The 115,343-nt window shown below is 64.8% G+C and carries 95 protein-coding genes, 2 tRNA genes, 3 rRNA genes, 1 other RNA gene and 1 pseudogene (2 of these 102 cut by a window edge); 47 read left to right on the top strand and 55 right to left on the bottom strand.

The window, feature by feature from the left end; all coding sequences use genetic code 11:
* The 5 genes from EO156_RS06750 to EO156_RS06730 all read left to right on the top strand — a co-directional run.
* A protein-coding gene (locus tag EO156_RS06750; protein WP_005914328.1) for an entericidin A/B family lipoprotein crosses the window boundary here: on the top strand, positions 1-68 show its 3' portion. The gene continues 67 nt to the left of window position 1, outside the view; 68 of the gene's 135 nt are visible here — the last part of the coding sequence; the start codon falls outside the window, past its left edge; it ends in the stop codon at positions 66-68.
* A gap of 226 nt (positions 69-294) precedes the next feature.
* Positions 295-504: a CsbD family protein gene (locus EO156_RS06745; RefSeq protein WP_003486601.1), complete on the top strand. Its 210-nt coding sequence runs from the start codon at positions 295-297 to the stop codon at positions 502-504.
* A gap of 167 nt (positions 505-671) precedes the next feature.
* Entirely contained in the window at positions 672-1,961 is a 1,290-nt protein-coding gene (locus EO156_RS06740) for a tryptophan--tRNA ligase (RefSeq protein ID WP_016850773.1), read from the top strand.
* Positions 1,962-2,089: 128 nt separating this feature from the next.
* Positions 2,090-3,034: an MBL fold metallo-hydrolase gene (locus EO156_RS06735; RefSeq protein ID WP_026007158.1), complete on the top strand. Its 945-nt coding sequence runs from the start codon at positions 2,090-2,092 to the stop codon at positions 3,032-3,034.
* Between the two features lie 191 nt (positions 3,035-3,225).
* Entirely contained in the window at positions 3,226-4,917 is a 1,692-nt protein-coding gene (locus EO156_RS06730; RefSeq protein ID WP_016850771.1) for a M28 family metallopeptidase, read from the top strand.
* Between the two features lie 327 nt (positions 4,918-5,244).
* Here the strand turns inward: EO156_RS06730 and EO156_RS06720 are convergent, their stop codons facing one another.
* Positions 5,245-5,718 carry a Rap1a/Tai family immunity protein gene (locus tag EO156_RS06720; RefSeq protein WP_003486590.1) on the bottom strand — a complete coding sequence of 158 codons (474 nt, stop codon included), beginning with the start codon at positions 5,716-5,718 and terminating at the stop codon, positions 5,245-5,247.
* Between the two features lie 75 nt (positions 5,719-5,793).
* On the opposite strand from EO156_RS06720, the gene yedA reads away from it, so the two are divergent.
* Both yedA and rarD read left to right on the top strand, forming a co-directional pair.
* Positions 5,794-6,690, top strand: coding sequence for a drug/metabolite exporter YedA (gene yedA / locus EO156_RS06715; protein ID WP_026007157.1), 897 nt, complete (start codon positions 5,794-5,796; stop codon positions 6,688-6,690).
* Positions 6,687-7,595, top strand: coding sequence for an EamA family transporter RarD (gene rarD / locus EO156_RS06710; protein ID WP_016850770.1), 909 nt, complete (start codon positions 6,687-6,689; stop codon positions 7,593-7,595). Before yedA ends, rarD begins: the two co-directional genes overlap by 4 nt.
* Positions 7,596-7,673: 78 nt before the next feature.
* Here rarD and EO156_RS06705 read toward each other — a convergent pair whose 3' ends face one another.
* The 5 genes from EO156_RS06705 to EO156_RS06685 all read right to left on the bottom strand — a co-directional run bounded on the left by EO156_RS06705 (position 7,674) and on the right by EO156_RS06685 (position 13,802).
* The gene (locus EO156_RS06705; RefSeq protein WP_016850769.1) at positions 7,674-8,789 is read right to left on the bottom strand and encodes an alpha/beta fold hydrolase; all 1,116 of its coding nucleotides are present in this window, start codon (positions 8,787-8,789) and stop codon (positions 7,674-7,676) included.
* A 196-nt stretch (positions 8,790-8,985) separates the two neighbouring features.
* Positions 8,986-10,311, bottom strand: coding sequence for an ABC transporter permease (locus tag EO156_RS06700; protein WP_029996403.1), 1,326 nt, complete (start codon positions 10,309-10,311; stop codon positions 8,986-8,988).
* Positions 10,312-10,318: 7 nt separating this feature from the next.
* Positions 10,319-11,479: an ABC transporter permease gene (locus EO156_RS06695; RefSeq protein WP_003486581.1), complete on the bottom strand. Its 1,161-nt coding sequence runs from the start codon at positions 11,477-11,479 to the stop codon at positions 10,319-10,321.
* A 12-nt stretch (positions 11,480-11,491) separates the two neighbouring features.
* Positions 11,492-12,181 carry an ABC transporter ATP-binding protein gene (locus EO156_RS06690; RefSeq protein WP_005914341.1) on the bottom strand — a complete coding sequence of 230 codons (690 nt, stop codon included), beginning with the start codon at positions 12,179-12,181 and terminating at the stop codon, positions 11,492-11,494.
* A gap of 376 nt (positions 12,182-12,557) precedes the next feature.
* Positions 12,558-13,802, bottom strand: coding sequence for an efflux RND transporter periplasmic adaptor subunit (locus EO156_RS06685; protein ID WP_015463700.1), 1,245 nt, complete (start codon positions 13,800-13,802; stop codon positions 12,558-12,560).
* Positions 13,803-14,250: 448 nt separating this feature from the next.
* Here EO156_RS06685 and EO156_RS06680 point away from each other — a divergent pair, with 448 nt between their 5' ends.
* From EO156_RS06680 to EO156_RS06670, 3 genes are all read left to right on the top strand, one after another.
* Entirely contained in the window at positions 14,251-15,432 is a 1,182-nt protein-coding gene (locus EO156_RS06680) for a sensor histidine kinase (protein ID WP_016850767.1), read from the top strand.
* A gap of 84 nt (positions 15,433-15,516) precedes the next feature.
* A complete protein-coding gene (locus EO156_RS06675) occupies positions 15,517-16,119 on the top strand; it encodes a response regulator transcription factor (protein ID WP_003486570.1) in 603 nt (200 codons plus the stop codon).
* Positions 16,120-16,335: 216 nt separating this feature from the next.
* Positions 16,336-17,124, top strand: coding sequence for a ThuA domain-containing protein (locus tag EO156_RS06670; RefSeq protein ID WP_016850766.1), 789 nt, complete (start codon positions 16,336-16,338; stop codon positions 17,122-17,124).
* Positions 17,125-17,418: 294 nt separating this feature from the next.
* On the opposite strand, the gene EO156_RS06665 is transcribed toward EO156_RS06670, so the two are convergent.
* Positions 17,419-17,961, bottom strand: a complete 543-nt coding sequence (locus EO156_RS06665; RefSeq protein ID WP_016850765.1) for a cytochrome b — start codon at positions 17,959-17,961, stop codon at positions 17,419-17,421.
* Positions 17,958-19,049 carry a catalase family peroxidase gene (locus EO156_RS06660; RefSeq protein WP_016850764.1) on the bottom strand — a complete coding sequence of 364 codons (1,092 nt, stop codon included), beginning with the start codon at positions 19,047-19,049 and terminating at the stop codon, positions 17,958-17,960. Before EO156_RS06660 ends, EO156_RS06665 begins: the two co-directional genes overlap by 4 nt.
* A 160-nt stretch (positions 19,050-19,209) precedes the next feature.
* Here EO156_RS06660 and EO156_RS06655 point away from each other — a divergent pair, with 160 nt between their 5' ends.
* The gene (locus tag EO156_RS06655) at positions 19,210-19,725 is read left to right on the top strand and encodes an RNA polymerase sigma factor (protein WP_003486563.1); all 516 of its coding nucleotides are present in this window, start codon (positions 19,210-19,212) and stop codon (positions 19,723-19,725) included.
* Positions 19,722-20,474, top strand: coding sequence for an anti-sigma factor (locus EO156_RS06650; RefSeq protein WP_016850763.1), 753 nt, complete (start codon positions 19,722-19,724; stop codon positions 20,472-20,474). The genes EO156_RS06655 and EO156_RS06650 overlap by 4 nt, the downstream gene beginning before the upstream one ends.
* A 58-nt stretch (positions 20,475-20,532) precedes the next feature.
* Here EO156_RS06650 and EO156_RS06645 read toward each other — a convergent pair whose 3' ends face one another.
* The 7 genes from EO156_RS06645 to EO156_RS06615 all read right to left on the bottom strand — a co-directional run bounded on the left by EO156_RS06645 (position 20,533) and on the right by EO156_RS06615 (position 27,243).
* Entirely contained in the window at positions 20,533-21,903 is a 1,371-nt protein-coding gene (locus EO156_RS06645) for a leucyl aminopeptidase family protein (protein WP_016850762.1), read from the bottom strand.
* A 34-nt stretch (positions 21,904-21,937) separates the two neighbouring features.
* A complete protein-coding gene (locus EO156_RS06640; protein WP_003486558.1) occupies positions 21,938-22,675 on the bottom strand; it encodes an HAD family hydrolase in 738 nt (245 codons plus the stop codon).
* A 100-nt stretch (positions 22,676-22,775) separates the two neighbouring features.
* Positions 22,776-23,882, bottom strand: a complete 1,107-nt coding sequence (locus tag EO156_RS06635) for an AI-2E family transporter (protein WP_003486556.1) — start codon at positions 23,880-23,882, stop codon at positions 22,776-22,778.
* 576 nt (positions 23,883-24,458) lie between these two features.
* The gene (locus EO156_RS06630; RefSeq protein WP_016850761.1) at positions 24,459-24,842 is read right to left on the bottom strand and encodes a hypothetical protein; all 384 of its coding nucleotides are present in this window, start codon (positions 24,840-24,842) and stop codon (positions 24,459-24,461) included.
* On the bottom strand, positions 24,839-25,324 hold the full coding sequence (locus tag EO156_RS06625; RefSeq protein WP_003486552.1) for a phage holin family protein: 486 nt from the start codon (positions 25,322-25,324) through the stop codon (positions 24,839-24,841). The genes EO156_RS06630 and EO156_RS06625 overlap by 4 nt, the downstream gene beginning before the upstream one ends.
* A gap of 3 nt (positions 25,325-25,327) precedes the next feature.
* A complete protein-coding gene (locus EO156_RS06620; protein ID WP_005914354.1) occupies positions 25,328-25,690 on the bottom strand; it encodes a hypothetical protein in 363 nt (120 codons plus the stop codon).
* A 116-nt stretch (positions 25,691-25,806) separates the two neighbouring features.
* The gene (locus tag EO156_RS06615; protein WP_016850759.1) at positions 25,807-27,243 is read right to left on the bottom strand and encodes a Do family serine endopeptidase; all 1,437 of its coding nucleotides are present in this window, start codon (positions 27,241-27,243) and stop codon (positions 25,807-25,809) included.
* Positions 27,244-27,486: 243 nt separating this feature from the next.
* Here EO156_RS06615 and EO156_RS06610 point away from each other — a divergent pair, with 243 nt between their 5' ends.
* Positions 27,487-28,338: a histidine biosynthesis protein HisIE gene (locus EO156_RS06610; RefSeq protein ID WP_005932281.1), complete on the top strand. Its 852-nt coding sequence runs from the start codon at positions 27,487-27,489 to the stop codon at positions 28,336-28,338.
* Positions 28,339-28,801: 463 nt separating this feature from the next.
* Here the strand turns inward: EO156_RS06610 and EO156_RS06600 are convergent, their stop codons facing one another.
* From EO156_RS06600 to EO156_RS06560, 9 genes are all read right to left on the bottom strand, one after another.
* Positions 28,802-29,464, bottom strand: a complete 663-nt coding sequence (locus EO156_RS06600) for a DUF3313 domain-containing protein (protein WP_016850758.1) — start codon at positions 29,462-29,464, stop codon at positions 28,802-28,804.
* A 64-nt stretch (positions 29,465-29,528) separates the two neighbouring features.
* Positions 29,529-29,819, bottom strand: coding sequence for a hypothetical protein (locus EO156_RS06595; RefSeq protein ID WP_016850757.1), 291 nt, complete (start codon positions 29,817-29,819; stop codon positions 29,529-29,531).
* A gap of 138 nt (positions 29,820-29,957) precedes the next feature.
* Positions 29,958-30,026, bottom strand: a non-coding RNA gene (locus EO156_RS06590) — sX9 sRNA.
* 174 nt (positions 30,027-30,200) lie between these two features.
* Positions 30,201-31,385: an ATP-binding protein gene (locus EO156_RS06585; protein WP_005914360.1), complete on the bottom strand. Its 1,185-nt coding sequence runs from the start codon at positions 31,383-31,385 to the stop codon at positions 30,201-30,203.
* Complete coding sequence (locus EO156_RS06580) at positions 31,382-32,047, bottom strand: response regulator (protein ID WP_005914362.1); 666 nt, start codon at positions 32,045-32,047, stop codon at positions 31,382-31,384. The genes EO156_RS06585 and EO156_RS06580 overlap by 4 nt, the downstream gene beginning before the upstream one ends.
* Positions 32,048-32,190: 143 nt before the next feature.
* On the bottom strand, positions 32,191-33,078 hold the full coding sequence (locus tag EO156_RS06575; RefSeq protein ID WP_016850756.1) for a TIGR01777 family oxidoreductase: 888 nt from the start codon (positions 33,076-33,078) through the stop codon (positions 32,191-32,193).
* Between the two features lie 205 nt (positions 33,079-33,283).
* Entirely contained in the window at positions 33,284-33,877 is a 594-nt protein-coding gene (locus tag EO156_RS06570; RefSeq protein WP_016850755.1) for a DUF4142 domain-containing protein, read from the bottom strand.
* A gap of 74 nt (positions 33,878-33,951) precedes the next feature.
* Positions 33,952-34,227 carry a hypothetical protein gene (locus EO156_RS06565; RefSeq protein ID WP_016850754.1) on the bottom strand — a complete coding sequence of 92 codons (276 nt, stop codon included), beginning with the start codon at positions 34,225-34,227 and terminating at the stop codon, positions 33,952-33,954.
* A 43-nt stretch (positions 34,228-34,270) separates the two neighbouring features.
* Positions 34,271-34,552 carry a hypothetical protein gene (locus tag EO156_RS06560; RefSeq protein WP_003486531.1) on the bottom strand — a complete coding sequence of 94 codons (282 nt, stop codon included), beginning with the start codon at positions 34,550-34,552 and terminating at the stop codon, positions 34,271-34,273.
* A gap of 409 nt (positions 34,553-34,961) precedes the next feature.
* Here EO156_RS06560 and EO156_RS24130 point away from each other — a divergent pair, with 409 nt between their 5' ends.
* The 3 genes from EO156_RS24130 to EO156_RS06550 all read left to right on the top strand — a co-directional run bounded on the left by EO156_RS24130 (position 34,962) and on the right by EO156_RS06550 (position 37,178).
* Positions 34,962-35,126: a hypothetical protein gene (locus EO156_RS24130; protein WP_005914365.1), complete on the top strand. Its 165-nt coding sequence runs from the start codon at positions 34,962-34,964 to the stop codon at positions 35,124-35,126.
* An 88-nt stretch (positions 35,127-35,214) separates the two neighbouring features.
* Positions 35,215-36,309, top strand: coding sequence for a DUF3182 family protein (locus EO156_RS06555; protein ID WP_011052641.1), 1,095 nt, complete (start codon positions 35,215-35,217; stop codon positions 36,307-36,309).
* The gene (locus tag EO156_RS06550; protein WP_016850752.1) at positions 36,309-37,178 is read left to right on the top strand and encodes an alpha/beta fold hydrolase; all 870 of its coding nucleotides are present in this window, start codon (positions 36,309-36,311) and stop codon (positions 37,176-37,178) included. Before EO156_RS06555 ends, EO156_RS06550 begins: the two co-directional genes overlap by 1 nt.
* 262 nt (positions 37,179-37,440) lie before the next feature.
* Here EO156_RS06550 and EO156_RS06545 read toward each other — a convergent pair whose 3' ends face one another.
* From EO156_RS06545 to fabR, 4 genes are all read right to left on the bottom strand, one after another.
* Positions 37,441-38,241 carry a hypothetical protein gene (locus EO156_RS06545; RefSeq protein WP_016850751.1) on the bottom strand — a complete coding sequence of 267 codons (801 nt, stop codon included), beginning with the start codon at positions 38,239-38,241 and terminating at the stop codon, positions 37,441-37,443.
* Positions 38,242-38,463: 222 nt separating this feature from the next.
* Positions 38,464-39,687, bottom strand: a complete 1,224-nt coding sequence (locus tag EO156_RS06540) for an RtcB family protein (RefSeq protein ID WP_016850750.1) — start codon at positions 39,685-39,687, stop codon at positions 38,464-38,466.
* Between the two features lie 54 nt (positions 39,688-39,741).
* Positions 39,742-40,866 carry a slipin family protein gene (locus tag EO156_RS06535; RefSeq protein ID WP_016850749.1) on the bottom strand — a complete coding sequence of 375 codons (1,125 nt, stop codon included), beginning with the start codon at positions 40,864-40,866 and terminating at the stop codon, positions 39,742-39,744.
* Between the two features lie 1,671 nt (positions 40,867-42,537).
* Positions 42,538-43,185: an HTH-type transcriptional repressor FabR gene (fabR, locus tag EO156_RS06520; protein ID WP_003486511.1), complete on the bottom strand. Its 648-nt coding sequence runs from the start codon at positions 43,183-43,185 to the stop codon at positions 42,538-42,540.
* 92 nt (positions 43,186-43,277) lie between these two features.
* On the opposite strand from fabR, the gene EO156_RS06515 reads away from it, so the two are divergent.
* Positions 43,278-44,354, top strand: a complete 1,077-nt coding sequence (locus EO156_RS06515) for a ferredoxin reductase (protein ID WP_016850747.1) — start codon at positions 43,278-43,280, stop codon at positions 44,352-44,354.
* 9 nt (positions 44,355-44,363) lie between these two features.
* Positions 44,364-45,485, top strand: coding sequence for an acyl-CoA desaturase (locus EO156_RS06510; RefSeq protein WP_016850746.1), 1,122 nt, complete (start codon positions 44,364-44,366; stop codon positions 45,483-45,485).
* A gap of 65 nt (positions 45,486-45,550) precedes the next feature.
* On the opposite strand, the gene EO156_RS06505 is transcribed toward EO156_RS06510, so the two are convergent.
* Positions 45,551-47,113 carry an EAL domain-containing protein gene (locus EO156_RS06505; RefSeq protein WP_016850745.1) on the bottom strand — a complete coding sequence of 521 codons (1,563 nt, stop codon included), beginning with the start codon at positions 47,111-47,113 and terminating at the stop codon, positions 45,551-45,553.
* Between the two features lie 382 nt (positions 47,114-47,495).
* On the opposite strand from EO156_RS06505, the gene EO156_RS06500 reads away from it, so the two are divergent.
* Positions 47,496-47,672 (top strand): hypothetical protein, encoded by a 177-nt coding sequence (locus EO156_RS06500; RefSeq protein WP_003486502.1) that lies wholly within the window; start codon positions 47,496-47,498, stop codon positions 47,670-47,672.
* A gap of 245 nt (positions 47,673-47,917) precedes the next feature.
* On the opposite strand, the gene EO156_RS06495 is transcribed toward EO156_RS06500, so the two are convergent.
* The 3 genes from EO156_RS06495 to EO156_RS06485 form a co-directional block, all read right to left on the bottom strand.
* Positions 47,918-48,427, bottom strand: coding sequence for a lipocalin family protein (locus tag EO156_RS06495; protein ID WP_015471471.1), 510 nt, complete (start codon positions 48,425-48,427; stop codon positions 47,918-47,920).
* Positions 48,428-48,787: 360 nt separating this feature from the next.
* Positions 48,788-50,308 (bottom strand): YifB family Mg chelatase-like AAA ATPase, encoded by a 1,521-nt coding sequence (locus EO156_RS06490; RefSeq protein ID WP_005933214.1) that lies wholly within the window; start codon positions 50,306-50,308, stop codon positions 48,788-48,790.
* A gap of 15 nt (positions 50,309-50,323) precedes the next feature.
* Complete coding sequence (locus EO156_RS06485) at positions 50,324-50,605, bottom strand: accessory factor UbiK family protein (RefSeq protein ID WP_003486493.1); 282 nt, start codon at positions 50,603-50,605, stop codon at positions 50,324-50,326.
* A gap of 154 nt (positions 50,606-50,759) precedes the next feature.
* On the opposite strand from EO156_RS06485, the gene EO156_RS06480 reads away from it, so the two are divergent.
* Entirely contained in the window at positions 50,760-51,134 is a 375-nt protein-coding gene (locus EO156_RS06480; RefSeq protein WP_016849682.1) for a P-II family nitrogen regulator, read from the top strand.
* A gap of 483 nt (positions 51,135-51,617) precedes the next feature.
* On the top strand, positions 51,618-53,603 hold the full coding sequence (locus tag EO156_RS06470; protein ID WP_016849681.1) for a beta-N-acetylglucosaminidase domain-containing protein: 1,986 nt from the start codon (positions 51,618-51,620) through the stop codon (positions 53,601-53,603).
* A 203-nt stretch (positions 53,604-53,806) separates the two neighbouring features.
* Here EO156_RS06470 and EO156_RS06465 read toward each other — a convergent pair whose 3' ends face one another.
* On the bottom strand, positions 53,807-54,463 hold the full coding sequence (locus tag EO156_RS06465; protein ID WP_003486484.1) for an RIO1 family regulatory kinase/ATPase: 657 nt from the start codon (positions 54,461-54,463) through the stop codon (positions 53,807-53,809).
* Between the two features lie 551 nt (positions 54,464-55,014).
* Here EO156_RS06465 and EO156_RS06460 point away from each other — a divergent pair.
* A complete protein-coding gene (locus EO156_RS06460) occupies positions 55,015-55,827 on the top strand; it encodes an outer membrane beta-barrel protein (RefSeq protein WP_016849680.1) in 813 nt (270 codons plus the stop codon).
* A 193-nt stretch (positions 55,828-56,020) separates the two neighbouring features.
* Positions 56,021-56,632: a PH domain-containing protein gene (locus EO156_RS06450; protein ID WP_016849678.1), complete on the top strand. Its 612-nt coding sequence runs from the start codon at positions 56,021-56,023 to the stop codon at positions 56,630-56,632.
* A 377-nt stretch (positions 56,633-57,009) separates the two neighbouring features.
* Here EO156_RS06450 and speE read toward each other — a convergent pair whose 3' ends face one another.
* Positions 57,010-57,867 (bottom strand): polyamine aminopropyltransferase, encoded by an 858-nt coding sequence (speE, locus tag EO156_RS06445; RefSeq protein WP_016849677.1) that lies wholly within the window; start codon positions 57,865-57,867, stop codon positions 57,010-57,012.
* A 232-nt stretch (positions 57,868-58,099) separates the two neighbouring features.
* Between speE and speA the strand changes: the two genes are divergently transcribed.
* The 4 genes and pseudogenes from speA (at position 58,100) to EO156_RS06425 (ending at position 67,461) form a co-directional block, all read left to right on the top strand.
* Positions 58,100-59,986, top strand: coding sequence for an arginine decarboxylase (gene speA / locus EO156_RS06440; RefSeq protein ID WP_005914389.1), 1,887 nt, complete (start codon positions 58,100-58,102; stop codon positions 59,984-59,986).
* A gap of 889 nt (positions 59,987-60,875) precedes the next feature.
* The gene (locus tag EO156_RS06435) at positions 60,876-64,874 is read left to right on the top strand and encodes a non-ribosomal peptide synthetase (RefSeq protein ID WP_033483069.1); all 3,999 of its coding nucleotides are present in this window, start codon (positions 60,876-60,878) and stop codon (positions 64,872-64,874) included.
* A complete protein-coding gene (locus EO156_RS06430) occupies positions 64,867-66,198 on the top strand; it encodes a glycosyltransferase (protein WP_016849674.1) in 1,332 nt (443 codons plus the stop codon). The genes EO156_RS06435 and EO156_RS06430 overlap by 8 nt, the downstream gene beginning before the upstream one ends.
* Before the next feature lie 136 nt (positions 66,199-66,334).
* Positions 66,335-67,461, top strand: a pseudogene (locus EO156_RS06425) (acyltransferase).
* Positions 67,462-67,615: 154 nt separating this feature from the next.
* Here EO156_RS06425 and EO156_RS06420 read toward each other — a convergent pair.
* The 5 genes from EO156_RS06420 to radC form a co-directional block, all read right to left on the bottom strand.
* Positions 67,616-68,371, bottom strand: a complete 756-nt coding sequence (locus tag EO156_RS06420; RefSeq protein ID WP_003489104.1) for an SDR family NAD(P)-dependent oxidoreductase — start codon at positions 68,369-68,371, stop codon at positions 67,616-67,618.
* Positions 68,372-68,408: 37 nt separating this feature from the next.
* Positions 68,409-68,942: a hypothetical protein gene (locus EO156_RS06415; RefSeq protein ID WP_029829569.1), complete on the bottom strand. Its 534-nt coding sequence runs from the start codon at positions 68,940-68,942 to the stop codon at positions 68,409-68,411.
* A gap of 6 nt (positions 68,943-68,948) precedes the next feature.
* Positions 68,949-69,833, bottom strand: coding sequence for an SPOR domain-containing protein (locus EO156_RS06410; RefSeq protein ID WP_029829566.1), 885 nt, complete (start codon positions 69,831-69,833; stop codon positions 68,949-68,951).
* 179 nt (positions 69,834-70,012) lie between these two features.
* A complete protein-coding gene (argS, locus tag EO156_RS06405) occupies positions 70,013-71,701 on the bottom strand; it encodes an arginine--tRNA ligase (protein WP_003489099.1) in 1,689 nt (562 codons plus the stop codon).
* A gap of 87 nt (positions 71,702-71,788) precedes the next feature.
* Complete coding sequence (gene radC, locus EO156_RS06400; RefSeq protein ID WP_029829564.1) at positions 71,789-72,502, bottom strand: DNA repair protein RadC; 714 nt, start codon at positions 72,500-72,502, stop codon at positions 71,789-71,791.
* Between the two features lie 60 nt (positions 72,503-72,562).
* Here radC and coaBC point away from each other — a divergent pair, with 60 nt between their 5' ends.
* From coaBC to EO156_RS06385, 3 genes are read left to right on the top strand one after another with little or no spacing between them, the layout of a single operon-like run.
* On the top strand, positions 72,563-73,837 hold the full coding sequence (coaBC, locus tag EO156_RS06395; RefSeq protein WP_005914398.1) for a bifunctional phosphopantothenoylcysteine decarboxylase/phosphopantothenate--cysteine ligase CoaBC: 1,275 nt from the start codon (positions 72,563-72,565) through the stop codon (positions 73,835-73,837).
* A complete protein-coding gene (dut, locus tag EO156_RS06390; protein ID WP_014091285.1) occupies positions 73,834-74,301 on the top strand; it encodes a dUTP diphosphatase in 468 nt (155 codons plus the stop codon). The genes coaBC and dut overlap by 4 nt, the downstream gene beginning before the upstream one ends.
* Positions 74,302-74,314: 13 nt before the next feature.
* Positions 74,315-76,660 (top strand): phosphomannomutase/phosphoglucomutase, encoded by a 2,346-nt coding sequence (locus EO156_RS06385; protein ID WP_029829562.1) that lies wholly within the window; start codon positions 74,315-74,317, stop codon positions 76,658-76,660.
* A gap of 79 nt (positions 76,661-76,739) precedes the next feature.
* Here EO156_RS06385 and EO156_RS06380 read toward each other — a convergent pair whose 3' ends face one another.
* The 9 genes from EO156_RS06380 to pyrE form a co-directional block, all read right to left on the bottom strand.
* On the bottom strand, positions 76,740-77,303 hold the full coding sequence (locus tag EO156_RS06380; RefSeq protein ID WP_005914401.1) for a hypothetical protein: 564 nt from the start codon (positions 77,301-77,303) through the stop codon (positions 76,740-76,742).
* A 422-nt stretch (positions 77,304-77,725) separates the two neighbouring features.
* Positions 77,726-78,067 (bottom strand): lipid-A-disaccharide synthase N-terminal domain-containing protein, encoded by a 342-nt coding sequence (locus tag EO156_RS06375; RefSeq protein ID WP_005914402.1) that lies wholly within the window; start codon positions 78,065-78,067, stop codon positions 77,726-77,728.
* On the bottom strand, positions 78,067-78,789 hold the full coding sequence (locus EO156_RS06370) for a glycosyltransferase family 2 protein (protein ID WP_003489074.1): 723 nt from the start codon (positions 78,787-78,789) through the stop codon (positions 78,067-78,069). Before EO156_RS06370 ends, EO156_RS06375 begins: the two co-directional genes overlap by 1 nt.
* A gap of 356 nt (positions 78,790-79,145) precedes the next feature.
* Positions 79,146-80,111, bottom strand: coding sequence for an SDR family NAD(P)-dependent oxidoreductase (locus EO156_RS06365; protein WP_016849848.1), 966 nt, complete (start codon positions 80,109-80,111; stop codon positions 79,146-79,148).
* Positions 80,112-80,315: 204 nt separating this feature from the next.
* The gene (locus EO156_RS06355) at positions 80,316-80,624 is read right to left on the bottom strand and encodes a helix-hairpin-helix domain-containing protein (RefSeq protein WP_016849849.1); all 309 of its coding nucleotides are present in this window, start codon (positions 80,622-80,624) and stop codon (positions 80,316-80,318) included.
* Positions 80,625-80,657: 33 nt separating this feature from the next.
* Positions 80,658-81,587: a ParB/RepB/Spo0J family partition protein gene (locus tag EO156_RS06350; protein WP_003489068.1), complete on the bottom strand. Its 930-nt coding sequence runs from the start codon at positions 81,585-81,587 to the stop codon at positions 80,658-80,660.
* Positions 81,587-82,384 (bottom strand): AAA family ATPase, encoded by a 798-nt coding sequence (locus tag EO156_RS06345; RefSeq protein ID WP_005914407.1) that lies wholly within the window; start codon positions 82,382-82,384, stop codon positions 81,587-81,589. Before EO156_RS06345 ends, EO156_RS06350 begins: the two co-directional genes overlap by 1 nt.
* A gap of 114 nt (positions 82,385-82,498) precedes the next feature.
* Positions 82,499-83,110 (bottom strand): hypothetical protein, encoded by a 612-nt coding sequence (locus EO156_RS06340; protein WP_050595575.1) that lies wholly within the window; start codon positions 83,108-83,110, stop codon positions 82,499-82,501.
* Between the two features lie 88 nt (positions 83,111-83,198).
* Positions 83,199-83,858 (bottom strand): orotate phosphoribosyltransferase, encoded by a 660-nt coding sequence (gene pyrE, locus EO156_RS06335; protein WP_003489063.1) that lies wholly within the window; start codon positions 83,856-83,858, stop codon positions 83,199-83,201.
* 119 nt (positions 83,859-83,977) lie between these two features.
* Between pyrE and EO156_RS06330 the strand changes: the two genes are divergently transcribed.
* From EO156_RS06330 to EO156_RS06320, 3 genes are all read left to right on the top strand, one after another.
* Positions 83,978-84,778 carry an exodeoxyribonuclease III gene (locus tag EO156_RS06330; protein ID WP_011052592.1) on the top strand — a complete coding sequence of 267 codons (801 nt, stop codon included), beginning with the start codon at positions 83,978-83,980 and terminating at the stop codon, positions 84,776-84,778.
* 322 nt (positions 84,779-85,100) lie between these two features.
* On the top strand, positions 85,101-86,396 hold the full coding sequence (locus tag EO156_RS06325) for an MFS transporter (RefSeq protein WP_005930858.1): 1,296 nt from the start codon (positions 85,101-85,103) through the stop codon (positions 86,394-86,396).
* Between the two features lie 58 nt (positions 86,397-86,454).
* Positions 86,455-86,682: a hypothetical protein gene (locus EO156_RS06320; RefSeq protein WP_003489057.1), complete on the top strand. Its 228-nt coding sequence runs from the start codon at positions 86,455-86,457 to the stop codon at positions 86,680-86,682.
* Positions 86,683-86,723: 41 nt separating this feature from the next.
* On the opposite strand, the gene EO156_RS06315 is transcribed toward EO156_RS06320, so the two are convergent.
* The gene (locus EO156_RS06315) at positions 86,724-87,857 is read right to left on the bottom strand and encodes an anhydro-N-acetylmuramic acid kinase (RefSeq protein ID WP_016849852.1); all 1,134 of its coding nucleotides are present in this window, start codon (positions 87,855-87,857) and stop codon (positions 86,724-86,726) included.
* A gap of 382 nt (positions 87,858-88,239) precedes the next feature.
* Complete coding sequence (locus EO156_RS06310; RefSeq protein WP_016849853.1) at positions 88,240-89,658, bottom strand: M23 family metallopeptidase; 1,419 nt, start codon at positions 89,656-89,658, stop codon at positions 88,240-88,242.
* 170 nt (positions 89,659-89,828) lie between these two features.
* On the opposite strand from EO156_RS06310, the gene tyrS reads away from it, so the two are divergent.
* The 9 genes from tyrS (at position 89,829) to EO156_RS06265 (ending at position 101,372) form a co-directional block, all read left to right on the top strand.
* Positions 89,829-91,040 (top strand): tyrosine--tRNA ligase, encoded by a 1,212-nt coding sequence (gene tyrS / locus EO156_RS06305; RefSeq protein WP_005914412.1) that lies wholly within the window; start codon positions 89,829-89,831, stop codon positions 91,038-91,040.
* 717 nt (positions 91,041-91,757) lie between these two features.
* Positions 91,758-93,304: ribosomal RNA gene (locus EO156_RS06300) — 16S ribosomal RNA — on the top strand.
* A gap of 95 nt (positions 93,305-93,399) precedes the next feature.
* Positions 93,400-93,475 (top strand) — tRNA-Ala (locus EO156_RS06295).
* 18 nt (positions 93,476-93,493) lie between these two features.
* Positions 93,494-93,570: transfer RNA gene (locus tag EO156_RS06290), tRNA-Ile, on the top strand.
* 227 nt (positions 93,571-93,797) lie between these two features.
* Positions 93,798-96,678 (top strand): 23S ribosomal RNA (locus EO156_RS06285).
* A 125-nt stretch (positions 96,679-96,803) separates the two neighbouring features.
* Positions 96,804-96,918, top strand: a 5S ribosomal RNA gene (gene rrf / locus EO156_RS06280).
* The 16S, 23S and 5S rRNA genes sit together here with 2 tRNA genes alongside, the layout of an rRNA operon.
* A 315-nt stretch (positions 96,919-97,233) precedes the next feature.
* The gene (gene mutM, locus EO156_RS06275; protein ID WP_005911534.1) at positions 97,234-98,049 is read left to right on the top strand and encodes a bifunctional DNA-formamidopyrimidine glycosylase/DNA-(apurinic or apyrimidinic site) lyase; all 816 of its coding nucleotides are present in this window, start codon (positions 97,234-97,236) and stop codon (positions 98,047-98,049) included.
* Positions 98,050-98,592: 543 nt separating this feature from the next.
* Positions 98,593-99,702, top strand: a complete 1,110-nt coding sequence (locus EO156_RS06270; protein WP_078585911.1) for a DUF4380 domain-containing protein — start codon at positions 98,593-98,595, stop codon at positions 99,700-99,702.
* A 68-nt stretch (positions 99,703-99,770) separates the two neighbouring features.
* A complete protein-coding gene (locus EO156_RS06265; protein ID WP_011052870.1) occupies positions 99,771-101,372 on the top strand; it encodes a glucan biosynthesis protein D in 1,602 nt (533 codons plus the stop codon).
* A gap of 166 nt (positions 101,373-101,538) precedes the next feature.
* On the opposite strand, the gene EO156_RS06260 is transcribed toward EO156_RS06265, so the two are convergent.
* A complete protein-coding gene (locus EO156_RS06260) occupies positions 101,539-102,783 on the bottom strand; it encodes a GAF domain-containing protein (RefSeq protein ID WP_003485110.1) in 1,245 nt (414 codons plus the stop codon).
* A gap of 432 nt (positions 102,784-103,215) precedes the next feature.
* The gene (locus EO156_RS06255) at positions 103,216-103,845 is read right to left on the bottom strand and encodes a thymidine kinase (protein ID WP_005917020.1); all 630 of its coding nucleotides are present in this window, start codon (positions 103,843-103,845) and stop codon (positions 103,216-103,218) included.
* A gap of 205 nt (positions 103,846-104,050) precedes the next feature.
* On the opposite strand from EO156_RS06255, the gene EO156_RS06250 reads away from it, so the two are divergent.
* The 3 genes from EO156_RS06250 to EO156_RS06240 all read left to right on the top strand — a co-directional run bounded on the left by EO156_RS06250 (position 104,051) and on the right by EO156_RS06240 (position 108,017).
* Entirely contained in the window at positions 104,051-106,027 is a 1,977-nt protein-coding gene (locus tag EO156_RS06250; RefSeq protein WP_011052868.1) for a UvrD-helicase domain-containing protein, read from the top strand.
* 77 nt (positions 106,028-106,104) lie between these two features.
* Positions 106,105-106,659 carry a GNAT family N-acetyltransferase gene (locus EO156_RS06245; protein ID WP_016848648.1) on the top strand — a complete coding sequence of 185 codons (555 nt, stop codon included), beginning with the start codon at positions 106,105-106,107 and terminating at the stop codon, positions 106,657-106,659.
* 323 nt (positions 106,660-106,982) lie between these two features.
* Positions 106,983-108,017, top strand: coding sequence for a DUF4272 domain-containing protein (locus EO156_RS06240; RefSeq protein WP_015463790.1), 1,035 nt, complete (start codon positions 106,983-106,985; stop codon positions 108,015-108,017).
* A gap of 282 nt (positions 108,018-108,299) precedes the next feature.
* Here EO156_RS06240 and EO156_RS06235 read toward each other — a convergent pair whose 3' ends face one another.
* On the bottom strand, positions 108,300-108,968 hold the full coding sequence (locus tag EO156_RS06235; RefSeq protein WP_003485105.1) for a DUF480 domain-containing protein: 669 nt from the start codon (positions 108,966-108,968) through the stop codon (positions 108,300-108,302).
* Positions 108,969-109,304: 336 nt separating this feature from the next.
* Between EO156_RS06235 and EO156_RS06225 the strand changes: the two genes are divergently transcribed.
* Together EO156_RS06225 and pyrF are read left to right on the top strand one after the other, a co-directional pair.
* A complete protein-coding gene (locus EO156_RS06225; protein WP_026006930.1) occupies positions 109,305-110,270 on the top strand; it encodes a 5'-nucleotidase, lipoprotein e(P4) family in 966 nt (321 codons plus the stop codon).
* Positions 110,267-110,998 carry an orotidine-5'-phosphate decarboxylase gene (gene pyrF / locus EO156_RS06220; protein WP_016849586.1) on the top strand — a complete coding sequence of 244 codons (732 nt, stop codon included), beginning with the start codon at positions 110,267-110,269 and terminating at the stop codon, positions 110,996-110,998. Before EO156_RS06225 ends, pyrF begins: the two co-directional genes overlap by 4 nt.
* A 394-nt stretch (positions 110,999-111,392) precedes the next feature.
* Here pyrF and EO156_RS06215 read toward each other — a convergent pair whose 3' ends face one another.
* Positions 111,393-112,913: a tryptophan halogenase family protein gene (locus EO156_RS06215; RefSeq protein ID WP_016849585.1), complete on the bottom strand. Its 1,521-nt coding sequence runs from the start codon at positions 112,911-112,913 to the stop codon at positions 111,393-111,395.
* 105 nt (positions 112,914-113,018) lie between these two features.
* A protein-coding gene (locus EO156_RS06210; protein WP_003485089.1) for a TonB-dependent receptor crosses the window boundary here: on the bottom strand, positions 113,019-115,343 show its 3' portion. Its footprint extends 711 nt past the window's final position; the window shows 2,325 of its 3,036 coding nt (coding positions 712-3,036); its start codon lies off the right edge, out of view; the stop codon is at positions 113,019-113,021.

Genomic DNA, 115,343 nt, shown 5'->3' with positions numbered 1-115,343 from the left:
CCGTCGCAGGTGCCGGCAAGGACGTGCAGGGCGCCGGCGAGAAGGTGGAAGACGCAGCGCGTAAGTAATCCGACGCCGCATGCAAAAAGACGGGCCGCAAGGCCCGTTTTTTGTGCGCGCTTACGTGGAAGGCGCGGCGCGACACATGCACGGCGTGCGAGTAAGACCCTCGATGGGGGTGGGCAACGGTTCAGTGCGGTGATCGGCGGTTTGACACCTTTTGATCCAGTGCCAACGCCCGCGTGGGCACGCTGGCGCCACGGTCAATCGCGACCGCACCAGCGGAGTCAGCGCATGAACAGTGACATCATTTCCGGCAAGTGGACCCAGTTGAAGGGCAAGGCCCAGGCGAAGTGGGGCGATCTTACCGACGACGATTTCAAGGTTGCCGAGGGCAATGCCGAATATCTGCAGGGCAAGCTCCAGGAACGCTACGGCTGGGATCGCGACCGCGCCCAGACGGAAGTGCGCGCATTCGAAAAGTCGCTGCGCGACGACACCTGACAGTGCACCAGTCTGCCGCCGGTTGAGGCGAGCAGCTCGCAGACGACGGGCCGCCTGGTGCGGCCCGTTCTGCGTTGGAGCGTCGAACCAACTCCCCGGCCTCTGCAGCGGTGGCAAAAGTGCGGAACCGCTAAACTTGGGGGCTACCCCATCCTGGCATGACGTCGATGACCACCCGTGTCCTTACCGGCATCACCACCTCCGGCACCCCGCATCTGGGCAATTACGTGGGTGCGATCCGCCCGGCCATCCAGGCCAGTGCAGGCGCCGATGCGGAGAGCTTCTATTTCCTGGCCGATCTGCATAGCCTGATCAAGGCGCAGGACCCGGCACGCACGCAGCGTTCGACACTGGAAATCGCCGCCACCTGGCTGGCCTGCGGCCTGGACCCGGACAAGGTGTGGTTCTACCGGCAGTCCGATGTGCCCGAGACCACCGAGTTGATGTGGTTGCTGACCTGCGTGGCCGGCAAGGGCATCCTCAATCGCGCGCATGCCTACAAGGCGGCGGTGGACAGGAACCGCGCCGATGGCGAGGACGAGGATGCCGGCGTTACCGCAGGCTTGTTCATGTATCCGGTGTTGATGGCGGCCGATATCTTGATCTTCAACGCGCACCAGGTGCCGGTCGGGCGCGACCAGATCCAGCACATCGAAATGGCACGCGATTTCGCGCAGCGTTTCAATCATGTCTATGGGCGCGAATTTTTCACCCTGCCCGAAGCGGTGATCGACGAGCAGGTGTCCACCTTGCCGGGCCTGGATGGCCGCAAGATGAGCAAGAGCTATGGCAATACCATTCCACTGTTCGCACCGCGCGAGGAATTGCGCAAGCTGGTGTTTTCCATCCTCACCGATTCGCGCGCCCCGGGCCAAGCGAAGGACACGCAGGGGTCGGCGTTGTTTCAGCTGTATCAAGCATTTGCCACGCCGCAGGAATCTGCCGCCTTTGCGCAGGCGTTTGCCGACGGCATCGGTTGGGGCGATGCCAAGCAGCAGGTGTTCGAGCGGATCGATCAAGAGATCGCGCCGCTGCGTACGCGCTACGAGGGCTTGATTGCAGAGCCGGCCAGGATCGAAGCGATTCTGCGCGCCGGTGGTGCACGTCTGCGCGCGCGCTACGCCACCCCGCTGCTGGCCGAGTTGCGCGACGCGGTGGGCCTGCGCGATCTGTCCAGCCAGGCCGCCACCGCGGCGGTGCAGGCCAGCGAAAAGATCGCACTGCCGGTGTTCAAGCAATATCGTGAAAGCGATGGCCAGTTCTACTTCAAGTTGAACGATGGCGCGGGTGCATTGCTGCTGCAGAGCGATGGCTTCGCTTCGCCACGCGATGCCGGACAGGTGATCGCGCGGCTGAAACAGGCCGCGCAGGCCAGCGATTTGCAGCTGCCGGGCGTGCATGCGCAAGTGGATGCCGACGTGGTTCTTGCTGCGATGGACGCCTTGCGCGAGGCGTGACCTGCGCTGCGCAGCAGGCGTAGAGGTGGACGATCGCGGTGCGTAAGCTCGTGCCTGTGGCGACATGCACGACAGCGACGCCAGGCCTGGGCCTACACTGCAGTTCTTACAGCCGCCGCGGGGTGCGAATGACAGCGACAGCCGAGTTCAACATCCACACCATCGATACCGGCTTTGGTGGCGTGCAATTCGATGCGGCGTATCTGGTCGTCCAAGCGCAGCGGGCTGCCCTGATCGATTGCGGTACCTCGCTGTCGGTACCGCAGATGCTGGCCGCCGTGCAGGCGGCCGGGTTGTCGCCAGCGCAGGTGGAGTGGTTGATCCTGACCCATGTGCATCTGGATCATGCCGGCGGGGCAGGAGCGTTATTGCGGCATTTGCCCCATGCGCAGGTGCTGGTGCATCCGCGCGGTGCGCCGCATCTGGTCGACCCCACGCGGCTGATTGCCGGTGCCACCGCGGTGTATGGCGAGGCGGACATGGCGCGCAACTACGGCATCATCGAGCCGGTGCCGGCCGAGCGTGTGGTCGCGGCGGACGAGGGTCATACCGTGATGCTGGGCGAGCGCGTGCTGCGCATCATCGAGACGCCTGGACATGCACGCCATCATCTATGCGTGTGGGATGCGCGCAGCCGCAGCTGGTTCACCGGCGACACCTTCGGCCTGTCGTATCGCCAATTGGACAGCGCGCGCGGCGCGTTCATTCTGCCGACGTCTTCGCCGGTGCAGTTCGAACCCGAGGCCATGCTGCAGTCGATCGCGCGCCTGATGGACGCCGCACCGCAGGCGATGTATCTGACCCATTACGGCCGTGTCACCTCGCCAGAACCGTTGGCGCAGGCGCTGGACGAGCAGATTCATGCGATGACCGACATTGCGCTGGGCTGCGCGCAGCGTCCGGACCGGCATCGCTGCATGGTGGCGGCATTGACCGCGTTGTATCTGGAGCGCGCACGCCAACATGGATGTCGGTTGGACGATGCCGCCGTGGAGCGACTGCTGACAACAGATATCGAGCTCAACGCGCAAGGGCTGGGCTGTTGGCTGGATCGTGCGGCGCGTACGGGTTAGTACAACCTTGGCCGCCGAACGAGGGACCTTCTGCGGCATGCCGTCTTTACGGCGTGTCCTGCGATGCTGCGTGGATGGGGTGCATTACTGCTCAACCGAAGATCGTCCACGCGTCGCCACGCATGCAGTCCATCCGATCGAACGCAATTTCGCATCGTGGCGCTCCGGCGTTGGCTGCACGCTTGTAAACTATGTGTCATCTACCGTTGCAAGGCCTCACCGTGAACCCGATGCGTATCCTGCTGTTGTCTGCCTGCCTGTTTGTGGGAGGTGTGGCGCAGGCCGCCAACGATCTGCCGGGCGGCGGCATCGATGCCGAGGCATTGTCGCGTCACGTGCGCTTGCTGGCGTCGGACGAATTCGAAGGGCGCGCGCCGGCCAGCGCCGGTGAGCAGCGCACGGTCGATTACCTGGTCGAGCAGTTCAAGGCGGCCGACCTGGAGCCAGGTGGCGAGCAGGGCGGCTGGACCCAGGCCGTGCCGCTGGTGCGCGCGCAGGTGGATGGCCCGGTGCGCGCAAGCCTGCGCGTCGGCGGCAAGACCCAGGCGCTGGTCAATGGCAGCGATGTGACCCTGCAAAGCCTGCGTCCGCAGCAGGCGGTCGCGTTGAAGAACGCGCCACTGGTCTTCGTCGGTTACGGCATCAGTGCGCCAGAGCGCCAATGGGACGACTATAAGGGCGTGGACCTGCGCGGCAAGATTGCGGTGGTGCTGATCAACGATGCCGATTTCGAATCGCCGCAGCCGGGCGCATTCGACGGCAAGGCCGTGACCTATTACGGCCGATGGACCTACAAGTACGAAGAGGCGGCGCGGCGCGGTGCGGCCGGGGTGTTGATCGTGCACGAGACAGCGCCGGCGGCGTATGGCTGGGGCACGGTGCAGAGCTCGGGCATGTCGCCGTTGTTCGATATCGAGCGCAGCGATGCCGATGCCCGCGCGCAGCACGTGCCGGTGCGTGGCTGGATGCAGCGTGCGCTGGCGGTATCGTTGTTCAAGCAGGCCGGCCTGGATTTCGAACAGGCCAAGGCACGTGCGCAGCAGCGCGACTTCGCGCCTGTGGCCCTGGGCGATGCGACGTTGTCGGTGGATTTCAAGCTCAAGCGCGAGCGTGTGGTGACGCATAACGTGGTGGCCAAACTCACCGGCAGTCAGCATCCGGATGAGACGGTGATCTTCTCCGCGCACTGGGATGCGTTCGGGATCGGCAAGGCCGATGCCAGTGGCGATGCGATTCGACGCGGCGCCGTGGACAACGCCACCGGCGTGGCCAGCGTGCTGGAACTGGCGCGCGTGTTCGCAGCCGGCCCCAAGCCGCAGCGCACGTTGTATTTCATTGCCTTGACTGCCGAAGAAAAGGGCCTGCTCGGCGCCAACTACTACGCCGCGCACCCGCTGGCGCCGTTGGACAAGACCGTGGCCGTGCTCAACATGGAAATGTTCAGCCCCGATGGTCCGACCCGCGACATCGCCTCGTGGGGACGTGGGCGGGTGTCGCTGGAAGGCGACCTGGAAACCGCCGCCAAGGCGCGTGGTCGCAGCTATTCGCCGGACCCGAATCTGGAAGCAGGCTTCTTCTACCGCGCCGATCATTTTGCGTTCGCGCGCATGGGTGTGCCGGCGATCACCGCCGGCCCCGGCCTGGACATGCTCGACGGCGGCGTCGCGGCAGGCAAGGCACTGCGCGAGACGTATTTCGCCGATTGCTATCACCAGCCGTGCGATCGCTGGACCCCGCAATGGGATGCCAGCGGCCATGCCGCCGACACCACGCTGGTCTACGACGTGGGCGTGGCGCTGGCCAATGGCCGGCAGTGGCCGAGCTGGCAGGATGGCTCTGAATTCAAGGCGATCCGTGCCAAGAGCGATGCGGTGCGCAAATAAGCGCGCAGGAGCGAGAGGGCGCCGCGCGCTCGATCACGGGCTGAGAGCAGCGTCCAAGACGACTGCGCTGATCGCCAGAAGAGCGCAGCTGGACTCCATGCGGCATGTGCGCTCGTACACCTGGGATCCTGCACGCTCTCCATGCGTATCGAATGACTGCGCGCTACGCCAAGCGAACGCAACCGCTGCTCGGTGGCATGCACTTGCTTGTGCGTGCGCGCCGTCCACGCTCATCAGGCAGCTGCTCGGGACGTTTGTCGTCGCGCGGTACAAATGCTGGCGTTGTGGTCAACGCCATGGCATTGAACGACTGCGTATAGGCGTGCCCTACGGCTTGGCGGCATTGGCTGAATTGCCGCCGCCGGCACGCGTGCTCTTGTCGCCGCCGCTGCACGGATAGCGCTTTGCCAGCGCCTGGATGATCAAGTCAGGTGCGGCTTGGTCCTGGCGTGTATCGGGCAGCGCGCCGATATCGGCGATGACCGCCTGCAGATCGGGCGAGCCGGTGTTGCCTGCAGGCATGCACCAGCCGGTGCGATAGCTGGCGCTGGCGACGCCGAGCAGATACGCGCCGGCGCGGCTGGCCGAGACAAGCACCTTGAACTCGCGTTGCTCTGGCGCGGTGATTTCTGGCGCAAGCGATCCGTCCAGTCCGGCTTCGATCAGCTTGCGGCCGCTGAGTTCCCACGGCTCGGGTGCGCGCGCCAATGCCGTGGCGGACGTTGCAAACAAGGCGGCCAGGGCCAGCCAGCGAAGAGGACACTGCATATGCACGCTCGGATGCGGTGGGAAGTGCACCATAGCGCGACCGAGGTGCGGCGTGGGCTTTGGCATGTGCTCTAGAATTGAAGGTTCCGCTGCACTGGCACTGTTCCGATGTCTTCCTCTCACGATGCTGCCGCGCCTGCGCGCAGCGGGTTAGTCGTTCTCGCCTTGTTGCTGGTCTACGTGGTGTGGGGCTCGACCTATCTGGCGATCCGATTCGCGCTGGAAGGTGGCGCGCAGCCGCTGACGATGGTGTCCGGCGCGCGTTTCATCGTTGCTGGTAGCGTGCTCTACAGCGTGCTGCGCTGGCGCGGCGTGGCGGCGCCAACGCGTGCGCAGTGGAAGAACGTGGCGCTGATGGGGGCGGCGTTGCTGCTGCTCGGCAACGGCATGGTGGTGCTGGCCGAGCGCAGCGTGTCGTCCGGGCTGGCCGCCACCGCGGTGGCGTCGGTGCCGTTGTGGATGGCCTTGTTTGGCGCCTTGCGCGGGCAGCATGCCGGCGGCGGCGAATGGCTGGGCATCGTGATCGGCTTTCTGGGCGTGGTGTGGCTCAACGCCGGCAGCAGCCTGACCGCGACGCCGGGCGGCCTGGTGTTGCTGCTGATCGCACCGATCGGCTGGGCATTCGGCTCGGTGTGGTCGCGCGGGCGCGATCTGCCTTCGCCGTTCATGACCGCCGCCGGACAGATGCTGTGCGGCGGCGTGCTGCTGGTCAGTACCGGCCTGCTGATCGGCGAGCGCCCGCAGGTGTGGCCGAGTCCGCAAGGACTGCTGGCGGTGGCGTACCTGTGCGTGTTCGGCTCGATCGTGGCGTTTACCGCTTACGTGTGGCTGCTGCATCACGTGCGCCCTGCGCTCGCCGGTAGCTACGCCTACGTCAACCCGGTGATTGCGGTCAGCCTGGGCGCCTGGCTCGGCCACGAGCGCTTCAGCGCGCAGGACATCGGTGCGATGGCGGTGATCCTGGCCGGCGTGCTGGTGGTCACCTTCGCCAAGGCGCGGCGATGAGCGCGGTGTCGTCGCAGGAAGCGCGCCGCGGATTGTTGATCACCGCCTCCACCTTCGTGCTGTGGGGGCTGGTGCCGGTGTACTGGCATCTGCTCAAGGCGGTGCCGTCGCTGCAGATCATCGCCCACCGCATCGTGTGGAGCACGGTGCTGGTGGTGGCCTGGCTGCTGGCGAGCTCGGGCCTGCGCTGGTGGCGCAGCATCGCCGCGCAGCCCCGCGCGCTGCGCATGCTGGCCGGCAGCAGCGTGGCGATCGCGTTCAATTGGGGCCTGTACATCTGGGCGATCAACGCCGGGCATGTGATCGAAGCCAGCCTGGGGTACTTCATCAACCCGCTGCTGAGCGTCTTGCTGGGCGTGCTGGTGTTGAAAGAGCGCCTGCGCCGCATCCAGTGGGTAGCGGTGGCCTGCGCCGCAGCGGGCGTGCTGTGGCTGACCATCGATGCCGGCGCGCCGCCGTGGATTGCCTTGGGGCTGGCGGTGTCTTTCGGTATTTACGGGCTGCTGCGCAAATTGGTGGCGGTGGATGCGGTGGCCGGGCTGGGCGTGGAAAGCGTGTACCTGTTCGTGCCGGCCCTGCTGCTGGCGGCGTGGGGCGAGCAGGGCCATGGTGGCGCGTTCCTGAGCGGCTGGAGCCTGCGGACCGATGCGATGCTGATCTTCGGTGGCGTGGTGACGGCCCTGCCGTTGATCGGTTTCGCCTACGGTGTGCGGCGCATTCCGCTGTCGTTGGTGGGCATCCTGCAATACATCGCGCCGAGCCTGCAGTTGCTGCTGGGCGTGTGGTTCTTCCACGAGCCGTTCGATCAGGGACGCGCGATCGGCTTCGCCGCGATCTGGGTGGGTTTGCTGGTGTTTGTCGGCGACAGCGTGGTGCGTGCGCGGCAGCCGGTGGTGACGCGCTGAATCAGCAGCCCACCGCACGCAGTGCGTGTGGCATTCATCGGGGCGATTGCTTCGCGTCAGCGTGCGCGATTGCCGCGCTCAACTGCGCGGCGGCGCCAACGGGCTGGCCACTGCCAGCGTGGACGCGGGCAGCGCCTGCGGTGCAGGACAATGGCTGGGGTCTTGTTGCACCTGCGCCAGCCATTGATCGACGGGCCCGCCGAGCAAGTCCAGCCGTAGTGGCAGGCTCAAATGGTTTTCGCCAGGCAGTTCGAGGTAATGCGCCCGCGCGCTGGCCACGGCCAATGCACGGCCATGCGCCACCGGAATGTGCTGATCGGCATCGCCGTGCAACAGCAGCACGCAGCTGCGCGTGTCGGCCAGGGCGTGCGCGACATCGACACGGTCCAGGTCCAGCTTGAGCTGGGTGTCGGCCGCTGCAATCACCGCGTCGATATTCTGGTCGGCATAGCGCCAGCGTGCATACGCCGCCACCGCCCGTCCACGCCACCCGTGCGGCTGGCTGGCGAGCAGGTGCGGCACCATGTCGCGGATGCCGCGCCCGGCATTGGCGAAGGACTCCATCGCCACCACGCCGGTCACGCGCGGGCCGAGTTTGTCGGCCGTAAACAGCGCGGTGGCGGCACCGTAGGAAATGCCGAACAGATACAGCGGCCCGCGGATTTCGCCGCGCGGCTGCAGGGCGTCGAGCACATCGATGACGTCGTCGGACTCGCGCGTGCCGTAGCCGGACGGCCCGCCGCCGGAATGGCCATGGTTGCGCAGGTCGATGGTGACCACGCGGTAGCCGGCCTGCGCAAGCTGCAGCGACCAGGGCAGCAGTGAGTCGCCATCCATCATCCAGCCGTGCAGCAGCACCACCGTGCCGCGCGGCGCCGGCGGCTTGGCAGTCGGTGCCTTGAAACTGAAATCCACATCCAGCGCATGCGCCGGGTCGGTGCGCTGCCCCCTGTAGCGATAGTGCATGGCGTACTGGCCGGGGTCGATCGCGCGCCAGAAGATCGGCACGCCATCGCGCGTCACCACATGCCCGCTACGGTTGGGCGCCGTGGCGATGGTGGCGGCGATGCGTTCTTCGTCCAGCAGCGGCGAGGTGCCACCGGGCGCAACCAGGCGCTCGCTGAGCGAGGTCGAAGAAGAGGAGCAGCCGGCCAGCCACAGGCAGGCGCAGACCAGCACAAGCAGGCGCGTCATGGCAATCGATCGTTGGAGCAAACGGCCGAGCAGGCTACGGCCTGCCCGGCCCGCGCATCTACCGCACTGCGGTGACAGAACCATGACAGCCTGCAATACGTTCAGCCGCAGCCGCAGCCGCAGCCGCCGCCGCCGCCGCGGGTCTGCCGCGGCTGTCACCATTCCCGATTCCCGATTCGCGGCGGGCCAACCCCGCCTACACCTCACGCAACGCCGTGGTAATCGGCAGACGCGCGGCACGCAGCGCGGGAAACAGCCCGCCCACCAGGCCGATGCCCAGCGCCCATTTCAGCCCGCTCCACAGCAGCTCCGGCGAGACCTTGAACTGGAATACCACCTGGCTGAAGTTGCTGCCCAGCGTGGAGACGGTGTAGCCGTTGAACACCGCCCAGGCGATCGCCCCGCCCAGCAGCCCGCCCAGCAGTGCCAGCAGCATGGTTTCCAGCATCAGCGCCATGATCACCGGCGTGCCACGGAAGCCGATCGCACGCATGGTGGCGATCTCGCGCGCGCGCGTGGCCACCGCCGCATACATCGTGTTGAGCGCGCCGAATACCGCGCCCACTGCCATGATCGCCCCGATCACCGTGCCCAGGATGTTGATCAACTTGTTCAAGCCGCCGCCCTGCTTGCCGTAGTAGGCGCGGGTGGTTTCCACATCCAGCTTGAGCCGCGGATCGGCGGCCATGGCGGTCTTGAACGCGCTGAAGCCTGCCTTGCCGTTGGTGCGCACGCTGATCGACTGATAGGCGCTGCGGTTGTAGGTGGTGGCCAGCGTCTGCGCGTCGGTCCACAGCTCCGAATCGTGCGCATCGCCGGAGGCGAACACGCCCACCACGGTCCATTGCTGGCTGCCAAGCGTGAGTGTCTTGCCCAGCTCCAGTCCGCGGAACTGGTTCAACGCGCCCTTGCCCACCACCATTTCGCGCAGACCGGTGTTGAAGCGGCGGCCTTGCACGATCTTGACCTTGTCATGCACGGCCCAGGCCTGTTCGCCCACGCCACGCAGTTGCGCGTTGACGTCGGTGCCGTCGGAGCGGGAGGCGATGTTCACCACTTGCGAGAGTTCCGGCGACAGCATCGGGCGGCCGTTGGCATCGGCGGTGATGCCGGGCAGGCTGCCGATCAGCGGCACCAGGTCGCGGGTGATCACCGAGTTGGTCTCCGCCTGCGAACCGCCGCGCAGGACGATCGCGGTGGTCTCGTCGCCGGTGCTGTTGAGCGTGGCCTGGAAGCCTTGGCCCATCGCCAGCATCGCCACCAGCACGCCGACCACGCCGGCGATGCCGACCACGATCACCGAGCTGGACCCCCAGCGCTGCGGCAACGTGGCGATGCCGATGCGTGCGGCAGCCAGCGAGAGCCGCCCGCTGCGTGTGGCCACCAGCCACACCGCCAGCAATCCACCGATCGGCAGCAGCACCAACCACGGCAGTGCGATCCAGGCAGCCAGCCCGATTGCCAGCAGCACGACCGACAGCGCGTTGACCCCACGATCTTTCCATTTGCGTTGCATGTGCATGCTCCTGTCAGCGGCCGGCGAGTGCATCGACGATCTTCAAGCGCTGCGCGCGTAATGCCGGCAGCACACCCACCACGATGCCGATACCGGCCATCAGCCCGACCGCGACCAACCAAGTCTGCAGCGGCACGCTCTGGGTCGGCATCAGGCCACCGCTGCGCGCGGCGACCGCCGGGATCACCAGCGCCGCCAGCCCCATGCCGATCAAACCGCCCAGGCCGATCAGCAACATCGACTCCACCATCACCAGGCTCAGCACGGTGCGGTCCTGAAAGCCCAGCGTCTTGAGCGTGGCCAGCTCCGGAATCCGCTCGCGCACGGCCTGCGCCATGGTGTTGCCGGTCAGCAACAGCAAGGTGAAAAACACCGCGGCCATGATCGAGGTGACGATCAGGCCGATATCGGCGAACTGTTTGACGAAGGCCTGCTGGAACGCCGACTCGGTCTGCGACTTGGTTTCATGGTCGGAGTTGGCCGACAACGCATCGATGGCCTGCGCCACGCGCGATGCCTGGTCGGCATTGCGCAGCGTCACCGTGTACCAACTCACCCTGCTTTTGATGTAGTCGTTGGACTCGTCGAAGTACTTCCAGTTCATCATCAACTGGCGTTCCTGGTTGGCGGCCACCGTGCGGTCTTTCATGCGGAAGATGCCGACCAGTTGCAGCGGCCAGTCGTTGCTGCCGCCGCGCGGAAAGATGGTGGCCTGCAGCGGGATGGTGTCGCCGATCTTCCAGCCATTTTCCTTGGCCAGGCTTTCACCAACGATCGCGCCGGTGCGTGTGCTCTGGAAGGCCTTGAGCTGATCCTTGGGCAACTGATATTCGCTGTAGACATCGAAGAAATTGGGCGCCACCGAAAAATTCGGGAAGAAGTTCTTCGGGTCGCGGTAGATGCCGCCGAACCACATTGCCGAGGTCACATCGCGCACGCCCGGCACGCTGCGGATCTGGTTTTCCAGAGTGATCGGCAACGATTGGGTGATCGACAGGCGCGATGCCACCACCAGCCGGTCCACGCCGCTGACGCTGCCGCCGGAGGTGAAGGCCACGCGCACCGAATCGAGCATGCCGAACAATAAAAACGCCGCGACCACCGAGAGCAAGGTCAGCAAGGTGCGGGTCTTGCTGCGGAACAATTGCGCCCATACCAGCGAGAGATACTTCATGGCAGCGCTCCCTTACAGTGCAAGCGGCGCGTCGGCCAGCTCGCCCTTGTCCAGATGGATGGTGTGGGTGGCGTATTCGGCGGCCTTGGGGTCGTGGGTGACCATCACGATGGTCTTGCCGTGTTCGCGGTTGAGCTCCTGCAGCAGGCGCAGGATTTCTTCGGCGTTGTGGCGGTCCAGATCGCCGGTGGGCTCGTCGCAGATCAGGAAGGTGGGATCAGAGACGATTGCGCGCGCAATCGCCACGCGTTGCTGCTGTCCGCCAGACAATTCGCTGGGCTTGTGGTTGCGGCGCTCCTGCAGGCCGACCAGGGTCAATGCGATCTCGGCATTGCGCTTGCGTTGAGCGGCATTGAGCGAGGTGAGCAGCAACGGCAGCTCCACGTTCTTCTGCGCGGTGAGCATCGGCATCAGGTTGTAAAATTGGAACACGAAACCGACGTGGTGACTGCGCCAGGTCGCCAGCTGACCGCCGCTCATGCGGTCGATGCGCTCGCCTTCGATCTCGATCTCACCCCCGCTGGGGTTGTCCAGCCCGCCGATCAGGTTGAGCAAGGTGGTCTTGCCCGACCCGGACGGGCCCATCAACGCAACGAAGTCGCCGCTGGCGATTTCCAGATCGATGCCGTGCAGCACCTGCACCTGCTCGGGCCCGCGTTGGTAGGTCTTGGTGATGTTGCGCAAACTGACGAGAGCGGACATGGCAACTCCTGGCGGTGCGATGGAAGAGATGAAGCAGTGCGCAGAGCGACTGCGGATGTGATGCGGCACTGCAGTAACACGGCGAGCTGAAATGCGATGAAGCGATGTGGCGGGTGCAGGCAAGGCATCGACTGCTGTGACGACCCATGTACGGCGCACGTTGCCGATGCCTGAAACGTGCGTGCGGCGACATTGGCTGAAAATGTTGACGAACATCGCAACCGCAGATGCGTAAGCACACAGTCGCCACCGCGTGACTGGATTTCAACGGCGTCTGTCGCCGCGCGGCGCAGGCGCCTGCACCGCTGCCGTTTCCATCAACGCCCTTTTCCGTGCCCGTTGAGCGGTTGCTGCGTGCGCTGTCTTTGGGTGTGCGTTACTCGGTCGCGTTCGGCTCTGCTTCGGTCACCTTGTCGCCATCCTTCAAGGCTTGCGGCGGATCCAGTACCACGCTGTCGCCCGCGGCCAGGCCGGAGAGCACCTGCCTGTCTTCGCCCATCACCATCCCGGTGGTGACGGCATGCGCGCTGACGGTGTTGTGCTCGCCGACCACGAACGCGACCGTGCGCGTGTCGCGCTCCACCAGTGCGGTGGCCGGGATGCGCACGCCTTGCGGCCTGGCTGCCTGCTGCGGTTTGGCCTGCTCCAGAAAGCTGACCCGCACACCCATTTCCGGCACGATGCGCGGGTCCTTGACCTTGAGCGCCACGCGCACTTTCACCGTGGCCTTGCCGCGGTCTGCGGTGGGGATGATGGCGATGACCTCGCCTGGAATCTTCCACTCCGGGTAGGCATTGAGCACCGCTTCCACCGGCATCTTGGGTTGCACGCGGCCGATGTAGGACTCACCCACTTCCACCTCGATTTCCAGCGATTCCATGTCCACGATGGTGCCGATACCGGTGCGGGTGAAGCCGCCACCGGCCGACAACGGCGAGACGATTTCGCCAGGCTGCGCTGCTTTGGCCGTCACCACGCCGGCAAACGGCGCGCGCACCACATTGAAGTCCGAGCGGATACCGGCAATGGCCAGCTGGTCGGAGGCGACCTGCACGTTGCGCTGGGCGTTCTGCAGCTGCGCGCGCAAGGCATCGCGCTGCGCAATGGCCTGGTCGTATTGCGAACGCGACACCAGCTGCGCACCCACCAACGATTGCAGGCGCGTGGCATCGGCATTGGCCACCGCCAGTTGCGCCTGCATGTTGTCGACCTGGCTGCGTGCGGCCGACAACTGCGAGGCCGACAAACTACGCTGCGCATCGGCATCGAGCGGGTCGAGCGTGGCCATCACCTGGCCTTGTTCGACGCGCATGCCTTCCTCGATCATCACCTCGCGCACCTTGCCGGTGACCTGCGCCGACACGGTTGCCATGCGTCGTGCCACCACATAGCCGGAGGCGTCCAGCACCGATGCGCTGCTGCTGCCGGCGCTGATCGCCACCACCGGCGCGGTCTGCACCTTCACCATCGGGCGGCGCGTGAACCACCACGCGGCGGCGGCCAATACGATGACGACGATCACTGCGGCGAGGATCCAGCCGGTACGGCGGGCGGGCGGCGGCGTGGCGGAGCGCTGGCGGTCGATGCGGAGTTGCTTGAGCAGATCGGCGGAAGTGTTCATCGATGACCAGGACGGAAGGCTGCGCGAAATGTGACGGTCTGCGGGCGACGCCGCAAGCTGCCGGAAGTCACCAACTGCGCTGGGGCGACGAACGGTCGATGCGCCGATGCCACCGCCAGATGGTGCGCAGCATGCGGTCAGCGCGGCGCGCTCACCAGTGACAGCTGTCATCTGCAAATCATGACATCGGCGACTAGTGCGCCAATGCTGCGGGCGGCCATGCTGGAGGCTCCTCGGCAACCCGTGACCGGCATGCTTTCCTTGCATATGCGAACCGCGCGTGTCTGGCTTGCGCCTGCGCAGGCGAATTGCAGCCTCGGTGGGCGATCGCATCGCAGCAGTTACCAGCAGCATGCATGAGGCCGCTCACCCCTGTCGTCCTGCGCGCAGCCGCACGCAGACGGGCCCGGCAGTGGCAGAATCCGCTCACCCACACGGATCTTCGCTGATGCGCCTCCGGTTTCCCGCATGGCTTCGTCCCGCCGCCAGTTCGCAGGTTGCCGCGCGGCTGGCGCAGGGGCAATCGCCGTGGATGGATAGCGTGCACCTGTTTTGGTCGGCCTGGGTGTTCGTGGTGCCGGCGTTTTCTGCGCGTGGCTACGACAGCACCTGGCTGTTGTGCACGCTGGCGTCTTATCCGGTGTTTGTGCTGCTCTACGCACGCATGTTGCTGGCGCCGCCCGTCACCTTGTACCGCTACGCCTGGGCGATGGCGGCGCTGAGTGCTGCCTTGCTGCCGGTGTACTCGGCGGGGCTCAGCTATTTCGTCTTCGCCTGCCTGACCTTGCGCCCCTCCACGCGGCATGCGTTGTGGCGGCACTTTGCGATGTTGCTGCTGATGAACGCCTTGTACCTGAGCTGGGCGCGCTGGCTCGGGTTGAGCATGCAGGCGCTGGTGTGGATGCCGGTGACGGTGCTGGGCATGGCCGCCGTGGGCGCGGTGTACAGCATCAACGAACGCAAGGACGCGTTGCTGCGCCTGTCGCAGGACGAAGTCCGTCGGCTGGCGGCCACCGCCGAACGCGAGCGCATCGGCCGCGACCTGCACGATCTGCTTGGCCACACCTTGTCGCTGGTGGCGCTCAAATCCGATCTGGCCGCGCGCCTGATCGAGCGCGACCCGCAGGCCGCACGCAACGAGATCGATGCGGTGGCGCAGGTCTCGCGCGAGGCGCTGGCGCAGGTACGACGCGCGGTCACCGGCATCCGTGCTGCCGGCCTGGTTGCCGAACTGGCATCGGCGCGCGTGCTGCTGGACCTGGACGGCATTGCGCTGGAGCAACAACTGGAGCCACTGGCGTTGCCGCCCGAGCACGAAACCGCGCTTGCGTTGGTCGTGCGCGAGGCGGCCACCAATGTGCAGCGCCACGCCCAGGCAAAACGCGTGCGTGTGCAGCTGCACGCGCACGGCGAGCAGGCGGTGCTGGAGATCACCGATGACGGCCGCGGTGGCGTGATCGTGCCTGGCAACGGCCTGGACGGCATGCGCGCACGCCTGCACAGCCTGGGTGGCGCGTTGGATGTGCAGGCCTTGCCGCGCGGCATGCGATTGCGCGCCAGTCTGCCGTTGCCGCGGCCTGCGGTCGTTGCCGCAACGCCGTCGCCGCCGGTGATGCCGCAGTCGCTTTAACGCGCCCTGCTTGCGCTGCCAAGTGCACGGCATGCGTCGGCGCTGTTATCGTGCGCAACCGTTGCATGCATGCGAGCGCGACCGATGATCCGGGTGTTGTTGGCGGAAGACCAAGCCTTGCTGCGTGGCGCGCTGGTGGCCTTGCTCGGGCTGGAGGACGATATCGCGGTGGTCGGCAGCGCCGGCGATGGCGAAAGCGCATGGCGCGAGCTGCAGCGCCTGCAGCCGGACGTGCTGGTCACCGATATCGAGATGCCCGGCCTGACCGGGCTGGAACTGGCGCAGCGGATCCAGCGGCAGGCGCTGCCGGTACGGGTCATGATCGTCACCACGTTCGCGCGTCCGGGATTTTTGCGCCGTGCGCTGGATGCCGGCGTGGCCGGGTATCTGCTCAAGGATGCGCCCGCCGAACAATTGGTCGATGCGTTGCGGCAGGTGCATCGCGGCGGGCGAGTGATCGACCCGCAGCTGGCCATCGATGCGTGGGTGGAAGCAGACCCCTTGAGCGAACGCGAACGGACCGTGCTGCGGCTGGCCGGCGAAGGCCGCTCCGCCAGCGAGATCGCCCAACAGTTGCAGCTCTCGCACGGCACGGTGCGCAATTACTTGTCCGAATGCATCGGCAAACTGGGCGTGGCCAATCGCATCGAAGCCTATCGCCTGGCGCGGCAGAAAGGCTGGTTGTAGCGCGACCGTTCGACGGATCGCGTCTGCGCGCGTGGGCCTTGCGTTGCCGGGTGCGGCGTTGCTCGCAGAAGCGATGCGATCGCACCAGGCTGCAGCCACTGAAGCGGTGGCATCCGTTACATCGGCAAGCGATCCACAGCGATTCCAAATGCCGGCCAAAGCATGCCAGCCGCGCGCAGGTACACTGCACAGCATCGAAAACACGGCGAGCGATGCATGAAATGTCTGTGGCTGTCGGGCCTGCTGCTGGTGTGCGCCTTCAACGCATCCGCTGAGCAATACAAGATATTGGTGGCTGCCATTCCCAACCAGTATCACCACGACTATATCCCCGTGGCCAAGCCGCAATTCGAAGCGATGGCGCGCAAACATTATGTCGAGATGGTATGGGCGTGGAACGCCAAGGCGTTCGATGGCGACCTGTCGCAATACGCGGCCATCGTATTGCTCAATACGCCGGCCACCGATCTGGACCCGACGCAGCGGGCCAACTTTCAAAAATACGTGCGTAATGGCGGCGGCGTGGTCGCGGTGCACAAGGCCTTTGCGATCAAACGGGGGGACTGGGAGTGGTACGACCACATGATCGGCCGCTCGTTCCGCACGCACCCTTACATGCAAACGGCGATGGTGGATGTGGCCGACGCCAATTTCCCGGCCACTGCCGGCCTGCCCAAGCGCTGGGTGTGGAGCGACGAATGGTACGAATACGATCCGCCCTACAGCGACGATCTGGTCACGCTGCTTACCGTCGACGAACGCAGTTACGACCCCACCCTGATCTGGCCGGGCCAGGTCGCCAAGGGCATGGGCCAACAGCACCCGGTGGCGTGGTACCACCATTTCGAAGGTGGCCGCGTCTTCGCCACTGCACTAGGCCATCTGGCCGAAGCCTATAACGACCCACGCTACCTGGAGCATTTGTACGGTGGGATCTATTGGGCCGCCACAGGCAAGGGCATCGAATCATCTGCGCCAGCGGCCAAAACAAAACGCCAGCACTAGCCCTCCCCCCTCGGGAGAGGGGTGAGGGTATGAGGCAAAGCCACTCCTGACGGCAGTTAACCCGATGTTTCGTCCGCACCCTCCGCCCCTGCGGGGTACCTTCTCCCGAGGGGAGAAGGGAACTCAAAGCCCCTCTCCTGCCGGGAGATGGTTGGGGTGAGGCTACGGGGCAACGCCACTCCAGATGGCGGTTAACCCGATGTTTCGTCCGCACCCTCATCCGCCCCTCGGGGCACCTTCTCCCCCATAAAGGATGACAATGTCCCGGCGGGAGAGGGTGCCAACACCCACCCATCACCGCGCAGACCGCTCCCCACGCGCCATGCTGGAAAACACCCCGTCGCGGCGCACCCAGGCATGGAACAACGCCGCGCTCAGATGCCCCAACACGGTGGCAAATAACAGATACGCCAGCCAACCGTGCGCGCTGCGCAGCCAGGCGTACAGCGCAGGGTCGTGCGGTGCGATCGGCGGCAGGTTCGCGCCCGGCCACAGCACGATCGGGTAGCCGCCGGCCGACAACATCGCCCAGCCGATCAACGGCATGCCCAGCATCAACGCATACAGCAGCCAGTGCGAGGCGATCGCCGCGGCCTTCTGCCATGCCGGCAGGTCGGCCGGCAGCGGCGGCGGCCGATTGCGCAAACGGTTGATCAAGCGCAGCATCGCCAGGATCAGGATCGCGATGCCCAGCGGGCGATGCAGATCGATCAACCACGGCCGCTGCGTCACCGAGGCCACCATGCCGACACCGACGAACAGCATGGTCAGGATCATCGCGGCCATCAGCCAATGCAGCACGCGCGCCGGCAGATTGAAGTGGGTGCGGCGGTTCATTGGCGTGCTCCCCGGCCGGTAGCGGCGCTGCCCGTGCCATTGGCGATCTCGTGTTCGCGACGATTGAACGATTGCGAATACACCGACGAGCGCGCCGCCAGTATCGGGTCATTCGATGCGGCCAGACCCTTGGGCAAGATCAACGGGTCGTAATTGAGATCGCGACACGGGCCGGTGGCCTGCGGCTGCGCACGCTCGATCGAGAGCGTACCGGCCACGATCTGCTTGCGGCTGTCCGGCCACGGCTGCGACGGATCATCCACCGCATCGCCGGGCTCGGCAATGGTCAGCACCATGTCCCAACGCAACGGCCCCTGCGCCAGCCGCGCGTCCAGGTCGGTGGCGAGAAAATCGCCATCGGCCTGCTTGCGTTGTTCGGCGTTCAATTCCTTGAATGGCGTATGCGGGCGCATCGACCAGCGGATGTAGCGTTCGCGCCCATCGGCGGCAATCGCGCGGAACGCATTGACGCCGTTGTACTGCGTATTGGCCCAGCTGTCCGACCACGGCGCGGTCTTGGCCCACTGCTGGAACTTGGCCGCTTCCGGATACTGCTTGCCGAACGCCGCCAGTTTTTCGGGGTCCGGCTTGCCGGTGGCCGGGTCCGGCCTGGAGGCCACGTTGAGCGCCTGAAAGCCGGCCGGCGTGGCGACCACGAAGAACGGAAAACTGTTCATCGCCGTGCGCCATTCCTGCCCATCGTCGCTGCGCAACAGCAGCGCCATGCTGCGCACGCGCGCCTGCCCGTCGGGCCCGTGCGGATCGCCGCCGCCGATCGACATGCGCCCCAGCACCTGCGTGCTGGGCTGGCTGAAGATGCGTGCCGACGACAGCCAGGTGGCCTTGCCGCTGGACTGGAATTGCCCGCTCACGCACACGCCCTTGGTATGCGCGCGGCGGAAGCCCGGATGCGGTGGCCCGCTGGATTCGATGGTGTCGGTCATACGTGCGGCAGTGAGCCGGTCGCCACCGATCCAGCCGGCCGTCCAGGCAAACGCCAGCGCAATGCCGCCGGCAATGGCGGCAATCCCCAACAAGGGCAGTACGGGGCTGCGTGCGCGCGGGTGCGAAGGAGGTGGCAACGTCATGGCTGGCTCCGGTGGTCGATACTGTGAGTGGTTGAGATGAGTGAGACGACATGCGGGCCGCGTTATTCCCTCGTCCACGAACGACGGTGGCACGCACCGATCGCGGGAATAATCCACGCTCCAGTGCGTCTACCGTGTGATGTCACCACCACGCCCGCCAATGGATGCTTTGGACGATGACCAACTGCGCGCCGTGCTGCCGGCACTGCGCCGCTTCGCGCGCTCGCTGAGCGGCGAGCCCGCCAGCGCCGACGATCTGGTGCAAGCCACACTGGAGCGCGCGCTGCGGCGGTGGCGCACCCGGCATACCGCTGAAGCCCTGCAGCCCTGGCTGTTCGCCATCCTGTACCGGCAGTTTCTGGATGGGCAGCGGCGTGCCGCGCGCTGGCAGCGGGTCGTGGGCCTGTTCGCGCCGCAGCAGCCCAGCCAATCCGCGTCCGCTGAGCAGGTGCACGACGGCCGTGCCATGCTGGCCAGCCTTGCATCATTGCCGGCCGAACAACGCGCGTTGCTGCTCTTGGTCAGCGTGGAGGGTTTCAGTTATCGCGAAGTGGCCGACACCCTTGGCATCCCGATCGGTACCGTGATGTCGCGCCTGTCGCGTGCGCGCGAACGCCTGCGTGCCGTGAACGAAGGCCAGGTGAACCACGCACCTGCATTGAGGATCCTGAAATGACCGCCATACCGCCCGACGAACACGCGCTGCACGCCTACGTCGATGGCCGCCTGGCGCCGGAGCAACATGCAGCAGTGGCAGCCTGGCTACAGGCGCATCCCGCTCACGCTGCACGCGTAGCCGGCTGGAAGCGCGATGCCGAAGCGCTGCGTGCCGCACACGCCGGCCTGATGCCGGAGATGAGCGCTGTTGCCTTCACGCCTGCGACGATTCGCCGTGGCCTGCAACAGCGCCGTCGTGCCGTGTTTGCCGTGGCCGCCAGTTGCGTGCTGGCACTTGGCCTGGGTACCGGGTTGGGTTGGCAGCTGCATGCGAGCCGGATCGCCAGCCAACGCGTGCCGATGGCCGATGCAGTGGCCGCGTACCGCCTGTTCGCCGATGCCGACGCGTATCAGGGCATTGCGTTGGACGTGCAGCGCCGCGCCGAACTGGAACCGTGGTTGCGCACGCATTTCGGCAACGCAGGCGTCGTGCCGGATCTGCATGCGCAGGGTTATACGTTGCGCGGTGGGCAACTGCTTTCCACATCGGAAGGCGCGGCCGCGATGCTGGTGTATAGCGATGCCGGTGGCGCACGCATCGGTCTGTATCTGCGTCCACGCAGCGGACCGATGCCGACCGGCGAGCGCCGCGATGGTCGGCTGTTGGCGCAGTACTGGGCAGAAGGCGACACCGCATTTGCATTGGTCGGCCCGGCAACGCAGACACGCATGCGCACGATCGCGCCGTTGTTGCGTCGCCAGGGATGACCAGCGCAGCTGAAGGCGAGTTGTGCTCGCCTCAGACTGACAGCAGCGCTCGCCACGCTCAACCGCCGTAGCGTTGCTGCAGCATCGCGAACGCCGAGCGCAGTGCCAGCGCTTCGCCGCCGGCAGGGCGGCCAGGGCGGTCGCTGTCGTTCCAGGCGTAGACGTCCAGATGCGCCCACGGCTGTCCGGGTGCCACGAAGCGTTCCAGATACAGCGCGGCGGTGACGGCGCCGGCCATGCGCGAGCCGGCGTTGGCCATGTCGGCCACATGGCTATTGAGATAACGCAGGTAAGGGCGCCAGAGCGGCATGCGCCACACCGGGTCGCGGGTCAGTTCGCCGGCACTGATCCAGGCCTGCGCCAGCGCATCGTCGTTGGCGAAGAGCGCCGGCAGGTCCGGGCCCAGCGCGATGCGTGCCGCGCCGGTGAGCGTGGCGAAATCCAGGATCAGATCCGGGTGCTGCTCGGTCGCATAGCTCAGCGCATCGCACAGCACCAGGCGGCCTTCTGCATCGGTGTTGTCCACTTCCACCGACACGCCGGCGCGTGTGGTGATCACTTCGCCAGGGCGGAATGCATCCGGGCCCACCGCGTTCTCCACTGCCGCAATCAGCAGCGTCAGCCGCACCGGCAACTGCTGCGCCATCACCAATCCGGCCAGCGCCAAGGCATGCGCCGCGCCGCCCATGTCCTTTTTCATGTTGCGCATGCCATCGGCCGGCTTCAGATCCAGCCCGCCGGTGTCGAAGCACACGCCCTTGCCGACCAGCACCAGATGCGGATGCGCCGTGTCGCCCCATTGCAACTGGATCAGTCGCGGCGCGCGATGCGAGGCGCGCCCCACGGCATGGATGGTAGGGAAGTTCTGCGCCAGCAACGCGTCGCCGACGATCGCATCGACCTGTGCGCCATGCGCCTGTCCCAGCGTGCGTGTGGCCTCTTCCAGATGCTGCGGGCTCATGTCTTCGGTGGGCGTGTTGACCCAGTCGCGTACCTGCAGGCACGCCTCGATCAGCGTACGCGTCTGTGCCGATGGCGTTGCAGCCAGTTCGGCCGGCGCGCGCGGCACCTTGCGATAACGCGAAAAGCGATAGGCGCCCAATCCCCAGCCCAGATGCAGCAACGCCTGCTCGGCATCGCTCAGCGGGTTGGCCAGCATCCAGCGGGTGGCCGGCGGTAAGGCCATCGGCGCATGCGCGTAGGCGTAGGCATCGGCCCGGTCGCCGATACCCAGGATCGCCCCGGCCAGCCCGTTGTCGCCCGGCAACAACAGCACGCTGCCCGGCGCGGCATCGAAACGCTGCGCCTGCGCCCACGACAGCACGCGGGTGGGTTGCTCCGCGCACCAGCGCGTAAAGCCCTCGCGGTCGAGCACATACAGCGGCAAGGCTGCGGCGTTGGGATCGATGAAACCGGTGAGATGGGACATGGAAATCCTCAAGTGCAGCGCCGCGCGCAGTGGCTCAGGCGGGAAGGGTGATGCCGGCGTTCATAGGGCCAGGATGCGGCTGCTGCGCGTCCAGCCAATCGGCCAGCCCGGTCATGCTGTCGAATTGCAGATCCGGCTGCTGGGTGGGGTGCGACCACACCGCGCCTTCGCGATTGATCCAGCAAGCGCGCAGGCCGGCATCCAGTGCGCCCAGCACGTCCATGCGCACGTGGTCGCCCACATGCAGCACCTGCGCGGGAGGCACCTCGAGCCGGGCGCACGCGGCCAGGAAGATGCTCGGGTCGGGCTTTGCGCTGCCGTGTTCGCGCGAGCCCAATTGAAACGCGAAGTGGTGCATCAGCCCGATGCGCTGCAGATCGGCATTGCCGTTGCTGAGCGCGGCCACCGGCACATGGGCGGCAATGCGCGCCAGCGCGTCGAGCGCATCCGGGTAGCATTCCACCTGGTTACGCGCCGCATAGAACACCTCGTAGGCCGGCTCCAGCAACGCCAGATCGCCGCCGCTCTCGCGCAACGCCATTTCCAACGTCAACCGGCGCAGCGCGCTGAGGTCGTGATGCAGGTGCGGGTTGTCGACAAAGCTGCGCTCACGCAGCTCGCGCATCGCCTCCACCGGAAAGCGCTCGGCAGTGACCGGGCTGTGCTCGCGCATCCAGTCGTACAGCACCTGATCGATCCGCGCCCCGATCGGCGCAAAGGGCCACAACGTATCGTCGAGGTCGAGGGTGATGGCGCGGATGTGGAAGCTCATCGCCTGATTGTAATGCCGGGGATGGAGAGTCGGGAATCGAGAATGGGTAGAGCGGCGCCTCTGCTGTTGCGATTCCCAACTCCCGATTCCCCATTCGCGGCTACTCCAGTAGCCGGGCCCAGCGCTGCATCCCGTCCACCCGGCTCAACACCATCTTGATGCAGACCAGCAACGGCACCGCCAGCAGCAGGCCGACCATGCCCCACAGCCAGCCGAACAGCATCAGCGCCAGGATCAGCATCAGCGGTGAGATCGCCATGCGTCGGCCCAGCACGATCGGTGTCACCACCTGGCCTTCGATGGTGTGCAGGGCCAGGTACAGGATCGCCGGCAGCAGCGAGGACAAGGTGGTGCGGAATTCCACAAAGCCCATCAGCAGCATCAGCATCACGCCGATCAACGGGCCGACATACGGTGCAAAATTCAGCAATGCGACCACCGTCCCCCATAGGATCGCTTCGGGCAGCGGAATCTGCAGGACATACAAAATACCGGCAAACACCAGCCCGACCAGCGTGTTGATCACGCTGATGGTGAGCACGTAGCGCGAGACCTCGCGTTCGATGTCCAGCATGATCTCGGTGGTGAACCGTTGCTGCTGACGGTTCGGTAGCAAGGCGATCGCATGCCGCTGCAGGCTTTCGCCATACACCATGAAGAAGAACGTCAGCAGCACTACCGCCAGCACCGAGGCCGCCAGCTTTGGGGTGCGGACCAGTGCCTTGTAAGGGTCGTCCATCTGCGTGCGCACGATCTGCACGCCGCGCTGGCCTTCGCCACCGGCCGCGCGTGCAAAATTTTCCGCTGCCTGGTTGGCTTGCATCACCGGCTTGGTCAGATCGCGCACATCGCGCGCAATCTGGCGCATCTGCCGTGGTGCCTGTTGTACCCATTCGGCGGCAGGGCCGGCCAATTGCGCGGCCAGCGTGACGGTACCGGCCAGGCCAAGGCACAGGATGAGCAAGGCACCGAGAAACCGCGGGATATACAGCTTGCGCAGACCCCGCAGGATGGGGTTGCCGATCAGCGCGAAAAACGCGGCCAGCATGATCGGCAGGATGATCGTCTGCGCCGCCCATAGCGTGTAACCAACGGCGAGCGTGGCCAGCACCACCAGCGAGGCCGGCGCGCGTGGGCGGGGCGCCGGTGCGGGCGGAAGCGAATCTGCCGCGGTGGCGGCATCCGGTGAGTCGACGGGAAGAGACATGCGCGCCCTGGCAGCAGACTGGCGTGCTGCCAGCGGTGCGCCATTATCGGCGCAATGCGTCAACGGCGCGCACAGGGCCTGTGGGCAGGATGTCAGCGAGCGAAGGCTAGTCTGGCGAACTCGGCCGCATGTGCCCTTGCAGGTCGCGGTGCGCAGTGTCGGTCGTCGATGTGAGATTGCCACTGCCCCACGATGATGCCGCAAGCTGCCAACCGCGATGGCACGCATGCTGCGCGAATGGCCGCCAGACATTGCAGCGATCGGCGAAGCTAAGTCGCCACATGTGGCGCGCGATCTCCGCATGTCAGAGCTGCTATCGGCCAGCGACCACGGCGGGCAGTCGTGTGCAGAAATGGAAGGCGCAGACGCCCATATCCGCGGGTTAGTCGTGCAGTCATTCCTTCGACCAATCCCCAAGCGTAGTACGTGCGCGCTGCGCCGGTGCCGAACATGTTCGTCCGGCCGTGGTACGGATTCTCGGTTGCTCCGGTGCGTCGATGACTTGCACAGGCCAATGTGCGGTCGCCAACGACAGCGGCCTGGCAGAGCGCTGGCCGCCGTGAATATCCTCCGCGCTCAGGCGGCGCGATCGGCCGGGACCTGCACCACGGTCACCGGCGGGTCCGCTGCCACTTCCTCGGCATTGTCTGCCGCACGTTCGGCCTGCTCGGAAGCTTCCTGCGCACGGTGCGCGGTGAACAGCGCGGAGATGGTACTGATCATCTGCAGAAGCTTGGGAATACCGCCAAGCTTGCTGGCGATGCTCCCCAATGCCGCCTGCGGTTCATTACGGCCGGTGACAAACCCCAGCCCGAAGCCCACCGTCACGATGCGCAGCGGCGACCACCCGGCGCGCCAGGTCTGGCGGAGTTCGCTCCAATGCAGGCGCGTTTCCTGCGCACGTCCTTCGACCAGATATTCGGCGCGTTCGACGCGTTGACGCAAGGTTCCAAATTTCATGGACGTGCTCCACTGGCAGAGGTCGCCGCCTCATCGTCTTTGCCGGGGTCATCGAAAATCCCAAGCTTGATGAGCTGACGGCGCGTTGCATTCATGCCGGTATGGTCGAAGTAGAAGAACACACGCCATGCCGCAATGCCGGTCACCAACAGACTCGCCAACGCAGTGAAAAACATCGCCTGGAACCACGACAGCCCGGCACGCTGCAGCAGGGCGATGATGGCGCCAGCCAGCAATAACCACGACGAGGCACCGAACACCACGGCCACGCAGGCCCAGGCCAGGCCTCGCCCGAATGCGCTGCGTGCCAGTTGCAGATCAGCCGACACCAGCCGGCGCAAGGCGCGACTGGTGTCCTTGGCCGAGCCCAGCGTGGCACGGCCGGCGGCGCCGACCGCACGTACGCTTTCGTCCAGTCCTGGCGTTTGCGCGGGCGCGTCTGGCGCGTCGGTTCCGGCAGCGGGAGAGGCCTGATCGCTCACGACTTAGTTGTCGTTGCTGCGTGCCAGCTTGGCGATGACCCAGCCAGCGGCGAAGGCAACGCCGAAGGCGGCCAGCGGACGCTCGCGGATCAGATCGGTGGCGCTTTCCAGCAGATCGTTGCCCTTGGCAACCAGGACGTCGATCTGCTCCTTGGCAGCGGCACCGCCGAACTCGGCAGCGGCCATGCCGGCCAGCGCGGTGTCGGACAGTTCGGCCTTGACGTTGGCGCGACCGAGCTTGAGCTCATCGCCGGCGGCGCTGGTCGCACCCCTGACGGCTTCGCCGGCGGCGCTTGCGGCCGACTTCAGGTGGGTGCCGGCTTCGCTCAGGTTTTCCTTCAGCTGATCGGTATTGGTGGGGCTCATGCGATATCTCCTTCGGTCATTGATGGCAGCCGCCACTCACGTGCGGTCGAGCGGTAGCAATAGCACCGGGGGGGTGTAGGAGGCGTTAGTGCAACCAACTTTCGGTACACAGTGCGTCAACGCATCAGCGCGTCGTACTGCGCGTTGCCACGCAGGATACGCACGACAAGTTGCTGCGGTTTACGTTGGAAATTGGCCCGCCAGCTGGCAAGGTCGGCGAACTCGCCCACGCTGCCGGCCACGATCACATCGCCGGCGACCAGGCCGTTGGCGGCAGCGCGACCGCCGCGTTTGACCTCGCTCACCATCACCCCGGTGATGCCCGACTGACGCAGCGATTCGGGGAGATCGACGAAGGTCGCGCCGGTCAGACGCGGGTCTAGCATGTCGCCGGTGATGGCGCGGTCCTGCTCTTTCAGCGTGGCCTTGAGTTTGAGCGGCTTGCCATCGCGACGGATATCCAGGGTCACCGCACTGCCAACCGCCTGCAGGCCTTCGTAGTTGTGCAGCGCTTCGGCGCTGTCCACGCGCTGGTCGTTGGCCGCCACCACGACATCGCCCGGTTGCACGCCTGCCGCCGCCGCTGCGGAGCCCGGCAACACCCGTGTCACCAATGCGCCGCGCAACGAATCCACCCCCAGGCCCTGCAGCATCTGTTGGGTGAGGTTCTGGGTCTCCAGGCCGAGCGTGCCGCGCACCACCACGCCCTTGGTCACCAATTGCTCGACGACATTGCGCGCCAGGTTGGACGGAATCGCCAGCCCCAGGCCGATATTGCCGGCCATGCTGCCCTGCGGATTGAAGCTGGCGGTGTTGATGCCAACCAACTGGCCTTGCAGGTTGACCAGCGCGCCGCCCGAGTTGCCGGGGTTGATCGAGGCATCGGTCTGGATGAAGTTCTGGTAGCCCAAGCCGCGAATCCCGCTGCGCCCCACTGCCGAGACGATGCCGGAGGTGACGGTCTGGGTGAAGCCGAACGGGTTGCCGATGGCCACCACAAAATCGCCCACGCGTAGCGCGTTGCTGTCGGCCAGTTTGATATCGGTGAGGTTGTCGGCCTTGATGCGGATCAGCGCAATATCGGTATCGGCATCGGAACCGATGAACTCGGCCTTGACCGTGCGTCCGTCGCCGAGCGTCACCTGCACGTCGTCGGCGTTTTCGATGACGTGGTGATTGGTCAGCACATACCCTTTTTGCGCATCGATGATCACGCCCGAACCCAGCGACTCGTTGATGCGGTCCTGCGGCACCTGCGGAAACAGCCGGCGCAGGATCGGGTCGTTGAAGAACGGGTTGCGGACGCGCACCACCTGTTTGGTGTTCACGCTCACCACCGCGGGCATGGCCTGCTGCAGCATCGGCGCCAGCGACGGCACAGGTTGGCCGGCCACCGCCGCCGGCAATGCGGCGGCCGTCGGCAGGGTAAAGGCGGCATTGCTGGGGGGTGTGGCTTCGGCGCGATTGTCGAGCCAGGCGTTGATGCCGGTGGCGGCAAAGCCGCCGAAGGCAGCGGCCAGCGAAAGAGTCAGCAAGGTAGGCAGCGGTCGCATGGAACGGATTCCGGGTTACGCGGTGGATGAGGAATAGGGCGTCTGACTACGTAAATCAAGCTGAACGAGAGTGCCCGCATGCAATTTAACTGCCGGTGAAAGTGCCGCACATCCCTTGCCCTGATTGCGTTGACAGCCCGGCAGGCCGGGCGTAGCGTCCGCTTGATCCGATGCCTGTTCAGCATGTTGCGTGCCGTCGCGCATCGCCTAAGTTTCCCGCACTGACGCCCTTAAGGAGGGTCTATGAGCAACGGCAATGGTGTAACGGCAACCCTGTCCGACGCCGTCGATAGCGTAAAAAGCACCGCCACCGAGTTGACCGAGACCATCGCAAGCACCGCCAGCGAGGCGGTTGCCAGCGTGCAGGAGGCTGCAGGCACGGCGGTGGAAGAGGTCAAGACGCAGGTGGCCAAAGCGCGCAAGGCGGTGGTCAAGGTCGAAAAGAACGTGGCCAGGAACGCCGGCACTGCGGCCAGCGCAGTGAAACGCAGCGTGGCCAAGACCAAGCGCTCGCTGGCGGCCACCAAGGACGCTGCCAAGGACAAGCTGGTCGCCACCAAGGAGGCCGCCAAGCAGAAGCTCACCGCCACCAAGGACGCGGCCAAGCAAACGTTGACCTCGACCACGCAGGCCGCCAAGCAGAAGTTGAGCAGCACCAGCGCCGCGGCCAAGCAGAAGCTCACCGACACCAAGGCCACTACCAAGCGCAAGCTGGAAACCGCCAAGGCCAATGCCAGGGCCGAAGCGGCCGCACTGAATGCCAAGACCGCCGCCAAGCGCGCCGCACGCAAGACCGCCGTTGCAACGGTGAACGCACGCACGGCGGCGAAGAAGGCAGCCAAGAAGGCAGCAGCCAAGCCGGCGGCAGCGAAGAAGACGTTGGTCAAGCCTGCAGCCAAGAAGGCGCCGGTCGCCAAGCAAACCGCGACCAGGCAGGCCGCAGTGAAGAAGGCCCCGCTCAAGAAGGCCGTGACCAAGACCGCGTTGAAGAAAGCCGCCAAGGTGACCAAGACCCCGGCCACGCGTGCCGTGGCAAAGACCACCGCCGCGCGCAAGGCAGTGGGCAAGAAAGCGGCAAAGCGCGTCACGCGTTGAGGTTGTCACGCTGCGGCGCAGGGTGAGTTGCCTAGGCCGCTAGCGTGAGACGCGTGCAGCGCACGCGCCATGTGCCATGAACCATGTGCAATGTCGAAAAAGCCGGCGCTGTTTTCACGGCGTCGGCTTTTTCGTTGCAGCGGCTTTGACTAACGCCCCTCTCCTGCGGGACAGGGATTGGGCTGAGGGTACGGAGCGACGCCATACGTGTTATCGAACAATACGAGGCTTTGCCACCAATCCACACCAGCCAGACGAGGCTTGTCAGGGAGCCTCATCTACCCTCGCGGGGCACCTTCTCCTCCACGAGGAGAACAATGGCCCGGTAAAAGAAGGCAATGCCACTGCACAAAGCGCCCAACACGGTGATGACTCTGCACTGGGCGAGAGGACTGCCCGAAAGTATCGCGTGCGAGCACTCCGATACGCACAGGCATCGCGCACGCAGTAAAAGGAGCAAGGCCTAGCGCATGCCATCGACAAACTGTTTCGCACCCAGGCCGATCCCGGCCTTGGCCGCGTCATAAGCACCGAGGCTGGCCTTGATGTTCATTGCATTGGGGTATTGCTTTTCGACATAGGCCGCCAGCAAGCGATCGCTTGACGCGTCGAAGATTTCCACCGCATAGCTGACCGAGCCGGAGAATGCGCCTTCCCTGCCACGCGCGGCCTGCACGGCGTTGTAGGAGCCGCCGCCGATATCGACCTTCATGAAGGTGCCGAGCACCCGCTTGCTGGGTTTGGCGCCGGTCAAGGTGAGCCGCACACGCAAGGTGTCGGGCCCGATGGCGTTGGTGGGTTGCCAGCGCTCGCCGATTGCCTCGCCGAACTCGCGTTGCATGAGCTCGGCAAGCATGCGTTTGTCCTGCTCGGGCACGTTTTCGAATTGCGCATCGGGGCCGCGGTAAATGCTCACCGGCTCGATCAGTGCGGTGCGATATCGCGACCAATCCACGTCGCCGTGATACGCGTACGGCATGCGGTCGCCGCGGCTGCCATCGTGCGGCCGCAGGTAGCTCGAAGATGGCAATTGGCGATAGGGCATGGGGCGGGTGCTGGCGCAGCCGATCAGGATGACGCTGACAACGGCGAGTGCGCAGTATCGAACGAATGAACAAGCCGACATGGGGAACTACCTGAAGGAGGGAGGCGGATGGATGCAGTTGCAGCGCGCTGGCGTGACCTGATGCTCAGTGCATCAGAAAGCTGGCAGCCGCTAGCCCGAACACGGCCGCTGCGGCGGCGAACAACACGCCGCTCTTGGCCAAGTGCTGCAGGCGGCGGGTGTCGCGCGCGCTGCGGATATCCGGCAACGCGCACCAGATGTCGCGGTTACGCGTGCCTGTAAAGCCGCAGTGAAATTCCGACGCGACAGGCAGTGGCAGCGGATGCGCAGCGACGGGGTCGTTGGCGGCGCGCTGCACGACTGGCAGCGACAGCGCGTTGGGGAGGCGTTGGGTGGAACGGATCGAGTGAGGCATCACCAGGCATCCTTGATGCGTGCGATGAGTGCACTGTAGGCAAGCGAGTTTGGGAACTTATTGGATCACCGCGACGACCGCGCACCTTGGCGAAAGCGCGATACGCCGTGCATCACGCAATGGTGTCCGCATGAGAGCGACTACCAAAACAGAGCGAGCAGCGATCAGGTGGGTGTGGATGGCGCTCGCGCGCCCCACTGTACGCATCAGATAGGCCGTATCGCGTTGGTCGCACTGGGCCTGTGCGTGGTGCGAACTCGCGGCTTCCACGTGCCGCCGCTGGTACATGCCGCACCGAGCACTGGCCGCGCCATCCCGTGGTTGCGCAGTCGTTTGGTTAGCCGCGTTTCGTAGTGCCCTCGCACTGCCGCGCAGGCAGATTCAGGCCGCGCTGGCGGGGTGGTCGCCGGCAAACACCACGCGTACGCACAGCCCGCGTCCATCGTTGCCGTCGCCGGCTTCGATCGTTGCACCGTGCAGGCGCGCAATGCCGGCGACCAGCGACAACCCGATTCCACTGCCCTGTACTGCGCTGCCGGGCACGCGATAAAACCGCTCGAAAATAGCGGCCTGCGCGCTCTCGGGTACGCCGGGGCCGTCATCGCTGACCTGCAAGAAGGGGTGCAGGACGTCAGCGCGCAAACAATAGCCGCAGCTCACTTCCACCTTGCCATGCAGGCGGCCATAGCGGATGGCGTTGTCGACCAGGTTGCGGATCAGAATGCCCACTGCATCCACATCGCAACGCACCAGGCAGGGCGATGCCTCAACCTGCAACTGCATCTGGCGCGCATCGGCCTGCACGCTGAATTCGTCCAGCACATGCGAGATTAGCTCGCCCATTTCGACTTGATGATAGGCGGCTGAACTGATGCCGGCATCCAGTCGTGCCAGATCCAGCAATTGTTCGGCCAGCCGATTACTGCGACGCGCGGTTTCCAGCAGTTGGCGCAGCGCGGCGTCCTTGGCGTCCAGTGTGGGCGCGCGCAATGCGACCTCGGCGTAGGCATGCAGTGCCGAGAGCGGCGTGCGCAGTTCGTGCGCGGCATCGGCGACGAAATCGCGTTCGGCCTGGACGGCTTGTTCCACCCGCGCCAGCAAGGTGTTGAACGAGGCGATCAGCGGGCGAATTTCGTCGGGCGCCTGTGCCAGCGGCACCGGCTCGGTATCCAGGCCGGTGCGTTGCGCGATGGCGCCGGACAGGGCGCGCAGCGGCCCCAGCGAGGTCCGCACGGCCCACCACATCAATAGCCCCAGGATGCCCAATTGCACGGTGTTGAGCACCACTGCGATCAGGGTCTGCTTCACGCTCATGCGCGAGGATGGGTTGCCGATCGGGGTCGGCGTGGTTGCCGCGTCGGGCGGCTCTGTCTGCGTATCGAAGCGGTGCTGGAGCGCGTCGGGCAAGGTGGCGAGCAGTTGATCGCCGAGCAGGTTGAGTTCCTGCTCGAACACGCTGTGATGACCCTGGGTGACCAGTGCGACCAGGATCCACAGAGAGGTGGACCAGCTCAGCAGAACGATCGCGGCCAGCGCCGCCAGCATGCGTGCCTGCAGCGACTTCATTCCGGGGTCTTTCCGACCATGTAGCCCTGGCCATAGACGGTGGAGATCAGCGCATCGCCCAGCTTGCGCCGCAACTGGTGCACATACACCGCGATCATGTTGCTGCCCCCTTCGGATGGGCCGCCATAGATGCCTTCTTCCAGCTGATCCTTGGTGACCACGCGTCCGGCACGTTCCATCAACGCCAGCAGCAGGCGGTATTCGTGTGCGCTCAGCGCCACCCATTTGCCGTCCTTGGTGACCTTGCGGCTGCTCGGATCCATACAGACGTCGCCGTGGCTGAGCAGGGGCACCACGCGGCCCTGGCTGCGCCGGGTGACCGCCCGCAGCCGCGCCATCAGCTCGTCGAACTGAAACGGCTTGACCAGATAATCGTCGGCGCCGGCATCCAGACCGCGGATGCGGTCGGTGAGCTGGCCACGCGCGGTCAGCGCGATTACCGGGGTGGCATCGTAGTGGCTGCGCATGAAACGGATCACGCTCAGCCCGGACTCGCCCGGCAGGCCGATATCCAGCAACACCGCACTGTAGCGATGGTCCACCAGCACCGTCTTGGCGGCATTGGCATGACCGACATGATCGATGGTCCATGACTGCTGACGCACACCGTCGCAGATGGCGTTGGCCAGCATGGTGTCGTCTTCGACGAGGAGCAGATGCATAGGTGTTCTGCCGTGCGCAGGGCCAGTCCGAGATCCGCAGCACTGTCGGTGATGAAGCTTAGGCAAATATTAGTGCATGGCCGAACCGCACGCAGGCCAGGCCATGCATGCCGTTCGGCCCCGCTTGGTCAGGCTCTGCCCGCTCAGCGCTGCACAATGGCGCGCAGCGCAGCGTCCAGGTGGAGGTACTGAAAGCGGAAGCCGGCATCGAGCGCGCGTTGCGGCAGCACGCGCTGGCTGATCAGCAGCAGGTCGGCCATCTCGCCGAAGCCCAGCCGCAGCAAACCGCCCGGCAATGCCAACAGGGCGGGGCGGTGCAGCACCTGGGCCAGCGTGCGTGCGAAGTCGGCATTGGTCACCGGATTGGGTGCCGTCGCGTTGTAGGCGCCAGGCTGGCCTTGCTGCAGCAACCACAGCAAGAGCGCAACCATATCGGCGCGGTGGATCCAGCTCATCCACTGCCTGCCATCGCCGAACGGTCCACCGCCGCCGAATCGGAATGCCGGCAGCATGCGGGCCAGCGCGCCGCCGTCGCGATCCAGCACGATCCCGGTGCGCACCCAGCTCACCCGCGGGCCGAGTGCGGCGATGGTGTTGGCTTCGGCTTCCCAGTCGCGGCACAGCACCGCAGAGAAGTCATCGCCGGCGGGCTCGGCTTCGGTCAACGCAGTATCGCCACGTTCGCCGTAGTAGCCCACCGCCGAGCCGGAAATCAGCACCGAGGGGCGTTGCGCGGCCGGCTGCTGCGCGATCCAGGCCTGCAATTGGCGCGTGATGCCCAGGCGCGATTGGCGGAAGCGCTGCTTGCGGGCGTCGGTCCAGCGACCGGTGGCCAGCGGCTCGCCAGCCAGGTTGATGACCGCATCGGCCTGGACCCCCTCCAGTGTGTGTACTGCGGTGATGCCGGGCAGGCTGCGCGCGGCGCGGTGCGGGTCGCGGGTCAGCACGCTGACCTGATGGCCGGCCTGCAACAATGCCGGGCACAAGGCCTGTCCAATGAAGCCGGTGCCGCCGGTGATGAGCAGATGCATGCAGGGCTCCTGGCCGAATCGATGCGGCACGATAGGCCAGGATCCCGCCAAGCGAGGTGAAGCTGGTACGGACAGGCGGCTGTGCGCTGCGCCGTCAGCTTGCGGCGTGGCCCAGCTACCTGGACGGCAGCGGCGCGTGCTGCCACTCAACGCAAACGCGCCGGACCGGCCGGCGCGTTTGCAGGGCGAGCGCTTGATCAGCCGCCTACTTGGACGACGACACCGCGTGGGCGCGTTCGAAATGCGCCGAAACCACGCGGCGCGTCTCTTCCAGATGCTGTTTGACCGGCGCGCTTTCGGCGGCGGGCAGCAGTTCCGAATCGATGATCTTGATGGTGTCGCCATGGTCGATGACCATGTTGCGCATGAATGCATTGCGGTACGCATCCTTGCCGTCCGGCAAGGTCAGCGTCTTGGACAGCGCTTCCACTGCCGCCTTGCCCTTGGCGCGCATGGCCTGTGCGCGTGGGCTCTCGGTTGCGCCAAGCGACTTGGTCTTTTCAAGGTCGGTTTGGTGGTCGTGCAGCATCTGCTGCGCGAACTCGCCGGTGGCACCGCCCAGATCCTGTGCGATGGCCTGCTTGGCGAGTGCGATCTCGTTGTCGTTGATCGCTGCCAGCACGCCCAGCACTGCGCTATCGCCCTTGGCCAACTCGGTCGCGCCGCTGCCGCTGACGGGCGCAGCCGTCGGCTCGGGCGACACCGCTGGCGCAGTGCGCGACGCATCGCCGCCGGGGCGATCGCAGGCAGTCAGAGAGAGCATGGCCAACAGCGAAGCGGTGATAAGCGTGAATTTCATGAAGATCCTGGATGAGTCGACGATTGCCGACGTTGAAATGCAAAGGAGCCGCTACGCGGCTCCGGGGAGGTCGGTCAGGCCCATTGCGGCTGGGCAACGGGCGACATGCCCAATGGTCTGGCAGGCACCTTGGGTGCGCGCACGGCGTCCTGCGCACTGCGGCAGGTACGCGCCATGCGGGCGGTGCGTTCGCGAATCAACGCGTGTTCGCTGGCCGGCGCGCTGCCCAACAGACTGGCGACGTGGAAGCCAAGGATTTCCTCCGCGCGGTCGCACTGGTCGCTGACGATGTGCGGCACCAACCGCTCCAGTCGTTCCAGCTCCTGCTGCACTTGATACGGGGTTTTCATGACGATCTCCAATGAAAAACAGGTGTTGCTGGGTACTGCGGACTCAACTATTGCGTGCGCCCAGACGCTGCCAGCAATCGGTTGCCAACTGTTCGTAGTTGGACTGCGTGCTGGATGAGATGAAGTGATGCTCCAGGCGGTCACGGAACAGGCGCAGACGTTCCTGGTCGCTCGAACGCGGGGCTTGCAGATAGATATCGCAGGCCATTTTCACCACCGGGGACAACTCGCTGAACTTGCCTGCGCCAAGGTTGCCCTGGGCATGCCGCGCCTGCCAATGCGCGATTTCGGCCTGTACATCGATGACGGATGGATCTCTGCTCATGGCTTGGGGTGTTCCGGTATAAACAAACTTGACCTGCAGGGTAACTGCGGGTATGTCAACGATTGATCATCGAACCCGACCATTGCAGCGCTTCGGCGCGTTGCACGCTTAATTGGTCAGATTGCTTGACTGCATCTGCACGCGGCGCATGCAGGTGCGTGCATGTGGTCAACGCGCACCACGTGACGCGTATGTAACCGCGTTGTCGAAACAATGCATTGGTCTCGTATGCGTTCCGATGTCACGACAGCAGCGCACCCGACCACCTTGGGTCCCGTATGTGATCGCCGATCAGGCGAAAATCGCCTTTGCAATGCCGCATTTCACGGAAGATTCTGAACCGCTCCACACTTATGTAACGTCTGATCATTAAGGTAAGCGGCGACGTAATGGAGCGAGAGTACCCAGGATGCAGGACAGCGAGACCAGTAGCCGTAAGCCGCATCATGCAAGCGGCACACCTGAAGCCCGCGTGTGGTGGCACGCCTTGTTGGAGTTGCGCGGCGGGCGTATCGCCATCAGTTTGATCGTGGTGTTCCTGATTGTGCTTGGCCTGTATCTGGCACTGAAGTAAGGCTCCGGCGACACCCACGTCCACGACTCGTCCCTCAGCTGCGACCGAGGCCAGCAACGACGCGCGATCACGCCGCAGGGGAGAGGTCATGGCACAGACGCACTACCGACAGGTGCTTGGGCATGCCACGCGCCCCGTGCCCGAGCATGGTCATGAGCGTGCAACGCATGCTTGGGTGTGTGGCGAAATTGCGCGTTTGCTGGGCGTGCGCGATGCCGGCGTCGCCGGCCATGGCGTCGTTGAAGCTGGAACGTTCCACGTACCCGATGACACGCTCACCACCGCACAAGCACGCGGACTTGGTATCCAAGGCGCCGGCGACTTGCTCGGCGGTATCGTGCCGCATGCGTTTCTGGCGACCAAGGTCATCGGTCACCCACTGATTTGCGCCGATGCGGCAAGCACGGCGGGCTGGGATCAGGCGCTAGCCATATCACTGATTCCCGCCACGCTGCCGGGCTACACCGCGTTTTCTCGCCCGGATGCGTTGCATGCGTTCGAGGCGCTGTCTGGCGGCGGAGACGTGCGCCTGAAGCTACCCACCGGCGTAGGTGGCAACGACCAGTGGCGCATTGCCGATGCATGGCAGCTGACGCAGATGCTGGACAGCCTGCCCGATACCTATCTAGGTACGCATGGCGGCGTGCTTGAGCGCAATATCTTGCAGCCAATGACGCACAGCGTGGGCGAGTTGTGTCTTGCCGGCGTCCAGATCGCGTACTACGGCACGCAATGCAGCGTGCCCAATGCGGACGGCAGCGATGTCTACGGCGGCTCGTCGTTGCGCGTCTACCGCGGGTCGTTGGAGGCATTGATGGCGACAGCCTTGCCATCGCTCGAGCGGCGGGTGGTCGAACAGGCGTGCAGCTACGATCGAGGCGTCACCGCGGCTTATCCTGAGCTGCAGATTTCCCGCCGCAACTACGATGTGGTCAGCGGGCAGGATGCGGGCAACGTTCCGGTATGCGGCGTACTGGAACAATCCTGGCGAATCGGGGGCGCAACCCCGGCCGAACTCGCTGCAATTGCCGCGTTTCAGCAAGATCCCGCATTGCAGTGGGTCAGTGCGTCCACTCACGAAATCTATGCGGGCGAGCCGCCGACCGATGCGCAGGTCTACTACCGCGCAACCCAACCCGGCCCTGGGCCGCGTTACAAATACAGGAGGATCTCTGCAACGTAATGGAAGCCAAACTTTCCAGTATCGACATTCCGGTCGGCAACGACGCACTCAGTGGCACTTTGCTCACGCCTTCAGGTATGCCTGCAGTGTTGTTCGTGCACGGCTGGGGCGGCAGCCAACACCACAGCCTGGTACGTGCGCGCGAGGCGGCAGGCCTGGGCTGCATCTGCATGACCTTCGATCTACGTGGGCATGAGGGTTATGCATCGATGCGCCAGACCGTGACACGCGCGCAGAACCTGGACGACATCAAGGCCGCGTACGATCAATTGGCGAGCCTGCCGTACGTGGATGCGCAGTCGATCGCAGTGGTCGGCCTGAGTTACGGGGGCTATTTGTCCGCATTGCTGACGCGCGAACGCCCGGTGGAATGGCTGGCGTTGCGATCTCCTGCGCTCTACAAGGACGCGCACTGGGATCAACCCAAGGTCAGCCTGAACGCCGACCCGGACCTGATGGCGTACCGCCAGCAGCGCCTGCATCCGGCCGATAACATCGCCTTGGCCGCCTGCGCCGAGTACAAGGGCGATGTGCTGTTGGTGGAAGCCGAACACGATGTGATCGTGCCGCAGCCGGTGCTGCACAACTATGCGCAAGCGTTCGTGCAGGCGCGTTCGCTCACATCGCGCGTCATCGCTGGCGCGGACCATGCGCTCAGCATCAAGGAACACCAGCAGCAATACACGCGTGCACTGATCGACTGGCTGACCGAAATGGTCGTGGGACGTCGGATCGCATTGGCCAAGGAAGTGGTGGCCACGCGCAAGCAGCTGCTCAAGGATCAGCAAGGTGCTGCTGCGACCTCATTGGGACAGGCCGCTCCGGTCTTTCATGGCGACATCCGTGCGGTGGAGAAGACCGCAGATTAGTCGTCCGGGACGAGATGGCGTGCGCAAGCTCGATGGGGCGTGCATCCGTCGCCTTCTCGGCCTGGTGATGCCCAGCGCGCGCGGACTATCGTGTTGGTTGCTCAGCTCGGAATGCATGTCGCATCGATGCGCCCTGAGTGCCGCCGAGCGAGCAATGGAACTTGCATCGCTCCCCCACGCGGAACGGGCCCCAACGGGCCCGCCCTGGTTCAGCGCGTTGCGCTCGCCGCGGCGCTTATTACAGCGCCGCGGCGATCACGCTTTAAACGCGCGGGTCGGTCGGGTGACGGCGCGCGGCTGCATCGTGATGCTCGGAATCGAACGCTTCGCGCACTGCGTGCTTGGCCTTTTCCCAGCTTAGGCGTGAATTTGCCTTGAAGCGATCCCAGCCATCGCCTAGATCGCGTTCCAGGTGGTCGTCCCACTGGCGGCCGGCGTGCTGCTGGCGCGCCTGCATGCCATAGCGGTAGGCCGGGCGATAGTCGTCATAGGAATAGTCGGCATCGCGGTAGCTGGCGCTGTCGAAGCGGCCTGCGTAGTGCGTGTCGCTGTCGCGATAGACAGTGTGGGTACGGTCCGCACGCTCCCATGCATCGCGTGCTGCAAGCCGGGCTTCGTCCCATTCCAGGCGCGATTGCCCGCGGTTACGCGGCCATTCGCCGGCCAACGTGGCTTCGGTTTCTTCCCACGTGTTGGTGGGGCGGGTCTCACGTGCCTGCAAACCGAATCCGTAGACGGTTGCGTAATCGCGATCGTAGTCGGTGCCTTCCTTGTAGTAAGGACGATTGCGGTGCTCCTGGCGCCAGTATTCTGTCTCCACAGTGGGGTCGAGCCGTTCGGCCACGCCTTTGCCAGCCGCAGCGCCAGCAACCACACCGGCTGCTGCACCGATCAAGGTGCCGAGCGGCCCGAACACCGTGCCTGCGAGCGCGCCTGCTGCCGCACCGCCGGCGATGCCGCCCACACCGACGCCGACCGGATGCGAACCGGGCGCACCGGAGATGGGGTCGCGGTTCAAGTCCCTTGCTTCTTCCTTGCGTTCCTGCTTGTCGAGATTGCTCATACCGCCTCCGGTTATCTAATGGATGCGCCCTGGAGATCAGACCGCGAACGAGGCGCCACGATGGCGTCGAAAGAGTGAAACGCGCGTGCTTTGATGTGAGCGCCATCGCGACATGACTGAACTGTGCACTGCATTGCGGATGAGGTTGCTCACCCGCTCGCGCAACGTGTCTGCAACAAAAAAGGCCGCTAATGCGGCCCTTTTACATTCCTTGATGGACAGCTATCCCTTGATGCACACCACTTGGCGCAAGGTGTGCAGCACCTCGACCAGATCCTGCTGCGCCGCCATCACCGCATCGATGGACTTGTACGCCGCAGGCGACTCATCGATCACTGCCGCGTCCTTGCGGCATTCCACATGTGCGGTGGCCTCCCGATGCTGTGCCAGGGTGATCTGCGCGCGTGCAGCGGTCCTGCTCATCACACTCCCTGCGCCGTGGCTGCAGCTGTGGAAACTGTCGGCATTGCCCAACCCACGTACGATGTAGCTGCGCGTGCCCATGCTACCCGGAATGATGCCCAGCTCGCCGGCACGAGCGCTCACCGCTCCCTTGCGTGTGATCAACAATTCCTCGCCACCGTGCGTTTCCTTCTGCACGTAGTTGTGGTGGCAATTGACTGCGAGCTTTTCCAGCTGGAATTTCGGCAGGCGGTGACGCATCTCGGCCAGCACGCGCGCCATCATCGCCTCGCGATTTTCGCGGGCGTAATCCTGCGCCCACGACACCGCTTCGACGTATTCGTCGAACAAGGGCTCGCCCTGCATGAAGAAGGCCAGGTCCTTGTCGGGTAGATGGAAGCCCAGCACGCGATGCGCCAGTTGCTCACGCGCGCGCTCGATGAAGTACGTGCCGATCAGGTTGCCGGTGCCGCGCGACCCGCTGTGCAGCATCACCCATACCGCATCGGTTTCGTCCAGGCAGATCTCGATGAAGTGATTGCCGCCGCCCAGCGTGCCGATCTGGCAGTCCAGCTTGTCGGTACGGATGCGCTTGTGCTGCTGCTTGATCGCATCCAGGCGCTGCACCAGCCCGGACTGCGCAATGCGGCTCTCAATGCTGTCCGGCAGCTTGCGATGCTCGCCGCCACGGCCGTTGCCCACCGGCACGCTGCGCTCGATGCTGGCACGCAACTGCGCCAGATTGTCGGGCAGGTCGGCGGCGCGCAGTGTGGTGCGCACTGCAGCCATGCCGCAGCCGATATCCACGCCGACCGCCGCCGGGATGATGGCGCCACGGGTCGGAATCACCGAGCCCACGGTTGCGCCCTTGCCCAGATGCACGTCTGGCATCACCGCGACCCACGGACCGACAAACGGTACCGCCGCGATATTGCGCAGCTGCGCATGTGCCTGTTCTTCCAGGGGCACGCCGCGTACCCAGCCCTTGATCGGGGTCGTGCTGCCTTCGGCGTGCAGAAATTCAAAGTGTTGCGATGTACTCATTGTTGTCATTCCCTTGCGGCAGTGCGTGGCAGATCCTTCCGCCACGCACTACCTTCATTGCCTGATCGTCACCAATTGCTTCAGCACGCCATCCAGGCCGCCGAACACGGTGAGCTTGTCGATCTTTTCGGTGACCTTTTCCAGCGCCTCCAGTTCCTTCAAACGCATCAGCACCGGGCTGTCCTCGATCAACTTGGCGGTGTTGAGCAACGAGCGCGTGGCATTGGCCTCTTCGCGCCGACGGATGACGTTGGCTTGCGCCTGCTTCTCCGCCTGCACGACCGCGTTGAGGATCTCGCGCATCTCGCCCGGCAGGATCACGTCCTTGACGCCGACGCCCAGCACCTCGATGCCGAAGCCGCTCACGCTGCCCCGCACATACCCGAAGATATCTGCATCCAGGCAGGCCTTGTCGCCCAACAACTCGTCCAGCGTCTTGGCCGAGACCGCGCGCCGCAAGCCGTACTGCAACTCGCGATACAGGTAATCGCCGGCCTTGGCCACGCGCGTGCGCATCGCCACCGCATCGGTGACGCGCATGCTGGCGGCCAGGTTGACCCGCAACGACACCTTGTCGCGCGTCAACAGCTCCTGCCCGGACACTTCGACCGACTGCACGCGCAGATCGATCACGTCGGTGGCGATGTTCTTCTGGAAGTTCCAGAACGCATACGCCCCCGGCCCGAACGGTGCAACCAGCTTGCCGTCGACGAACACCAGTCCCTGCGACTCGGCCGGCACGTCCATGCAGACCGCCACGCGCGACAGCGTGCCGAGCTGACGCAGCCTGCGTTGCACATCGGCGGGCACCTGCAGCCCCTCGCCCAATGGCAGGGTCTGCAGCTCGATTGCCGCCGGACCACGCCAGTACAGCGTGCGCGTGCCCGGTGGCAGCACGTCGTCGAGCTTGCCGTTGCGGATCAGCAAGCCGACCTGCGCGGTGCCGATGTCGGCCAGCACGAAGTGTTGCGGCAGGGTGCTGCCGAGCGTGTCGATCAGCATCTCCGCGTCGCGGCCCACATAGGCGCCTTGCGTGATGGCGTGGACGATGACCTCGCTGCGACCCAACGGGTCGAACAGGCGATAGACGCCGGGGACGAGCACGCGCTCGAACCGACGGTTTCGATACACCAGGCCGCGCTCGCCGTCACCGATCACGACCCGCTTGGTCCAGAACATGGCACTTCTCCTTAGGTTTGGCTCCGGTGGTCCGATCCGGGGCTACAGCCGTCCCGCCGCCCGGATCGGACTGCTGGCGGAACGTGTGCCGATGCAACGCGGCGTTGAAAGGTGGAAACGCTGGTGACGGCGGCTGTGCGGGGCGCAATGCGCTGTTGGCGCCTGCAAGTGCGTGACTGCCGCGGTGCGATGTGCTGCGTCGCGGTCGCGAACGGCGGAGCACGCGCGTTCAGGGCAAGGGCCCGGCAAGGCCGCCGCTGCTATAGGCGGTCAGGCGATGGATACCTGTTTGCCTGCGGCATGGGCGTTTCCGTAAAGGGACTTGCGTCCCGAGGAATGACCGAAAGATCATGCATGGAGCGGGATTCGAACCCGCGACTAACAGATTGCAAATCTGCTGCTCTACCAATTGAGCTATCCAGTGGTGGGTATTCCGGAATTGAACCAGGCCTACGGCTTGCGCCGCCGCTCCACCAGGAGCCGATACCCGTAACGAGAAACATGAGAAAGAGTTCGGTATACGCCACGGCATCGCCGCGCGCACCAGCTGGAATAAACTCCAGGCCGCTGAATATCTTCCGCAATGTTTCTGATTACCGTTTATTCAACGGTAATTCTTGTATGCGCATGACCACGCGCTACCCGTGCCCGGCACCAGGGCACAGCGCTTTCGCGCCTCATCGCGTGCTACGTCCGTGTTGTCGGGCAGTCCATGCCCGGGTGCCTGGAAGGTCATCCGCAAGAGTCGGTGCGAACGCATAACGAAAACGCCCCCGGATGCAGCATCCGAGGGCGTTCGCTTGCCTCGGAGATCGGGTGACCGATCTCCTTGTCAGGACATCAGTCGAAGAGGGTGATGCGCACGTCTGCTTTCTTCGTGCGCACAAACGATGCCGCGCGGTGCGCGCCGGGCAGTCGATTGAATGTGGCGGAGTTGAGCAGGAACATGAGATCGATTGGGTAAACGTGCAGGCGTGGCTGCCGAGGGCGCGAACATTACCCGTGTCTTTTTAGTGATGCAAGCACTTTATGCAATTATTTTTCGGATTATCTGTCTGGTGGTCGGATTCGGAAGTCGGAAACAGAATCAAAACCGCGTAGCGGTAGCAGGCCATACCCCTTGCGTGGGATGGTCGACGCAGGCGATGACACGATTTCGAAAACCAGGATCAAGCGAGCCAGCCCTGCGCGCGGCGAGCAATCGTCACGCAATTCAAGCGGCGTGCTGTTGGCCAGTGTGTCGCGTGACCCATGCCCAAGCTACACACTGGACGCGCTCATGCTGCGTGCTGCCTCGTGGTTTTCGTAGGCTACGGAAGCCGTCTCCTGCGATGCTTCCATCGCTTCGAGAGAATGGGGCAGTCAGATGCTTCGCCGAGGTGCCGCATGCGGAGCATTGGGCGAGGCGTCGCGCGTCGGTGCTGCGGGCCAGTTTCGCCTCGCAAAGAGGACGATGTGCCGATGGCAGACGGGATGACACCTCATCGCGCGTGCTGCGCGCCCGCATGTCGCCCAGTGACGCGAGGTCTGACATGTTGGATCAGGGTGGCTCGCAAGGCCGATGCCGTGCCCGCCACGTCGCTGAAGATCCGTCGTCTGGCACAACGCCGACCGCCTGCGATGTCCCTTTCAACCGCACGCCAACGCGCGCGCCAACGTCAGTGCAGACGATCAGCCAGCGTGCGTGCCCAGGGTGCGCGCGCCGGTGAGGATCATGCGCAGCATCTGCGAGATCTGCTCGATCAGCTCGGGGTCTTTTTCCGGCGGGGAATCCATTGCCACCGCGCCCATCGCAAACACCAACCGGGTGATCGCCTTGGACACCAGGGCAGGAGCGTGCAGCTTGGCGTTGTCGGCCGCGGCCAGGCGAATCAGGTCTACGCGCAGCTCGTCTTCGAAATAGGTGAGTTCGCGCTCCACTGCTTGCTTGAAAGCGTCCGAGCCCACCGCGCCTTCGCGCAGCAGCACGTGCAGCAGCTTGTCGTCGGCGCGCAGCTGTTCCATGAAGGCTTCGACCGAGACGCGGATGACGCTGCGGTCGGTGGAGGTGGCGCGCTGGCGCGCCTGGCCGATGATGGTGCGCAGCGAACGCCCGGCCAGGTCGATCAAGGCGACGGCGAGCTCGTCCATGTCGCGGAACTGGCGATAGAAGCTGTTCGGCGCGATACCCGCCTCGCGTGCCACCTCGCGCAGGCTCAGCGTGGACAGGCTGCGGTGCGGGCCAATCAAGGACAGCGCTGCAGCGATGAGATCTTCCCGTGAAATCGCCGGCTTGCGGGACGGCGGCGCGTCGTGGGAAGGCAGGGCGATAGAGGTCATGAGGCTGCAGCCGGGCGTGGGCCTGAATCATAGCCCCTCTGGCAATATACAAGTGTATACACGGCTGTGCATGCATGCGTATAGTGCGACCCATGAACCTGGCCTCTCCTCGCAAGTCCAAGTCCCCGCTGCCGGCACGCCTGGCGCGCCGGCTGGTGTCGCCGGAACTGTTCGATTTTTGGGCGACCCGGCTCAACCCGTTGTGGACACTCGAACAGCCGGTGGCGCGCCTGGTCCAGCGCATCCCGGCCAGTCGTGACGCGGTGACCCTGGTGTTGCAGCCCAACGGCCACTGGCGCGGCCTGCAGGCCGGCCAGCATGTGAGTCTGGGCGTGGAGATCGACGGCCGCCGCCTGTTGCGTAGCTACAGCCCCACGGTGCTGGCCGACGGCCGGCTGGCGATTACCGTCAAGGCCATCGAGGGTGGGCTGGTGAGCCGCTTCCTGGCGCGCGATGCGGCCTTGGGCACGGTGGTGTCGCTAGCCCCGGCCTTCGGTGACATGCTGTTGCCGACCACGCCTACCCCGCTCCTGCTGTTGGCCGCCGGCTCCGGCATCACGCCGATGCGTGCGTTGCTGCAGGCCGCCGCGCAAGCCGGCATGCCGATGGACGTGGACCTGCTGTATTGGGTGCGCCAGCGCGACGAAGCCTGCTTTGTCGACGAATTCGCCGCGCTGGCTGCGGCGCATCCGCGCCTGCGTGTGCAACTGCTGACCACCCGCGAAGGCGAGACGCCTGCAGAACGCGTGGACACCTATTCGTTGGACCAGATTGCCGCGCTGGACCAGCGCCATGTGATGGCCTGCGGGCCGGGCGGTTTCGTGCAGGCCGCGCGCGAACGTCTGCAGGGACGCGTGGCTGCATTTCAGGCCGAAGCCTTCAGCGTGCCGGCACTGGATGAGGCCGAGACCGGGCAGGTGCAGGTCCAACTGTCACGCAGCGGCCGTACCCTGACCCTGCCGCGCGGCCAGTCGCTGCTGGAAGGGCTGGAAGCGCAGGGCCTGCGGCCCAAACACGGCTGCCGCATGGGCATCTGCAATACCTGCGCCTGCCCGCGCCAATCCGGCACCACCCGGCATCTGTTGACCGGTGAGCGCAGCAACGAACCCACCGCACAGGTGCGCCTGTGCATCAGTGCGCCGAGCACCGACCTGATCCTGGATCTGTAAGGAATCTTCATGAGCCGAGTCCATAACCGTGCCTTGTCCGCTGCCGAACTGCAGTCTTTCGGCGACGAACTCGATGCCATCCGCGCGCGCGTGCTGAGCCAGGTGGGCGCTGCCGATGCGCGCTACATCCGCCGCATCGTGGCCGCCGTGCGCTGGACCGGCGTGGCCGGTCGTGCGTTGCTGTTCCTGGGCGCATTCGTGCACAGCGTGCTGATCCCGGCCTGGATCGCCGGCGTGCTGCTGCTGGCGTTGTCCAAGATCCTGGAGAACATGGAGCTGGGCCATAACGTCATGCACGGTCAGTACGACTGGATGGGCGACCCGCAACTCAACGGCAACACCTACGAGTGGGACATCGTTGCCACCGGCGACAACTGGCGCAAGACGCATAACTTCAAGCACCACACCTACACCAACGTGCGCGGCATGGACGATGACATCGGCTACGGCCTGCTGCGGATCTTCCCCGAGCAGCGCTGGCGCCCGTTCTACCTGCTGCAGCCGTTCATCGCGGTGGTGTTCGCGCTGCTGTTCGAATGGGGCGTGGCGATCCAGGACCTGCGTCTGGGCCGTTGGTTCGCCGGCAAGATGAAGGCGGCCGAATTGCGCGCCTCGTTCCTGCCGGTCGGCCGCAAGATGGGGCGCCAGATGCTCAAGGACTACATCGTGTTTCCGCTGCTGGCCGGCCCGTTCTTCCTGACCGTGCTGCTGGGCAACCTGGCCGCCAACGTGCTGCGCAGCATCTGGACGTTCGTGATCATCTTCTGTGGCCACTTCACCGCCGATGCAGAAGTGTTCCCGAAGGAATCCATCCGCAACGAATCGCGTGGCCACTGGTATCTGCGTCAGCTGCGTGGTTCGTCCAACCTCATCGGCGGCAAGCTGATGAACGTGCTGTCGGGTAATCTGAGCCACCAGATCGAGCATCACTTCTATCCGGACCTGCCGGCCAATCGCTATGCGCAGATCGCCGTCGAAGTGAAGCAGGTCTGTGCGCGCTACGGCCAGCACTACAACACCGGCTCGCTGCCGCGCCAGTTCGGCCAGGTGATGTGGCGGATCGTGCGCCATGCCTTTCCGAGCCGGCCCAAGCCGGTGCGGCAGAGCAGTGGTGCATTGCAGAGCGCGTAATCGGATTGCACAACGCGTGATCGACATCGAAAGGCCGCCAATGGCGGCCTTTTTTGTTGCCGATTTTACTGCGTCGCGCTGCGCGCCTGTGCGTGATAGGCGATGAAACCAGTGGCCGGCAACGCGCGCGAGAACAGCCAGCCCTGCGCCAGATCCACGCCATGGGCGCGCAGATAATCGAGCTGTTCCTGCCGCTCGACCCCTTCGGCGATGGTGCGCAGCCGTAGCGTCTTGGCCATCTCGATGATGTGCGCGGTCACGGCGCTGGTGGCCGAATGGGTGCCGATGGTGTCCACGAACGATTTGTCGATCTTCAACGCGTCCAGCGGCAAGCCCTGCAGATACTGCAGGCTCGAATAGCCGGTGCCGAAATCGTCGATGGACACCGTGTGGCCGGCACCGCGCAGATGGGTGATGGTGGCGCGTGCCGCATCGATGTCCATCAGGCTGCGTTCGGTCGCCTCCACCCACAGCTGGCCGCTGTCTACCCCGGTGCCGCGCAACGCCTGCGCCAGCACGCCCTGCACGCGGCCGCTCTTGATGTCGTCGGCGGAGACATTGATGGCCACGTGCAGCGCTGGATCGGCGGCCAGGGTGGGGCCGAGTTCGCGGAGGACTTCGGCCACCACCAGATCGGTGATCGGCAGGATCAGGCCGCTTTGTTCGGCCAGGGGGATGAAGGCGTCCGGTGGCACCAGCACGCCGTCGGGCTGCTGCCAGCGCACCAGCGCTTCGGCACCGACACAGGCACCGCTATCGAGCGCAATGATCGGTTGGTAGTGCACGATGAACTCGCCGCGCTGCACGGCGATTCCCAGCCGCGCCAGTGGCGACAGCCGCCGCCGCGAGACCCACAGCACTGCACCGACCAGCAGCAGTGCCATGGCGATGCCAACCGGCACCAACTGCCACCGCGCCGCCGCCAGTGGGCCGCGCAGATAGGCCACCGGCTCGGTGACCACCGCGGACCAATCGCCACGACGGTCGCGCCCGAACAGCACCTGCGACAGCATGAGATCGCCTGGCTCGCGCTTGGCCGTGGGGTCGATCAGCAAGTGTTCGGCGGCGGTGCCGGTACTGCTGAGAATCTGTCCGTCCGGCGTGCCGATCGCCAGTTGCAGGCCAGGCGGAATATTGATGTCGGCCAGCGTGTCGGGGTTGATCAGGACGTTGTATTCGCCCAGTTGCAGCGCCATCAGCGGACGCTGCGGATTGGCCAATGGCAGCAGCCGCGTGGTCACCGAGATGCCGCGCTTGACCACGAAATCGGCCGTGCGCTGCGGAATGGTGTTGCGCAGTTGGCCCCATGACGTACAGCTGAGACGACCTTGTTGAAAGCGCCCCAGCTCGACGATGTAGTGGCTGGTCAGCACCAAGGCGCGCATCTGCGCCAGGTGCGCGGGCGAGCACGGTGGCAACCGCGAGGCGGCCATGCTCAACAATATGCCATGCGCCTCGTCGAAGGCGGTTTCAGTGCGCCGGATCGACAGCGCAGCCAGCTGGCTCAGCCTGCCCTCTTCGCGCGCCAACGCCAGTCGCCAGGCCAGGTAGTAGGACAGGCCGATCGGCAGCGTTGCGCTCAGCAACACCAGCAGCACGGTGACACTGATGATGCGTTGGCGCTTCACCTCACCACCCGCGACGGCTGCGCTGCCGGTTCACGCATGGCCCCTGCAGAAATGCCGCCAACGCAGGCTTTGGCAGATGGAAGGTGCACGCCAACCGGAGCGCGCGCGAACGTGGCGCACGTAGCGATTGGTGACACACGGCATGGACTGATGAGGCTGCACGTCGCGAATGTACGACACACGCGTGCATTGCGCGCGTTTGCGGAGCGAAGCGGCCGTGATTTTTTTCCGATCGTCCTGCGTCGCATCCTGGCAGTCGGGGCCGCCTGCGGATTCACGCGACTGCACGCACTGCCGCGCTAGGGTCCAATCGTCTGCGCTCCCGCCCGGGAGCGACGGGACACCGGTCCCACGCAGGGCGCTTTTACTGGAGGAATCACCCATGACAACGCAGAAAGAACGCGTCGGCGGCACCGATGCGGTGCCGATCTTCAAGATGCTGGAAACAACACGCGACGGCGAGCTGACCAAGTACGTGGTCGGCGACACCGGCGTGGCGTTCGACAGCCTGGAAGGTGCACAGGCCGCTGCCAAGGATCTCGGCACGCTCGACGATTGAGGGGGACTGGAACGCTGGCCTGCGCGATGGAAGAACGGCCAAGGCCAGGGCCAGGGCCAGGGCGCCGGGTCGCCATGCCATTAGGCATGGTGATGGCGTCGGTGGGCGAGTGTCGTCTGGGTGGTCGTTGCGAGCATTAGATGCCTGTCGTGCGTTGGTCAGTGCATCGACGCCGCTACCGTTGTAGTGAGGCGCAGCGGCGCTGTGGTCGCCGGCCTGACGACGTACCAACTAGTCGGAATCCCCTACGGAAGCGGTTGCTCGGTCAGCCGCCCGGTGTGCGGGGTGTGGATCAGCGGCGCTAGGTCGAAGCCTTGTTCGCGTGCATGCGCCAGATAGGCCTGGGCGATGTTTTCGTCCAGCTGCGGCAACCGTGCAAGTAGCCATAAGTATTTGCGATCCGGGCTGCCGACCAGTGCGGCGGTGTAATCGGCATCGATGCGCATCACCCAGTAGTCGCCTTTGGTAAAAGGGATCCAGCGCAGACCCTCGGGTAGGAAGGTCACTTCCAGCCGGCTGTGCGTGTCGTCGATGGCGCGCGCCTGGCCGATCGCTTCTTCCAGCTCGCCTTCCGCGGTAAAACAGCGATTCTGGACGCGCACGCTGCCGTCGTCTTCCAGGGTGTAGTGCGCCGACACATCGGTGCAGTCCGCATCCTCGAAGCGGGTCGGCAGGCGGGCGATTTCGTACCACGTGCCTAGGTAGCGATTCAGATCCAGCGAAGGGACAGTGGCGAGTTCGGGATGGTGGCTCATACAGGCCTCAGCACAATGGAGTGGCGCCTGTTGTACGTGTCGCGCCATGAAATGCATGTTGGGATGCGGCGCGAGCGGCCGTGCAGCAAGGACGGGCGTGCGTGAGAGCATCGGCTCGGTGCGTATTGGCGTTGGCACGATGCCGCTCGTGGGCCGATGCCGCGTGACCGATCAATTGGCTGCATGCGATGAACACCGCGGCGGCGAATGATGTTGCGCACCGGCACCGGCACCGGCACCGGCACCGGCACCGGCACCGGCACCGGCATAACGTCCTGGCAAAGCGGGCGCTCTGCAGTACCAGGGTGGCACGCCCGCGCATGGCTTGCGGATCGCGGCCCGGTTGACCGGACGAGCGCGCTACGCCGCGCTGGCGGCGCCAAGCGCACGATCCAGTTTGCGGTAGCCGATCGCTTCGGTGAGATGGCGTGTGGCGATGTCTGCGCTGTCGTCGAGATCGGCGATGGTGCGCGCAACGCGCAGGATGCGATGCATCGAGCGTGCGGACAGCTGCAGGTGTTCGATGGCGCGCTCCAGCAGCACCTGATCGTCGTGTTGCAGACGGCAATGGCGGTCGGTGTCGGCCTGGTCCAGTTGCGCATTGGGCAGCGCACCACGTGCAAGCTGTCGTTGTCGCGCGGCGACCACGCGGGCACGTACGCTGGCGCTGTCTTCACCGAGGTTGCCGCTGCGCAGCGCCTGCGGAGGGAGGCGTGGCACTTCGACATGCAGATCGATGCGGTCCAGCAACGGGCCGGAGATGCGGCTGCGGTAGCGGCGGATGCTGTCGCTGCTGCAGCGGCAGCGCCCGCTGCCATCGCCTGCCCAGCCGCACGGGCAGGGATTCATGGCGGCGACCAATTGAAAGCGCGCCGGAAAATCCACGCTGCGCGCCGCGCGCGCGATCGTGACCACGCCCGACTCCAAGGGCTCGCGCAAGACTTCCAGGGTTTGCCGTTGCCATTCGGGCAATTCGTCCAGGAACAGCACGCCGTTGTGAGACAGCGAGATCTCGCCGGGGCGCGGATGCGTGCCGCCGCCGACCAGGGCCACTGCGCTGGCGGTGTGATGCGGGGCGCGGTACGGCCGTTGCCGCCAGCGGGCCAGATCCAGCCCACGGCCGCTGATCGAGGTGATTGCAGCGGTTTCCAGTGCTTCTGCTTCGCTGGCTTCGGGCAATAGACCAGGCAGGCGCGAAGCCAGCAGCGTCTTGCCGCAACCGGGGCTGCCGACCAGCAACAGATGGTGCCCACCGGCAGCGGCGATTTCCAGCGCGCGACGTGCGTGCGGTTGCCCGCGCACGTCGGCCATATCGGGCAGGGCGCGTGCGCCGAGCGCCTGCACTGCCAGCTCGGCGGCGGGCGCTTTCTGGCTGCCGTTGAGCGTGGCGCAGACGTCCAGCAGGGTGCGCGCGGTGAAGGCTTCGACGTGCCCGGCGATGGCGGCTTCGGCACCGTTGGCGAGCGGGACGATCAGCCGTCGCCCGGCCTGCGCGGCCGCCAGCGCCGCGGGCAGCACGCCGTCGACACCACGCAGCTCGCCGGTAAGCGCAAGCTCGCCGAGGAATTCGTAATCGGCCAGGGCCTGGCGGTCGATCTGCCCGCTGGCAGCCAGGATGCCGAGGGCGATCGGTAGATCGAACCGGCCGCCTTCTTTCGGTAGATCAGCCGGTGCCAGGTTGATGGTGATGCGCCGGGCGGGGAATTCGAACTGTGCGCACAGCAGGGCAGCGCGTACGCGCTCGCGCGATTCGCGCACTGCCGCTTCGGGCAGGCCCACGATCTGGGTAGAGGGAAGCCCGCCGGAGAGATGCACTTCCACCCGAACCTCAGGCGCATGCACCCCCACGCGGGCACGGCTGTGCACCAGCGCCAGACTCATGGTGGTGGCCTTCGCTCAGGTGGTGGTGGTGGGCGGTGCGGCAGGCGGCGCGCCGGGGGCGCGTGTTTCCAGTGCGGCGACGGCCTGCTCCAGTGCGTCGAGTTTTTCGCGGGTGCGTAGCAAGACCGCGCGCTGCACATCGAACTCTTCGCGGGTGACCAGGTCCAGCTTGCCCAGGCCGGCCTGCAACGCGCCCTTGAACGTGCTCTGCAGTTCTTCGCGCGATTGGCGCAGGCCCGGCGGCACCAGGTCGCTGAGGCGGCGGGCGAGGTCGTCGAGCTGGTTGAAATCGATCATGGTGTTCTCCGCAGGTCCGTAGGAAGCCTAGTGCAGGCCGGGACACGCGGGACATCGGCAAGGCAGTCGGCAGGCGGTAAGGATAGTCCCATTCGGCCGTCGTCCGCGGTGATGGCAGCGCGCGGGTTGGATGAGTGTTGCGCCCGTCCACGGTATGCTGCGCGGCCGTCATGCCCTGGGACCTGCACCGATGAAAATGATCATGGCCATCGTCAAACCGTTCAAGCTCGACGATGTGCGCGAAGCACTCGCCGGCTGCGGGGTGGCGGGCATCACGGTGACCGAGGTCAAAGGCTTCGGCCGGCAGAAAGGCCACACCGAGCTGTATCGCGGCGCCGAATACGTGGTCGATTTCCTGCCCAAGGTGAAGATCGAAGTGGCGGTGACCGACGACCAGGCCGAGCGCGTGGTCGACGCGATCGTCGGAGCGGCCGGTACCGGCAAGATCGGCGACGGCAAGGTGTTCGTATACGACCTGGGCACGGTGGTACGCATCCGTACCGGCGAGCTGGATAGCGACGCGTTGTAGTTCGCAACCTGGCGCTTGGTGCTTGCCAGGTGTGTGGTGGGCGACGAGGGGTTCGATGCCCTCGGCCCGCGCAACGTCGATAGCGGGGGCCGTATTGCTGAGCCGGCGATGCAGCCAGCGGTGCTGGATCAGGCGTATTGCAGTTGCACCGACCGCAGGGAACCGGGCCGCTTAAGCCATGCGGCGTGCGCCGCATGCGCTCAGTGTATTGACGGTGGCGCGCATCACCGCAGCGGATGCGCGGCTGTGCGCCTACGGGCAAGGCCGCTGCCAGGCGCGACGGCGCTACCACCCGTTGTTTCATACCATTTCAATACCGCCACCTATCGCTGACGCACTTTCTGGACTGCGATGCAGAGGCAGGTTGATGTCACCGCAGGCCAATCCAGGTATTGGCCAAATTGAAATTCCGGCCGCGCTTGTCGCCGTCGCGCGACTTGCCTACCCTAGGGCGTAATACCATTCCAATACCGGAGTTCGAGAATGAAGCGACGCAACAGCAAGCCGGGCGTGCGCCTGCTTTCGGTCTTGGTGGCGCTGGGCCTGGCTGCCCCTGCGTTGGCGCAATCGGTCACCGAACCGGTCACCCAGCCGGCGATCTATCCGACTCCGGTCTCGATCACGCTGGATGGTGCCACCGTCACCTTGGGCCGCTCGGCGGTGCTGGTGGTCGCCCCTGGCGCGGACAAGGCCACGGTGGCGCTGGTGCGCAGCATTCTCGATGGCGCCGGCGTCGCCAAGATTGCGACCGCCACACGCCTGCCTGCCACCCTGGAACGCCCGTACATCGTGCTCGGCACCGGCGATGAGGCAGTGGTGCGCGATGCGCTAACGCGCAGCAAGGCGACGCAGGACACCCATAAGGAAGGCTACACGCTGGCCAGCGTTGCGCGCGATCGCGGCAGCCTGATCACGCTGGCCGGCCACGATGACGATGGCCTGTTTCATGCGGCGCAGACGCTGCGGCAGCTGGTCGAGCGGCCGGCCATCCCGACGCTGACGATCCAGGATTACCCGTCCATGCCGATCCGCGGCACCATCGAAGGCTTCTACGGCGCGCCGTGGTCGATGAGCGATCGCAGCAAGCACATCGATTTCCTCGCCCGCACCAAGGCTAATACCTTCATTTACAGCCCGAAGGACGACCCTTACGCGCGCGATCGCTGGCGCGAGCCGTACCCGAAGGCGACCTTGAAGGCGCTCGGCCAACTGGCCGCCACCGCCAAGCGTAATCACGTCGATTTCGTCTATGCGATTTCGCCTGGCCCCACGGTGTGCTTCTCCGATCCGGCCGATGCCAAGGCCTTGTTGCGCAAGTTCGATGCGTTCCGCGCGCTGGGCGTGCGCAGCTTCTACGTGGCGCTGGACGACATCGAATACACCAAGTGGAATTGCGAACGCGACAAGACCACCTTCGGCGAATCCGGCGCGCAGGCGGCCGGTATCGCGCAGTCGCATCTGCTCAATCTGGTGCAGGCGGATCTGGTCGCGCGCCACGATGCGGCCTCCGAACTCATCATGGTGCCGACCGAGTACTACGACGCCAAAGAGAGCCCGTACAAGGAAGCGCTGCGCAAGCATCTGGACCCGAAGATCGTGGTGCAGTGGACCGGCACCGACGTGGTGCCGCCGGCCATTTCCATCCCCGATGCGCGCGCGGCCACCAAGGCGTTCGGCCGCAGGACGCTGCTGTGGGACAACTACCCGGTCAACGACTTCGAAACCTCGGCCGGGCGCCTGCTGATGGCGCCGTATGCGCGGCGCGAGGCGGGTCTGTCGGCCGAGTTGTCGGGCATCGTCTCCAACCCGATGAACCAGGAAGTGCCCAGCCGCGTCGCGGTGATGGGTGTGGCCGCGTTCGCCTGGAACGACAAGGACTACGACGCGCAACGCACCTGGCACGCGGCGGCGCGCGATCTTGCCGGCGGCGATGCGCGTGTCGCTGCGGCCCTGCTGACCTTCTTCGACACCCAGCACTTGGCGCCAACCTTTGGCAGCCAGCCGTGGCAGGAACAGGCGCCACGCTTGAAGGCCGTGCTCGATCATGTACGCGAGGCAGTCGCGCTTGGCGATGCGGCAACACGCACGCAGGCGATTGCCGAACTGGCACGCACTGCCGACGAAATGGCTGCGGCACCGCAGATCATCCGCAACGGCGTGGCCGACAAGGGCTTTGCCGAGCAATCGCGCCCCTGGCTGGAGGCAATGGAAGATTGGGGCCATGCGCTGCAGAAGACGGCAGCCGGGCTGGATGCGGCCAATCGCGGCGACACGCAGACGCCCGCGTTGTTTGCCGAGGCGGCTGCGATCGCCGCCGTCGCGAGCCAGATCCCATCGATTCCCGGCGCCACGCGCTTCGGCGGCCCGGTCAAGATCGCCGACGGCGTGCTGGACCGCTTCATCGCGCAGGCACCGCACTTGATCGCCTATCGCCAGGCGGCAGTGACTGATTCGGCAGCAGCAAAGTGATGGGGTAGTGCAGAAACACCGCGGCGCGCATGGGGAATGGTTCGCGTCGCGGTGCATGCAAACACGGCAGCGCCATTGCCATCTGCCTCGCAGCACGTGGCATGGCGCGCTCGAAGGATGTCCGCGCTACGGATCAAACCGACGACTCAGCGCAGCAGTCGAGCGTAACGGCGTGCTCGGTCGCCTTTCGTCAGCAGCGCTGATCACGCCTTGCCTTTCAAACGTGGATACAGCCGCTTCCAGCCGCTACGGATTACATGTATCCAGCGCGGTTCCGCACTGCGTGCCGATTCGTCGACACTCGGTGCGATGCCAGCAAGGCGATGGCGCATTTTCTGAAAGTTGGCCACGTCGCTACGTTGCAGCTGACGTGCCAGCGTGCCGCGCCGCAGCCAGCGCGGGAATCGCCATGCCGAAGTGAAATCGATCAGCACCGGCACTCCCGCACTGACCACCACATTGGTGCCATGCAGATCGTTATGGGTGATGCCGAACGCATGCAGCCGGCGTAGCGCCTGCTGCAATTGCTGGAAGACCTCCTGGCCCACGACGGTGCTGGCGCTGAGCGTGTCGCCTGGAATGAATTCCATGCCCAGCGCCAGCCCGCCCAGCGTGCCGAGCAGGGCCGGTGCGTGCCGCCAGCCCTGCAACTGCCGCAGCATGCTGGCCTCGTGGCGCACCATCAACCGCGCAATGGGCGCCAGCAATGTGCGGCGATAGCGGCCGTAGTCCTTGACCACCGCCGGTTGCCCGTTCACATGAGTGCGGTAGACGTCCGGCTCGAGCAGCCGGGTGCCTTGCTTGAGTAGAACGGGAGTGACGAGGTGCAGGCTGGACACGTCCAGCGGCTGGTAATGCATGGCAGTTCTCCAGACCTTGGCGGCGCGGAGAGGTCACGCGTTGCGCAGGTTCACTGTGATCGCGAGGGATCGGTCTGCCCAATTTTAGAGCTTGCGGGTATTGAAATTATATTTATTTAACAAATGAAATGTTCCGGGAGTGGAACGGCTTTTGGAATCAGGCGTTTGGCGGAAGTCGCGATTCGATACAGTGGCATGTGCCAGCGCGTACATGCAGGCAATGCCGATGCAGGCGACTTGTTCGTATCGCCAGCGCTGCGCCTCCTCTAGGCGAGGCCTGTCAGTTCACACGCCCGGGGTGCGGTGGCGGTCACGCTGCTTCTTGACACGGGCTGAGACTCCATACACTGTGCCGGCTGCGGTCAGGGGGCCGCATACGCGTTGGCACGGGCACGCTCTTTGGGCAGTGCCCGGCTCGATGTCGCGCGACATCCGGTGATGCCGGGAAGCCCCCGATGCGACCGCAACTGCGCCGCTTCCAGACGCCGTCAGGTTGCCACCTGCATGCGCAAGGATGCGGAAACGATGGAGGACGACTCATTGGGGATGCAATGAAAAGGACCGCAACACTGCTGTTGGCTTGCACGGCATTCGGCGTCACGGCTCAGGCCTCGGCGCAGTCGTTGTCGCGCGGATGGGACAGCTACCGTCAACAGCAAAAGCAGCAGACCGTCACCCAGGGCGCCACCGCGCCTGCAGCGCCATCGTCGCGCCCGGCGCAAGCGGACGTTGGCGGAGCGCCGGCCGCTGTGGGTGGAAGCGGCTCCGGCCAACCTGGTGCGTCCGGCGAATTCAGTACGGTGACCGAGCGGACGTCGGCAGAGGCAACGCCTGTCGCGCCTGCCGACGTATCGGCGCCACCGCGCGAAGAAGAGCAACGCCTCAAAAACGGACTGTTCCTTGGTGTGCAGAGCGGCAAAGCCAAGGTGTTTGAAAATGGCAAGCAGGATATGCAGGGCTTCAACGTCGGCTACCGCTGGCGCGCAGGTCCGGTCACATTGATCGGCATCGAAGCCGCAACCGGGAAAGTGGATGGTTCCAAGGACGCGGACGGCTTTGTTGTCATTCCAAACGTGGATTTCGGCAGCCTCGGTGGAACGGCGCGCTTCAACTTCGGCGATGCCCCGGTATTTGCGCTTGTGCGGCTGGGCTATTGGGGCGGTACGGCGAAAGGTGAGGACTACAACGAGCGCGTCTATGGTGCGTACGTGGGCGCTGGTCTCGGTGTGGATATCGGCAAGCACGTCAGCTTGAGCGCGCTCTACACGAATTACGTCTACGCTGATGAGTATTACGACGACTACGAAGACCTCACGATCAATCGTGCGGAAGTGCTGAGTTTCGGAGCCGAGATCCGCTTTTGATGCGGGCCAATGGTAAAGAAGGGCGGGCGGCAGCGCTCGCCCTTCTGCGTCATGCCGCATGCAACCGCTATGCGGCGGACAGCAAAATCCATTTGAAGCTGCACCGCAAACGGTTGTCGGCATTGCACAGCCATCCATGCGGCTTGCTGTAGTGTCCTGGTCAACGCACTGATTCAGCCGTGGGCGAGGGCAGATGGACGCATTGGCGCAGTTTTTGACAGACGAACAGGACCCGGTGGCGGTGGGCAAGATCCTGCCCAGGATCACCGAGTTGCTGACCCGCGACGAGCAGGTCGAGTACATCGCCGTGCAGAAGAAAATGGTGATGAACTTCTCGCCGGATGCGGTGGTGCTGACCAACCGCCGCTTCATCGTGGTCTACCCAAAGCTGCTTGGCATGACGTTCCGCGATTTCCCCTGGCGCGAGGTGCTCGATGTGCACATGAGCGAGCAGATGCTCGGAGCCACCATCATGTGCCGCACCACGCAGGGCGCCTACGCCTCCATCGACAGTCTGCCCAAGAAACAGGCGCGGCGCGTGTACGCCTATGCGCAGCAGGTGGAAGAATCCGCGTACGAAAAGCGCCAGCAGCTGGAGATCGACAAGTTGCGCGCGGCGGCCGGTGGCGTGGTGGTGCATGCGCCTGGTACGCACGGCGCAGCAATGCCATCGCAGGCCAGCGCCGTTCCTGCGTCCGACGATCCGGTGCAGGTGTTGAGCAAGCTCAAGCAACTGCTGGATGCGGGGCTGATCACGCAGGACGAATTCGACGCCAAGAAGACAGAAGTGCTGGCGCGCTTATAGCGTGCGCAGTACCTCCGCGCATTGGTCGGCTTCACATACCACGGCCCATAGATCGCAGCAGTGACGCATCAGCGGCCGCGACCCATCGACGCGTCCATCGCACGGCGGCGCTGTCGGTGGCTCGCCGCTCCAGAAGGCTGCTAGTCGCGCAGCGGCCTACACTCGACCAGCGTTGCGTGACCAGACCTAAATCGTTGCGCTGACCCACCGGCCCGCGCGCTGTAGGCACGCAGGCCATGTCATGCAGAAAACTCCCAAACCGGTTGCGGATCACCGCCAAGCGGGCGCGGCCGGTCGCTGGAACCCGCCGCGTCCATTCAAGCGCCACGATTCACACCTGCTGTCTGCACTTGCTGGCCATGCTCGGCCAGCCGCGATTACTCGCCCAGCGCCTTGGCCACGAACGGCGGGGCAACCAGCACGCCGGTGTGCAGATGGGCGGTGTAGTACAGAGTGTCGAAACCCTTGGCCTGCGCAGCGTCCTGGCGGAACGCGAAATCGGCCTTGGCCTGCTTGCTGGCCATGGTCACGCTCCACCAGCCGGTGGGGTAGCACGGCTGCGGGAACGGCAGGGTCTTGAACGACTGGAAGCCGGCCTTGCCCATTTCGGTGCGCATTTCATTGATCAGGTCCAGCAGCGCCAGCGGCGATTCGGACTGCTGCACCAGGATGCCGTCGTCCTTCAAGGCCTTGAAGCAGCTCTCGTAGAAGGCCTTGTTGAACAGGCCTTCGGCCGGGCCCACCGGGTCGGTGGAATCGACGATCACGATGTCCACGCTGCCGGCCGGGCAATTGGCCATATAGGCCACGCCATCGTCGAACAGCAGTTCGGCGCGCGCGTCGTGGTTTGAATCGCACAGCTCGGGGAAATACTTCTCCGACATGCGGGTGACCTGCTCATCGATATCGCACTGGGTGGCGCTTTCCACGCCCGGGTGCTTGAGCACCTCGCGCAGCGTGCCGCAGTCGCCGCCGCCGATGATCACCACGCGCTTGGGCGCGGGGTGGGTGAACAGTGCCGGGTGACTGATCATCTCGTGGTAGAAGAAATTGTCGCGGCTGGTGAGCATCACCGCGCCGTCGATCAGCATCAGCTTGCCCCAATCGGTGGTCTGGTAGATCTCGATCTTCTGGAACGGGGACTGCACCTCGTCCAGCTTGCCGCTGATGCGGAAGCCGATCGCCGAGCCGGTGGGCTGGAAGTGTTCGATGTACCAGTTGTCGTTGGCGCTCATGCAAAGTCCTAAAAAAGAAGTGGGCTGTTCCTTCTCCCAGCGGGAGAAGGTGGCGCAAAGCGCCGGATGAGGGTCGGGCACGGCCTCGCGCAGCCAAACTGCGCAGTGCCTGACCCACGCCAACCCCGCTCCAACCAGGAGAGGGGCGTGAAGTCGGCGCGGATTGTAACGGACCCTGCGCATGCCAGGCGTTACACTTCACGCCCTTTTTTATTCCAGCCGAGACAGCGAAATGAGCGATTGGTCCCTCGACCAAGCCCGCAAGACCTATTCGATCCCGCACTGGGCCGACGGGTATTTCGATGTGAACGCTGCCGGACACGTGGTGGTCACCCCGACCGCCGATGGTCCGGCGGTGTCGCTGCCCGAGGTGGTCGATGCCGCGCGCGCTGCCGGTGCCAAGCTGCCGCTACTGGTGCGCTTCCCGGACATCCTGGGCCAACGCCTGGGCAAGCTGCAGGCAGCGTTTGCGCAGGCGCAGTCGGAGTGGGATTACGCCGGCGGCTATACGGCCGTGTATCCGATCAAGGTCAACCAGCATCGCGGCGTGGCCGGCACCCTGGCCAGCCACCACGGTGAGGGCTTCGGGCTGGAAGCGGGCAGCAAACCGGAACTGATGGCGGTGCTGGCGCTGTCGCGTCCGGGCGGGCTGATCGTGTGCAACGGCTACAAGGACCGCGAATACATCCGCCTGGCGCTGATCGGCCGCAAACTCGGCCTGCAGACCTTCATCGTCATCGAAAAGCCTTCCGAACTGACCCTGGTGCTGGAAGAAGCACGCGCGCTGGACGTCAAGCCCGGCCTGGGCGTGCGCATGCGCCTGGCCTCGCTGGGTGCGGGCAAGTGGCAGAACAGCGGTGGCGACAAGGCCAAGTTCGGTCTCTCGCCGCGCCAGGTGCTGGACCTGTGGAAGACGCTGCGCGACACCGAGTACGCCGACAGCCTGAACCTGCTGCATTTCCACATGGGCTCGCAGATTTCCAATGTGCGCGACATCGCCAACGGCATGCGCGAGGCCACGCGCTATTTCGTGGAGCTCTCGCGCCTGGGCGCAAAGATCAGCCATGTCGACGTCGGTGGCGGTCTGGGCATCGATTACGAAGGCACGCGCTCGCGCAGCTATTGCTCGATCAACTACGGCCTGCATTCGTACGCCAGCAATATCGTGCAGCCGCTGGCCAGCGCCTGCGAAGAGCATGGCCTGCCACCGCCACGCATCGTCACCGAGTGCGGGCGCGCGATGACGGCGCACCATGCGGTGCTGATCGCCAACGTGTCGGAAGTGGAACAGGCGCCGGAAGGCCGCGTGCCGGACGCGCACGACGACGAACCGGCCGCGATCCGCCACCTGCGCGAGATCCATGACGAGCTCGATGTGCGCCCGGCGGTGGAATTGTTCCAGGAAGCCCAGCATTTCCATGCCGAAGGCCTCAGCGCCTATGCGCTGGGCCAGATCGACCTGACCCACCGTGCGCGCATCGACGATCTGTTCTACGCCATCGCACATGGCGTGCGCGCACGTTTGAGCTTCGACGAGAAGAGCCATCGCCCGGTGCTGGATGAGCTCAACGAGCGGCTGGTGGACAAGTACTTCGTCAATTTCAGCGTGTTCGAGTCGATTCCGGACGTGTGGGCGATCGATCAGGTGTTTCCGATCGTACCGATCGAGCGCCTGAACGAAGCGCCGCAGCGGCGCGGCATCATCGCCGACATGACCTGCGATTCCGACGGCATGGTCAAGACCTATGTCGAGAACGAAAGCCTGGACAGCTCGCTACCGCTGCATCGTTTGAATGCCGGTGAGAGCTATCGCATCGGCTTCTTCCTGGTGGGCGCCTATCAGGAAATCCTGGGCGATATCCATAACCTGTTCGGCGATACCGATGCGGTGGAAGTCGTGGTGGATCGCGATGGCTATCGTATCGCCCAGCAGCGCCGCGGCGATACCACCGACGTGATGCTCGACTACGTGGGCTATCAGCTGGACACGCTGCGCGCCACCTATGCCGAGCGCATTGCTGCCGCACACCTCTCGCCCGAACGGGCGCAGGAACTCAGCGCTGCGCTGGAAGCTGGGCTGACCGGATACACCTATCTCTCCGACGAGCCGCTGGGCTGATCCGCAGTGCGCTGGGGCTACGCCGCAGCGCTGGCTGTGCAAAGCCATGGCAACCTGCCACGCGTTCCCGCCGCAAACGCCGCGCAGGGACATCACCGGCATGGCCGCCGCAGCTCCTGCGACGCGCTGTCGCGCCGACGTGCGCTGAGGTCGGCTACGATCTTGCGCATCATGCCGCCGTGCTTGGTCGCATCGAACAACGTGCCTGCGCTTTGCCTTGCGCCACGCCTTGCAATCGGACCGGCCCCATTCTCGCGCGTGTGTGCTGCACGCCGATGACAGTCAGGCGACCATCGCGTGGTCGCGCGCGCTTATCGAGGCAGACGCATTGAAAGCGTATTTTCTCTCGTAAAGTGATTTTCCGAATAACCTAATTCCAGTAACGCTGATTTGGAATTGGTCTTATTCAGTGCGGCGTTTTATCTGCCGCGGTGCGCGCATATTCGCCTTGAATTCTGTGGGTATCGTCGACCACGCCGTATGCGGGGTGTGGCGCTGGCATGTGCCGGACGCGGCGCGGAATTTGATCGGATGTATGCATCCAGAACACTAGTTCAAATCACACTTCGGTGAAAAAATTTTAGGTATCACGCGATTTCCGTGATTTTTTGCACGGTTTCGGCCCCGGGCGAATTGTTAGTGTTCGTTTAACTTGTCGGGATACAAGTGCTTCAACCAAGTCACCTGCACATTGTTGTTCGATTGTGCGAGTCGCTGTGCTGTGCGTCTTCATCATGCGTTTCCATCGCGTATTACCGGCAATTGTCGGTCGTCGGCGGTGTTTCTTACCCCTCGTTTCTTAAGGCCAGGTGCTGATTCGGCGTCCATTGACCGCATAACGGTTGGGGGGCGTCGACGGACTGCGCGCCACATCAGAAGGATGCACGCAATGCACGCTGACGCCTCTCCCGTTTTTCCCCTGACCAAGGCGCAACGTGGCCTTTGGGTGGCCAACAAGTTGCACACCGACAATACCTTGATGTTGGCCGAAGTACTGGAAATGTTCGGCCCGCTCAATCCCCAGGTGCTGATCCGCGCCAGCATGCAGCTGACGCACGAGTTCGATACGCTGCGCCTGTGTATCGTCGAGCGCGAGGGCGTGCCTTCGCAGGTGGTCTTGCCCGAGTACAACGGCACGATTCCATACTTCGACGTCAGCTCAGATCCTGCTCCGCGTAATGCCGCCGAACATTGGATCGACGAAGAAATCCGCAAGCCGGAAGATCTGCAGAACGGACCGCTGTGGCATTGCGCGGTGTTCCGTCTTGGCGAAGATCATCATCTATGGGTGCAATGCGTGAGCCATCTGGTGATGGACGGCTATTGCGCGTCGGTCATGATGCAGCGCATGGCCGTGCTCTATAACGCCTACGTGGCCGACATGGAGCCGGAGCCTGCGCAGTACGGTAGTGCACTGTCGCTGCTCGAAATGGAACAGCACTATCGCAACTCCGATCGGTTCCAGCGCGATCGCGAATACTGGATGCAGCAGTTGGCCGATCTGCCGCCGCCGGCGACGCTGGCGCGGCCGGGCAATCAGCTGTCCACCGGGCTATTGCGTGGCACCGGGCAGTTCTCGCCGCAGCAGGTGGTGCGTTTGCGCGCGCTGGGCAAGGAGTACGGCGCCAGCCTGCCGCAGATGCTGATTTCGCTGATCGCGGCGTACTACTACCGCTGCACCGGTGCCGAGGACCTGGTGCTGGCGATGCCGGTGACCGGCCGCATCAACGCGCGCTACCGGCAAACCGCAGGCCTGGTGGCCAACGTCATTTCGCTGCGCCTGAAGATGGACCCGCAGCAGCCCATCCATACCTTGTTCGCGCAGGTATCCTCGGTGGTGCGGAACGCCTTGCGCCATCAGCAATATCGCTTCGAGGACGTGCGCCGCGATCTGGGCATGTTCGGGATGGAGCAGAAGTTCGCACGCCTGGCGGTGAACATCGAGCCCTTCGACTACGCCTTGCGCTTCGGCGAGGCGTATGCGGTCCCGCACAACCTTTCCAACGGCCCGGCCGACGACCTCACCATCTTCTGCTACGAACGCGGCGATGGTGCAGCGGTGCGTTTCGATCTGGATGCCAACCCGGCGTTATACGACAGCGACGAACTGGCCGAACACTGCCGCCGTCTGACCCATCTGGCCGATGCGGTACTGGCCGATCCGGAATGCGCGCTGGGCCAGGTCGATGTGCTCGGCGATAGCGAGCGCCGGCGTTTGCTGCACACCTGGAACAACACCGCAGCGCCGCTGCCGGAACCGGCCACGCTGTTGCACGGGATGCTGCAACGCGCCGAGTTGATGCCTGCGGCCGTGGTGGCGCAGTACGACAACCGCACGCTCGACTACGCCACGTTGTGCGAGCTTGCCTCGCGCATCGCCGCGCAATGGGTGGCCGATGGCGTGGGCCCTGGCGATGTGGTCGCGGTGGCGTTGCCGCGCAGCGAACAATTGTTGGTGGCGTTGCTGGCGGTGATGTGGAGCGGTGCGGCGTACCTGCCGCTGGATCCGGAGAGCCCGGCCGCGCGCAACCGCCAGATGCTCAACGATTCCGGTGCCATCGGCCTGGTCTGCGAGCCGGCACTGTGCGAGCGCTATCTGCTCGGTGGCATGGTCTGGCTGGATCCGCGCCCGGCCGTGTTGCCGGAGGCGATCGCACCGCTGGCGACGCCCGACGGCACCGCGTACGTGCTGTACACCTCCGGCTCCACCGGTGCGCCCAAGGGCGTGGAGATCAGCCATCGCAACCTGTTCAATTTCCTGCATGCGATGGAGCACGAGCTGGCATTGCGTCCGCGCGATCGTGTGCTGGCAGTCACCACCATCACCTTCGATATCGCCGGGCTGGAGCTGTACCTGCCGTTGCTGGTGGGCGCGCGCGTGGTCATTGCACCGGCCGGTATCAGCCACGACCCGCGCGGCCTGTCGCGGTTGATTGCCGACGAACACATCAGCGTGGTGCAGGCCACGCCATCGCTGTGGCGCATCCTGCTGGCCAATGAGGATCTGGTGCTGGATCGCATCCACGCGCTGATCGGCGGCGAGGCGTTGGTGCCGGAACTGGCCACGCAATTGCTCAGCCGGGTGGGGCGCCTGACCCAGTTGTACGGGCCCACCGAAACCACGATCTGGTCGACCATCATGCCGTTGCAGCTGACCGATGCCGCCGCACCGCCGATCGGCAGGCCGCTGCTCAATACGCGCGTCTATGTGCTGGATGCGCAGCGTCAACCGCTGCCGACCGGTGCGATCGGCGAGCTGTATATCGGCGGCGCGGGCGTGGCCAAGGGCTATCGCGGCAAGCGCCAGCTGACCAGCGAGCGTTTCATGCGCGACCCGTTCGCCGACGACGGCAGCAGCATGTACCGCACCGGCGACCGCGTGCGTCAACGCGGCGATGGCCTGCTGGAATTCATCGGGCGCGCCGATGCGCAGCTGAAGATCCGCGGACATCGGGTGGAGCCGGCCGAAATCGAAAGCGCCTTGCTGCTGCATTCGCAGGTGGCGCAGGCGGTGGTGGTGGGCCACAGCGATGGCGAGCATGCCTTGCAGCTGCTGGCTTATGTGGTGGGCAAGCACGGCAACGCGCCATCGGTCGAGCTGCTACGCGCGCATCTGCAGCAGCGCCTGCCGGCATCGATGATTCCTACCCTGTGGGTGCCGCTGGAGGCGTTGCCGCTGACCCCCAACGGCAAGCTGGATCGGCGCGCATTACCGGCGCCTGGCGCCTTGCCGCAACGCGCGCACCTGGCGCCGCGCGATGCGCTCGAACGCCAGTTGGCAACGATGCTGCAGGAGGTGCTGGGCATCGAGGTGGTGGGCGTGGACGACAACTTCTTCGAGCTTGGCGGCGATTCGCTGCGTGCGGCGGAAATGACCGCGCGTTTCCCGCAGATGTTCGGGGTGGAACTGCCGCTGGGCACGTTGTTCCATGCACCGACGATCGCCGGCTTGGCCGAGGTGATCAAGCGCAGCGCACACACGCCCAACGACCCGTTGAGCGTGCTGCTGCCGCTGCGCGCCGGCACCGCCGGCACCACGCCGCTGTTCTGCATCCATCCGGTCATCGGCCTGGGCTGGTCGTATCTCACCTTGCTGGGTCAGCTGGATCCGCAGTGGCCGGTGTATGCGCTGCAATCGCCGGGCTTGAGCGACCCGCAGCACCGTCCGGAGAGCATCGAGGCGATCGCGCGCGATTACCTGGCGCATCTGCGCAGCGTGCAACCCAAGGGGCCGTACCGTCTGCTGGGCTGGTCGCTGGGCGGTTTGATCGCGCACGCCATCACGGCCGAATTGCATGCGCTGGGCGAAGAGGTCGAGTTGCTGGTCATGCTCGACAGTTACCCGCATCTGGAACAGGCCGCATCGCTGTCGGAATCGGAGAACGTACGCGCTTCGGTGCACGGGTTGGCCCTGCATCTGGCGCCGGGCCAGCCGATGCCGACCACGGTCGCCGAGCTTGCCAGCCTGTTGTGCGATCACTACGGGCTGAACGAGTTGCCTGCGGTGCGGCAGTTGCTGGAGCAACGTCCCACCTTGCTGGACGATCTGGGCGCTCTCACCCAGCATCACCTGCACCTGGCGCGGCGTCATCGGCCCAGGCAGCTGGACCAGGATGTGGTCTTTGTCGAAGCGAGCGTGCGCATGAGCTCCGGCGGCGACGATGCGCTGTGGGTGGATTACCGTCCCCAGGCGTGGCACCCGTACGTGCGCAACCTGCAGCTGCACGCTCTGGACAGCGACCACCATTCGATGCTCTCGCCGACGCATTCGGCCACGCTCAGCACCTTGCTGCACGCGGCCACCGCAGAGGCCGCGCGGGCTGAACAGCCTGTAGGGCAGACCGGCCGTAGTGCGGTCGCCGGCGACGGAGTGACCGAATATGCCTGAGTCCAGAGCCGATCCGTTACGCCAGCGCCCGGTGGTGATCGCCACCCTTGGCACGCATGGGGACGTGCGCCCGATCATTGCGCTGGCGCTTGGCCTGCAGCGGCGTGGGTATCCGGCGCGGGTGCTGACCAGCTCCAACTTCGAGACGTTGATCCGTGCCCACGGGCTGGAATTCTTCCCGCTCAGCGGCGATCTCCAGAAGCTGTTGCAAGACCATCCGGATGTTGCCGAGATGCGAGGCGCCCCAGGCATCTTGCGCAAGAAGTTGCTGGAGTGGGCGCGCGATTGGCCCGCACAGGGCCGCGCGGCGTGTGCCGACGCCGGCTTGATCCTGGGTGTGGGCAGTGCCAGTTTTCTCGTCCATAGCCTGGGCGAGGCGTATGGGGTGCCGGTGGCGTTTGCGCAGTTGCAGCCGCTCACCGAGTCGCGCCATCTGCCGTTGATGCTGATGCCCAACCTGCGTTTGCCGGGAAGTGTCAGCGTGGCATTGCATCGCCTGATGCGCTTTGTCGGCTGGCAGCTGATGCGGCCGGCCCTCAACAATATCGTGCGTCCGGCATTGGGGCTGCCGGGGTATCCGTGGAGCGGTCCGGATCGCAGCGGGCTACGGGTGATCTACGGCTATAGCGCGCACGTGTGTCCGCGTCCGCCGGACTGGCCGGAAAGCGCGCAGGTGTGCGGCTTCTGGCAGCTGCCACCGTCGCAGTGGCAACCGCCAGCCGCGCTGCAGGCGTTTTTGCAGGCCGGGCCGCCGCCGCTGTATATCGGCTTCGGCAGCATGACCAGTAGCGCCGTCGCGCAGCTCACTGCCACGGTCAAGGCAGCGGTGCGATTGACCGGGCAGCGCGCGTTGCTGGCCAGCGGCTGGGGCGGTCTGGGGGCGGGGGACACCGCTGCCGCCGATGACGCCGAGCGCTTCTTCCATCTGGAACAGGCACCGCACGATTGGCTGTTCCCGCGCGTGTCGGTGGCCGTGCATCACGGTGGTGCCGGCACCAGCGGTGCGGCGTTGGCGGCGGGGATTCCCTCGGTGGTGCTGCCCTTTGGCTACGACCAGTCGTTCTGGGCGCATTGCCTGGCCCAGCGTGGCGTTGCGCCGCCAGCGCTGGCGCGTGCCGGGCTGCAGCCAGAAGCCCTGGCCGCTGCCATCCAGCAGGCGAGCACGCCGGCCATGCATGCGGCCGCGCGCGCACTCGGTCAACGGATTGGCGAGGAAGACGGTGTCCGCACTGCGGTCGATCAACTGGAAGCCTGGCAACTGCTTGAACCGACGGCAGTGGCGCCCGCGGCGGCCGCTCGCACCGAGCAGCACGCCATCGCATAAGCATGGGGTGCTGCGCATCCGCCGCAGCAGTTGATGCGCGCACGGCAGCGCGGTACGGCAGCGCGTGGTTGGCAGCGACGCACTGCGCGCTGCCGGCATGCGGCACAATCGGGCTCCCTCGGTTGATCTCGCCCGCATGCGCTATCCCGCTTTGGACCTGTTGCGTGGCATCGCCATCGTCTGGGTGATGCTGTTCCATTCGTTCGTGGTCGGCGGGTTGGGGAAGGACTGGGAATGGCTGTCGCGCTACGGCTGGATGGGGGTGGACCTGTTCTTCGTGCTGAGCGGCTTTTTGATCGGCACCCAGGTGCTAACCCCGCTGTCGCGCGGCAAGCCATTGGACTTCACCGATTTCTACCTGCGCCGCGCATTCCGCATCCTGCCGGCGTTTTTGGTGGTCTTGGCGATCTACATGACATGGCCGGGTTTTCGCGAATCGCCTGGGCTGGCGCCATGGTGGATGTTTCTCACCTTCACCTTGAATCTGTTCGTCGACTACGGCGAGCAGGCCGCGTTCTCGCATGCATGGTCGCTCTGCGTGGAAGAGCATTTCTATCTGGTGTTTCCGTTGCTGGCGACGTTGTTGTTGCGGCGTCCATCGGCCGCGCGCGTGGTCGCGGTGTGCGTGGCGGTGGTGGTCGCCGGCATCGCGTTGCGCACCAGCGTGTGGCTGCACAACACGGCGCTGGATCAGTTCGGCGGCGGCCAGCAGCGCAACTGGTTTGTCGAAGATCTCTATTACCCCACCTGGAACCGGCTGGACGGCTTGCTGGCCGGTGTCGTGCTGGCAATGGTGAAGGTCTTCCGCCCCGCACATGGCAATGGCTGCAGCAGCGCGGCAACACCTGGGCGCTGGCCGGGGTGGCCACGCTGGCACTGGCGATGTGGTTGTTCCGCGAGCGAACCGGCCTGCTGGGCAACGCAGTGGGCTGGCCGGTGCTTTCGCTGGGGCTAGCCTTGCTGGTCTTGGCAGGCACCGCGACCGACAGCGCACTGGGCCGCCGACGCGTGCCGGGCGCTGCCTGGTTGGCCGCCATTTCCTACAGCATGTATCTGACCCATAAGGCGATGTTCCATGTCACCCAGGGGTGGTTCGATGCCACGCTGGAGGGTCGTGGCGTCCTGGCCTTTGCAGTGTATGGCACGGTGGCGCTGGCGGCGGGTGCGCTGCTGCATTACGTGGTGGAACGTCCGTTCCTGCAGCTGCGCGGCGCGCTGCTGCGGCGGCGCGCAGCCGTGCGCCGCGATGCAGAACGTGCGTGATGCGATCTGCAGTCATCCATCGCACGGGCGGGAGTTGAAAAAAAGCCGCGCAATGCGCGGCTTTTCGATACTCGGTAGGGCTACGCGGCGCAGCGGGATGTATGGCTGGCGCACTGCGCGCGCACCGCCCCAGCCCTGGCTTCAGTGCAACGCCTCACTGCGCGTCGCGCGCCACCTGGAACCCCGCAAAGGACTGGGTCACCGGCATGATTTCCAGGCGGTTGATATTCAAATGCGCCGGCAGGCTGGCGACATAGAAGATCTGTTCGGCGATGTCTTCTGCCGTCATCGGGGTGGCGCCACGGTATAGCGTATCCGACGCCGCCTGGTTGCCCCCGGTGCGCACCAGGGTGAATTCGGTCTCGGCCATGCCCGGTTCGATCGAGGTCACGCGCACGCCGGTGCCGTGCAGATCAGAGCGCAGGCCCAGCGAAAACTGCTGCACGAAGGCTTTGGTACCGCCGTAGACGTTGCCGCCGGTATATGGGTAGGTTGCCGCGACCGAGGCGATGTTGATGATGGCGCCGCGGCGCGCGATCAACGCCGGCAGCAGGCGGTGGGTGAGCGTGACCAGCGCAGTGACATTGGTGTCGATCATCTGCTGCCACTGCGCCAGGTCGGCCTGCTGCGCCGGTGCGGTGCCCAGCGCCAGGCCGGCGTTGTTGACCAGCACGTCGATATCGGCGAATGCGGCCGGGACTGCGTCGATCGCGTCCGACAAGGCGCGTGCATCGCGCATGTCGAACGCGGCGGTGTGGACCTGCCCGGCCGGCAGTTCAGCGGCCAGCGCCTGCAGGCGTTCGGCGCGCCGGCCGGTGGCGATGACCTTCCAGCCGGCTGCAGCGAAGCGGCGCACGGCGGCGCTGCCGAATCCGGAGGTAGCACCAGTGATCAGGACGGTCTTGGACATGAGGAACTCCAGGAGGACAGGGGGGCGGGAACCAGATTCAGTGAGCAGGCCGCGGGTTCGCCATGGCGGCATGCCGTGCACGTAGCAGCTGTTCGGTCAGGGTCTGGCGCGCGACGACTTGGCCACGCCGCAGCTGCAGCGCCACGTACGGGGCCGGCGCGTGCGCAGCGCTCGTCGCGGTGGCGGGCAGCGCGACGATCAATTCGCCATCTACCCAGGCGGCGGGCACTGGCGCTGCCTGGCCCGGGAACAGTACGTCCAGCGGCAGCGTGGGCGGCGCGTCGTTACAGGCGCCCAGGACCACGCGATCGAGCACCAGCTGTTGCCCGTCCAGACGCCAGTGGGCGCGGTAGCCGCGCCAGTTGGCGCTGCAGCTGCCCAGCGCGCTGCCTGCGTGCGCCACGAAGCGCTTCCAGGTGGCTGGGTCGTCCAGTGGGCCGGACAAGGGTTCGGCCAGCAGCGTGGCCTGCTGGCCGTCGATCTGGATCAGGTCGGGAAGTTGATCGGTGGCCTGCGCCGGGCCGGCCCACGCCAGCACGCACAGCAACACGCCAGCGATACGCCGCAACACGGGCGTTTACTGCGCCTTGATCGCGATGGCGGACAGGCCACTGCCGGTGAGCTTCTGCTTGGCCTCGGCAAGCTCGCTGGCGCTGCCGTAGGGCCCCATGCGCACGCGATAGACCGTCTTGCCGCTGATGTCGGCCGATTCCACGCGTGCGGCCAGGCCCATCATCGCCAGCTTGGCCTTGGTGGATTCGGCATCGCCGGAGGCGCCGAACGAGCCGGCCTGCAGGATGTAGCGGGTGTTGTCGGCGACCGTCGGCGCAGCAGCCGTCGGCGCTGTTGCAGCGGCGGCAGTTGCGACGGGCTTGGGCGCGGCGGCGGCCGGCGCGGTGAGTGCGGCGGTGCTGGCCGGAGCCGGCGTGGCGGCCGGGCGTGCAGGGGCGGTTTCCGGCAGCGGCTTGGGTACGCTGGCGGTGGTTTCCTTCAATGGCGTCGGGACGCTGGTGGTCGGTGTGGCGGCAGCCACACTGGCGCCGGGTGCGGGGGGCACGGGTTTGCCTTCCAGCGCCGCACGCGCACGCGCGGCCTCTTCGGCGCGCGCGCTGGCCGCCAGTTCGGCATCGGACATCTGCACTTCCTTGCCGGGCAGCAAGGTGTAGAAATCGTACTGGGTCTGCGCATCGCCGGGTTTGGCCTGCGGCTTGGGCGGCTGTGCACTGGGCTTGGGCAGTTCGGCCGGCGTGTCCACGTCGGCATCGGCCACCGGCTCGGGCTGCGCATCCGGATTGGCACGCGGGCCCACGCGCAGGAAACCGTCGCCGTCCTTCTTGAACAGGTTGGGTGCGGCCAGAAAGATCACTGCCGCAATCGCGGCGCCAGCCACCAGCCACACCCAACCGGGGGTGCCATTGCTGGTGTTGCGCCGGGCCTGACTCTTACCGCGTCGTGCTGCCATCTACCACTTCTCCGAATCGTGTCGTTGCGGGCCCGCTGGCCCGACTTGCTGTGGCAATGCGCGCCGCTGCGCTGATTGCCCGGTAAGCGCCATCAGCGCCCGAGGTGGCAGGCCGGCGCCTACCGCAGTGCCATGCGCTACGCTGCTGCCTGCGATGGCGCCCGGGAGCTACCGCCTGTTTACATCTTCTCCGGAGCGCTGACGCCGAGCAGTTCCAGGCCATTGGCCAGCACCTGTTGGGTGGCGACCGCCAGGGTGAGCTTGGCGTCGCGCTCGGCGGCAGCGTCCACCAGCACCTTGCTGTTGTGATACCACGTGTGGAAGGCGTGCGCCAATTCACGCAGGTATTGCGCGATCTGGTAAGGCTCCAACGCCTGACCGGCGATTTCCACCACTTCCGGGTAACGCGACAGCTCAAGCATCACCGCCAGCGAGTGTTCGTCGTCCAGGCATGCGAGCTCGGCCAGACCATGGGCCTGGTCGTACTTGTAGCCCTTTTCCTGCGCCTGGCGGAGCACGCTGCATACCCGCGCATGGGCGTACTGCACGTAGAACACCGGGTTGTCGTTGCTCTGCGCCCGCGCCAGGTCAATATCGAAGGTCAGCTGCGAATCGGGCTTGCGCGCGATCAGGAACCAGCGCACCGCATCGGCGCTGGTTTCTTCGATGAGGTCGCGCAGGGTGACGTAGCTGCCGGCACGCTTGGACAGTTTCACTTCTTCGCCGCCGCGCATCACCGTGACCATCTGGTGCAGCACGTATTCCGGCCAGCCCTGCGGGATGCCCAGCTCCATCGCCTGCAGGCCGGCGCGCACGCGCGTCAGCGAGCCGTGGTGGTCGGCGCCCAGTTCGGTGATGGCGCGTTCGTAGCCGCGTTGCCACTTGGTCAGGTGATAGGCCACGTCCGGCACGAAATAGGTGTAGGTGCCGTCGGACTTGCGCATGACGCGGTCCTTGTCGTCGCCGAAGTCGGTGGACTTCAGCCACAGCGCGCCGCCTTCCTCGTAGGTGTGGCCGGAGGCGATCAGCTTCTGCACCGCTTCTTCGACCTTGCCGTCCTTGTACAGCGAGCTTTCCAGGAAGTAGATGTCGAAATCGACCCGGAACGCAGCCAGGTCGTGGTTCTGCTCGTTACGCAGGTACGCCACCGCGAAGCGGCGGATCGATTCGAGATCGGCCGGATCCTTGGTGCCGGTGACCAGATGGCCTTCCAGATCGACGGTGTCGCCGGCCAGGTAGGCATTGGCCACATCGGCGATGTAGTCGCCGCGGTAGCCGTTTTCCGGCCAGCCGTCGCTGTCGGGGGTGAGCCCCTGCGCACGTGCCTGTACCGACAGCGCCAGGTTCTCGATCTGCACGCCGGCATCGTTGTAGTAGAACTCGCGCTTGACGTTCCAGCCGTTGGCATCGAGCACGCGCGCCAGGCTGTCGCCGATCGCCGCGGCACGGCCGTGGCCGACATGCAGCGGGCCGGTCGGGTTGGCCGAGACGTATTCCACGCCCACCGAACGGCCGTTGCCGGCCAGGCCGCGTCCGTAGTCGTGGCCCTGCTTGATCACATGCGCCACTTCGCGCTGATACGCGGTGGGGGCCAGGTGGAAATTGATGAAGCCCGGACCGGCGATTTCCACCTTGGCCACGTCGTCGCTGGCCGGCAGGGCCGCCAGCAGCGCCTGCGCCAGTGCGCGCGGATTGCTGCGCGCAGCCTTGGCCAGCAGCATCGCGGCGTTGGTGGCGAAGTCGCCGTGCTCGCGGGTCTTGGGTCGCTCGACCACAAAATCCGGCGGCAGGGTGTCGGCGGGCAGGGTGCCATTGGCGCGCAAGGCTTCAATGCCTTGGCCGATCAGTGCGCGGAGTAGGGCTTTCACGTGGGATCTGCTTGGAACCAAACCAGCGATTTTACCCGACCGCGTGCCGCAGGGTCCGAGCAATGGTTCAGGTCAGCGCACCACTGCTCATTCCAGCCAGCCGCGTTCGGCGAACGACACCGGCCGACCGTCGCCGATGACGAAATGGTCCAGCAAGCGGATGTCCACCAGCTCCAGGCTGTCCAGCAGGCGCTTGGTGACCGCGCGGTCGGCCTCGGAGGGCTCCGGATTACCCGACGGGTGGTTGTGCCCGACGATCACCGCCGCCGCGTTGTGCAGCAGCGCCCGCCGGACCACTTCGCGCGGGTGGATGTCGGCCCCGTCGATGGTGCCGGTGAACAGTTCTTCGAAGGCGATGGCGCGGTGGCGGTTGTCCAGGAACAGCACCGCGAACACTTCATAGGCTCGCGCGCGTAGTCGCTGCGAGAAGTAGCGGCCCACGCTGGGCGGGTCGCTGAGGGCCTCCCCGCGCTCCAGCGCGCTCATCAGGTGCCGCTGGGCCAGTTCCATCGCGGCGGCGAGCTTGCAGGCCGAGGCCGGGCCCAGCCCGGGCAGGCGCGTCAGCGCCTTGGCCGGGCGGTCCAGCAACAGACGCAGTGGGCCGTGCCGATGCAGCAGATCGCGCGCGGTCTGCACCGCATCCTGGCCGCGCAAGCCGGAGCCGACGAGGATCGCCAGCAGCTCGGCATCGGACAAGGCAGTGGCCCCGCGCGCCAGAAGTTTCTCGCGCGGGCGTTCGTGGGTGGGCCAGTCGTGTATGTGCATATGGCGAGATTGCCGGTGCTCATCGCCGACGCCCATCAGGCCAAGCAGAGGCATCGGCTAATCTAGTTGTCCTTGTAACCGTAGGACGACCCCGACGTGATCGGCTCCACTCAGGCCCGCCCCCTGGACGGACAGCGTTTGCTGCTGTGCGTCGGCGGAGGCATCGCCGCTTACAAATCGCTCGAACTGGTCCGTCGCCTGCGCGACGCCGGTGCGCAGGTGCAGGTCGCCATGACCGGCGGTGCGCAGCAATTCATCACCCCGCTCAGCTTCCAGGCGTTGTCCGGGCAGCCCACCCGCACCACGCTGTGGGACAGCGCCGCCGAGCAGGCGATGGGCCACATCGAACTGGCGCGTTGGGCCGATCGGGTGATCGTCGCCCCGGCGACCGCCGACCTGCTGGCGCGTCTGGCGCATGGTCTGGCCGACGATCTGGTCACCACGCTGTGCCTGGCCACGACCGCGCCGCTGACCGTGGCGCCGGCCATGAACCACCGCATGTGGCTGCATCCTGCCACCCAGGCCAACGTCGCCACCCTGCGCGCGCGCGGGGTGACGGTGGTGGGCCCTGACGACGGCCCACTGGCCGAGGGCGAATCCGGACCCGGGCGGCTGGCCGAACCGGCGGCGATCATTGCTGCGCTGGCCGGTGGCGCGGCGGCCGCCAGCACTGCCCCGGAGGGCGCCAGGAGCGTCGCCGCGCCCGTCTTCATCCCCAGCAGCGCGCAGTTGGAGGGCCTGCGCATCGTGATCAGCGCCGGCCCCACCTTCGAAGACCTGGACCCGGTGCGCTATGTCGGCAACCGCAGCAGCGGCAAGATGGGCTATGCCCTGGCCGCCGCAGCTGCCAGGCAAGGCGCTGATGTGGTGCTGGTCAGCGGGCCGGTGCATCAAACCACCCCGGATGGCGTGCAGCGCATCGACGTGCGCTCGGCCGCGCAGATGCGCGACGCGGTGCTGGGTGCATTCCCGGCCGACATCTACATCGGCGCTGCCGCCGTGGCCGACTACACCCCCAAGCGGGTGGTGTCGCAGAAGATCAAGAAGACCGGCGAAACGTTGACCCTGGAACTGGTGCGGACCCCGGACATCCTGTCCGAGGTCGCCGCGCAGACCGGCGCGCTGAAACTGGTGGTCGGTTTTGCTGCCGAAACGCACGATGTGGAGCATTACGCCCGTGGCAAGCTGGCGGCCAAGCGCCTGGACCTGATCATCGCCAACCAGGTAGGGATCGAAGGCGGCGGATTCGAAAGCGACAACAACGCAGCCACGGCCTATTGGCAGGGCGGCGAGCGCGTGTTTCCCAGCAGCAGCAAGACCGAATTGGCCGACCAACTGCTGGCCCTGATCGCGGAGAGATTGCAGGCATGAGCCCCCCAACCCAGTCCTTGCAGGTGAAGTTGCTCGACCCGCGCTTCGGCGATCTGTGGCCGCTGCCGGCCTATGCCACCGAATCCAGTGCAGGCATGGACCTGCGCGCCGCGCTGGAGGCGCCGATGACGCTGCAGCCGGGCGATGCGGCCTTGATCCCCAGCGGTATCGCGATCCATCTGGCCGACCCACAACTGTGCGCCGTGATCCTGCCGCGCTCGGGCTTGGGCCATCGCCACGGCATCGTGCTCGGCAATGGCACCGGTTTGATCGATGCCGATTACCAGGGACCGCTGCTGATCAGCACCTGGAATCGCGGTCGCGAGGCCTTCACCATCGAGCCCGGCGATCGCATCGCGCAGTTGGTGGTCCTGCCGATCGTGCGTATGGGCTTGCAAGTGGTGGATACTTTCGTCGACAGCGCGCGGGGAGCGGGTGGATTCGGCCACACCGGCGTGCGCTGACAGGGGAAATTACATGAGCAAGGCGAACGAGCGCAGGCAGGGGATGTCCAGCGTGCGTACGAGTGGTCCGGTGTTGGGGGGCATATTGCTGTTGCTGGCCGTCTGGTTCGGCTGGAACAGTTATGCGCAATGGCGCCAGGACGCGGTGGCGCAAGGGCTGGAGCAGGCACGCGACCGCGCGGTGCAGGACGTCGGCCAGGCCATGGCCACGCAGGCCAGCCAGCTCGACGCGGTGCTCAAGCAGCCGCCGGTCATCGCTGCGTTGGCCGGTGGCGACGCGCTGGCGGCCGCATCGGCCATCCGCGAGCGTTTCAAAGGTGCCGAGGATGTCCAGGTGCTGCCTGGCGACCTTGCTGCGGCCTATGCCAACCCCAAGGATTTCGGGTACGCGCGTCTGAGCCTGCTCGAATCGGCGCAGGTGGCCGACCGTGCGCAGGTCCGGGTCGTGCGCGACGCCAAACAAGTCCGCCTGGGCGTGGCTGCCGCGGTGCGCCTTGGCGGGCAGCCGGCGGTGGCGTATGCGCGGTTGCCGTTACTGCGCCTGACCGGCCCGCTGGATGCGATTGCGGCGCCGGACAGCGCCTACCTGGCCGTGCGCCAGGGCAGCTACAACGTGGCCCAGCAGGGCGATATGGCACTGGCCGATGCAGCCGAAACGCTGGCCAGGCCGCTTGGGAACAGCGGCTTGCGCGTGGCTGCGGCAGTGCCGCAAGGCGATAGTGGCCCACTGGGTCTGGGCACCGTCGGTTGCGCCATCGTGGCGGCACTGCTGCTGATCATTGCGGTGCTGCTGGTGCTGGCCAGCCGGGGGCAGGTGGCCTTGCCACGGCGCCGGGCGGCTGACCAATCCAGCGCCGATGAACCCACCTTCAGTCAGAGCCTGCAGCACGACGCCAGCGTTGCCAGCGAAGCACGCGCGCTGGACGCCGAGGCGTCGCCCGCACCGCCAGCGCTGGTGCCGGCGGTGCAGGTCGCCGCCGGGATGTTTCGTGCCTACGACATCCGCGGCGTGGTCGGCAAAGACCTCAACCCCGGCGTTGCCGCCTTGATCGGCCAGGCCATCGGCAGCGTGATGCAGGCGCAGGGACTGCGCGATGTGGTGGTCGGTCGCGACGGCCGGCTGTCCGGGCCGGAGCTGAGCAACGGCCTGATCGAAGGCCTGCGCTGTGCCGGCTGCAACGTCACCGACATCGGTCTGGCACCGACGCCGGTGGTGTACTTCGGCGCGTACGAGCTGCGTGCCGGCAGCTGCGTGGCGGTGACCGGCAGCCACAATCCACCGGACTACAATGGCTTCAAGATCGTGGTCGGCGGCGAGACCTTGTCCGGCGCCGCCATCGCCGAACTGCACCAGCGCATCAACGAAGGCCGCCTGCATACCGCCGCCACGCCTGGCGAACTGGAACAGCGCGACATCAGCGATGCCTACATCCAACGCATCGCCGACGACGTCCAGCTCGATCGCCCGATCAAGGTGGTGGTGGACGCCGGCAATGGCGTGGCCGGTGAGATCGCACCGCGCCTGCTGGAAGCGATCGGCGCCGACGTGGTGCCGTTGTACTGCGATATCGATGGCACCTTCCCCAACCATCACCCTGATCCGAGCGAGCCGCACAACCTCAACGATCTGGTGAAGATGGTGCAGCGTTTCGATGCCGATATCGGCGTGGCGTTCGATGGCGATGCCGATCGCCTGGGCGTGGTGACCAAGGAAGGCGCGATGGTGTTCCCCGACCGCCTGCTGATGCTGTTCGCCGCCGATGTACTGCAGCGCAACCCTGGCGCACTGGTCATCTACGACGTGAAGTGCACCGGCAAGCTGTCCGACTACGTATTGCGCAACGGCGGCAGTCCGCTGATGTGGAAGACCGGGCATTCGCTGATCAAGTCCAAGATGCGCGAGACCGACGCCGAACTGGCTGGCGAGATGAGCGGCCACTTCTTCTTCAAGGAGCGCTGGTACGGCTTTGACGACGGCATCTACGCCGCCGCACGCTTGTTGGAAATTCTGGCCCAGCGCGAGCAGACGCCGTCCGAGGTGCTGGACGCCTTGCCTGAAAGCGTCTCCACGCCGGAGATCAAGGTGCCGGTGGAAGGCGATGCGCATGCGCTGGTCGCGCAATTTGTCGCGCGTGCGCAGACCGGCGAAGAATCGCCGTTCGAATCGGCGCGGCTGTCGACCATCGATGGACTACGTGCGGACTTCATCGACGGCTGGGGGCTGGTGCGCGCCTCCAACACCACCCCGATCCTGGTGCTGCGGTTCGAAGCCGACAGCGAAGCCGCATTGCAGCGGATTCGCACGCTGTTCCGCAACGAACTGCAGGCGTTGTTGCCGGAGCATTCCTTGGCGTTCTGATTGCCGGATGCGGAGGCCGTCCGCTGCGTTGCCTGTGGAGCGGCAGCGCAGCTGGGCCGGTGCGCGACGCGGCGGTCCGTCATCCGGTATCGCGTCGGTGTACGCGGTCACCCGTGTGTTCCACCTGTTCCAGTCGCTCAGCATGACCGCGTGGCGTGGTGATCGATGCAGCGTCATGACCGTCCGGCAATAGCCAGACTGCGTCCCAGTACGGATACCCGCCCACCTGCTCGGCTAGCCCTGCCCGCAGGGGCAATGCGACCAGCGTGCGGGCGAACTGTCGATGATCGCTTAGCAGCGGGAGCGCCGACACCTGCATCTGCGGCTGCCACACTGTTCCACCACGCCCGCGTGCGCGATTGACCGCATCGGCAGTCATCAGTCGCGCCGTCGCGGCCAATTGCAGCAATGCCGACTTGCTCGGTGCCTGCAGCAACCCGCACCACGTGTCAGGCAACAGCACCCAGCACAGCAACTGCGCACCTTGCCAATGGCGGGGCAGTGCCAGGCTGGCCGCCGCAGCGCGAGCGCAGCGCCAGTCCGCGAACAGCGGCACGTGCTGATGCGTGTGCAGCCGCAGATGCCAATACGCTGCTTCAAGCGTCGGCGTGGGCAGGGGGCGATGACGGAGCGCACTGGACATGGTCGCAGGTTGCCAGCGACACAGGAGCGGCAATATCGGCGGGCACCCCATCATCGCGTCGGCCGCGCGCGCAGCGGCGTGTCCGAAAAGCAGGCATCAGCGGTCAGCGCTATCGCCACGCCTCCGGCAATCTGCGCTGCATCGGGTGGATGCCCCGGATCACGTCAATGCGCGCAGGCGCTCGTCAATCACGCTGCATCGCAGCCCAAAACCTGGTCAGTGAGATGCAGTGCATCCGTATCGCTTGCGTACGCTGAGGCATCGCCAACCACGATGGATCGCCGAAAATCAGATGCAGCAACGCGCTTTGCCGCGCATCGGGATCATCTCCACCCGCCACGGCTCACCAACAGCGTTCGATCACCGGCAACCATCCGGACCAGGCGATTCGAATCCCGAATCCCGAATCCCGAATCCCCGCCTCAATGACCGGCCCTATCCCGCTTCCACCCACGATGCTTCACATCCAGATACAGGCTGTAAAACGCCGTGAACGCCGGGAACAGGTTCTGCAGCACACCGACCGAATCCTGCTTGGCCGAAAACACGAAATAGCTCAGCGTCATCAAGCTGCCGACCACGCTCATGTACCAGAACAGGCGCGGAATCACCGGCTTGCCGGCGCGTTTGGAGGCGACGAACTGCACCAGCCAGCGGCCGCCGAACATCAGCGCGCCGACATAGCCGATCAGCTTCCACCCGGTCACATGGATGCCTGTCCAGTACAGCCAGGTCAGTTGCTGGTCGAGAAAGGACGGGTCCATCAGCGTTCCTGCACCACGGTGCGCTTGCTGCGGGTGATCAGCCAGGCCACACCGCGCAGGTCGCGGATGCCGACCAGGGCGCGATTGAGATTGTTGTACTTGGACACGCCGGCGGTGCGGTGGCGATGGTTGACCGGCACGCTCACCGTGCGCCAGCCGGCGCGCTGCATCAACGCCGGCAAATAGCGGTGCATGTGGTCGAAGTAGGGCAGGTCCAGAAATGCCTCGCGCTCGAACAGCTTGATGCCGCAGCCGGTGTCGGGCGTATTGTCGCGCAGCATGCGCGAGCGGATCGCATTGGCCCATTTGCTGGCCCAGCGCTTGGAGCCGGAATCCTGGCGATTGACCCGCCAGCCGGCGAACAGCTTCACCTGCGCCTGCGCCTGGCTGCGCGCGATCAGCAGCTTGGGGATGTCGGCCGGGTCGTTCTGGCCGTCGCCATCGAGCGTGGCGATCCAGCTGGCGCGCGCGGCCTTCACCCCGCTGCGCACCGCCGTGCTCTGGCCGCTCTGGGTCACATGATGCAGCACGCGCAGTTCCGGTGTGGTGCTCTTCAGGCCTTGCAGCACTGCGAGCGTGTCGTCGCGCGAATGGTCGTCGACATACACGATTTCGAAGGCAACCACGCCGCGCAGGGCGCTGACGATTTCGCCCACCAGCGTGGCGACGTTATCGCGCTCGTTGAATACCGGGACGACGACGGACAGCTGAGGTTGGCTCATGGTTGCAGGGTGGCCGGATGAAGGCTGAGCGAAAAAGATCGGGCATTGTGCCCTGACTCTCTGAGTCAGGCATGAAGCATGCACGCGTTATGCGCATTGGACCGGTTGGAAGCAGCCTGTAGCGAATGATGGGGACGTGGCAAGGCTGCGAAGGTGTTGGGCTAGCGGGCCGATCACGCGTCGTCTTCCGGCGCAGCGCAGCTGGCACGCATCGCCATGGGCATTGTCTATCTGCCATGCGGTCGTACGCCAGGACGGCTGGACAGTACGCCCTGCATCTGGCCCGCATGGCAGTCCCGGCGCTACGCGCGCCCATCGACGCCCACGTGCAACTCCGCAGCAACCCCCGCCAAGCGCTAGGCGCGCTCGCCGAAATACTGCCGGCACCACTCCACGACCTGCGGCAAGCCACGCTCGACCGGGATCGCCGGATCGAACCCGAAGGCGGCCTGCGCACGCTGCGTATCGGCCATGGTGCGGATCATGTCGCCCGGCTGCATCGGCCGGTAGACCTTCTCGGCCGGGCGGCCGGCGGCCTGCGCGATCACGTCGATGAAGTACTCCAGCTCCACCGGCGTGTGGTTGCCCAGGTTGAACACCCGGTGCGGCACCGGCGCGTCGCTGGGCGTGTCCAGCGCGCCCAGCACACCGGCCACGATATCGTCGACGAAAGTGAAATCGCGCTGCATCTTGCCGTGGTTGAACACCTCGATCGGCCGCCCCGCCAGCACCGCACGGCTGAAGATCAGCGGTGCCATGTCCGGCCGGCCCCACGGCCCGTACACCGTGAAAAAGCGCAGACCGGTCGCGCGCAGGCCATACAGCTGCGCATAGGTGTGGCCCATCAATTCGTTGGCGGCCTTGGTTGCCGCATACAACGAACGCGGTTGGTCCACGCGCTGGTCTTCGGAAAACGGCGGGGTGGCCGAATCGCCGTAGACCGAACTGCTCGAGGCATACACCAGGTGCTGCACGCCGCGATGCCGGCACAGCTCGAGCATGTTGACGAAGCCGACCAGGTTGCTGTCGACGTAGGCGTGGGGGTTTTCCAGCGAATACCGCACGCCCGCCTGCGCAGCCAGATGCACGACGCGGGTCGGCTGGATCTCATCGAACAATGCAGCCAGGCCCTCGCGATCGGTCAGGTCCAGCGTGCGGATATCCAGGCCTGGGCACAGCGTCGCCACCCGGTCGTGCTTGAGCTGCGGGTCGTAGTAGTTGTTGTAGTTGTCCAGCCCCACCACCGCCTCGCCGCGTGCCGCCAGCGCGCGGCAGGTGTAGGCACCGATGAAACCGGCAGCGCCGGTGACGAGAATGGTCATGGCTGTGATCCTGGGAAATGCGGGAACAAAAGGCTGGCGCTCCGGATGCGCACGCGCGGCGCATTGCGGACACCGCCGCGAGCGGGTCCGGCATCCCGATGCTGCCAACGCGCCTGCGGTGCGCCGTGCGCCATGCGCGATTCATGGTGCTCGCAGCTCACACCAAGCTCAAAATAAAGGCTGCAGCGCGCCATGCGTCTTCGCTCACCGCAGGGCGAGCGGTGCTTCGCTGGCAAGCTTGGCCTTGCGCTCGGCGCTGAACTTCCACCACGGCTGCGCCGCCTCGCCTTCCATAAAGCGCACGATCGACAGGAACACATCGATCACGCAGGGGTCGTGCAGCACGCCGGTGCGCAGGCATAGCTGTGCGTGCATGTCGTAGGCATCGCGTCCGCGCAGCTGCTCAGGCACGCGGATGCCGATCAGGCGCAGGTCCTTTTCGCAGGCCGGCCCGACGTTGGGCAAATCGGTCAGCTGCAGCAGATGCTGGCGGTCCACCTTGGCGGGATTCATGGCCGACGAGGATCCTGTTGGATGTGCAAGCGATTAGCTGCGCTGCATGCGCAGGCGTTCGAGCACGCCGTCCAGCGTGTCCAGATCGGTGTAATGGATCACCAGCTTGCCCTTGCCGCCGCGGCCGTGATTGAACACCACCTTGGTGCCCAGCGACTCGGACAGTTCGGTTTCCAGCGAGGCGATATCGGCCTGTGGCGCCACCGGCGCCGGCTTGCCCTTGCGCAGCGAGCCGGGCACCTTGCCGGCGGCGAACTGCTGCGCGCGGTGTTCGACTTCGCGCACCGACCAGCCCTGGTCGGCCGCTTCCTGTGCCAGCTTGCTGGCCAGTTCCGGCGCCAGGGTGAGCAGCGCGCGTGCGTGGCCCATTTCCAGCCGGCGCGTTTCCAGCAACACGCGAATGGCCACTGGCAATTCCAGCAACCGCAGCAGATTGGACACCGATGCACGCGAGCGTCCCACCGCGCCGGCGGCCTCGGCATGGGTCAGCGAAAATTCGTCGATCAGCCGCTGCAGCGCCTGCGCTTCTTCCAGCGGGTTGAGGTCTTCGCGCTGGATGTTTTCGATCAGCGCCATCGCGATGACGGTGCGGTCGTCCAGCTCGCGCACCACCACCGGCACCTCGGTCAGCCCAGCCAGCTGCGAAGCGCGCCAGCGGCGTTCGCCGGCCACGATCTCGAACTGCGCCGGTGCCAGCTCGCGCGCCACGATCGGCTGGATCACGCCCTGGGCCTTGATCGACTCGGCCAGCTCGGCCAGCTTGACCTCGTCCATCTCCCGGCGCGGCTGGTACTTGCCCGGCTGCAGCTGGGCCACCGGCAACTGGCGCAAGCTATCGCCAGGCTGCAACGCCTCTTCGCTGGCCGCACCGGGTGCCGCCGCCGCCGCCGCGCCCTTGGGCCCCAACAGCGCTTCCAGGCCACGGCCCAGGCCACGCTTCTTTGCGGGGATCGGCTTGTTCATCAGACGGTCTCCACGGGCCGGACGGCCTTGTTGCGGTCGTTCTGGCGGCGCACGATCTCACCGGCCAACCCCAGGTAGGCCACCCCGCCGCGCGAGGTGCGGTCGTAACCGACGATGCTCTGGCCATGGCTGGGCGCCTCGGCCAGGCGCACGTTGCGCGGCACGATGGTACGAAACACCTTGTCGCCGAAATGCTCGGTCAGCTCGGCCGATACCGCGTTGGCCAGGTTGTTGCGGATGTCGAACATGGTGCGCAGCACGCCTTCGATTTCCAGCGCCGGGTTGAGGTTGGCGCGCAGCGCTTCGATGGTTTCCAGCAGCGCGGTCAGCCCTTCCAGCGCGTAGTACTCGCACTGCATCGGCACGATGATGGAATCGGCCGCGGTCAACGCATTGAGCGTGAGCAGCGACAACGCCGGCGGGCAGTCGATCAGGATGAAATCGTACTCGTCGCGGATCGGCGCCAAGGCGCGCTTGAGCCGCTGCTCGCGTTCGCCCTGGTCCATCAGCTGAATCTCGGCGGCGGTCAGGTCGATGTTGCCTGGCAGCAGATCGAAGCCTTCCGGCGCGGTCACCCGGATCTGCGCGGCGGTGTTTTCGCCCAGCAGCAGATCGCAGGTGGAGGCGGCCACATCGCGCTTGTCGATGCCGCTGCCCATGGTGGCGTTGCCCTGCGAGTCCAGATCCACCAGCAATACACGCTTGGGCGCGCGCGCCAGGCCGGCCGCCAGATTGACGGCGGTCGTGGTCTTGCCGACGCCGCCCTTCTGGTTGGCAATGGCGATGATCCGGGCCATGCGGGAGAGCCTCGTGGGCAAAGAGTAAGACCGGCCATTATGCGGGCAGGGCGCCGGATCGGGAAATGCCGCCCGCGGCGGTGCACCGCACGGCCGGGATGACGCAAGCGCCGGTCAGCCGGCGGGCGGGGCGTTGGCGGGTGGCTCCTTCATGGCCCGGTAGCGCTGCAGGATGTCGGCGATCTCGCCATCCAGCGCTACCCGCTGCTGCTCGAAGCTGATCTGCAGACGCAACTGCGCCATCAAATCGCGATGGCGCTGCTGGATGTCGCCGGCCAGCTTGTCGGCCACTGCCTGGCCGGCCAGCTCGCGGTCGCCGGCGCGGCGCAGCAGGCTGGCCAACCCTTCGCGCAGGCTGGTCACATTGAAGCGCGCGGTATGGATGTTGTTGTCGACGATGGCGATGCGCTCGTTGAACACCCGGCGCAGGTCGTCCTCGCTCTGATACGACATCAGCATCGCCTGGTCGGTGCGCTGGCGCGTCTGCTCGGCGGCCAGATCGGCCTGGCGTTGCTGCTCGCTGGCCGCAGCAGCAGCGCGCTCGTCGCTGCTCATCGCGCGCTGCACCTCGGCGCTACGCATCCCGCTCTTGACGTTGAATTCGTCGCGCGCCTGGTTCACCGCCTCCGGGGGCAGCGTATCGCTGCACACGCGGGCGCCGTTCTGGTTCCAGCAATACAGCTTCTTGGCGGCCGGCTTGTCTTGCGCACCGGCCGGCGCAGCCATGCCCAATGTCGCAGCGACAGCCGCCGCAACGGCGAATAATGCCGAACGTGTCTGTATTGGCATCATCGCAGCCCCCTGTCGCCTGCCGTCAGCCTGTGGTGTCGGTCCCGTAGCGGCCACGATAGGCCAGCAGCGGTTCCTGGAAGCCCACAAGGTCGGCGTTTCCTGCCGCAAAAGCAAGCAGGTCGCCCAGGTTGGCCACCGCGATCACGGGAATGCCGGCCTCGGCTGCCACCGCCTGGGCGGCGGAACGGCGGTCCTGATCGGACGCGATTTCCTGTCGGTCCAGCGCCACCACGATCCCCGACGGCGTTCCGCCAGCGGCGCGGATGATGGCCAGCGCCTCGCGGATTGCCGTGCCGGCGGTGATCACGTCATCGACGATCAACACCTGACGGCCGGCCAGCGGCGCGCCGATCAGGGTGCCGCCTTCGCCGTGGTCCTTGGCTTCCTTGCGGTTGAACGCCAGCGGCAGGTCGCGCCCGCGTCCTGCGTAGGCGCAGGCCAGCGCGGTCGCCAACGGGATGCCCTTGTAGGCCGGCCCGAACAACAGGTCGAAGTCCAGCCCGGCCGCTTCGATCGCATCGGCATAGCACTGCGCCAACTGCGCGGTCTTGGCCCCCGAATCGAAGCGCCCGGCATTGAAGAAGTACGGGCTGAGCCGCCCGGACTTGAGCGTGAACTCGCCAAAGCGCAGGGCATCGGCGTCCAGGGCCAGCTGCAGGAAACGGGTGCGGTGGTCGGTCATTGGACGGGTATGGGGAATGGGGAATCGGGAATGGTAAACGCATCGTGCGCCGGCAGCCTTCCGCATGCGCCTGGGGTAGGCTTTACGATTCCCCATTCCCATTTCCCCATTCCCGGCCTATGCGCATCATCAGTTTCAACGCCAACGGCCTGCGCTCGGCCGCCAGCAAGGGTTTCTTCGCGTGGTTCGCCGCCCAGGACGCCGATGTGCTGTGCGTGCAGGAGACCAAGGCCCAGGAGCATCAACTGGCCGGGCCGGACTTCCTGCCCACCGGTTACAAAGCCTGGTTTCGCGACGCCAGCACCAAGAAGGGCTATAGCGGAGTGGCGATCTACAGCCGGCACGAGCCCGACGAGGTGCGTACCGCGCTGGGCTGGCCGGAGTTCGACGAAGAGGGGCGCTATATCGAAGCGCGCTTCGGCAATCTCAGCGTGGTGTCCTTCTACATCCCCTCCGGTTCCTCGGGCGAGTTGCGCCAGGACTACAAGTTCCAGGTGATGCAATGGCTGCGGCCGATCCTGGACGAATGGCTGGCCAGTGGCCGCCAGTACGTGCTGTGCGGCGACTGGAACATCGTGCGCACGGCGCTGGACATCAAGAACTGGAAATCCAACCAGAAGAATTCCGGCTGCCTGCCGCCCGAGCGCGACTGGCTCAACGGCCTGTGTGCCGACGCGCCAGAAGATGCCAGCGCCGCCGACGGCCGCGGTTGGGTCGACAGCTACCGCGTGCTGCATCCGCAGGGCCAGGACTACACCTGGTGGAGCAATCGCGGCGCGGCGCGCGCCAACAATGTGGGTTGGCGCATCGACTACCAACTGGTCACCCCCGGCCTGCGCGACGCCCTGAAGGCCTGCTCGATCTACCGCGAAGAACGCTTCTCCGACCACGCGCCGTACATCGTGGATTACGCGCAGTGAGGCAGGTCGAGGCTGTGAATTCCGTCACATCGCGTCAGCGTGTTACGGAGTGGGGGGACCACCTCGCCGGCGATCTCGCCACCTGGACGCACCTTGGCCACTGCCGCAGCACGCGCGGTGGCTCTCGTACGCCATTACGCAGTGTGCCGATGCCGCTCAAAACGTTCTTCCTCGGCCCGGGCGCGCGTCGTCGGGGTGCTGCACAGACCGCTCAAGACAAGACGCGTGACGCCATGACGGTCGTCCGCGGCGGGCTGCATGCAGCGGTGCCGTGGGCCGCGCCGGCCACGACCACTGGCGTTCGTTCTCGACCGTGTGACGCATGACCACGTCCGTACCTACCTATAAAGGCTGGCGTGGTATCCAGCGCGCCTTCGCCACGCCATCGGCGGCGACCATGGCGCTGCTGGGTTTCGGCAGCGGCTTGCCGTTTCTGTTGATCGCCTCGCAGACCTTGTCCGTCCGATTGCGCGATGTAGGGCTGGACCTGCAGGACATCGGCTTTATCAGCCTGGCCAGCTTTTTCTACCTCCTCAAGTTTCTGTGGGCGCCGCTGATCGACCGCTATGCGTTTCCGCTCACCGCGTTTCTGGGGCGCCGTCGCTCCTGGCTGCTGGTGGCGCAGATCGGCGTCACCATCGGCCTGTTCGCGCTGGCATTTTCGCGCCCGGATCTGAGCGTGACCGGCCTGGTCGGCTGGGTGCTGTTCGCCTCGTTCTGGGGTGCCACCCAGGATTCTGTCGTGGATGCGTACCGCATCGAAGTCGCACCGGATTCCGCGCAGGCAGCGTTGGCGGCGACCTACACGCTGGGCTACCGCATCGGGCTGATCCTGGGCGGCGCGGGCGCGCTGTACATGGCCGAATACCTTGGTTGGACATGGGCGTACGTCGGCATGGCTGCACTGATGCTGGTGCCGATCGTCACCACCTTGCTGTGCCGCGAACCCGACCGTCCCGAGGCGACTGTGGTGCGCCGAGTCGATGTCTCAGGTGCCTTCTGGCAACCGATTTCCAGTTTTTTCTCCAGCAATGGGCTGGCGCTGGGCATCGCGCTGCTGCTGTTCGTAGGCCTGTACAGGTTTCCCGACCAGGTGATCGGCGTCATGGCGGGCCCGTTCTATCTGGATTCGGGCTTCACCAAGGCCGATATCGCCACCGTCTCCAAGCTGTTCGGCGTCTGGATGGGGATTGTCGGAGCCTTCGCTGGCGGTGCCGCAGTCGCCGCGTTCGGGTTCCGGCGCATGTTGCTGGTGGCCGCGTTGGGGGTGGCCTTGTCCAACCTGGCGTTCTTGCTGATGGCGCACAACCCCGGCAAGCTGTGGGCGTTCTATGCCGCGCTCAGTGCCGATAACCTGTTCCAGGGTTTCGCCGCCTCGGTACTGGTGGCTTTCATGTCCTCGCTGACCGACCGCAACTTCACCGCAACCCAGTATGCGTTGCTGGTCTCGCTGGCCAACCTGCCGGGCAAGTTTGCCGGTGCCGTCTCCGGTTCCGTGATTAATGCGACCTCCTACAGCACCTTCTTCATCCTCAGCGCCCTGACCGTCATTCCCACCTTGCTCCTGCTGGCCTGGCTGTGGCCGCGGCTATTGGCGCACGACAGGCGGCCGGATTGAAACGTCCGCCAAGGTTGCCGATGATGCGCGCGGGGCAGCGCATTGCACGAGGCAGGGCATGACCGATCTGGTATTGCGTGACATCGACCCGGTGCTGGTGGACCGCATCCGCCGCATTTCTGTCGCACGTGGCTGGACCCAGCACCAGACCGTCATGCATCTGCTCGAACAAGGCCTGTTCGCCAGCGAATACGAAGTCACCGGCGGCCTGCAGCACCCGGAGGTCGATGCGCTGGCCGAGGCGATTGCCGCGCTCAAGGCGCTGCCGGCGGGAAATAATCCCTAGCGCTGCAGTCGCTCCATCCAGGCTGGAAGAGGCCAACGGGCTCACGCCGGATAGATCGCTCCCAACAGCCGGGGCCCGGCGGCCCCAGTCACCGAGGGCAGATTGGCAGCGCGTCCGGCCAGCAACTCGGCTGCCAGCCAGGCAAAGCCCATCGCCTCCAGGTAATCCGGGTCCAGCCCGTACCGCGCGCTGGATTCCACCATCGCGCCCGGCAGCCGCGCCGCCAGTCGGGCCAACAGCACCGGGTTGCGTACGCCCCCGCCGCAGACCAGCACTCGGCGCGTGGTGGGCTGCAGCCGCAGCAAGGCATCGGCCACGCTGGCAGCGGTGAGTTCGAGCAAGGTCGCCTGCACATCGGCAGCATCCAACCGCGCGTTGCCCATCGCCTGCACTGCCCAGTCCAGATGGAATTGCTCGCGGCCGGTGCTCTTGGGTGGTGGCAACGCAAACCACGGATCGGCCAACAGCGCCTGCAACAAGGCCGCATCGACGCGCCCACTGGCGGCAAATGCACCATCGGCATCGAACGGCGTGCCGTGATGGCGTTGACACCAGCTGTCCAGCAACGCATTGGCCGGGCCGGTATCGAATCCCCGCACCGCGCCATCGCGCGGAATCAAGGTCAGGTTGCCGATCCCGCCCAGATTGAGCACGGCGCGGTCTTCGTCGCCTGCGCCCAGCATGGCCAGATGAAAGGCGGGCATCAGGGGCGCGCCCTGGCCACCGGCAGTCACATCGCGACGTCGGAAATCGGCCACCGTGGTAATGCCGGTGTGCTCGGCAATTCGGCTGGCATCGCCGATCTGCCAGGTGAACGCCGGGCTCGCGTTGGGCCGGTGGCGGATGGTCTGCCCATGCGAGCCGATCGCGCGAATCTGGCGACGCTCCACGCCGCTGTCGCCGATCAACTGATTGGCCGCCGCCGCGAACGCCAGCCCCACCTGCGCGTCCAGCTGGCCTAGCGCATCGATGGCCACCGTCTCGGCGCCCTGGCCGAGCGCCACCAAGGTCTCGCGCAACTGCGGCTCCCACGCCACCGTCGTCCCGGCCACCAATTCGCAGCGGCGGTCGGTGTCATCGGCAAAGCGCACCAGCGCGGCATCGATGCCGTCGGCGCTGGTGCCCGACATCAGGCCCAGGTACAAGGGGGAGTCAACGTGTTCCAAGACAGACATGCCGAAGCCAGAAAGACACGGCCGGCCAGCTTGTGCAGCCGGGCCGGGTCCGTCAACTGGTCTTACGTGGATGGCAGCCGTGCAGCGGGTGGGTCCTCGTGGGGCCGGCACGCGCTGCAATCGCTGCCCCGACTATCGCCTATGCGTCGGGATTCCTTCCCACCTCAGGGATCGTCAAGGTCCGCAATCACGTCAGATGCGGTCGACAGCCAAGATCAAACGCCGGATTGGGAAGTCGCAGCGTTCACCACCCGCATTCCGCTGCAGCAATTTCGCTGCACGGCAACGACCATGCGACACGGCTGGAGGGACGCCCAACCCCTGCCGCGCCACCCGCCTGCGCAGCCGCAACGCAGCTGACGCAGTTACCAGCCGCAGGCGCTCAACTGCGCGACTTGCCCTTGGCCGGCTTGCCGGCGTCGGCGTAGATCAGCTTCTCCATGCCCTCGATGCGAGCCATGGCCGGCGCCGTCTGCGCGCGGAACGCCGCCAGTTCGACGCCCTGCAGCGGCTCCGGCGGCGGCATCGTCACCGACATCGGATTGCGCTGCTGTCCGCCCACGCGGAATTCGTAATGCAGATGCGGGCCGGTCGCCAGGCCGGTCATGCCGACATAGCCGATCACCGTGCCCTGGTTGATGCGCTGCCCGGCCTTGATCTTGCCAAAGCGCGACATGTGCCCGTACAGCGTGCTGTAGTTCTTGCCGTGATCCAGGATCACCACGTTGCCATAACCGCGTTGGGTCCCGACAAACACCACCCGCGCATCGCCGGCTGCCATGATCGGCGTGCCCGAGGCGGCCGCATAGTCCACACCCTTGTGCATGCGCATGGTGCCCAGCACCGGATGCTTGCGCGCACCGAAGGTGGAGCTGATCCGGCTATAGGCCACCGGCATGCGGATAAAGCTCTTCTTGAGCGGGCGGCCATTGATGTCGAAGTACTCGGCCGGTTTGCCAGCGCGCTCGAAGCGAAACCCCGTATAGGTCTTGCCGCCGGTGGTGAACGTCGCCGCCAGGATGTCGCCGGTGCTGATCCGCTCGCCTTCGCGCCAGCTTTCATCCATGACCACGCTGAAACGGTCGCCGGGCTGCAGATCCTTATCGAAGTCGATGTCGTACTTGAAGATCTCGTCGGTCATGATCGCCACCGCCGCCGGCGACAATCCGGATTTGCCGGCCGATGCATACAACGAACTGCTGATCTCCCCGCTGGCAACCACTGTGCGCGTGGTGGTCGCCCGCTCGGTCACGTTCTCGCGCACGGCGTCGCCCAGCAGGCGCAGTTCCACCCGATGACTGTCGTCGCGATCGAAGCGCAATGCGCGCAGTTGCCCGCGCGTCGGCATGTCGAAGGCGATCTCGGTGCCCGGACGCAGCTTGGTCAGCGCCTCCTTGGTCCCCGGATGCGCCAATACCTGGTACATCACCGTGGTCGGGATTCCCAGCTCGCCGAACAAGGTACTCAGCGTCTGGCCCGGCTTGACCTGCAGAATTTCCCAATCGGTGCTCGGCGCCAGCTGCTTGCGGCTGGGAATCAGCGGCGGCAATGGCAACGCCAGCGTGGAATGGCTGGAAAGCGGTGTGTCGATGGCGTTGGAAAAACCCGGCACGATCGTGGCCACCAGCGCGCCGATGGTGGCGAACAGGCAGGCGTGGATCCAGTGGCGACGTGTCCAGCGGTCATTGAATGCCGCCGGCAGATGCGCCTTGAGCTTTCGATGCAGTGCAGTGTCGTGGAGGACGTGGAGGCGTTCGTGAAAGCGCCGCTTGCGTGCACGGCCCTGCTCTGAGTTCTGCATCGTTCAAATTCCTCGCTGGCTCGAAGTGCGAGCCCAATCGCCGGTACCATAGACAGCCTGTAACAGCGCGTCAAACCATTGAGCCTGTTCATTATTTTCACTTGGCGCGGAATTAACCCGCGTTTAACATCATTCACGTTTTTGACGGCAAGCGCCGCTGGAGTCTGTGGTTGGCCACTATCGAAGAATCCCTCGCACTCATCGGCCGCGGCGCCGAAGAGATCCTCAAGCTCGATCAGCTGCAGGCGCGGCTCGCCACCGGTAAGCCGCTGCGGGTGAAGGCCGGCTTCGATCCCACCGCGCCGGATCTGCATCTGGGCCATACCGTGCTGCTCAACAAGATGCGGCAATTCCAGCAGCTCGGCCATCAGGTGATCTTCCTGATTGGCGATTTCACCGGCATGATCGGAGACCCGAGCGGCAAGAACGCCACCCGCAAGCCGCTCAGCCGCGAGGATGTGTTGGCCAACGCACGGACCTATGAAGAGCAGGTCTTCAAGATCCTGGACCGCGAACGCACCGAAGTGCGCTTCAACTCCGAATGGTTCGGCCAGATGAGCGCGGCCGACATGATCAAGCTCTCTGCCCAGCACACCGTCGCGCGCATGCTCGAACGCGACGATTTCGCCAAGCGCTTCGGCAGCCAGCAGCCGATCGCCATCCACGAATTCCTCTATCCATTAGTGCAGGGCTACGATTCGGTTGCCCTGAAGGCGGACGTCGAGCTCGGCGGCACCGATCAGAAGTTCAACCTGTTGATGGGGCGTGGCTTGCAGGAGCATTACGGCCAGGCGCCGCAGATCGTGCTGACCATGCCATTGCTGGAAGGCCTGGACGGCGTGGCCAAGATGTCCAAGTCACTGGGCAATTACATCGGCATCAACGAGCCGGCCATCGACATCGTCACCAAGACGATGAAGATCGGCGACGCGCTGACCTGGCGCTGGATCGACCTGCTGTCCTTCGATATCAGCATGGCCGAAGCGGCACGCCTGAAGGAGGAGGTCGCCTCCGGGGAGTTGCACCCGCGCGAGGTCAAGCTGCGCCTGGCACGCGAACTGGCCACCCGGTTCCACGATGCCGCCACCGCAGAGCAGGCCGTTGCCGGCTGGCATGCGGTGGTGACAGGGCAGGGCGACACCAGTCTGCTGCCGCTGCAGGAAGTGGTGGTTCCCGCCGAAGGCCTGCGCCTCGCCGGTCTCCTGACTGCGGCCGGGCTGACGCCCAGCAATTCCGAAGCCACCCGCAAACTCAAGGAGCGCGCGGTCAAGATCGACGGCGAAGTGGTGGAGGATCCCGGTCGCGTCTTCACGCAGGGCTTTGAGGGGGTCATCCAGGTGGGCAAGCGCAATTTTGCCCGCGTATCGCTCGTCACTGGCTAAAGCGCACCGAGGTTGCTGCAGATCGGCAATCTCGGTGGCCCCATATGTCTTACCTGTTAGATGGAAGTTGAAATCCAAGGCCCTCAGAGGTTTCAAGCCAGCATGACTGCGGCGTAGCGCAAATTTTGGCAATTCCGTGAAGAATTTTTCACAAAACACTTCCCAAATCGGTTCGGCGGGCATATAGTTCGCCTCCCCCGACGCAGCGGCCCGCAAACGCGGACCTGAAGCGGAAGGGTTCGAAAACTCCTTGAAATTAAGGTGTTGACGAAACGAAAAAGCCGGCTATGATGGGCGGCTCGCTACACGGAAAGACGCTACGGCGGATGGAGGTGCAGCGGCGGCAACGTCCTCTTCACGAGGGGTTGACGAGGATGAAAAGCCTGCTAATATGGCCGGCTCGCTTCGCAGAAAACCTTCGGGTTCAAACGAAGCAGCGTCAACCACCTCGAAATGAGGTGTTGACGGCAAGAAAAAGTCCGCTATAATGGGCGGCTCGCTTCGACGGAAACGACGAAGCTGACGGGAACGGCGCTGAGGCCACTTCCCAATGTTCTTTGACAGTGTGCGCAGGTAATTTGTGCGGACGCCTGCAGGAAGGATGATTGTCCATCTTGCAGACGTTTAATCAAGCAACATATTAATTGCTTTGCAAGCGATAAGTTGCCAGTGGTTGGACTTCTGCAGCTAAAGTATTTGCCTTCGGGCATGTAATTTTAAGTGAAGAGTTTGATCCTGGCTCAGAGTGAACGCTGGCGGCAGGCCTAACACATGCAAGTCGAACGGCAGCACAGTAAGAGCTTGCTCTTATGGGTGGCGAGTGGCGGACGGGTGAGGAATACATCGGAATCTACTCTTTCGTGGGGGATAACGTAGGGAAACTTACGCTAATACCGCATACGACCTACGGGTGAAAGCGGAGGACCTTCGGGCTTCGCGCGGTTGAATGAGCCGATGTCGGATTAGCTAGTTGGCGGGGTAAAGGCCCACCAAGGCGACGATCCGTAGCTGGTCTGAGAGGATGATCAGCCACACTGGAACTGAGACACGGTCCAGACTCCTACGGGAGGCAGCAGTGGGGAATATTGGACAATGGGCGCAAGCCTGATCCAGCCATGCCGCGTGGGTGAAGAAGGCCTTCGGGTTGTAAAGCCCTTTTGTTGGGAAAGAAAAGCAGTCGGTTAATACCCGATTGTTCTGACGGTACCCAAAGAATAAGCACCGGCTAACTTCGTGCCAGCAGCCGCGGTAATACGAAGGGTGCAAGCGTTACTCGGAATTACTGGGCGTAAAGCGTGCGTAGGTGGTGGTTTAAGTCTGTTGTGAAAGCCCTGGGCTCAACCTGGGAATTGCAGTGGATACTGGGTCACTAGAGTGTGGTAGAGGGTAGCGGAATTCCCGGTGTAGCAGTGAAATGCGTAGAGATCGGGAGGAACATCCGTGGCGAAGGCGGCTACCTGGACCAACACTGACACTGAGGCACGAAAGCGTGGGGAGCAAACAGGATTAGATACCCTGGTAGTCCACGCCCTAAACGATGCGAACTGGATGTTGGGTGCAATTTGGCACGCAGTATCGAAGCTAACGCGTTAAGTTCGCCGCCTGGGGAGTACGGTCGCAAGACTGAAACTCAAAGGAATTGACGGGGGCCCGCACAAGCGGTGGAGTATGTGGTTTAATTCGATGCAACGCGAAGAACCTTACCTGGTCTTGACATCCACGGAACTTTCCAGAGATGGATTGGTGCCTTCGGGAACCGTGAGACAGGTGCTGCATGGCTGTCGTCAGCTCGTGTCGTGAGATGTTGGGTTAAGTCCCGCAACGAGCGCAACCCTTGTCCTTAGTTGCCAGCACGTAATGGTGGGAACTCTAAGGAGACCGCCGGTGACAAACCGGAGGAAGGTGGGGATGACGTCAAGTCATCATGGCCCTTACGACCAGGGCTACACACGTACTACAATGGTAGGGACAGAGGGCTGCAAACCCGCGAGGGCAAGCCAATCCCAGAAACCCTATCTCAGTCCGGATTGGAGTCTGCAACTCGACTCCATGAAGTCGGAATCGCTAGTAATCGCAGATCAGCATTGCTGCGGTGAATACGTTCCCGGGCCTTGTACACACCGCCCGTCACACCATGGGAGTTTGTTGCACCAGAAGCAGGTAGCTTAACCTTCGGGAGGGCGCTTGCCACGGTGTGGCCGATGACTGGGGTGAAGTCGTAACAAGGTAGCCGTATCGGAAGGTGCGGCTGGATCACCTCCTTTTGAGCATGACGTCATCGTCCTGTCGGGCGTCCTCACAAATTACCTGCATTCAGAGATGCGTATCGGCACAGGCCGGTATGCGAAAGTCCCATCATGGGGCCTTAGCTCAGCTGGGAGAGCACCTGCTTTGCAAGCAGGGGGTCGTCGGTTCGATCCCGACAGGCTCCACCATTTGAGTGAAACGACTTTGGGTCTGTAGCTCAGGTGGTTAGAGCGCACCCCTGATAAGGGTGAGGTCGGTGGTTCGAGTCCTCCCAGACCCACCACTCTGAATGTAGTGCACACTTAAGAATTTATATGGATCAGCGTTGAGGCTGAGACATGTTCTTTTATAACTTGTGACGTAGCGAGCGTTTGAGATATCTATCTAAACGTGTCGTTGAGGCTAAGGCGGGGACTTCGAGTCCCTAAATAATTGAGTCGTATGTTCGCGTTGGTGGCTTTGTACCCCACACAACACGACAGATAGCTCCGAGGCAACTTGGGGTTATATGGTCAAGCGAATAAGCGCACACGGTGGATGCCTAGGCGGTCAGAGGCGATGAAGGACGTGGTAGCCTGCGAAAAGTGTCGGGGAGCTGGCAACAAGCTTTGATCCGGCAATATCCGAATGGGGAAACCCACTGCTTCGGCAGTATCCTGCAGTGAATTCATAGCTGCTGGAAGCGAACCCGGTGAACTGAAATATCTAAGTAACCGGAGGAAAAGAAATCAACCGAGATTCCCTAAGTAGTGACGAGCGAACGGGGAACAGCCCTTAAGCTGGAATGGCTTTAGAAAAACAATCTGGAAAGATTGGCCATAGAAGGTGATAGCCCTGTATTTAAAAGGGCCACTCCAGTGAAGACGAGTAGGGCGGGGCACGTGAAACCCTGTCTGAATATGGGGGGACCATCCTCCAAGGCTAAATACTCCTGACCGACCGATAGTGAACCAGTACCGTGAGGGAAAGGCGAAAAGAACCCCGGAGAGGGGAGTGAAATAGATCCTGAAACCGTGTGCGTACAAGCAGTAGGAGCTCGCAAGAGTGACTGCGTACCTTTTGTATAATGGGTCAGCGACTTACTGTTCGTGGCAAGCTTAACCGTATAGGGGAGGCGAAGGGAAACCGAGTCTGATAAGGGCGCATAGTCGCGGGCAGTAGACCCGAAACCGGGTGATCTAGTCATGGCCAGGGTGAAGGTGCCGTAACAGGTACTGGAGGCCCGAACCCACGTCTGTTGCAAAAGACGGGGATGAGCTGTGATTAGGAGTGAAAAGCTAATCGAACCCGGAGATAGCTGGTTCTCCTCGAAAGCTATTTAGGTAGCGCCTCATATGTATCCTCTCGGGGGTAGAGCACTGTTATGGCTAGGGGGTCATCGCGACTTACCAAACCATTGCAAACTCCGAATACCGAGACGGACTGTATGGGAGACACACGGCGGGTGCTAACGTCCGTCGTGAAAAGGGAAACAACCCAGACCCACAGCTAAGGTCCCAAATTCACTGCTAAGTGGAAAACGATGTGGAAAGGCATAGACAGCCAGGAGGTTGGCTTAGAAGCAGCCACCCTTTAAAGAAAGCGTAATAGCTCACTGGTCGAGTCGGTCTGCGCGGAAGATTTAACGGGGCTAAGCAGTGAACCGAAGCTTGGGGTGCATAAAACGTGTTTTATGCGCGGTAGAGGAGCGTTCCGTAAGCCTGCGAAGGTGGATTGAGAAGTCTGCTGGAGGTATCGGAAGTGCGAATGCTGACATGAGTAACGATAATGCGGGTGAAAAGCCCGCACGCCGAAAGCCCAAGGTTTCCTTGCGCAACGTTAATCGACGCAGGGTTAGTCGGTCCCTAAGGCGAGGGCGAAAGCCGTAGTCGATGGGAAGCAGGTTAATATTCCTGCACCTCGCGTGAGTGCGATGGAGGGACGGAGAAGGTTAGGTGTACCGGGCGTTGGTTGTCCCGGGGAAAGGCGGTAGGTTTGGATCTTTGGCAAATCCGGGATCCTTTAAGACCGAGCACCGAGACGAGCCTTTTTGGCGAAGTCACTGATACCACGCTTCCAGGAAAAGCTCCTAAGCTTCAGCTCACGAAGACCGTACCGTAAACCGACACAGGTGGGTAGGATGAGAATTCTCAGGCGCTTGAGAGAACTCGGGTGAAGGAACTAGGCAACATGGCACCGTAACTTCGGGAGAAGGTGCACCCTTTTTGGTGGCTCATGCGAGCTATAGCTGAAGAGGGTCGCAGAAACCAGGCCGCTGCGACTGTTTATCAAAAACACAGCACTCTGCAAACACGAAAGTGGACGTATAGGGTGTGACGCCTGCCCGGTGCTGGAAGGTTAATTGATGGGGTCAGCCGCAAGGCGAAGCTCTTGATCGAAGCCCCAGTAAACGGCGGCCGTAACTATAACGGTCCTAAGGTAGCGAAATTCCTTGTCGGGTAAGTTCCGACCTGCACGAATGGCGTAACGACAGCGGCGCTGTCTCCACCCGAGACTCAGTGAAATTGAAATCGCTGTGAAGATGCAGCGTTCCCGTGGCAAGACGGAAAGACCCCGTGAACCTTTACTATAGCTTTACACTGAACGTTGAGTTCGTCTGTGTAGGATAGGTGGGAGGCTATGAAACTGTGGCGCTAGCTGCAGTGGAGCCATCCTTGAAATACCACCCTGTCGTGCTTGACGTTCTAACCTAGGTCCGTTATCCGGATCAGGGACCGTGTATGGTGGGTAGTTTGACTGGGGCGGTCTCCTCCTAAAGAGTAACGGAGGAGCACGAAGGTACGCTCAGCGCGGTCGGACATCGCGCACTGTGTGCAAAGGCATAAGCGTGCTTGACTGCAAGATCGACGGATCAAGCAGGTACGAAAGTAGGTCTTAGTGATCCGGTGGTTCTGTATGGAAGGGCCATCGCTCAACGGATAAAAGGTACTCCGGGGATAACAGGCTGATACCGCCCAAGAGTTCATATCGACGGCGGTGTTTGGCACCTCGATGTCGGCTCATCACATCCTGGGGCTGTAGTCGGTCCCAAGGGTATGGCTGTTCGCCATTTAAAGTGGTACGCGAGCTGGGTTCAGAACGTCGTGAGACAGTTCGGTCCCTATCTGCCATGGGCGTTGGAAGTTTGAGAGGGGCTGCTCCTAGTACGAGAGGACCGGAGTGGACGAACCTCTGGTGTTCCGGTTGTCACGCCAGTGGCATTGCCGGGTAGCTATGTTCGGAAGCGATAACCGCTGAAAGCATCTAAGCGGGAAGCGCGCCTCAAGATGAGACTTCCCGGGGCACAAGCCCCCTAAAGGAACCATGTAGACTACGTGGTTGATAGGTCAGGTGTGTAAGTACAGCAATGTATTGAGCTAACTGATACTAATGATCCGTGCGGCTTGACCATATAACCTCAAGTTGCCTTGGTCCCAACGAACGTTGGTAGATCACCAAACGCAAGCTACGTCACAAGTTACCTCTGCGAGACGCGCGCCTCATCCGATCTTTGGATGGCGACGCTCCAACCGTCTCCCTGGTGAAATTAGCGCTGTGGAACCACCCGATCCCATCCCGAACTCGGAAGTGAAACGCAGCTGCGCCGATGGTAGTGTGGCTCAAGCCATGCGAGAGTAGGTCATCGCCAGGGGCTTTACCCCGAATCCCTCAGTCCAATGGACTGAGGGATTCTTTTTGCGCCAAATTTGAGGAAATGGCCTAGCAGGCAATGTCCTCATGACTCCAGAAGCGGTAGGCGACCGACGTGCTGCAGCAGCGCAGCAAGTGAGATAGCTGCTGAAATTAGCCAGCGTTGGGGACTCAGCGATACTGCTTATACATCAGGCAGGCAAAGCAGGAAGGGGACAGCGATAGCGCGCCGGCAGGGTCGCGTTGATTGTGTTTGAGTGTTTCGACCCCATTAGCTGCTTTGCCGGTGTGTGGCCGGCGTTTGTTGGATGCGCTGATGCCTGAGTTGCCCGAGGTCGAAACGACGTTGCGTGGCCTGTCGCCGCATCTGGTTGGGCAGCGGATCCATGGCGTGATCCTGCGTCGGCCCGATCTGCGTTGGCCGATTCCCGAGCAGATCGAGCGCTTGCTTCCCGGCGCCACCATTACCAACGTGCGCCGACGTGCGAAATACTTGCTGATCGATACGGATGCCGGCGGCAGCGCGCTGTTGCATCTGGGGATGTCCGGAAGTCTGCGGGTGCTGCCTGGCGACACGTTGCCGCGGGCGCACGACCATGTGGATATCAGTCTGCAAAGCGGGCGCTTGCTGCGTTTCAACGATCCGCGCCGCTTTGGCTGCCTGTTGTGGCAATCCGGCACGCAAGCCCATGACTTGCTCGCTGCGCTTGGTCCAGAACCATTATCGGATGCATTTACTGGCGATTATCTCCACGCGCTGGCACAGGGGCGGCGCGCTGCCGTCAAGACCTTTTTGATGGATCAGGCCGTGGTTGTCGGAGTTGGAAATATCTACGCTGCCGAAAGCCTGCATCGGGCGGGAATCAGTCCGTTGCGCGAGGCGGGGAAGGTCTCGCTGGAGCGTTATCGGCGTCTGGCTGATGCAGTGAAAGACATCCTGGCGTATGCCATCCAGCGCGGTGGAACCACATTGCGCGACTTCATCAGCCCCGATGGTGCGCCCGGCTATTTCGAGCAGGAACTTTTTGTTTATGGGCGCGAGGGCGAGGCCTGCAAACAGTGTGGACGGGTCTTGAAACACGCGACGATCGGTCAACGCGCTACGGTGTGGTGCGGGAGCTGTCAGCGATAAGCGCCATATCAAGCCGGCGCGGTGTTTGACCGCTGACGTTGTCGCGATAGTCTCCAGATCGTTCCAGCGGACGCCACAACAATGCGGCTCGGCTAACTCCGGACATGGCCTACGTTCTGGCGTTTTACACGCGCCTGCTCTTCGCAATGTTCTGACGACCAACATGGCTCTCTTAGGCACCGTGGGGTTTGGCATGCACTGGCTGGTTGCGACGCATTGCGTATGGGGTTGCCCGAGGAAAGCGGCTACCTGGCTCGATGAGTCGTCGCGTTCGCTGCGCTCGTTCCGGATGCCGGCATCGGATGCCGGTTCCAACCTGCTTGCATGTCCGAGCGCATGCGCCGACCCAACCGGGGCTCCCTCCTGCTTGAGACCGTTGAGACGTCGCCAAACGCTCTACGTGGCCCAGGTCTCCAGGCAGACATCGCGCGAACGGGCACCTGGCCTGCAGCAACGTGCCAGCAAGCAGACGCGAGCAGGGGTGTTCTGGCGTCCACGCAGGGGGCGGGCCACAATCGTGAAGTCCTTACGTGGAAGCGCTGTATGTCCAGCTCGCGACAGCTAGTCGTTCCCCTGGTGCTTACCGGTGCATGTGCGTTGCTATCGATGACGTCGACTGGCGCGGTGACGCCCTCTTCGGACGATGCAGCTGCCGTCGAGCGGCTGCAGTTGAAGACCAACGCCATAGAACTGAGCGTCACGCCGGCATTTGGCGGGCGCGTGCTGTCGTTCAATCTGCGCGGCCAGCCCAACGTGTTGAAGCTCGGTGCAGCGGTGGAGCAACAGCCTGCGCCCGAGGTCTCGGCCACTGCCGGGGATATTGCTTATTTCGGCCATGATGTGTGGGTCGGGCCGCAGAGTCAGTGGTGGCTGCACCAGCAACTCAATCGCGAGCGTCAGGCGGCGGCTGCGGTGTGGCCGCCGGATCCGTATCTGTCGCTGGCGCAGACGCGCGTCAGCGTGCGTCGGCATGACGTGGTGGAATTTGAAGGCGTGCCCAGCCCGCTGACCGGGGTGCAATTGCGCAAGCAGATCAAACGTTCTGCAGCGCGTGCGGACACTGTCGAAATCGGTGCCAGCGCACGCAATATCCGCGCGCAGCCGATTGCCTGGGATCTTTGGTTCAATACGCGGGTTGCGGCCACGACGCGGGTGTTCGTGCCGGTTGCCGCTGCTACGGATATTCGGCTGCAGCCGCCGCGCGAGCCCGGCACGATTGCGCCGCGTTATCAGCAGGAGCGCGGCATGCTTGCGCTGCGCGCCGATGCCCGCCCAGACGGATTGATCCAGCGCGGCAAGTTATTGCTGCAGCCGTCTGCAGGATGGATGGCCGGTTTCGCGGGCGGGCAGGTCTTGGTGATTCGCTTCGCACATCAACCGCTGTCGGCGATCCATCCCGAGCAAGGCCAGGTGGAGTTGTATCTGGATGCGCCACCCCAGCATCCGGAACAGGGATTGCTGGAAATGGAGGTGCACGCACCGTATCGGCAGCTTGCGCCAGGTGCGCAAATGCAGGCACAGGAGCAGTGGACGCTGCTGCGTTACACCGGGCCGGATGAGGAGCAGGCGCAGCGGCAGTTCCTTTGCAGCAACGCCAAAGCGCTCGCGCTGGTGAATGCATGCGGTGCGCCCTCTCCGTCTCCGTCTCGCTGAAGTGCGCATTCACCTCAAAGCCGAGCTGTGGCTATGATGTCGCCCATTCCCCGACCAGATCGATGCGCATGCAACGACGCCACTTCCTGAAGAATGCTGCTGCCGCATTGGCCGCGCTCGGTTTGCCGACGTTGCCGCAGTGGGCGCTAGCGGCCAAGGCCGTCGGTCTGCGTCGACTCGGGCAGCCGCAGCCGTTCGACTACGCCTGGTTGAAGGGGCAGGCGCGCGAGCTGGCGAACGCGCCTTACAAGAGCCATAAGCAGCTGTTGCCGGGGCCGCTTGAGGCGCTGAACTGGGATCAATATCAGTCCATCCGCTACCGGCAGGACCACGCGCTGTGGGCCGATGGCAACGGCAAGTTCCAGGCCAAGTTCTTCCACCTGGGACTGTATTTCCATACACCGGTGCACATTTACGACATCGTCGATGGCAAGGCACAGCAACTGGCTTACGACCCGGCGGCATTCGATTACGGCCGCAGCGGGCTGGGCGGCAAGCAATTGCCGAAGGATCTGGGCTTTGCCGGTTTCCGGCTCAATACACGCAAGGACACCGACCGCGACTTTTCGGCATTCCTGGGCGCAAGCTACTTCCGTGCTGTCGGCAAGGAAGGCCAGTATGGGCAATCGGCGCGTGGGCTGGCCATCGATACCGGTACTGGTGGGCCGGAAGAGTTTCCGGATTTCATCGCCTATTACCTAGAGCAGCCGGCCGACGATTCGGACACGGTGGTGGTGTACGGCTTGCTGGATTCGCCCAGCGTTGCCGGTGCGTACCGGTTCGCCATCACCAATGGCGATGTGCTGCTGATGGATATCGACAGCGCACTGTACCCGCGCAAGGCGATCGAGCGGTTGGGTATCGGCCCGTGCACCAGCATGTACCAGGTCGGCGAAAACGATAACCGGATGGACTGGGATTGGCGTCCGGAAATTCACGACACCGACGGCCTGGCGATGTGGACCGGCGGCGGCGAGTGGATCTGGCGCCCCCTATGCAACCCGCCGCATCTGCGTTTCAACATGTTCGTCGACGAGAACCCGCGCGGCTTCGGGCTGCTGCAACGCGACCGCAACTTCGACCATTACCAGGACGATGGCGTGTTCTACGAAAAGCGCCCCTGCCTGTGGGTGGAACCCAAGAGTGGTTGGGGCAAGGGCTCGGTGCAGTTGGTCGAGATTCCGACCGTGGACGAGACCTTCGACAACATCGTGGCGTTCTGGAATCCGCAAGCCAAGCCACAGCCGGGACAGGAACTGCTGATGGGCTACCGGCTGTATTGGGGCGCGCAGCCACCGGCCAGCTCGCCGTTGGCGCATTGCGTGGCGACCCGAACCGGCCTGGGCGGCATTGTCGGGCAAAAACGCAGCCATTTCTCCTGGCGCTTTGCGGTGGATTTTGCCGGTGGCGAGCTGGCCGCGCTGGCGAAGGACCCGAAGGCCAAGGTGGAGGCGGTGTTGCAGGTGTCGCGCGGCACCACTGAAATCGTGTCGGCGCGCCCGCTGCACGAGCTCAAGGGCTATCGGGCGATGTTCGACCTGGTGCCGCCGGACGAGGGCACCCAGCAGATCGATATCCGCCTGTATCTGCGCGCCAACGGCAAGCCGCTCACCGAAACCTGGCTGTACCAATGGACGCCACCGCCGCCGAGCGAGCGCAGGATCTACTGAGGAGCCGAGCAAGGGGTCCGGCGGCGCTTGTTACTGGCATCGGGTTGCCAGCGCCGCTCCATGCGGCAATGCGGCGCCAGAGGACGTGTGGCCGGCATGCCGCATGCGGCTGGAGCGCCACCTTTGGCGCACTTGTTTGCGGGACGATAGTCGCTGCGTAACGCATTCAGGTCGGCGCCGAGGTGCCGACCAGATGCAGTCGTCCGCGCGGACGTGTGCAGGCCAGCTCCACGCGGAAGCAGGTGCCGTCCTTGCCGCTGATGATGCGTAATTCGCCCTGATGGGCCTTTGCGATCTGCGCCGCCATATGCAGGCCCAGATCGACATCCGGTAGCGCACGTCCGCCGGTATGCACATGGGTGGAAGCATGCAGCACATCCAGCCGACGCGGATCGATCCCATCCAGATTGCAGACTTCGATGCGTAGCCGGCCATGTTCGGTGACCGCGACCGCCTTGATCAACGAACTTTGCGGCCCTTGCACGACGGCGTTGATCATCAGGCTGCCGAACATCTGCGCCAGACGGATCGCATCGCCGTGTACTGGCTCGTCGATGGCCACGTGCGTGGACAGCACCTGGTTGGGATAGGCGGCGCGGGTTTCGTCCACGACCTGGGAGAGTGCATCGAGCAGGTCGCTCCCGTCGCCATAGTCCAGCTGCAACCAATCGAGTTCGATGCCGCGAGCGAAATCGCAGGCGAAATCGATCAGTTCTTCCATGCGCCGCAGGCTACGCTGCAGCGAGCGAATGGAGCTGCCGTAGCGATGGTTGAGTTGGTCGATGGACAGCATATCCACCACCGCATGCATGGACTGCAATGGGTTGCGTAGGTCGTGCCCGAGAATGCCGATGAATTCTTCACGCAAGCGCGCCGAGGCGCCCACGCGGCCCAGCTCGCTGCGGGCGCGCCGCGATTCCAGCGCGCTTTCTTCGGCACGTTGCTCGGCCTGGATCTGGGCGGCCAGCAACTGCGCGAGCAGTTCGACCTTTTCCACCAGCGGTGCGTCCATGACGCGCGGCTGCGGATCCAGCGCGCACAAGGTGCCGAACACGCTGCCGTCGTCGAACTTGATCGGCACCGAGACGTAGCTCTCGAAGCCGTAGAGCCGCGGCGAGGGGTGATCGCGATAGATCGGGTCATCCGATGCATGCCCGAACCACACGGCATTGCCTCGCACCCGTACGCTGTCGCAAAACGTGGTGGCCAGCGGCAGCTCGTCGCCGGGCCGCAGGCCAAAGGACAATGCATCGTGCACCTGACAGGTGATCCAGCGCGCGTCGGTGACGCGGGCGACGGCGGCAAATCCCATCCCGGTCAGACGGGTGAGGACGCTCAATACGTCGGGGACCGAGGAGAGCCGGCCAACACGCGCGATGTCGGCGCGCAATGCGGGAGGCAGTGGATCCATGAGTGCCTCCAAAGAGTGGACGCTTGCCAGTTTACAGGACCGCGGTTGCGCCCGGTTGTGTGGTGCGCCGCTGTCTCACAGACACCACGATACGCCTGTCTGACGGCGCCCGCGACGCCGCCGTGACCGCATGCCCGCATAGGTTTAGCACCGCCTGCAAAGCGTATAGGGCGTGGCCAGTGGGTCGCGGGTGGCTGTCGACGAACGCGGCGCGCAGCGTGTGCCGACGTGTGGGTGTTAGCGGCTGGCGTCAGCGCGGCGGTGAGGCCTCTGGTGCTGTCGAACGGACAACTGCGATGTGTAGGCCCTGCTTCCCGCGCGATAGCGCAGCGCAAACGAGGATGCGCCCGAATGCTGCTGCTCATGGGGTACTGCCGTCCTGAATGCACCACGGGGCGCGGATGGCTGCGGGTGCGTGACCCGGCCCCGGCGCTAGGCAACCGGCAGCGGCAAGGCGATCTGTAGCGGATCGATGCGGCCTTCGCCGCGCATGATCTTCTTGAACTCGGCCCGGCTGACCGACACATAGCGCTCGTTGCCGCCGATCTCCACCTGCGGGCCGTCCTGCACCGCGTGCCCGTGCGCATCCACGCGCACGGTCATGGTCGCCTTGCTGCCGCTGTGGCAGATGGTCTTGATCTCTTCCAGCTCGTCGGCCCAGGCGAGCAGGAACTGGCTGCCCTCGAACAGCTCGCCGCGAAAATCGGTGCGCAGGCCGTAGCACAGCACCGGAATGCGCAGGCGGTCGACCACCTCGCTCAACTGCCAGACCTGGGCGCGGCTGAGGAATTGCGCTTCGTCCACCAGCACGCAGTGCAACGCGCCGTCGTTGTGGATGTCGCGTTCGACCAGCTGTTGCAGTTCGGTGTCGCGCTCGAAGATACGCCCGTCCGCGCGCAGGCCGATGCGCGAGGCGACCACGCCGCTGCCGGCGCGGTGGTCGAGCTTGGGCGTAAGGATCAGCGTGCGCATGCCGCGCTCGCGGTAGTTGTGCGCCGATTGCAGCAAGGTGGTGGTCTTGCCGGCATTCATTGCCGAATAGTAGAAATAGAGCTTGGCCATCGGGCGATTTTACCGGCCGGGCGGCAGGATGCGGCGCCTGTGCGCTGCGTTGGCGCGGCCAGGCGGGGCCAATGTCCGCCGTCGAGTGGGTGGAAGCGCAGCCCCTGGCTTGAGGCAAGGGCTAGCGGTGCTGGAGACATGAATCCATCGCGCCGGCCAGCCGCAAGCAGCCCCGGTACAATGGCGCGCTCTGTCGGAAGCCACTATGTACGGTCTCAATCCCCCGCAAAGCGCCGCGGTGCTGCACTGCGAAGGTCCCTTGTTGGTGCTGGCCGGTGCCGGCAGCGGCAAGACGCGTGTGATCGTGGAAAAGATCGCGCATCTGATCGCCATCGGCCGTTATCCGGCCAAGCGCATCGCCGCGATCACCTTTACCAACAAATCCGCCAAGGAAATGCGTGAGCGTGTGGCCAAGCGCATCCGCGGCGACGGTGCTGAAGGCCTGACCATCTGCACCTTCCACGCGCTGGGCCTGAAGTTCCTGCAGATCGAGCATGCCGCCGCCGGTTTGAAGCGCGGCTTTTCGATCTTCGATTCGGACGATGCCGCTGCGCAGATCAAGGACCTGATGCATGGCGCCAAGCCCGATGCGATCGAAGACGCCAAGAACCTGATTTCGCGCGCCAAGAACGCCGGCCTGTCGCCGGAACAGGCGATGGCGGCCGCACGCAGCACCCGCGAAAAGGAAGCGGCCAGCTTGTACGAGCGCTACCAGGCGCGGCTGACCACCTTCAACGCGGTGGATTTCGATGACCTGATCCGCCTGCCGGTGCAGATCCTGGAAGCCAACGAAGACATCGTGATGGGCTGGCGCGAGCGCATCGGCTACCTGCTGGTGGACGAGTGCCAGGACACCAACGATGCGCAGTACCGGCTGTTGAAGATGCTGGCCGGCCCGCGCGGCAACTTCACCTGCGTGGGCGACGACGACCAGAGCATCTATGCCTGGCGCGGCGCCAATCCGGAAAACCTGCAGCAGATGGCGCGCGACTATCCGGCGCTGGAAATCATCAAGCTGGAACAGAACTACCGCTGCTCCAATCGCGTGCTGCGCGCGGCCAACGCGTTGATCGCGCATAACCCGCACGAACACTTGAAGACCTTGTGGAGCGACCAGGCCGACGGCGAGCGCATCCGCGTGTGGGAATGCCGCGACAGCGAGCACGAGGCCGAAAAGGTCGCTGCGGAGATCTCGTTCCTGGGCACCGCCAAGCAGGTGCCGTGGAGCGATTTCTGCATTCTGTTCCGCGGCAATTTTCAGTCGCGTCCGCTGGAAAAAGCGCTGCAGCTGCTGCGCGTTCCATATCACCTCACCGGTGGCACCGCGTTTCTGGAGCGGCAGGAAGTCAAGGATCTGCTGTCGTGGTTGCGGTTGATCGTCAACCCGGACGACGACGCGGCGTTCTTGCGTGCCGTGCAATCGCCCAAGCGCGAAGTCGGCGCGACCTCGCTGGCGCGTCTGGCCGAGCTTGCCAGCGCCAAGTCGGTGCCGATGTCGCGCGCAGCCGAGTCGATGGGCGCCCTGCAGCATTTGCCGCCGCGCGCGGCCAATGGTTTGAGTGCGTTTACCGACATCCTGCGCGACATGCGGGAGCACTCGTCCAGCATGCCGGCCGGCGAGCTGGTGCGCCTGCTGGCCGACAAGTCCGGCTTGCTCAACGACCTGCGCAATCAATCTAAAGACGAGACCGGCTTCCAGCGGCGCAAGCGCAATCTGGACGAACTGGCCGAGTGGTTCGAAGGTGGTCCACGCGGTGCAAGCGCCAGCGATCTGGCTGCGCAGTTGGCGTTGCTGTCGCGCAACGACAAGGACGATGGCGGCAACCAGGTGCGCATGATGACCATGCATGCGTCCAAGGGACTGGAATTCCGCTATGTCTTCATCGTCGGCTGCGAGGACGGCGTACTGCCGCACGAAGTGAGCCTGGAAGAAGGCAATCTGCAGGAAGAGCGCCGCCTGCTGTACGTGGGCATCACCCGCGCCAAGGAGCAGTTGTGGATGAGTCACAGCAAGCTGACGCGCAAGTTCGGTGAGCATGTGCGACTGAAGCCGAGCCGGTTCTTCGATGAGATTCCGGCCGAAGAACTGCAGCGCGATGGCGCCGACCCGGTGGCCGACGCCGAGCGCAAGAAAGAACGCGCCAGTGCGGGATTGGCCGCGATCCAGGCATTGTTCGACTGATGCGCAGTGCGCCGTAGCACGCGCACCTGCCGCTCATCGCTTGCCAGTGACGCGCCGGCACGGCAGTCTGGTTTTTCATGATGCCGGAGTGTGCCGTGACCGTTGTGATCCAAACCCCGCGACTACGCTTGCGCACGCTCGACCCCGAGCGCGATGCCGATGCGATGTTGGAGCTGGTCAACGACCCTGGCTTTATCGCCGGTATCAACGACCGCGGCATCCGCACGCGCGAGCAGGCGCGCGCGCATCTATGCGAATGGGCGCAGGCACATCACGCGCGGTATGGGTTTGCGCATTGGGCGGTGGAGACGCGCGAGGACGCCGCGTTCATCGGCACGCTGGGCTTGTTGTGTCGCGAGACCTTGCCGGTGCCGCACCTTGGTTTTGCGCTGTTGCCCGCATATCGCGGCAAGGGCTATGTCACCGAAGCCGGCCGCGCGGTGCTGGACTATGCCCGCGACGTGCTGGGCTTGTCGCAGCTGTGCGCGATCGTCTCGCCGGACAATGCCGAATCGATCCGTGCGCTGGAAAAGCTCGGGCTGCAGCAGCAGGGCCTGCGTGTATTGAGCCCGGAGACCGCGCCAGTGCTGTATTACGCGATCGATCTTGGGCCTGTGGGCAGGGCGGGTTGAGCAGCAGGCTTGACGCACCGATTCAACGGGCAGCGCGACCGGCAGTCTGCGTAAGTAGCTGCAGCGTCGATGCGCAGGGCGTGCTTGGAACGGGGCGCCTGCAACGACGGTGCGTGCCGTCGGGCGGGCGTCGCCATTGCTGGGCACTGCGCGTCCACATCCACATCCATCCTGCGCGCCGTTCATGCTCCGGACCAGACTTGGCACGTTTTGCCAGCCGCTTCTGTTGCTGAGGCGGGTGCTTGCATCGGCTCTGGTCGACACAGCGCATCACCGCGCGGACGCATAATCGGGTAGTTGGTTGCTCTCCGAAGGATGCTTGCATGTCACTGGTGGTCAATGCTTATTCCACGCTGCGCACGCCGCTGTGGCCGGACTTTCTGCCGCAGGCTGCCGTGCAGCACCGCGACCATGCCGATCCGGCGTTGGTCGATCACTTGCATGGCTTTGTCGGCTACGTGAATCAGGCCGGCGATGGGCAGATGACGCAATCGCGCTATCACCTGATGCGGCATGTGCAGCGGGTGCGGCAGCATTTCAGCTTCCAGGTCGACGATGCGGAGTTCGGCGCGCTGGCGCAGTGGGCCGAGCAGGCAAATGCGGTGTGTTTCCTGGCCGATGGCAGCGTGCGCGACCCGCACGGGCGGGTGCTGATCAGCCAGGGCGAGCCGGCGATCGACGACGATGCGCAGGTGCCGTATCCGCCCGATGCGTTGCAGCGGCGCGCGCAGCAACGTTCCCTGCTGACCGCGCAAGGCATCCGCGTGCCGCCCAGCCTGCCGCCGGTGCCCGGCGAGGCCGAAGCACGCGTGCGCGATGCGGCAGTCGTCAGTGGACGCATGCTGGCGTTGTTTGCGGTGGCGCTGCGTGCAGAGATCCTGGCAGCAGGCGATACGCCGCCATCGCTGGACGAGGTGGAGACGCGCCTTCCCGGCGTGGCCGCGGCGCTGTCGCCGCAGGAGCGCGCCTTCTTTGCCCAAGCAGCGCCGGAGGCGCAGGCGCTGGCCAACTTCGGCTGGCGCTACGAAAGCCTGGCCGTGCTGCAATGGGCCTTGGGGCTGGCCGACACATTGCCGGAACCCACCGCCCTGTGCGAGGTGCCCCTGGTTGCACAGCGCGCGCTGGACAACGCGCAAGCCGCCGAGCGCCCGACGGTGGCACGACGCCCGCTCCCCGAGTTGCTCGACATGCTGGACCGCCACCTGCGCCTGCACTGGGCGGTCCGCCAGGCCGGCCAATCCGCTCAGCCGGTACCCGCCGGCATCGTGCCGGGTGTGGTGTATGAGCGGCATTACGCGCTCAATTGGCTACTGCACTTCGAAGATGCCGAGTGGGACGAGGTGGATACGCCGACCTGACGCTGGCGTGCCCCGACCCGGCGTTCGAGCGCGGGCAGTGCTGTTGCACGGACGCGGGGGACTTGCCGGTGCATCCATCCGTCACGTGCACAGACTGACACGGTGCAGCCGGGCGACAAGGCAGTGTGGATCTGGCGGGCGATGCCGCATGCCTCTGCGTGCGGTGGCGCATGTTTGTGATCCGGCAACGGCCGGATCGGATCTCCCAAAGGCAACAGGCGCCGATGCTGCAGCACACCTGCCGCGCTGCCATTGCAGCCGTCGGCGGGTGCTGCCGATAGATCAGGCGCCAGCTGCGTCCAGCCGCGCCTGTACCGCCGCGAGCGCTTCCTGCAGTTCGACGACCGTCGCTTCCAGTGCCTGCATGCGCGCTTCCAGGTCGCTGGTGTCGCTGCCGCTGCGCGCGCTCGGTGCCGCTCGCGCGGCGGCGGCCTGCAGCGCCTCCACATCCAGTTCGCCGCTGAGCAGATGCGCGTAGCGATCTTCGCGCTGACCGCTGGCGCGCGGCAGTTGCGCGGCCAGGCCACGCTGGATCAGCCGATCAAGGTGATGGCGCATGTCGTCGGCGTCGTTGAAACGCGCCAGCCGCTCGCTACGTGCGTACAGTTCGCCCAGCGTCTGCGCGCCGCGTAACAACAGCAGGCCGATCAGTGCGACTTGCTGGCGGGTCAGATCCAGCACGCTGCCCAGGCGGTGTTCGTAACGCTCGGCACGCGAAGAAAACTGCTGGCGCACCAGGCCCAGGGTTTCCAGCTGGCGCAGCGCGTGGTGTACCACGCCAGTCTGCAGATTCAACACCGGCTCGCGCGCGGTTTTCTGGTTGGCGGCCACCTGCGCGGCATTGACGGTGAGCGGGTACGCGTCTGGCGTGGTGGCCTCTTTTTCGATCAAGCAGCCGAGCACGCGGGCCTGGGCGGTGTCGAGGACGGGCGGGGGCGAGGTCTCTGTCATGGGTGGCTCCGGGGCAATCAGCACAAGGATATGCCGATCCGCTGCCGGCGTTCTTCCGCTGCGACGCCATGCAAGCTGGCCCACGTCATCGACGTCATCGACGGTATCGCGCGTGTCAGCGTCGCGCGCCGGCAACGGGTCTGTGCATCCGGGGACGGGCACAGGCACAGACCTGCAATCGTGGGGACGCCGATGCAGCCAAGCAGCTGGACGAGCGGCATCGCGGCGGCCGTCATCCGTACGCCTCTGTCATTCCAATGGCGCTGCCATCGGCCACCGCGAGCGATGCGGCGCGAACCGGCTAAAATCGCAGGCTTTCTTGTCGATCCTGTCCCGGTGGATGCCATGCGCCCCTCGCTTTACGCACCGTTGTCCCTCATCGTCTGCACCGCGCTGGCCCTGAGCGCCTGCAAGCCTGCCGACACGCAGCCAGCCCCGCACGCGCAGGACGCCACCGCCACCGCAACTGCCAATGTCGACGCCAGCGCTGCGGCCAGCAAGGCCGCAACGTCGTCCACCACCGCACCGGCCGGCGACGACAACCTCAATGCGGTGCTGTGGATGCAGCGCTCGGAGGAATACCGCGCCGTGGCCGAGCAGACCTACCGCGCCGCTGCCGACAAGCTCGATAACGCGCTCAAGCAGCCCAACTGGGACGCGCTGGTGCCGGAAGAACGCGGCAATGCCGCCACCGGCCTGAAGCCGGCGGTGGTGCTGGATGTGGATGAGACCGTGCTGGACAACTCGCCATACCAGGCGCGCCTGCTGCGCGATGGCAAGGAATACGACGAGTTGAGCTGGGACCAGTGGGTGGCCGAGAAGAAGGCCACCGCCATCCCCGGCGTGGTGGATTTCGCCAAGGCCGCCAATGCCCGCGGCATCACCCTGATCTACATTTCCAATCGTGCGGTGCACCTGAAGGACGCCACCTTGGCCAATCTGCGCAGCGTGGGCCTGCCGGTGGCCGACGACAGCGTCTTTCTCGGCCTGGGCACGGTGGTGCCCGGCTGCGAGCAGAACGGCAGCGAAAAGAACTGCCGCCGCCAGCTGGCCGGACAGAAGTACCGCGTGCTGATGCAGTTCGGCGACCAGCTGGGCGACTTCGTGCAGGTCACCGCCAACACCGGCCAGGCACGCGGCGTGTTGTTGCAGCAGTACCACGACTGGTTCGGCGAACGCTGGTGGATGCTGCCCAACCCCAGCTACGGCGGCTGGGAGCCGGCGCAGTTCAATAACGACTACGCGCAACCCTGGCAAACGCGCCACGACGCCAAGCGCGCTGCGCTGGAGGTGGCCCGATGAGCCGCGCGCCATTGCCGCTGGCCGCACATGAGCGGCTGATCTTCGCGCTGGATGTGCCCAGCCACGACCAAGCAATCGCCTGGGTGGACCGGCTCGGCGATTCGGTGTCGTTCTACAAGATCGGCATGGAGCTGCTGGCATCGGGCGAGTACTTCCACGTGCTCGATGCGCTGGCCAAGCGCGACAAGCGCGTGTTCGTGGACCTCAAGTTCTTCGACATTCCTGCCACCGTGGCCGGCACGATTCGCCGCCTGGCGCAGTGGCCGGTGAGCTATTGCACCGTGCACGGCTGGCACGCCGGCATGCTGCAGGCTGCCGCCGAAGCCAACCACGGCGACATGCGCCTGCTGGCGGTCACGGTGCTGACGTCGATGGGCCGCCCGGACCTGGCGGCAATGGGCATCGACCGCGAACCGGTGGACGTGGTGGTGGAGCGCGCGCTGGCCGCACAGGCCGCCGGGATCGATGGCGTGATCGCTTCCGGGCAGGAAGCCGGCCCGATCCGCCGTGCCACCGGTCCGGACTTTTCGATCGTCTGCCCCGGCATCCGCCCCGGCGGCCCGGTCGGCGACGACCAGCAACGCACGGTCGGCGTGGCGCAGGCATTTATCGACGGCGCCGACGCGATCGTCGTTGGCCGCCCGATCCGCCTGGCGAGCGACCCTGCAGCGGCGGCTGACGCCATCCAGGCGGAGATCCGCGCGGCACTGATGCAGAACGGAGACTAAAACAGCCGTTGGCTCCAAAACAAATCAATGGCTTATGCGACAACAATTAAAGCATTGCTTTAACGTGAAAGCCTCGTTAACATGCCGGCGTCCGATGTCAGTCGGAAGCTGTGTCACTCATTGTCCACCGGGCGTGTCCCGGTTTTCGAAGGGATCGCGCCTCGTGCCCGATCCTTTTTTTTGGCCGTCACGTCGCATGTCGCGGCGACCGAGGGCAATGGCTGGCCGCGTGGAGGCAGTGGATGGCGCGTTACCCGCTGCACCGGGCGCGCATGCATCGCCTGCACGCCTGAGCGGAGCGTGCCGGTAGCGCATGCTTCGATCTCCGCATCCGTAATCGGCCATCCGTCACTGCCACCCTCAGCATCAGCTCAAGCGCAGGGCAAAAAGGCACTTACGGCAACGTCGCTGCCTTGCAATAGCGATCGATGAATTGCTGGTGGCTCGGCATCACATCCACGCAGTGCGAAATGGTTTGCGCCACGCTGGCCAGAAAGCCTTCGGCGTCGCGGTCGGGCACCTGGTCCACCAGCGGGTGATACCCCTGCGGCAGGATGCCCTGGCCCACCAGTACCTGCACCCAGCTGATCTCGGCGAACATCTCTTCGGCGTTGCGATAGAAGCGCCCGCTGTCGCGGAACAGGTCCAGCGTGGCCTGCAACTCGGGGGTGATCGGCATGTGGCGGCAATGCCGCCAGAACGCGCTGTCGTCGCGTTCGGTGGCGTGGTAGTGCAGCAGCAGAAAGTCGCGGATGCGGTCGAACTCGAATGCCAGCCGGTCGTTGTAGCGCTGCACCAGCACCGGGCTGATGCCCTCGCGCGGAAACAGCTCCAGCAACTTGGAAATGCCGGACTGGATCAGATGGATGCTGGTCGATTCCAGCGGCTCCAGAAATCCGCTGGCCAGGCCCAGCGCGACGACATTGCGGTTCCAGCACTGCTTGCGCCGCCCGGTGGTGAAGCGCAGCGGGCGCGGGTCGGCCAGCGGCTTGCCGTCCAGGTTGGCCAGCAGGGTGGCGGCAGCTTCGTCGTCGCTGATGTGCGCGCTGCAATACACATAGCCGTTGCCGGTGCGGTGCTGCAGCGGAATGCGCCACTGCCAGCCGGCTGCGCGCGCGGTGGAGCGCGTGTACGGCGCCGGTGGGCCCACTTTTTCGCAAGGCACCGCCAGCGCGCGATCGCACGGCAGCCAATGGGTGAAATCGTGATAGCCGGTGTGCAGCGCTTGCTCGATCAGCAGCCCACCGAAGCCGGAGCAGTCGATGAACAAGTCGCCATGCACCACCTGCCCGGAGGCCAGCTGCAGCGATTGCACATGGCCGCTTTCCGGATGCAGCTGCACCTGCTCGACCAGCCCTTCGATGCGGGTCACGCCACGCTGCTGCGAATACCGCCGCAAAAAGTGCGCGTACTGCGTGGCATCGAAGTGGTATGCGTAGGCGATGTTGGCCAGCGGCGAGTTGGCCGGCACATCGCCGGCGGAGGTCATGAACTTGCCGCGCGCAGCCGCCACGGTGTTGAGCGTGTACGCCCCCAGCGGCTGCGCTTTACCGCGCGCGTGTTGCTTGATCCAGTATTGGTGGAACGGCAATAGCCCCAGCGGGTGCCCGATCTGGGTGCCGAAGCCATGCATGTACGTACTGCCGGGGCGTTGCCAGTCGACGAACTCGATGCCGAGCTTGAAGCTGCCCTGGGTCTGGCGGACGAACTCGGCCTCATCGATGCCGAGCAGGTTGTTGAATGCCTTGATGTGCGGCACGGTGGCTTCGCCCACACCGACGGTGCCCAGCTGTTCGGACTCGATCAGCTGCACCTTGAAGGTGGGCCCAAGCACGCGCGCGAACGCGGCGGCCGCCATCCAGCCGGCGGTGCCGCCGCCGACAATGACGATGTTGCGAAGTGGAGCGGGAATCATGTCGATGCATTCCTGAGCAAGACGGCGGACGGACACACGAACGGGGCCAGTTGGCCCCGTTCGACAGACCACATGCCCGTCCCGGCGCATGTGGCAAGGCACGCATCAGAACTTGGCGCCGATTTCCAGCACGACGCTGCGCGGCACGTAGTTGATCTCGCCGCTGGTGTTGATGGCGATGTCCGGAGCGAACTGACCATTGCTACCGAAGCCGTTGTAGGCGTACGCACTGTAGTTCTTGAAGTTGAACGCGTTGAGCAGGTTCACACGTGCATTGAGCTTGAAGTCGCCGGCCACGGTGAACTCCTTGGTGGCCTGGAAGTCCACTGTGCGGTAGCCCCAGATATCGCCACCGACCAGGAACTTGCCGCTGCCCGGCGGGGTGACGCCGACCTGCTGGCACGTCGCGCCATCGGGATCGGTGAAGCCGAAGCAGGCGATCGTGTTGATCGGCTCGGGCGTGGCCAATACCAGCTTGGCACCGAAAGTCACGCCCCATGGGCCGTCGATCGAGCCGGAAGCGACGAAGCGATGCGCGGCCACGGCATCGGATTTGACGAACGGATAGCCGCGGATGGTGGCCTTGTCGAAACCGTAAGGCTCATCGATGTTGCGGTTCTGGCGCGCGCTGGTGTGGGTGTAGGACAAGGTCAGGCCCCAACCGGACTCCTTGGTGTACGGCTTGTCGGCCGACAACAGCACCTGGCTGTTGCGCTGCTCCAGGCCGTTGCTGCCCAGGATGGTGTTCTGGTAGCCCGGCACCGGCTCGCCCCACGGCACGTTGCCATTCTGAAAGTAGGAGCCATCCGGATAGCGGTTGATCAGACCCATCGCGAACCCGTCGTAGCTGAGGATGCGCTGGAAGGTCACATCGGTCAGCCAGTCGCCCACCTGGTTGGTGATGCCGATGCTGTACTGGTCGCTGTACGGCGTCTTGAGCTTGTTGTTGAACATGAAGAGCTCGGCGCTGCCGGCGACACCGGGAATGGTGTTGAGCTGATCGATGCCGTTGAGATAGCGCGGGTCGAACGCCACGCAGGTGCGATCGGCGCGATAGCAGGTGCCGGTGGCCGGATTTTCGAAATACACCGCCACCGGCGACAGCGCCGCCTTGCTGGTTTCCAGCGCCAACTGTTCGAACAGGTTGCGATCGTAGGAGCGCGCGGCACCGCCATGCACGATGGCGGCTTCGTCGCCGAAGATGTCATACGAGAAACCGAAGCGCGGCGCCCAGGCATCCTTGAAGTTCTTGCGGTTGTTGCCGGTGCTGATGTAGTCGGCCACGTTGATGCCGCTGGGCAGCAGACGGTTGGCCCAAGGCTGGCCGGGATTTTCTGCGTCGTTGGCATACAGCGCGTCGACGAAGGCCTGCGAGGTAACGAAGTTGGTGTAGGCCGGAGTGTCTTCGTAATCCCAGCGCACGCCGATGTTGACCATCAACTTGTCGGTGGCGGCCCAGTCGTCCTGCAGATAGATACCGTACTGCTTGGACGGGGAGACCACCGTGGCGCGCTGGCCTGGCGTGGTGTAGGGCGCGATGAAGTCCACGCGGTAGGGTGTGGCGTCAATGCTGCCATTGCTGACGCGATAGCTGAACTGCGGATTCAACGCCGCCGCATCCTGCGAGGTGAGCTCGATGTCCTTGTAGTTCACACCCATCTTGATGGTGTGTTCGCCATGCCACTGGAAGCTGGTGAAGGTCAGATCGTTCTGGATGAACCAGCCCTTCTGGCTCTTGCGCTGCGCGTTCTTGCCGCCAGCCGAACCGGTGGTGAGGAACGTGCGCTCATCGATATCGGTGGAACCGGAACGCGGCTGGAAATAGGTGTAGACGATGCCGTTGCCCAGGGTGCGCGGGGTCGGGTTGTTCTCCGAATTTTCGGTACCGACGATGACCTCGTTGAACCAGTTGTCGGCACTGTGCTGCCAACGCAGGTTGGTGCGCTTGTCCTTGTTGATCTTGTCGGTGGCCTGCGCGAGCGTGTTGGTACCGCCGACGTTGGCGGTCTGGGTCTCGTCGCGGTAGATCGTGCTCAGTTCGATGCGATCGCGATCGGTGGGCTCGAAGTCGATCTTGCCGAACAACAGGTCTTCTTCGAACGGCATATTGGCCGGGCCATACTGGCTGGCCAGGTTGGCCGGCAGCTGGCTGACGAACGCCGCCGCCTCGGAACTCGGCTGCACGCTCTTGGGCGCCACGTTTTCCTTGCCTTCGTAGGCAACGAAGAAATGCATGCGATCCTGGATGATCGGCCCGCCGAGCGCGAAACCGTATTCCTTGGTCTGCGAATCGATCTTGCCGTTGGCTTCTTCGTCGGGCCGCTTGTCGCGTAGATCCTGATCGGTATAGCGATAGAACGCTTCGCCGTGGAACTCGTTGGTGCCCGACTTGGTGGCCGCGGTAATCGCCGCGCCACTGATCTGGCCGTA

This window comes from Xanthomonas sp. DAR33341 (genome assembly GCF_003992815.1).
In the GTDB taxonomy this organism is placed as follows: Bacteria; Pseudomonadota; Gammaproteobacteria; order Xanthomonadales; family Xanthomonadaceae; genus Xanthomonas; species Xanthomonas cissicola.
Note: the sequence above shows the minus strand (reverse complement) of the source record. Positions and strands in the feature narration are given on the sequence as shown.

Bases quoted from the DNA above. Each gene is read 5' to 3' on its own strand.
- EO156_RS06580 (WP_005914362.1), bottom strand. From the start codon at position 32,047: ATGCATCTGCTCCTCGTCGAAGACGACACCATGCTGGCCAACGCCATC.
- EO156_RS06245 (WP_016848648.1), top strand. From the start codon at position 106,105: ATGATGCCGGAGTGTGCCGTGACCGTTGTGATCCAAACCCCGCGACTA.
- EO156_RS06745 (WP_003486601.1), top strand. From the start codon at position 295: ATGAACAGTGACATCATTTCCGGCAAGTGGACCCAGTTGAAGGGCAAG.
- EO156_RS06255 (WP_005917020.1), bottom strand. From the start codon at position 103,845: ATGGCCAAGCTCTATTTCTACTATTCGGCAATGAATGCCGGCAAGACC.
- EO156_RS06320 (WP_003489057.1), top strand. From the start codon at position 86,455: ATGACCGATCTGGTATTGCGTGACATCGACCCGGTGCTGGTGGACCGC.
- EO156_RS06665 (WP_016850765.1), bottom strand. From the start codon at position 17,961: ATGAACCGCCGCACCCACTTCAATCTGCCGGCGCGCGTGCTGCATTGG.
- EO156_RS06355 (WP_016849849.1), bottom strand. From the start codon at position 80,624: ATGAATCCCGCCAAGGTGGACCGCCAGCATCTGCTGCAGCTGACCGAT.
- EO156_RS06250 (WP_011052868.1), top strand. From the start codon at position 104,051: ATGTACGGTCTCAATCCCCCGCAAAGCGCCGCGGTGCTGCACTGCGAA.
- EO156_RS06600 (WP_016850758.1), bottom strand. From the start codon at position 29,464: ATGTCGGCTTGTTCATTCGTTCGATACTGCGCACTCGCCGTTGTCAGC.
- EO156_RS06375 (WP_005914402.1), bottom strand. From the start codon at position 78,067: ATGGACCCGTCCTTTCTCGACCAGCAACTGACCTGGCTGTACTGGACA.
- EO156_RS06265 (WP_011052870.1), top strand. From the start codon at position 99,771: ATGCAACGACGCCACTTCCTGAAGAATGCTGCTGCCGCATTGGCCGCG.
- EO156_RS06680 (WP_016850767.1), top strand. From the start codon at position 14,251: ATGCGCCTCCGGTTTCCCGCATGGCTTCGTCCCGCCGCCAGTTCGCAG.
- pyrE (WP_003489063.1), bottom strand. From the start codon at position 83,858: ATGACCGACCACCGCACCCGTTTCCTGCAGCTGGCCCTGGACGCCGAT.
- EO156_RS06465 (WP_003486484.1), bottom strand. From the start codon at position 54,463: ATGCATTACCAGCCGCTGGACGTGTCCAGCCTGCACCTCGTCACTCCC.
- EO156_RS06660 (WP_016850764.1), bottom strand. From the start codon at position 19,049: ATGACGTTGCCACCTCCTTCGCACCCGCGCGCACGCAGCCCCGTACTG.
- EO156_RS06370 (WP_003489074.1), bottom strand. From the start codon at position 78,789: ATGAGCCAACCTCAGCTGTCCGTCGTCGTCCCGGTATTCAACGAGCGC.
- EO156_RS06235 (WP_003485105.1), bottom strand. From the start codon at position 108,968: ATGACAGAGACCTCGCCCCCGCCCGTCCTCGACACCGCCCAGGCCCGC.
- EO156_RS06510 (WP_016850746.1), top strand. From the start codon at position 44,364: ATGAGCCGAGTCCATAACCGTGCCTTGTCCGCTGCCGAACTGCAGTCT.
- EO156_RS06575 (WP_016850756.1), bottom strand. From the start codon at position 33,078: ATGCATCTGCTCATCACCGGCGGCACCGGCTTCATTGGACAGGCCTTG.
- EO156_RS06570 (WP_016850755.1), bottom strand. From the start codon at position 33,877: ATGAAATTCACGCTTATCACCGCTTCGCTGTTGGCCATGCTCTCTCTG.
- EO156_RS06315 (WP_016849852.1), bottom strand. From the start codon at position 87,857: ATGTCTGTCTTGGAACACGTTGACTCCCCCTTGTACCTGGGCCTGATG.
- EO156_RS06500 (WP_003486502.1), top strand. From the start codon at position 47,496: ATGACAACGCAGAAAGAACGCGTCGGCGGCACCGATGCGGTGCCGATC.
- EO156_RS06565 (WP_016850754.1), bottom strand. From the start codon at position 34,227: ATGAAAACCCCGTATCAAGTGCAGCAGGAGCTGGAACGACTGGAGCGG.
- EO156_RS06610 (WP_005932281.1), top strand. From the start codon at position 27,487: ATGAGCAACGGCAATGGTGTAACGGCAACCCTGTCCGACGCCGTCGAT.
- fabR (WP_003486511.1), bottom strand. From the start codon at position 43,185: ATGACCTCTATCGCCCTGCCTTCCCACGACGCGCCGCCGTCCCGCAAG.
- EO156_RS06270 (WP_078585911.1), top strand. From the start codon at position 98,593: ATGTCCAGCTCGCGACAGCTAGTCGTTCCCCTGGTGCTTACCGGTGCA.
- EO156_RS06460 (WP_016849680.1), top strand. From the start codon at position 55,015: ATGAAAAGGACCGCAACACTGCTGTTGGCTTGCACGGCATTCGGCGTC.
- EO156_RS06550 (WP_016850752.1), top strand. From the start codon at position 36,309: ATGGAAGCCAAACTTTCCAGTATCGACATTCCGGTCGGCAACGACGCA.
- speA (WP_005914389.1), top strand. From the start codon at position 58,100: ATGAGCGATTGGTCCCTCGACCAAGCCCGCAAGACCTATTCGATCCCG.
- EO156_RS06615 (WP_016850759.1), bottom strand. From the start codon at position 27,243: ATGCGACCGCTGCCTACCTTGCTGACTCTTTCGCTGGCCGCTGCCTTC.
- EO156_RS06595 (WP_016850757.1), bottom strand. From the start codon at position 29,819: ATGCCTCACTCGATCCGTTCCACCCAACGCCTCCCCAACGCGCTGTCG.
- EO156_RS06260 (WP_003485110.1), bottom strand. From the start codon at position 102,783: ATGGATCCACTGCCTCCCGCATTGCGCGCCGACATCGCGCGTGTTGGC.
- EO156_RS06490 (WP_005933214.1), bottom strand. From the start codon at position 50,308: ATGAGTCTGGCGCTGGTGCACAGCCGTGCCCGCGTGGGGGTGCATGCG.
- EO156_RS06410 (WP_029829566.1), bottom strand. From the start codon at position 69,833: ATGGCAGCACGACGCGGTAAGAGTCAGGCCCGGCGCAACACCAGCAAT.
- EO156_RS06330 (WP_011052592.1), top strand. From the start codon at position 83,978: ATGCGCATCATCAGTTTCAACGCCAACGGCCTGCGCTCGGCCGCCAGC.
- EO156_RS06540 (WP_016850750.1), bottom strand. From the start codon at position 39,687: ATGAGTACATCGCAACACTTTGAATTTCTGCACGCCGAAGGCAGCACG.
- EO156_RS06495 (WP_015471471.1), bottom strand. From the start codon at position 48,427: ATGAGCCACCATCCCGAACTCGCCACTGTCCCTTCGCTGGATCTGAAT.
- EO156_RS06635 (WP_003486556.1), bottom strand. From the start codon at position 23,882: ATGTCTCTTCCCGTCGACTCACCGGATGCCGCCACCGCGGCAGATTCG.
- EO156_RS06485 (WP_003486493.1), bottom strand. From the start codon at position 50,605: ATGATCGATTTCAACCAGCTCGACGACCTCGCCCGCCGCCTCAGCGAC.
- radC (WP_029829564.1), bottom strand. From the start codon at position 72,502: ATGGGCGTCGGCGATGAGCACCGGCAATCTCGCCATATGCACATACAC.
- EO156_RS06430 (WP_016849674.1), top strand. From the start codon at position 64,867: ATGCCTGAGTCCAGAGCCGATCCGTTACGCCAGCGCCCGGTGGTGATC.
- EO156_RS06385 (WP_029829562.1), top strand. From the start codon at position 74,315: ATGAGCAAGGCGAACGAGCGCAGGCAGGGGATGTCCAGCGTGCGTACG.
- EO156_RS24130 (WP_005914365.1), top strand. From the start codon at position 34,962: ATGCAGGACAGCGAGACCAGTAGCCGTAAGCCGCATCATGCAAGCGGC.
- EO156_RS06340 (WP_050595575.1), bottom strand. From the start codon at position 83,110: ATGGCTGCGCCGGCCGGTGCGCAAGACAAGCCGGCCGCCAAGAAGCTG.
- EO156_RS06325 (WP_005930858.1), top strand. From the start codon at position 85,101: ATGACCACGTCCGTACCTACCTATAAAGGCTGGCGTGGTATCCAGCGC.
- EO156_RS06585 (WP_005914360.1), bottom strand. From the start codon at position 31,385: ATGAAGTCGCTGCAGGCACGCATGCTGGCGGCGCTGGCCGCGATCGTT.
- EO156_RS06450 (WP_016849678.1), top strand. From the start codon at position 56,021: ATGGACGCATTGGCGCAGTTTTTGACAGACGAACAGGACCCGGTGGCG.
- EO156_RS06535 (WP_016850749.1), bottom strand. From the start codon at position 40,866: ATGTTCTGGACCAAGCGGGTCGTGATCGGTGACGGCGAGCGCGGCCTG.
- EO156_RS06740 (WP_016850773.1), top strand. From the start codon at position 672: ATGACCACCCGTGTCCTTACCGGCATCACCACCTCCGGCACCCCGCAT.
- EO156_RS06380 (WP_005914401.1), bottom strand. From the start codon at position 77,303: ATGTCCAGTGCGCTCCGTCATCGCCCCCTGCCCACGCCGACGCTTGAA.
- EO156_RS06735 (WP_026007158.1), top strand. From the start codon at position 2,090: ATGACAGCGACAGCCGAGTTCAACATCCACACCATCGATACCGGCTTT.
- EO156_RS06420 (WP_003489104.1), bottom strand. From the start codon at position 68,371: ATGTCCAAGACCGTCCTGATCACTGGTGCTACCTCCGGATTCGGCAGC.
- EO156_RS06640 (WP_003486558.1), bottom strand. From the start codon at position 22,675: ATGAGCTTCCACATCCGCGCCATCACCCTCGACCTCGACGATACGTTG.
- EO156_RS06700 (WP_029996403.1), bottom strand. From the start codon at position 10,311: ATGCACATGCAACGCAAATGGAAAGATCGTGGGGTCAACGCGCTGTCG.
- EO156_RS06480 (WP_016849682.1), top strand. From the start codon at position 50,760: ATGCTGCGCGGCCGTCATGCCCTGGGACCTGCACCGATGAAAATGATC.
- EO156_RS06560 (WP_003486531.1), bottom strand. From the start codon at position 34,552: ATGAGCAGAGATCCATCCGTCATCGATGTACAGGCCGAAATCGCGCAT.
- EO156_RS06675 (WP_003486570.1), top strand. From the start codon at position 15,517: ATGATCCGGGTGTTGTTGGCGGAAGACCAAGCCTTGCTGCGTGGCGCG.
- EO156_RS06695 (WP_003486581.1), bottom strand. From the start codon at position 11,479: ATGAAGTATCTCTCGCTGGTATGGGCGCAATTGTTCCGCAGCAAGACC.
- EO156_RS06685 (WP_015463700.1), bottom strand. From the start codon at position 13,802: ATGAACACTTCCGCCGATCTGCTCAAGCAACTCCGCATCGACCGCCAG.
- dut (WP_014091285.1), top strand. From the start codon at position 73,834: ATGAGCCCCCCAACCCAGTCCTTGCAGGTGAAGTTGCTCGACCCGCGC.
- EO156_RS06215 (WP_016849585.1), bottom strand. From the start codon at position 112,913: ATGATTCCCGCTCCACTTCGCAACATCGTCATTGTCGGCGGCGGCACC.
- speE (WP_016849677.1), bottom strand. From the start codon at position 57,867: ATGAGCGCCAACGACAACTGGTACATCGAACACTTCCAGCCCACCGGC.
- EO156_RS06240 (WP_015463790.1), top strand. From the start codon at position 106,983: ATGTCACTGGTGGTCAATGCTTATTCCACGCTGCGCACGCCGCTGTGG.
- EO156_RS06620 (WP_005914354.1), bottom strand. From the start codon at position 25,690: ATGAGCCCCACCAATACCGATCAGCTGAAGGAAAACCTGAGCGAAGCC.
- mutM (WP_005911534.1), top strand. From the start codon at position 97,234: ATGCCTGAGTTGCCCGAGGTCGAAACGACGTTGCGTGGCCTGTCGCCG.
- EO156_RS06650 (WP_016850763.1), top strand. From the start codon at position 19,722: ATGACCGCCATACCGCCCGACGAACACGCGCTGCACGCCTACGTCGAT.
- EO156_RS06310 (WP_016849853.1), bottom strand. From the start codon at position 89,658: ATGCAGAACTCAGAGCAGGGCCGTGCACGCAAGCGGCGCTTTCACGAA.
- pyrF (WP_016849586.1), top strand. From the start codon at position 110,267: ATGAGCCGCGCGCCATTGCCGCTGGCCGCACATGAGCGGCTGATCTTC.
- EO156_RS06705 (WP_016850769.1), bottom strand. From the start codon at position 8,789: ATGACGCGCCTGCTTGTGCTGGTCTGCGCCTGCCTGTGGCTGGCCGGC.
- EO156_RS06655 (WP_003486563.1), top strand. From the start codon at position 19,210: ATGGATGCTTTGGACGATGACCAACTGCGCGCCGTGCTGCCGGCACTG.
- rarD (WP_016850770.1), top strand. From the start codon at position 6,687: ATGAGCGCGGTGTCGTCGCAGGAAGCGCGCCGCGGATTGTTGATCACC.
- EO156_RS06720 (WP_003486590.1), bottom strand. From the start codon at position 5,718: ATGGTGCACTTCCCACCGCATCCGAGCGTGCATATGCAGTGTCCTCTT.
- EO156_RS06435 (WP_033483069.1), top strand. From the start codon at position 60,876: ATGCACGCTGACGCCTCTCCCGTTTTTCCCCTGACCAAGGCGCAACGT.
- EO156_RS06470 (WP_016849681.1), top strand. From the start codon at position 51,618: ATGAAGCGACGCAACAGCAAGCCGGGCGTGCGCCTGCTTTCGGTCTTG.
- EO156_RS06630 (WP_016850761.1), bottom strand. From the start codon at position 24,842: ATGAAATTTGGAACCTTGCGTCAACGCGTCGAACGCGCCGAATATCTG.
- EO156_RS06690 (WP_005914341.1), bottom strand. From the start codon at position 12,181: ATGTCCGCTCTCGTCAGTTTGCGCAACATCACCAAGACCTACCAACGC.
- EO156_RS06555 (WP_011052641.1), top strand. From the start codon at position 35,215: ATGGCACAGACGCACTACCGACAGGTGCTTGGGCATGCCACGCGCCCC.
- EO156_RS06730 (WP_016850771.1), top strand. From the start codon at position 3,226: ATGTGTCATCTACCGTTGCAAGGCCTCACCGTGAACCCGATGCGTATC.
- EO156_RS06350 (WP_003489068.1), bottom strand. From the start codon at position 81,587: ATGAACAAGCCGATCCCCGCAAAGAAGCGTGGCCTGGGCCGTGGCCTG.
- EO156_RS06645 (WP_016850762.1), bottom strand. From the start codon at position 21,903: ATGTCCCATCTCACCGGTTTCATCGATCCCAACGCCGCAGCCTTGCCG.
- EO156_RS06545 (WP_016850751.1), bottom strand. From the start codon at position 38,241: ATGAGCAATCTCGACAAGCAGGAACGCAAGGAAGAAGCAAGGGACTTG.
- EO156_RS06670 (WP_016850766.1), top strand. From the start codon at position 16,336: ATGAAATGTCTGTGGCTGTCGGGCCTGCTGCTGGTGTGCGCCTTCAAC.
- EO156_RS06515 (WP_016850747.1), top strand. From the start codon at position 43,278: ATGAACCTGGCCTCTCCTCGCAAGTCCAAGTCCCCGCTGCCGGCACGC.
- EO156_RS06365 (WP_016849848.1), bottom strand. From the start codon at position 80,111: ATGACCATTCTCGTCACCGGCGCTGCCGGTTTCATCGGTGCCTACACC.
- EO156_RS06345 (WP_005914407.1), bottom strand. From the start codon at position 82,384: ATGGCCCGGATCATCGCCATTGCCAACCAGAAGGGCGGCGTCGGCAAG.
- yedA (WP_026007157.1), top strand. From the start codon at position 5,794: ATGTCTTCCTCTCACGATGCTGCCGCGCCTGCGCGCAGCGGGTTAGTC.